The 113,176-nt window shown below is 40.2% G+C and carries 118 protein-coding genes and 3 tRNA genes (1 of these 121 cut by a window edge); 41 read left to right on the plus strand and 80 right to left on the minus strand.

Annotated elements, in window-relative coordinates:
- Positions 1 to 168: 168 nt before the first annotated feature.
- From ACFQZS_RS05525 to ACFQZS_RS05535, 3 genes are all read right to left on the minus strand, one after another.
- Positions 169 to 2,079: an AMP-dependent synthetase/ligase gene (locus tag ACFQZS_RS05525; protein ID WP_377098098.1), complete on the minus strand. Its 1,911-nt coding sequence runs from the start codon at positions 2,077 to 2,079 to the stop codon at positions 169 to 171.
- A 179-nt stretch (positions 2,080 to 2,258) separates the two neighbouring features.
- A complete protein-coding gene (locus ACFQZS_RS05530; protein ID WP_377098100.1) occupies positions 2,259 to 2,465 on the minus strand; it encodes a hypothetical protein in 207 nt (68 codons plus the stop codon).
- Positions 2,450 to 2,641: a hypothetical protein gene (locus ACFQZS_RS05535; protein ID WP_377098102.1), complete on the minus strand. Its 192-nt coding sequence runs from the start codon at positions 2,639 to 2,641 to the stop codon at positions 2,450 to 2,452. Before ACFQZS_RS05535 ends, ACFQZS_RS05530 begins: the two co-directional genes overlap by 16 nt.
- Positions 2,642 to 2,905: 264 nt before the next feature.
- Here ACFQZS_RS05535 and ACFQZS_RS05540 point away from each other — a divergent pair, with 264 nt between their 5' ends.
- On the plus strand, positions 2,906 to 3,526 hold the full coding sequence (locus tag ACFQZS_RS05540) for a nuclear transport factor 2 family protein (RefSeq protein WP_377098104.1): 621 nt from the start codon (positions 2,906 to 2,908) through the stop codon (positions 3,524 to 3,526).
- Positions 3,527 to 3,562: 36 nt separating this feature from the next.
- Here ACFQZS_RS05540 and ACFQZS_RS05545 read toward each other — a convergent pair whose 3' ends face one another.
- From ACFQZS_RS05545 to ACFQZS_RS05560, 4 genes are all read right to left on the minus strand, one after another.
- Positions 3,563 to 4,021, minus strand: coding sequence for a flavodoxin family protein (locus tag ACFQZS_RS05545; protein WP_377098106.1), 459 nt, complete (start codon positions 4,019 to 4,021; stop codon positions 3,563 to 3,565).
- 60 nt (positions 4,022 to 4,081) lie between these two features.
- Positions 4,082 to 4,408 (minus strand): HesB/IscA family protein, encoded by a 327-nt coding sequence (locus ACFQZS_RS05550; protein WP_377098108.1) that lies wholly within the window; start codon positions 4,406 to 4,408, stop codon positions 4,082 to 4,084.
- 93 nt (positions 4,409 to 4,501) lie between these two features.
- Positions 4,502 to 4,915, minus strand: a complete 414-nt coding sequence (gene iscU, locus ACFQZS_RS05555) for a Fe-S cluster assembly scaffold IscU (protein WP_377098110.1) — start codon at positions 4,913 to 4,915, stop codon at positions 4,502 to 4,504.
- Positions 4,916 to 5,021: 106 nt separating this feature from the next.
- Positions 5,022 to 6,233, minus strand: a complete 1,212-nt coding sequence (locus ACFQZS_RS05560) for an IscS subfamily cysteine desulfurase (protein ID WP_377098112.1) — start codon at positions 6,231 to 6,233, stop codon at positions 5,022 to 5,024.
- 92 nt (positions 6,234 to 6,325) lie between these two features.
- On the opposite strand from ACFQZS_RS05560, the gene mce reads away from it, so the two are divergent.
- The 10 genes from mce to ACFQZS_RS05610 all read left to right on the plus strand — a co-directional run bounded on the left by mce (position 6,326) and on the right by ACFQZS_RS05610 (position 14,435).
- Positions 6,326 to 6,727 (plus strand): methylmalonyl-CoA epimerase, encoded by a 402-nt coding sequence (gene mce, locus ACFQZS_RS05565; protein ID WP_377098114.1) that lies wholly within the window; start codon positions 6,326 to 6,328, stop codon positions 6,725 to 6,727.
- A 148-nt stretch (positions 6,728 to 6,875) separates the two neighbouring features.
- Positions 6,876 to 7,358 carry a hypothetical protein gene (locus ACFQZS_RS05570; protein ID WP_377098115.1) on the plus strand — a complete coding sequence of 161 codons (483 nt, stop codon included), beginning with the start codon at positions 6,876 to 6,878 and terminating at the stop codon, positions 7,356 to 7,358.
- A 241-nt stretch (positions 7,359 to 7,599) separates the two neighbouring features.
- Positions 7,600 to 8,649, plus strand: a complete 1,050-nt coding sequence (locus ACFQZS_RS05575) for a hypothetical protein (RefSeq protein ID WP_377098117.1) — start codon at positions 7,600 to 7,602, stop codon at positions 8,647 to 8,649.
- Positions 8,650 to 8,900: 251 nt separating this feature from the next.
- Positions 8,901 to 9,149, plus strand: coding sequence for a type B 50S ribosomal protein L31 (locus tag ACFQZS_RS05580; protein WP_377098119.1), 249 nt, complete (start codon positions 8,901 to 8,903; stop codon positions 9,147 to 9,149).
- Between the two features lie 63 nt (positions 9,150 to 9,212).
- Positions 9,213 to 10,400, plus strand: coding sequence for a GlmU family protein (locus ACFQZS_RS05585; RefSeq protein ID WP_377098121.1), 1,188 nt, complete (start codon positions 9,213 to 9,215; stop codon positions 10,398 to 10,400).
- Positions 10,401 to 10,492: 92 nt separating this feature from the next.
- Positions 10,493 to 11,257 carry a triose-phosphate isomerase gene (tpiA, locus tag ACFQZS_RS05590; RefSeq protein ID WP_377098124.1) on the plus strand — a complete coding sequence of 255 codons (765 nt, stop codon included), beginning with the start codon at positions 10,493 to 10,495 and terminating at the stop codon, positions 11,255 to 11,257.
- Between the two features lie 96 nt (positions 11,258 to 11,353).
- Positions 11,354 to 11,818 (plus strand): hypothetical protein, encoded by a 465-nt coding sequence (locus ACFQZS_RS05595; RefSeq protein WP_377098126.1) that lies wholly within the window; start codon positions 11,354 to 11,356, stop codon positions 11,816 to 11,818.
- Positions 11,815 to 12,657, plus strand: coding sequence for a 50S ribosomal protein L11 methyltransferase (gene prmA / locus ACFQZS_RS05600; RefSeq protein WP_377098128.1), 843 nt, complete (start codon positions 11,815 to 11,817; stop codon positions 12,655 to 12,657). Before ACFQZS_RS05595 ends, prmA begins: the two co-directional genes overlap by 4 nt.
- 10 nt (positions 12,658 to 12,667) lie before the next feature.
- On the plus strand, positions 12,668 to 14,020 hold the full coding sequence (locus ACFQZS_RS05605; protein WP_377098130.1) for a UDP-N-acetylmuramate--L-alanine ligase: 1,353 nt from the start codon (positions 12,668 to 12,670) through the stop codon (positions 14,018 to 14,020).
- 73 nt (positions 14,021 to 14,093) lie between these two features.
- A complete protein-coding gene (locus ACFQZS_RS05610; RefSeq protein ID WP_377098132.1) occupies positions 14,094 to 14,435 on the plus strand; it encodes a helix-turn-helix domain-containing protein in 342 nt (113 codons plus the stop codon).
- Between the two features lie 17 nt (positions 14,436 to 14,452).
- On the opposite strand, the gene ACFQZS_RS05615 is transcribed toward ACFQZS_RS05610, so the two are convergent.
- The 3 genes from ACFQZS_RS05615 to scpB form a co-directional block, all read right to left on the minus strand.
- Positions 14,453 to 15,571, minus strand: a complete 1,119-nt coding sequence (locus ACFQZS_RS05615) for a GNAT family N-acetyltransferase (RefSeq protein WP_377098134.1) — start codon at positions 15,569 to 15,571, stop codon at positions 14,453 to 14,455.
- Between the two features lie 88 nt (positions 15,572 to 15,659).
- On the minus strand, positions 15,660 to 15,845 hold the full coding sequence (locus ACFQZS_RS05620; RefSeq protein WP_377098136.1) for a hypothetical protein: 186 nt from the start codon (positions 15,843 to 15,845) through the stop codon (positions 15,660 to 15,662).
- 103 nt (positions 15,846 to 15,948) lie between these two features.
- Complete coding sequence (gene scpB / locus ACFQZS_RS05625) at positions 15,949 to 16,509, minus strand: SMC-Scp complex subunit ScpB (protein WP_377098137.1); 561 nt, start codon at positions 16,507 to 16,509, stop codon at positions 15,949 to 15,951.
- Between the two features lie 224 nt (positions 16,510 to 16,733).
- On the opposite strand from scpB, the gene ACFQZS_RS05630 reads away from it, so the two are divergent.
- Positions 16,734 to 17,432: a ferritin-like domain-containing protein gene (locus ACFQZS_RS05630; protein WP_377098139.1), complete on the plus strand. Its 699-nt coding sequence runs from the start codon at positions 16,734 to 16,736 to the stop codon at positions 17,430 to 17,432.
- Positions 17,433 to 17,443: 11 nt separating this feature from the next.
- Positions 17,444 to 18,289, plus strand: coding sequence for a ferritin-like domain-containing protein (locus tag ACFQZS_RS05635; protein WP_377098141.1), 846 nt, complete (start codon positions 17,444 to 17,446; stop codon positions 18,287 to 18,289).
- Between the two features lie 777 nt (positions 18,290 to 19,066).
- Here ACFQZS_RS05635 and mqnC read toward each other — a convergent pair.
- Positions 19,067 to 20,191 carry a cyclic dehypoxanthinyl futalosine synthase gene (gene mqnC / locus ACFQZS_RS05640; protein WP_377098142.1) on the minus strand — a complete coding sequence of 375 codons (1,125 nt, stop codon included), beginning with the start codon at positions 20,189 to 20,191 and terminating at the stop codon, positions 19,067 to 19,069.
- Between the two features lie 106 nt (positions 20,192 to 20,297).
- A complete protein-coding gene (locus ACFQZS_RS05645) occupies positions 20,298 to 21,008 on the minus strand; it encodes a hypothetical protein (protein ID WP_377098143.1) in 711 nt (236 codons plus the stop codon).
- Positions 21,009 to 21,484: 476 nt separating this feature from the next.
- On the opposite strand from ACFQZS_RS05645, the gene ACFQZS_RS05650 reads away from it, so the two are divergent.
- From ACFQZS_RS05650 to ACFQZS_RS05665, 4 genes are all read left to right on the plus strand, one after another.
- Positions 21,485 to 22,411 (plus strand): EamA family transporter, encoded by a 927-nt coding sequence (locus ACFQZS_RS05650; RefSeq protein ID WP_377098144.1) that lies wholly within the window; start codon positions 21,485 to 21,487, stop codon positions 22,409 to 22,411.
- Positions 22,412 to 22,492: 81 nt separating this feature from the next.
- Positions 22,493 to 22,984 (plus strand): cupin domain-containing protein, encoded by a 492-nt coding sequence (locus tag ACFQZS_RS05655; protein ID WP_377098146.1) that lies wholly within the window; start codon positions 22,493 to 22,495, stop codon positions 22,982 to 22,984.
- A gap of 102 nt (positions 22,985 to 23,086) precedes the next feature.
- Positions 23,087 to 24,196, plus strand: coding sequence for a hypothetical protein (locus tag ACFQZS_RS05660; protein WP_377098148.1), 1,110 nt, complete (start codon positions 23,087 to 23,089; stop codon positions 24,194 to 24,196).
- On the plus strand, positions 24,180 to 25,274 hold the full coding sequence (locus tag ACFQZS_RS05665) for a hypothetical protein (RefSeq protein WP_377098149.1): 1,095 nt from the start codon (positions 24,180 to 24,182) through the stop codon (positions 25,272 to 25,274). The genes ACFQZS_RS05660 and ACFQZS_RS05665 overlap by 17 nt, the downstream gene beginning before the upstream one ends.
- 41 nt (positions 25,275 to 25,315) lie before the next feature.
- On the opposite strand, the gene ACFQZS_RS05670 is transcribed toward ACFQZS_RS05665, so the two are convergent.
- A complete protein-coding gene (locus ACFQZS_RS05670) occupies positions 25,316 to 27,859 on the minus strand; it encodes a carboxypeptidase-like regulatory domain-containing protein (protein ID WP_377098151.1) in 2,544 nt (847 codons plus the stop codon).
- 82 nt (positions 27,860 to 27,941) lie between these two features.
- Here ACFQZS_RS05670 and ACFQZS_RS05675 point away from each other — a divergent pair, with 82 nt between their 5' ends.
- From ACFQZS_RS05675 to ACFQZS_RS05695, 5 genes are all read left to right on the plus strand, one after another.
- Positions 27,942 to 28,322, plus strand: coding sequence for a hypothetical protein (locus ACFQZS_RS05675; protein WP_377098153.1), 381 nt, complete (start codon positions 27,942 to 27,944; stop codon positions 28,320 to 28,322).
- A 66-nt stretch (positions 28,323 to 28,388) separates the two neighbouring features.
- The gene (locus tag ACFQZS_RS05680) at positions 28,389 to 29,237 is read left to right on the plus strand and encodes a fumarylacetoacetate hydrolase family protein (RefSeq protein WP_377098155.1); all 849 of its coding nucleotides are present in this window, start codon (positions 28,389 to 28,391) and stop codon (positions 29,235 to 29,237) included.
- A gap of 33 nt (positions 29,238 to 29,270) precedes the next feature.
- Entirely contained in the window at positions 29,271 to 30,098 is an 828-nt protein-coding gene (locus tag ACFQZS_RS05685) for an alpha/beta hydrolase (RefSeq protein ID WP_377098157.1), read from the plus strand.
- 26 nt (positions 30,099 to 30,124) lie between these two features.
- On the plus strand, positions 30,125 to 31,120 hold the full coding sequence (locus ACFQZS_RS05690; protein WP_377098159.1) for an aldo/keto reductase: 996 nt from the start codon (positions 30,125 to 30,127) through the stop codon (positions 31,118 to 31,120).
- A gap of 200 nt (positions 31,121 to 31,320) precedes the next feature.
- Positions 31,321 to 33,618, plus strand: a complete 2,298-nt coding sequence (locus tag ACFQZS_RS05695) for an ATP-binding protein (protein WP_377098161.1) — start codon at positions 31,321 to 31,323, stop codon at positions 33,616 to 33,618.
- A gap of 76 nt (positions 33,619 to 33,694) precedes the next feature.
- Here the strand turns inward: ACFQZS_RS05695 and ACFQZS_RS05700 are convergent, their stop codons facing one another.
- Positions 33,695 to 34,963: a nucleotide sugar dehydrogenase gene (locus tag ACFQZS_RS05700; protein WP_377098163.1), complete on the minus strand. Its 1,269-nt coding sequence runs from the start codon at positions 34,961 to 34,963 to the stop codon at positions 33,695 to 33,697.
- Positions 34,964 to 35,132: 169 nt separating this feature from the next.
- Here ACFQZS_RS05700 and galE point away from each other — a divergent pair, with 169 nt between their 5' ends.
- Positions 35,133 to 36,167 carry a UDP-glucose 4-epimerase GalE gene (gene galE / locus ACFQZS_RS05705; RefSeq protein ID WP_377098165.1) on the plus strand — a complete coding sequence of 345 codons (1,035 nt, stop codon included), beginning with the start codon at positions 35,133 to 35,135 and terminating at the stop codon, positions 36,165 to 36,167.
- On the opposite strand, the gene ACFQZS_RS05710 is transcribed toward galE, so the two are convergent.
- The 32 genes from ACFQZS_RS05710 to ACFQZS_RS05865 all read right to left on the minus strand — a co-directional run bounded on the left by ACFQZS_RS05710 (position 36,164) and on the right by ACFQZS_RS05865 (position 68,769).
- Entirely contained in the window at positions 36,164 to 37,063 is a 900-nt protein-coding gene (locus ACFQZS_RS05710; RefSeq protein WP_377098167.1) for an NAD-dependent epimerase/dehydratase family protein, read from the minus strand. The two genes, galE and ACFQZS_RS05710, sit on opposite strands and share 4 nt — an antisense overlap.
- 24 nt (positions 37,064 to 37,087) lie before the next feature.
- On the minus strand, positions 37,088 to 38,242 hold the full coding sequence (locus ACFQZS_RS05715; protein ID WP_377098169.1) for an acyltransferase family protein: 1,155 nt from the start codon (positions 38,240 to 38,242) through the stop codon (positions 37,088 to 37,090).
- 14 nt (positions 38,243 to 38,256) lie between these two features.
- The gene (locus ACFQZS_RS05720; protein WP_377098170.1) at positions 38,257 to 39,003 is read right to left on the minus strand and encodes a glycosyltransferase family 2 protein; all 747 of its coding nucleotides are present in this window, start codon (positions 39,001 to 39,003) and stop codon (positions 38,257 to 38,259) included.
- Positions 39,004 to 39,792, minus strand: a complete 789-nt coding sequence (locus ACFQZS_RS05725; protein WP_377098172.1) for a glycosyltransferase family 2 protein — start codon at positions 39,790 to 39,792, stop codon at positions 39,004 to 39,006.
- Positions 39,792 to 40,946 carry a hypothetical protein gene (locus tag ACFQZS_RS05730; RefSeq protein ID WP_377098174.1) on the minus strand — a complete coding sequence of 385 codons (1,155 nt, stop codon included), beginning with the start codon at positions 40,944 to 40,946 and terminating at the stop codon, positions 39,792 to 39,794. Before ACFQZS_RS05730 ends, ACFQZS_RS05725 begins: the two co-directional genes overlap by 1 nt.
- A gap of 1 nt (position 40,947) precedes the next feature.
- A complete protein-coding gene (locus tag ACFQZS_RS05735) occupies positions 40,948 to 41,835 on the minus strand; it encodes a glycosyltransferase family 2 protein (protein ID WP_377098175.1) in 888 nt (295 codons plus the stop codon).
- Positions 41,835 to 42,803, minus strand: coding sequence for a glycosyltransferase (locus ACFQZS_RS05740; protein WP_377098177.1), 969 nt, complete (start codon positions 42,801 to 42,803; stop codon positions 41,835 to 41,837). The genes ACFQZS_RS05735 and ACFQZS_RS05740 overlap by 1 nt, the downstream gene beginning before the upstream one ends.
- Positions 42,796 to 43,929 (minus strand): SDR family NAD(P)-dependent oxidoreductase, encoded by a 1,134-nt coding sequence (locus ACFQZS_RS05745; RefSeq protein ID WP_377098179.1) that lies wholly within the window; start codon positions 43,927 to 43,929, stop codon positions 42,796 to 42,798. Before ACFQZS_RS05745 ends, ACFQZS_RS05740 begins: the two co-directional genes overlap by 8 nt.
- 6 nt (positions 43,930 to 43,935) lie before the next feature.
- A complete protein-coding gene (locus ACFQZS_RS05750) occupies positions 43,936 to 44,403 on the minus strand; it encodes an acyltransferase (protein WP_377098181.1) in 468 nt (155 codons plus the stop codon).
- A 110-nt stretch (positions 44,404 to 44,513) separates the two neighbouring features.
- Complete coding sequence (locus tag ACFQZS_RS05755) at positions 44,514 to 45,182, minus strand: CatB-related O-acetyltransferase (protein ID WP_377098183.1); 669 nt, start codon at positions 45,180 to 45,182, stop codon at positions 44,514 to 44,516.
- 18 nt (positions 45,183 to 45,200) lie between these two features.
- Positions 45,201 to 46,736: a lipopolysaccharide biosynthesis protein gene (locus ACFQZS_RS05760; protein ID WP_377098185.1), complete on the minus strand. Its 1,536-nt coding sequence runs from the start codon at positions 46,734 to 46,736 to the stop codon at positions 45,201 to 45,203.
- Positions 46,737 to 46,738: 2 nt separating this feature from the next.
- On the minus strand, positions 46,739 to 48,559 hold the full coding sequence (locus ACFQZS_RS05765; protein WP_377098187.1) for a hypothetical protein: 1,821 nt from the start codon (positions 48,557 to 48,559) through the stop codon (positions 46,739 to 46,741).
- Between the two features lie 104 nt (positions 48,560 to 48,663).
- Positions 48,664 to 50,442 (minus strand): carbamoyltransferase C-terminal domain-containing protein, encoded by a 1,779-nt coding sequence (locus ACFQZS_RS05770; RefSeq protein ID WP_377098188.1) that lies wholly within the window; start codon positions 50,440 to 50,442, stop codon positions 48,664 to 48,666.
- A gap of 27 nt (positions 50,443 to 50,469) precedes the next feature.
- A complete protein-coding gene (locus tag ACFQZS_RS05775) occupies positions 50,470 to 51,666 on the minus strand; it encodes a hypothetical protein (protein ID WP_377098190.1) in 1,197 nt (398 codons plus the stop codon).
- A 2-nt stretch (positions 51,667 to 51,668) separates the two neighbouring features.
- Positions 51,669 to 53,222, minus strand: a complete 1,554-nt coding sequence (locus ACFQZS_RS05780) for an MBOAT family O-acyltransferase (protein WP_377098192.1) — start codon at positions 53,220 to 53,222, stop codon at positions 51,669 to 51,671.
- A 25-nt stretch (positions 53,223 to 53,247) separates the two neighbouring features.
- The gene (locus tag ACFQZS_RS05785; protein WP_377098194.1) at positions 53,248 to 53,490 is read right to left on the minus strand and encodes an acyl carrier protein; all 243 of its coding nucleotides are present in this window, start codon (positions 53,488 to 53,490) and stop codon (positions 53,248 to 53,250) included.
- Positions 53,490 to 55,202, minus strand: coding sequence for an AMP-binding protein (locus ACFQZS_RS05790; protein ID WP_377098196.1), 1,713 nt, complete (start codon positions 55,200 to 55,202; stop codon positions 53,490 to 53,492). The genes ACFQZS_RS05785 and ACFQZS_RS05790 overlap by 1 nt, the downstream gene beginning before the upstream one ends.
- Before the next feature lie 28 nt (positions 55,203 to 55,230).
- The gene (locus ACFQZS_RS05795; protein ID WP_377098197.1) at positions 55,231 to 55,950 is read right to left on the minus strand and encodes a HisA/HisF-related TIM barrel protein; all 720 of its coding nucleotides are present in this window, start codon (positions 55,948 to 55,950) and stop codon (positions 55,231 to 55,233) included.
- Positions 55,951 to 56,014: 64 nt separating this feature from the next.
- Complete coding sequence (gene hisH, locus ACFQZS_RS05800; protein WP_377098199.1) at positions 56,015 to 56,626, minus strand: imidazole glycerol phosphate synthase subunit HisH; 612 nt, start codon at positions 56,624 to 56,626, stop codon at positions 56,015 to 56,017.
- Positions 56,623 to 57,765 carry an N-acetyl sugar amidotransferase gene (locus ACFQZS_RS05805; RefSeq protein WP_377098201.1) on the minus strand — a complete coding sequence of 381 codons (1,143 nt, stop codon included), beginning with the start codon at positions 57,763 to 57,765 and terminating at the stop codon, positions 56,623 to 56,625. The genes hisH and ACFQZS_RS05805 overlap by 4 nt, the downstream gene beginning before the upstream one ends.
- Before the next feature lie 14 nt (positions 57,766 to 57,779).
- Positions 57,780 to 58,520, minus strand: coding sequence for an oxidoreductase (locus ACFQZS_RS05810; RefSeq protein WP_377098203.1), 741 nt, complete (start codon positions 58,518 to 58,520; stop codon positions 57,780 to 57,782).
- Entirely contained in the window at positions 58,513 to 59,430 is a 918-nt protein-coding gene (locus ACFQZS_RS05815) for a Gfo/Idh/MocA family protein (RefSeq protein WP_377098205.1), read from the minus strand. The genes ACFQZS_RS05810 and ACFQZS_RS05815 overlap by 8 nt, the downstream gene beginning before the upstream one ends.
- The gene (locus ACFQZS_RS05820) at positions 59,418 to 60,143 is read right to left on the minus strand and encodes an acylneuraminate cytidylyltransferase family protein (RefSeq protein WP_377098207.1); all 726 of its coding nucleotides are present in this window, start codon (positions 60,141 to 60,143) and stop codon (positions 59,418 to 59,420) included. Before ACFQZS_RS05820 ends, ACFQZS_RS05815 begins: the two co-directional genes overlap by 13 nt.
- A 5-nt stretch (positions 60,144 to 60,148) precedes the next feature.
- Positions 60,149 to 61,204: a nucleotidyltransferase family protein gene (locus ACFQZS_RS05825; protein ID WP_377098209.1), complete on the minus strand. Its 1,056-nt coding sequence runs from the start codon at positions 61,202 to 61,204 to the stop codon at positions 60,149 to 60,151.
- 2 nt (positions 61,205 to 61,206) lie between these two features.
- Positions 61,207 to 61,878, minus strand: a complete 672-nt coding sequence (locus tag ACFQZS_RS05830) for a PIG-L deacetylase family protein (RefSeq protein ID WP_377098211.1) — start codon at positions 61,876 to 61,878, stop codon at positions 61,207 to 61,209.
- Positions 61,875 to 62,759 (minus strand): formyltransferase family protein, encoded by an 885-nt coding sequence (locus tag ACFQZS_RS05835; protein ID WP_377098213.1) that lies wholly within the window; start codon positions 62,757 to 62,759, stop codon positions 61,875 to 61,877. Before ACFQZS_RS05835 ends, ACFQZS_RS05830 begins: the two co-directional genes overlap by 4 nt.
- Positions 62,756 to 63,922 (minus strand): UDP-N-acetylglucosamine 2-epimerase, encoded by a 1,167-nt coding sequence (gene neuC / locus ACFQZS_RS05840; protein WP_377098215.1) that lies wholly within the window; start codon positions 63,920 to 63,922, stop codon positions 62,756 to 62,758. Before neuC ends, ACFQZS_RS05835 begins: the two co-directional genes overlap by 4 nt.
- Positions 63,922 to 64,926 (minus strand): N-acetylneuraminate synthase, encoded by a 1,005-nt coding sequence (neuB, locus tag ACFQZS_RS05845; RefSeq protein WP_377098217.1) that lies wholly within the window; start codon positions 64,924 to 64,926, stop codon positions 63,922 to 63,924. The genes neuC and neuB overlap by 1 nt, the downstream gene beginning before the upstream one ends.
- The gene (locus tag ACFQZS_RS05850) at positions 64,927 to 65,547 is read right to left on the minus strand and encodes an acetyltransferase (protein WP_377098218.1); all 621 of its coding nucleotides are present in this window, start codon (positions 65,545 to 65,547) and stop codon (positions 64,927 to 64,929) included.
- Entirely contained in the window at positions 65,544 to 66,695 is a 1,152-nt protein-coding gene (locus ACFQZS_RS05855) for a LegC family aminotransferase (RefSeq protein WP_377098220.1), read from the minus strand. The genes ACFQZS_RS05850 and ACFQZS_RS05855 overlap by 4 nt, the downstream gene beginning before the upstream one ends.
- A gap of 2 nt (positions 66,696 to 66,697) precedes the next feature.
- Entirely contained in the window at positions 66,698 to 67,696 is a 999-nt protein-coding gene (locus ACFQZS_RS05860) for an NAD-dependent 4,6-dehydratase LegB (protein WP_377098222.1), read from the minus strand.
- A 2-nt stretch (positions 67,697 to 67,698) separates the two neighbouring features.
- Entirely contained in the window at positions 67,699 to 68,769 is a 1,071-nt protein-coding gene (locus ACFQZS_RS05865) for a lipopolysaccharide biosynthesis protein (RefSeq protein WP_377098224.1), read from the minus strand.
- 517 nt (positions 68,770 to 69,286) lie between these two features.
- Between ACFQZS_RS05865 and ACFQZS_RS05870 the strand changes: the two genes are divergently transcribed.
- Positions 69,287 to 69,847 carry a Crp/Fnr family transcriptional regulator gene (locus ACFQZS_RS05870; RefSeq protein ID WP_377098226.1) on the plus strand — a complete coding sequence of 187 codons (561 nt, stop codon included), beginning with the start codon at positions 69,287 to 69,289 and terminating at the stop codon, positions 69,845 to 69,847.
- Positions 69,848 to 69,912: 65 nt separating this feature from the next.
- Complete coding sequence (locus ACFQZS_RS05875; RefSeq protein ID WP_377098227.1) at positions 69,913 to 71,163, plus strand: glycosyltransferase; 1,251 nt, start codon at positions 69,913 to 69,915, stop codon at positions 71,161 to 71,163.
- Here the strand turns inward: ACFQZS_RS05875 and ACFQZS_RS05880 are convergent.
- The 5 genes from ACFQZS_RS05880 to ACFQZS_RS05900 all read right to left on the minus strand — a co-directional run bounded on the left by ACFQZS_RS05880 (position 71,154) and on the right by ACFQZS_RS05900 (position 75,061).
- On the minus strand, positions 71,154 to 71,474 hold the full coding sequence (locus ACFQZS_RS05880) for a 2Fe-2S iron-sulfur cluster-binding protein (protein WP_377098229.1): 321 nt from the start codon (positions 71,472 to 71,474) through the stop codon (positions 71,154 to 71,156). The genes ACFQZS_RS05875 and ACFQZS_RS05880 overlap by 10 nt on opposite strands.
- Positions 71,475 to 71,477: 3 nt before the next feature.
- Positions 71,478 to 72,491 (minus strand): NAD(P)/FAD-dependent oxidoreductase, encoded by a 1,014-nt coding sequence (locus ACFQZS_RS05885; RefSeq protein WP_377099613.1) that lies wholly within the window; start codon positions 72,489 to 72,491, stop codon positions 71,478 to 71,480.
- Between the two features lie 76 nt (positions 72,492 to 72,567).
- Complete coding sequence (locus tag ACFQZS_RS05890) at positions 72,568 to 73,464, minus strand: LysR substrate-binding domain-containing protein (RefSeq protein WP_377098231.1); 897 nt, start codon at positions 73,462 to 73,464, stop codon at positions 72,568 to 72,570.
- Positions 73,465 to 73,881: 417 nt separating this feature from the next.
- Positions 73,882 to 73,954 (minus strand) — tRNA-Lys (locus ACFQZS_RS05895).
- A 99-nt stretch (positions 73,955 to 74,053) separates the two neighbouring features.
- Positions 74,054 to 75,061, minus strand: coding sequence for a WD40/YVTN/BNR-like repeat-containing protein (locus ACFQZS_RS05900; protein ID WP_377098233.1), 1,008 nt, complete (start codon positions 75,059 to 75,061; stop codon positions 74,054 to 74,056).
- Between the two features lie 142 nt (positions 75,062 to 75,203).
- On the opposite strand from ACFQZS_RS05900, the gene ACFQZS_RS05905 reads away from it, so the two are divergent.
- Together ACFQZS_RS05905 and ACFQZS_RS05910 are read left to right on the plus strand one after the other, a co-directional pair.
- Positions 75,204 to 75,287: transfer RNA gene (locus ACFQZS_RS05905), tRNA-Leu, on the plus strand.
- A gap of 66 nt (positions 75,288 to 75,353) precedes the next feature.
- Positions 75,354 to 75,437 (plus strand) — tRNA-Leu (locus tag ACFQZS_RS05910).
- Positions 75,438 to 75,451: 14 nt separating this feature from the next.
- On the opposite strand, the gene ACFQZS_RS05915 is transcribed toward ACFQZS_RS05910, so the two are convergent.
- Positions 75,452 to 76,036 carry a hypothetical protein gene (locus tag ACFQZS_RS05915; RefSeq protein WP_377098234.1) on the minus strand — a complete coding sequence of 195 codons (585 nt, stop codon included), beginning with the start codon at positions 76,034 to 76,036 and terminating at the stop codon, positions 75,452 to 75,454.
- A 194-nt stretch (positions 76,037 to 76,230) separates the two neighbouring features.
- Positions 76,231 to 76,701, minus strand: coding sequence for a hypothetical protein (locus ACFQZS_RS05920; protein ID WP_377098236.1), 471 nt, complete (start codon positions 76,699 to 76,701; stop codon positions 76,231 to 76,233).
- Positions 76,702 to 76,863: 162 nt separating this feature from the next.
- On the opposite strand from ACFQZS_RS05920, the gene ACFQZS_RS05925 reads away from it, so the two are divergent.
- On the plus strand, positions 76,864 to 77,436 hold the full coding sequence (locus tag ACFQZS_RS05925) for a hypothetical protein (RefSeq protein ID WP_377098238.1): 573 nt from the start codon (positions 76,864 to 76,866) through the stop codon (positions 77,434 to 77,436).
- Between the two features lie 57 nt (positions 77,437 to 77,493).
- Here the strand turns inward: ACFQZS_RS05925 and ACFQZS_RS05930 are convergent, their stop codons facing one another.
- Positions 77,494 to 77,919, minus strand: coding sequence for a hypothetical protein (locus tag ACFQZS_RS05930; protein WP_377098240.1), 426 nt, complete (start codon positions 77,917 to 77,919; stop codon positions 77,494 to 77,496).
- A 48-nt stretch (positions 77,920 to 77,967) separates the two neighbouring features.
- A complete protein-coding gene (locus ACFQZS_RS05935; RefSeq protein WP_377098242.1) occupies positions 77,968 to 78,147 on the minus strand; it encodes a hypothetical protein in 180 nt (59 codons plus the stop codon).
- 196 nt (positions 78,148 to 78,343) lie between these two features.
- Between ACFQZS_RS05935 and ACFQZS_RS05940 the strand changes: the two genes are divergently transcribed.
- The 4 genes from ACFQZS_RS05940 (at position 78,344) to ACFQZS_RS05955 (ending at position 80,582) form a co-directional block, all read left to right on the plus strand.
- Complete coding sequence (locus ACFQZS_RS05940) at positions 78,344 to 79,036, plus strand: S24 family peptidase (protein WP_377098244.1); 693 nt, start codon at positions 78,344 to 78,346, stop codon at positions 79,034 to 79,036.
- Positions 79,037 to 79,204: 168 nt separating this feature from the next.
- Entirely contained in the window at positions 79,205 to 79,555 is a 351-nt protein-coding gene (locus tag ACFQZS_RS05945) for a hypothetical protein (protein ID WP_377098246.1), read from the plus strand.
- 69 nt (positions 79,556 to 79,624) lie between these two features.
- Positions 79,625 to 79,993, plus strand: a complete 369-nt coding sequence (locus ACFQZS_RS05950; protein WP_377098248.1) for a hypothetical protein — start codon at positions 79,625 to 79,627, stop codon at positions 79,991 to 79,993.
- Positions 79,994 to 80,084: 91 nt separating this feature from the next.
- On the plus strand, positions 80,085 to 80,582 hold the full coding sequence (locus ACFQZS_RS05955) for a DinB family protein (protein WP_377098250.1): 498 nt from the start codon (positions 80,085 to 80,087) through the stop codon (positions 80,580 to 80,582).
- 31 nt (positions 80,583 to 80,613) lie between these two features.
- Here ACFQZS_RS05955 and ACFQZS_RS05960 read toward each other — a convergent pair whose 3' ends face one another.
- From ACFQZS_RS05960 to ACFQZS_RS06000, 9 genes are all read right to left on the minus strand, one after another.
- Positions 80,614 to 80,802: a heavy metal-binding domain-containing protein gene (locus ACFQZS_RS05960; RefSeq protein WP_377098252.1), complete on the minus strand. Its 189-nt coding sequence runs from the start codon at positions 80,800 to 80,802 to the stop codon at positions 80,614 to 80,616.
- A gap of 2 nt (positions 80,803 to 80,804) precedes the next feature.
- Positions 80,805 to 82,283: a PepSY domain-containing protein gene (locus tag ACFQZS_RS05965; RefSeq protein ID WP_377098254.1), complete on the minus strand. Its 1,479-nt coding sequence runs from the start codon at positions 82,281 to 82,283 to the stop codon at positions 80,805 to 80,807.
- A gap of 2 nt (positions 82,284 to 82,285) precedes the next feature.
- Positions 82,286 to 84,613, minus strand: a complete 2,328-nt coding sequence (locus ACFQZS_RS05970) for a TonB-dependent receptor (protein WP_377098256.1) — start codon at positions 84,611 to 84,613, stop codon at positions 82,286 to 82,288.
- Positions 84,614 to 84,745: 132 nt separating this feature from the next.
- Positions 84,746 to 85,117 (minus strand): hypothetical protein, encoded by a 372-nt coding sequence (locus ACFQZS_RS05975; protein ID WP_377098258.1) that lies wholly within the window; start codon positions 85,115 to 85,117, stop codon positions 84,746 to 84,748.
- A gap of 83 nt (positions 85,118 to 85,200) precedes the next feature.
- Entirely contained in the window at positions 85,201 to 85,554 is a 354-nt protein-coding gene (locus tag ACFQZS_RS05980) for a hypothetical protein (RefSeq protein ID WP_377098260.1), read from the minus strand.
- A gap of 37 nt (positions 85,555 to 85,591) precedes the next feature.
- Positions 85,592 to 85,945 (minus strand): hypothetical protein, encoded by a 354-nt coding sequence (locus ACFQZS_RS05985; protein ID WP_377098262.1) that lies wholly within the window; start codon positions 85,943 to 85,945, stop codon positions 85,592 to 85,594.
- Positions 85,946 to 86,013: 68 nt separating this feature from the next.
- Complete coding sequence (locus ACFQZS_RS05990) at positions 86,014 to 86,367, minus strand: hypothetical protein (RefSeq protein ID WP_377098264.1); 354 nt, start codon at positions 86,365 to 86,367, stop codon at positions 86,014 to 86,016.
- Positions 86,368 to 86,419: 52 nt separating this feature from the next.
- Positions 86,420 to 87,322: a hypothetical protein gene (locus ACFQZS_RS05995; RefSeq protein WP_377098266.1), complete on the minus strand. Its 903-nt coding sequence runs from the start codon at positions 87,320 to 87,322 to the stop codon at positions 86,420 to 86,422.
- A 52-nt stretch (positions 87,323 to 87,374) separates the two neighbouring features.
- On the minus strand, positions 87,375 to 88,376 hold the full coding sequence (locus tag ACFQZS_RS06000; protein ID WP_377098268.1) for a fatty acid desaturase: 1,002 nt from the start codon (positions 88,374 to 88,376) through the stop codon (positions 87,375 to 87,377).
- Between the two features lie 161 nt (positions 88,377 to 88,537).
- On the opposite strand from ACFQZS_RS06000, the gene ACFQZS_RS06005 reads away from it, so the two are divergent.
- Together ACFQZS_RS06005 and ACFQZS_RS06010 are read left to right on the plus strand one after the other, a co-directional pair.
- The gene (locus ACFQZS_RS06005) at positions 88,538 to 88,951 is read left to right on the plus strand and encodes an EamA family transporter (RefSeq protein WP_377098270.1); all 414 of its coding nucleotides are present in this window, start codon (positions 88,538 to 88,540) and stop codon (positions 88,949 to 88,951) included.
- Positions 88,952 to 89,006: 55 nt separating this feature from the next.
- A complete protein-coding gene (locus ACFQZS_RS06010; RefSeq protein WP_377098272.1) occupies positions 89,007 to 90,167 on the plus strand; it encodes an MFS transporter in 1,161 nt (386 codons plus the stop codon).
- A 1-nt stretch (position 90,168) separates the two neighbouring features.
- Here the strand turns inward: ACFQZS_RS06010 and ACFQZS_RS06015 are convergent, their stop codons facing one another.
- Entirely contained in the window at positions 90,169 to 91,821 is a 1,653-nt protein-coding gene (locus tag ACFQZS_RS06015; protein WP_377098274.1) for an ArnT family glycosyltransferase, read from the minus strand.
- A 310-nt stretch (positions 91,822 to 92,131) separates the two neighbouring features.
- Between ACFQZS_RS06015 and ACFQZS_RS06020 the strand changes: the two genes are divergently transcribed.
- From ACFQZS_RS06020 to ACFQZS_RS06035, 4 genes are all read left to right on the plus strand, one after another.
- Positions 92,132 to 92,659 carry a DUF2911 domain-containing protein gene (locus tag ACFQZS_RS06020; protein WP_377098276.1) on the plus strand — a complete coding sequence of 176 codons (528 nt, stop codon included), beginning with the start codon at positions 92,132 to 92,134 and terminating at the stop codon, positions 92,657 to 92,659.
- Between the two features lie 87 nt (positions 92,660 to 92,746).
- The gene (locus ACFQZS_RS06025) at positions 92,747 to 93,835 is read left to right on the plus strand and encodes a DUF3810 domain-containing protein (RefSeq protein WP_377098278.1); all 1,089 of its coding nucleotides are present in this window, start codon (positions 92,747 to 92,749) and stop codon (positions 93,833 to 93,835) included.
- Between the two features lie 157 nt (positions 93,836 to 93,992).
- A complete protein-coding gene (locus tag ACFQZS_RS06030; protein WP_377098279.1) occupies positions 93,993 to 94,334 on the plus strand; it encodes a carboxypeptidase-like regulatory domain-containing protein in 342 nt (113 codons plus the stop codon).
- 292 nt (positions 94,335 to 94,626) lie between these two features.
- Positions 94,627 to 95,643, plus strand: a complete 1,017-nt coding sequence (locus tag ACFQZS_RS06035; RefSeq protein WP_377098281.1) for a carboxypeptidase-like regulatory domain-containing protein — start codon at positions 94,627 to 94,629, stop codon at positions 95,641 to 95,643.
- A gap of 354 nt (positions 95,644 to 95,997) precedes the next feature.
- Here ACFQZS_RS06035 and ACFQZS_RS06040 read toward each other — a convergent pair whose 3' ends face one another.
- The 4 genes from ACFQZS_RS06040 to rsmI form a co-directional block, all read right to left on the minus strand.
- Entirely contained in the window at positions 95,998 to 96,510 is a 513-nt protein-coding gene (locus ACFQZS_RS06040) for a hypothetical protein (protein WP_377098283.1), read from the minus strand.
- 396 nt (positions 96,511 to 96,906) lie between these two features.
- The gene (lnt, locus tag ACFQZS_RS06045) at positions 96,907 to 98,541 is read right to left on the minus strand and encodes an apolipoprotein N-acyltransferase (RefSeq protein ID WP_377098285.1); all 1,635 of its coding nucleotides are present in this window, start codon (positions 98,539 to 98,541) and stop codon (positions 96,907 to 96,909) included.
- Positions 98,538 to 99,074 carry a DUF1572 family protein gene (locus ACFQZS_RS06050; RefSeq protein WP_377098287.1) on the minus strand — a complete coding sequence of 179 codons (537 nt, stop codon included), beginning with the start codon at positions 99,072 to 99,074 and terminating at the stop codon, positions 98,538 to 98,540. The genes lnt and ACFQZS_RS06050 overlap by 4 nt, the downstream gene beginning before the upstream one ends.
- 5 nt (positions 99,075 to 99,079) lie before the next feature.
- Positions 99,080 to 99,781: a 16S rRNA (cytidine(1402)-2'-O)-methyltransferase gene (rsmI, locus tag ACFQZS_RS06055; protein WP_377098289.1), complete on the minus strand. Its 702-nt coding sequence runs from the start codon at positions 99,779 to 99,781 to the stop codon at positions 99,080 to 99,082.
- A 104-nt stretch (positions 99,782 to 99,885) separates the two neighbouring features.
- Between rsmI and serS the strand changes: the two genes are divergently transcribed.
- Positions 99,886 to 101,157, plus strand: coding sequence for a serine--tRNA ligase (gene serS / locus ACFQZS_RS06060; RefSeq protein WP_377098291.1), 1,272 nt, complete (start codon positions 99,886 to 99,888; stop codon positions 101,155 to 101,157).
- An 81-nt stretch (positions 101,158 to 101,238) separates the two neighbouring features.
- On the opposite strand, the gene ACFQZS_RS06065 is transcribed toward serS, so the two are convergent.
- The 5 genes from ACFQZS_RS06065 to ACFQZS_RS06085 form a co-directional block, all read right to left on the minus strand.
- Positions 101,239 to 101,892 (minus strand): DUF4919 domain-containing protein, encoded by a 654-nt coding sequence (locus ACFQZS_RS06065; RefSeq protein ID WP_377098293.1) that lies wholly within the window; start codon positions 101,890 to 101,892, stop codon positions 101,239 to 101,241.
- Positions 101,893 to 102,041: 149 nt separating this feature from the next.
- Positions 102,042 to 102,578, minus strand: a complete 537-nt coding sequence (locus ACFQZS_RS06070; protein ID WP_377098294.1) for an RNA polymerase sigma factor — start codon at positions 102,576 to 102,578, stop codon at positions 102,042 to 102,044.
- A gap of 238 nt (positions 102,579 to 102,816) precedes the next feature.
- A complete protein-coding gene (murB, locus tag ACFQZS_RS06075) occupies positions 102,817 to 103,836 on the minus strand; it encodes a UDP-N-acetylmuramate dehydrogenase (protein ID WP_377098296.1) in 1,020 nt (339 codons plus the stop codon).
- 123 nt (positions 103,837 to 103,959) lie between these two features.
- Positions 103,960 to 105,408, minus strand: coding sequence for a family 43 glycosylhydrolase (locus ACFQZS_RS06080; protein WP_377098298.1), 1,449 nt, complete (start codon positions 105,406 to 105,408; stop codon positions 103,960 to 103,962).
- A gap of 34 nt (positions 105,409 to 105,442) precedes the next feature.
- The gene (locus ACFQZS_RS06085; RefSeq protein ID WP_377098300.1) at positions 105,443 to 106,237 is read right to left on the minus strand and encodes a hypothetical protein; all 795 of its coding nucleotides are present in this window, start codon (positions 106,235 to 106,237) and stop codon (positions 105,443 to 105,445) included.
- A 245-nt stretch (positions 106,238 to 106,482) separates the two neighbouring features.
- On the opposite strand from ACFQZS_RS06085, the gene ACFQZS_RS06090 reads away from it, so the two are divergent.
- Entirely contained in the window at positions 106,483 to 108,351 is a 1,869-nt protein-coding gene (locus ACFQZS_RS06090) for an acyltransferase family protein (RefSeq protein ID WP_377098302.1), read from the plus strand.
- A gap of 73 nt (positions 108,352 to 108,424) precedes the next feature.
- Here the strand turns inward: ACFQZS_RS06090 and ACFQZS_RS06095 are convergent, their stop codons facing one another.
- Both ACFQZS_RS06095 and ACFQZS_RS06100 read right to left on the minus strand, forming a co-directional pair.
- Complete coding sequence (locus tag ACFQZS_RS06095) at positions 108,425 to 109,882, minus strand: family 43 glycosylhydrolase (protein ID WP_377098304.1); 1,458 nt, start codon at positions 109,880 to 109,882, stop codon at positions 108,425 to 108,427.
- A gap of 50 nt (positions 109,883 to 109,932) precedes the next feature.
- A complete protein-coding gene (locus tag ACFQZS_RS06100) occupies positions 109,933 to 110,793 on the minus strand; it encodes a hypothetical protein (RefSeq protein WP_377098306.1) in 861 nt (286 codons plus the stop codon).
- Between the two features lie 246 nt (positions 110,794 to 111,039).
- Here ACFQZS_RS06100 and ACFQZS_RS06105 point away from each other — a divergent pair, with 246 nt between their 5' ends.
- Entirely contained in the window at positions 111,040 to 111,612 is a 573-nt protein-coding gene (locus ACFQZS_RS06105) for a dihydrofolate reductase family protein (RefSeq protein ID WP_377098308.1), read from the plus strand.
- A gap of 89 nt (positions 111,613 to 111,701) precedes the next feature.
- Here ACFQZS_RS06105 and ACFQZS_RS06110 read toward each other — a convergent pair whose 3' ends face one another.
- The 4 genes from ACFQZS_RS06110 to ACFQZS_RS06125 all read right to left on the minus strand — a co-directional run.
- A complete protein-coding gene (locus ACFQZS_RS06110; RefSeq protein WP_377098310.1) occupies positions 111,702 to 112,205 on the minus strand; it encodes an SRPBCC family protein in 504 nt (167 codons plus the stop codon).
- A complete protein-coding gene (locus ACFQZS_RS06115) occupies positions 112,202 to 112,540 on the minus strand; it encodes an ArsR/SmtB family transcription factor (protein WP_377098312.1) in 339 nt (112 codons plus the stop codon). The genes ACFQZS_RS06110 and ACFQZS_RS06115 overlap by 4 nt, the downstream gene beginning before the upstream one ends.
- A 114-nt stretch (positions 112,541 to 112,654) precedes the next feature.
- A complete protein-coding gene (locus ACFQZS_RS06120) occupies positions 112,655 to 112,792 on the minus strand; it encodes a hypothetical protein (RefSeq protein ID WP_377098314.1) in 138 nt (45 codons plus the stop codon).
- 32 nt (positions 112,793 to 112,824) lie between these two features.
- Positions 112,825 to 113,176 carry the 3' portion of a dihydrofolate reductase family protein gene (locus ACFQZS_RS06125; protein ID WP_377098315.1) on the minus strand. The gene runs 29 nt beyond the window's last position, so the window shows 352 of its 381 coding nt (coding positions 30-381); its start codon lies beyond the right edge, outside the window — the gene reads right to left on this strand; its stop codon occupies positions 112,825 to 112,827.

Below are 113,176 nucleotides of genomic sequence, written 5' to 3' on the forward strand. Positions count from 1 at the left end.
ATGGTAAAAAACCTATCGATATGGTAACCCTAAACAACCAAAAATAAACCGCTATTCTGTCATCGAATTACTAAACCCTTACAATTGCGAGGTACGAAGCAATCGCGGACTTACATAGTTCGCATTTCTCCGTGCGATTGCTTCGTCCCTTGCAATGACAGGAGCGGCTTAATCCGCCTCTACCTCCTGCGAATACAGCTCTTCAATTGCCTCGGCATATTTCTTTTCAATCACCTTACGTTTGGCTTTCATGGTTGGGGTTATCTCGCCTTCTTCCATACTGAATGGCCTGCGTTTTACCTTGAAGTTTTTAATACGCTCAAACTTGGCCAGTTCGTTCGAGTAGATTTTGATGTCTTTCGCAATCCAGTCTTTTATCTCCTTATTCTCAATAAACTGCTCGGGTTGCTCAAAAAAGGCCTCGGTAAGATTAAAGGTTTCCTGCAGGGTTTCCTTTGCGGGGATAATGATGGCGGTAATATGCTCGCGTTTATCACCAATTAAAAATACGCCCTCAATTTTAGGGCTTTTTAAATAAGTATTCTCTACCGGGGTGGGGTAAATGTTTTTACCATAGGCATTCACCAGCATGTTTTTAAGGCGATCTGTTATTTGCAGGTTACCTTTAAAAAAGCGGCCGATATCGCCGGTATGCAGCCAGCCTTGCTCATCTATTGTACCGGCAGTTTCCTCGGGCTTATTCAAATAGCCCTTCATTACGCAATGCCCGCGTACAATTATTTCGCCCTCATCTGTTTGCAGATCCTCTTTAAAAGTATCGTGCGTCTGTATGGTGTAAATCTGCTTGGTATCTACATTCTGAATGCCCACCTCAATGCCCGGTATAATGCGCCCCACGGTGCCGTAAACCTGGCGGTGGTACTCTGTAACGGCCATAACCGGCGAGGTTTCTGTTAGGCCAAAACCTTCTAATATTTTAATGCCCAGATCGCCGAAAAACTCGCCGATGTTTTTAGGCAATGCACCACCACCGGAGATCATGAACTTTAAGCGGCCGCCGGTTTTTTCTTTTACTTTGCTGAAAACCAGTTTTTCTGCCAAGGCATATTCTGCATTTAATATAATGCCGGGCGATTTACCGGCCTCTTTAGCCAAACGGTACTGCCGGCCAATTTTAAGCGCCCATAAAAATATTTTGGCTTTTATGCCGCCGGCATCGGTGCCGCTTTTAATGGCTTTATCGTGTATGCGCTCCAGTAAACGCGGTACGCAGTTCATTATGGTAGGCTTAACTTCGCCCATGTTGCGCGCCAAAAGCTCCAGACTTTGGGCGAAGGCTATCTTACAGCCCGCGTATAAGCTTATATGGTAAGTGGCAGTACGCTCAAACACGTGCGATAAGGGTAGGAATGACAGGAACAGATCTGTCTTCTCTACCACCGGGATCTGTATCAAGCTGGTGCGGACATTCTCTACGAGGTTGTAATGCGTTAACATAACACCTTTTGGCGTGCCGGTTGTGCCCGAAGTATAAATAAGGCAGGAAAGGTCGGTTGGCAAAATGGCCTCACGTGCTGCATTTATGGCCTGGCTGTAATCGGGTAAGAGTTTACGCCCCTCTTCAATAATGTGGTTCAGGCCGGTTAGACCTGCTTTTAGTGTGGATTTTTCTTTATTTCTTTCGGCCCTGTCGCAGGCTATAATGCGGATCAGTTCGGGGCAGTTATCAGCTACCTTTATTACTTTCCTAAATAGGAAAGTGCTGCCCACTAAAATGGTTTTAGCACCTGAATCATTTAAAATATATTCCACCTCGGCTTCTGATAGCGTAGGATAGATAGAGGTATTTACACCGCCAATTTGCTGCAACGCCTGATCATAAAAAATATAATCCGGGCTGTTATCCATAATAATAGCCAAACGATCACCCTTTTTAATGCCAATGCTTAAAAACCAAGCAGATATGGCATCAATTTTCTCAATAGCTTCCGCATAGGTAATATCAACCCAGGTATCGCCAACCTTATGCGACAGGAAAGGCTGCGTTTCAGGATGGATATTTTTTACCAGGTAGCGGATTAAGCTAGGTATGGTTGGGCGTTCGTTAAGGGTACTCATTGCTCGGTTAAACGTGGTTTATACCAACAAATCTAAATAAAATAATAATTTGGTTAAGGCAGTTTGTGCCCTTAACCAAATTATTAGTAGCGCTGTTTTTTGGGATTTTGCCTGTTATCAATAAAGGCAATCAATTCAATAATATTAGCTTTTGGTTTGATGCGGTATATTAAAGAAACCTATTGAATAATAACACCGATGTGCGTGTGTTTTAATCTGGTTGATTTCCGAAACATTAACGGCTGCGTTTTAAGCGTAATTAAATACTCGTTAACCCTTTCGGTAAAGTTGAAAATTTCCTTTTCGGTCCAGTTTTCCTCTAAATAATTTATGCGCTGGCCAAAAGTATCAATAGCCTTTTTAGTCCAGATTACTTCAAACCCCATTTTCCAAAAAGCTTCACCGCTTCAGCATGAGTTACTGTTTCGCCGGCGTCTGCTTGTGCTAAGCCTTCCAATACATCATTTTGTTGCTCTGACGTTAATTCATCAAACCAGTCGGCTTTCCTGTTTCCTAAAAAGGCTTTTACATCCATAATCAGCCCTTCGTCGGTTGTGCTCATTATAGTCTGCAAAATATTTAATTTTTCTGCATGCAAATCCATAAGTAAATATACAAATTGTTAAACAACAGCTTTGTAAAATATTGTGTCTTTCTTGTCTATTACCTAACTTAGCTGCATAATTACCATCATCACATACTAAGCAGGGATCAGCACTAGATCCACCCTCTAACGCCAATTCCGATTTGGCAATGCATTTTATTGCCATTTAATTCAATATTTTTTTACTACGGCAGCTAAACATCTGCTATAACAATACATGTGATGGAACTATCACCCAATAAAGATATAATAGCCGGTTTTTACCGACAAGTAGTACGCGAACGCAAAAGCGAACTGATACCCAACTACGTTCACCAGGATTATATACAACATAGCGCCATGGGAAGAGATGGCCGCGAAGCACTGTTTGAGATGGTGGATTTTTTAAAAACCCTGCCGCCGCCAACCGACTCAGACAAGTCGCCGATAATGCACCTGATTGAAGAAGGCGATTTGGTTGTGGCCCACCTTGACCTGCATTTTATGGGCAAGTATATCAGGGTAATAGAGCTGTTCAGGGTGCGGGATGGCAAAGCTGCTGAGCATTGGGATGTAACTGAAGAACGGACCAGCGATACCGAGTCCTTTATAAAAGCGCAGCTGAATATTTCGATTGGCGACAAGCAAACTTTCCTGGCAACACTTTACAATGGTGTGGATATCGTTATTCATCGCATAATATCCGAAGGAAACTTTACTGCCATACATGCCGAGGCAAAAGAGGATAACCGGTCAATTGCCTTGTTTGATATTTTTCAATTTGAGGATAACAGGCTTATTGGCCACTGGGGTGCTAAACAGGCGGTGCCCGCTAAGATGATGCACGACAACGGTATGTTTTGATGTAATTGCAGTAGAGGCGCAAATTTTGCGCCTCTACTAATATTTCACATCAACATGATGATAGCTGCAACCGTTATACTGTATACCCAGGTAGGCAGCTGTATGTTTAAATGGTGTTTCAAACCCTTCGGGTATGGTTGGATCGGTGCCTACCGCAATCATGCCGGCAGATTTGCCTTTTAGCTGCTTACCCAAATCTTTTTTTATGGTGATGAGATCGGTAAGGCGGTCAAAAAATATCTTCATTTCGCCGCTCATGCTGTACCAGTAAACAGGGGTGGCAAAAATAAGATCAGGATAAGCCAGCGCTTTATTGATCAATTCATCAAACTGATCATCGGCAGGGTACCTGCCATCATAATTAAAGTGGGCTATTTTATAGTCGAGCAGGTCTATCAGATCATATTCTTTTCCCTGGAGCGACTGGCGGGTGATTTTTTCGGTGAGGCTGTTTTTACGGCTGCTGCCTAAAATTACCAGCGATTTGTTTTCCATAAAATGTAAAAAGGTTGACCATATAAATATAGCCAACCTTTTTTATATAAGTATAAAGTATTATACCGAAAAACTCTCGCCGCAGCCGCAGGTGCGGCTTGCGTTAGGGTTGTTAAAGGCAAAGCCTTTTCCGTTCAATCCATCGCTAAAATCAAGCTCTGTGCCGGCAAGGTAAAGGAACGATTTCATATCCAAAGCCATGCGGATACCGCGGTCTTCAAAAAACTGGTCGCCCTTTTTTTCTTCGTTATCAAAATCAAGGTTATATGATAACCCCGAACATCCTCCACCCTGAACAGATACCCGCAGAAAATACGAAGCATCAAGCTCCGAATCCCTCATCAGGTGGTCTATCTTTTCCTTTGCTTTATCAGTTATAGTTACCATTTTTTGGTCGTAAGTTGTAGGTTATAGGTTGTAAGTTGCAAGTTGTGTCATATCTTATACTTACAACTTATAACTTACAACATGCAACTTCAATTAGTGGTGTGATTTTTCAAGCTCTAAAGCTTCCATGCCATTTTTAACGCGGAAATCGTTAATAGCTGCTTTAATAGCATCCTCTGCCAAAACCGAGCAGTGAATTTTTACCGGTGGTAAAGCCAGTTCTTCAACAATATCCATGTTGTCAATCTTCATAGCATCGTCAATGGTTTTACCTTTTAACCACTCTGTAGCTAATGACGATGATGCGATAGCCGAACCACAGCCGAAAGTTTTAAACTTAGCGTCGGTTATTACGTTGTCTTCGCCAACCTCTATCTGCAGGCGCATTACGTCGCCGCACTCAGGGGCACCAACCAGGCCGGTACCTACTTTATGACTGCTTTTGTCTAAAGTACCAACGTTGCGTGGGTTAGTGTAATGATCAATTACTTTATCTGAATATGCCATTTTCTTTATTTTTAGCCCCCTAACCCCCTAAAGGGGGAATAAGAGTTTGTTTTTTTATGTATTTTACAATAGGTCCTTTAACTCCCCCTTTAGGGGGCTGGGGGGCTTAATGTTCCGCCCACTCAATTGAGTCAAGGTCTATGCCTTCTTTAAACATTTCCCACAGTGGCGACATGTTGCGCAGGTTGGTAACCGCTGTTTTGGTTACTTCAATAGCGTAATCAACTTCCTCTTCGGTAGTAAACCGGCCTAAGCCAAAACGGATAGAAGAGTGTGCCAGATCATCAGACAAGCCTAAGCTTTTTAATACGTATGATGGCTCCAACGAAGCTGATGTGCATGCAGAACCTGATGATACAGCCAGATCTTTCATGGCCATCATCAATCCTTCGCCCTCAACATATTTAAAGCTGATGTTAGCTACATGTGGTAAACGATGGTCAACGTTGCCGTTTACATAGCTTTCCTCTAATACAGTTAAACCCGCTTGTAATTTATCGCGTAAGCCTGATAAACGAGCCGCTTCGCTGTCCATTTCCTGTAAGCAAAGTTCGCAAGCTTTACCTAAGCCAACAATGCCCGGTACGTTAAGTGTGCCTGAACGCATGCCACGCTCATGGCCGCCACCGTCCATTTGGGCGGTAACTTTAACACGTGGTCCTTTACGGCGTACGTATAAAGCGCCTACGCCTTTAGGGCCGTAAAATTTATGTGCCGATAAAGCCAAAAGGTCAATACCGTCGCGGTTAACATCAACAGATATTTTACCAACAGCTTGTACAGCGTCTGTCATAAACAAAGCGCCATGTTTGTGGGCTATGTCTGAAATTTCTTTTACAGGTTGTATAACACCAATCTCGTTGTTACCATACATTACCGATACCAAAATAGTCTCAGGCGTAATAGCAGCCTCTAACTGGGCAAGGTCAACCAATCCGTCTTCTTTAACCGGTAGGTAAGTTACCTTACCGCCTAATTTTTCAACGTGTTTGCAGGCATCTAACACTGCTTTATGTTCGGTAACCGTTGTTATAATGTGGTTACCTTTTTCTTTATACATTTCAAAAACGCCCTTAATAGCCAGGTTGTCCGACTCGGTAGCGCCCGAAGTAAAAATGATCTCTTTCTCGCTTGCACCTATTAATTTTGCTACCTGCTCGCGGGCATAATCAACAGCCTCTTCGGCTACCCATCCAAAATGGTGGTTGCGGCTTGCTGCATTACCAAACTTATTGGTAAAATAAGGCAGCATAGCCTCAAGCACCCGTGGGTCCATGGGGGTAGTAGCATTGTTATCAAGGTATATTGGCAATTCCATAACTCTATCGTAATATTATATTACACAAAGATACGCAAACTTTTATTTATTGGTATTTAATATAGTCATGCTAAACTAATAATTTAGAGGCGATGAATAAGATAGAGCACATAGGTATTGCGGTTAACGACATGGCGGCATCGGTTGCTTTATACGAAAAACTGCTTAACACAGCCGTTTACAAAACTGAGACGGTTGAGAGCGAACAAGTGCAAACCGCCTTTTTGCAAAGTGGCCCTAATAAAATAGAGTTGCTGGAAGCTTTATCGCCCGACAGTGCCATTGCGAAATTTTTAGAGAAAAAGGGCGAGGGAATACACCACGTTGCTTTTGAGGTAGATGATATTATTGCCGAAATGGCCCGCCTTAAAAGCGAAGGTTTTATTTTGCTAAGCGATGAGCCAAAACCCGGTGCTGATAATAAGATGGTTTGTTTTGTGCATCCGAAGACTGCAGGTGGGGTGTTGGTGGAGTTGGTGCAGGGGAGGAGTTAGCAGTTGGCAGTTTGTAGTTGGCAGTTAGTTGAATTGGAATTCGTAAGATTAGATGGTTACAATTTGCAGTTTCAAAATCCTTTAATCCTACAAATCCTGGTTTAGGCAGTAAGCAACGAACATTACCTCGAGTGGATAATTTGTTTTTATGAAAATAACCTATCATTTAAAACCAAAGCTAATAACCGCAGCTTTTTTCGCTTTTTTATGTTTATCAAGTTGCCATCCTTTGTCTTGTATTTGGGATTTGGGTTTTGATAAAGTGAAAAACATTCAAAAAGACAGCTTAATCGGAAATTATGACCTTACCGATTATTCAAAAAAAATGATGAGGTATGAAGGGAATTATAAAGGAAATTTAAACAGCGAAATAATATTAAAAAGTAACAATACTTTCGAAATTGTAAATGCACCTGATTGGTTAATTAATGATTTTGGAGAAGCTCATGGTCAATATATCACTAAATCGGGAAAATGGAATTTATCCTGTGAAAATGGTACATGTATTATGGAGCTGGAGGGGGTGCAGGCTGGAGAAATAGTTTTTCAAAAATCAAATAAGTTATATATCCTTTTAAGCATCGGAGATACTGATGATTGTCAAGGATTAGCCTATATGAAAAATCAATAAATGAATTTCTATTGTATGATCTGATTGTGCGTTAGCGATAGTAGCGGATACCGGCCATGCGCCTAAAGCCCGCAGGCGTATGAGCGGATAGCGCGGGCCGCAGGCAACGCCCCAATTGTTTGAACTAGGATTTTTAAGATTTGAGGGTTATAAGATTCGCCTTTAATCCCAAAAACCTTAAATCAGTAAATCCAGGTTCGGGCATTACTTGAATTTTATATTTTTACAAAAAAACCTTGTCATGCCAATAAAGTCTAATTTTCTGCTTTCTACTTTACTTGTTCTTTTAACCACAACATTTAATAGCTACTGCCAGGGTACTACCGAATTTGAAATAAAATTACCTGAGCAACCTACAGCAGGCGCTAAATATGGCAAATTCCGATTTGTTGATCAAAGAAACGGACCTGGGCTACTGGGTTTTGTGCAAACCGGGGCACTTAACCGAAAATCAATGGTGTTTGATAAAATACCAATTGAGCAACAGCTAACAAAAGTTTTTGATGCTTTGGCCGACAAAACTAAAATAGGAGAGCTCCTGTTTCAACTTAGATACTGTGCTTTTTCAGAACAAACACTCTCTATGAACGAGCATGGTTTTTTTGTTATACGAGCCAATGTCTATGCTAAAAAAGGAGACTTGTACCAGTCCGTCTTCGGGATTGACACAATGATCAGGGTGTCGGCAGTGGACGTGACTAATAAGTTGTTAAGAACCGGAGGAGAAGCCTTCGTTAAATTGATTGATTCCGGTTTAAAAAGGGATCCAAGAGGAAAAATGTATAGTTTTAATGACGTTGTTAAAATAGATAGCATTGAAAAGAAAGGATTTGCTGCTTATGACGCCAAAGTACTAACCGACGGAATTTATAATAGTTCATTGTCATTTTTTTTACAACTACCCGACTCTAAAATAGACTCTGGTATAAACGAAATAGATAACATTACTTTTTATACCGTAAACGAAAAAGGGAAGCTAAGGAAGTTAAAAGCTACAAACTGTTATTCAGTAGTTTATAAGGGCGACGCGTACATTTCTTATGACGGATATTTTTATAAACTGGCCAGGCGAGATGACGAATATTTACTCTCTATTAACTTGCCGGTTGGAACCGACCCTTACACAGGTACCGATGTTATACCAACAAGCTATGGTATGGCCGGCGGTATCAACGGAGGTGCTATAGGAGGATTGATTGGTGTCACTTTTGATGTAGCAATGAAGCCCCGTAACAAAGAGATTTTTATCAAGTTGGATCATGTAACTGGCAAATTGATGATACAATATTGATATAAATGGCTTAAATGCGGTTTGTAACCGTTAATTTTTGCGAACTTTAAAGATCACGAGCCACAAAAGCAACTAAGCATGGCGTTTACCTGGCGTGTAGGGATTGCTTCGTACCTCGCAAAGACGGGACGGAAAAACCAATCTTTATCTTCAGCAACCAATCTTTCAACCCAATAAACTATTTTTAATATTTACTTTTTACTTTTGATTTAAAATGATACATTTGCACCTCTTTTATAAGAAGTAAAGCAATGAAGAAAGATCTGCATCCAAAAAATTATAGATTAGTTGTATTTAAAGATATGTCTAACGACTACTCTTTTATCACTAAATCATGCATCGATACCCGCGAAACTGTAAAGTGGGAAGACGGTAACGAATACCCATTAGTAAAACTCGAAATTTCGCATACTTCGCACCCGTTCTATACCGGTAAAATGAAACTGGTTGATACTGCTGGTCGTATTGATAAATTCCGTACCCGTTACGCTAAAAAATAATAGCGTTCATAAAATATTTACAAGTCCCGGCTATACAGTCGGGACTTTTTTTATTTTTGTTGCATGGCAATTATCCTGTTTGACGATAACTCGCATCAAACTTTACTACCTTTAACATATACCCGCCCTGTTGCCGACCTACGGATAGGCATACTTACTATTGCCGAAAAATGGGCCAGGTATTTTGATTTAGCCTATTCTTTTAATACGCTTAATTACCTGCAAACCAAGTTTCCGCTTCAAATAGAAGAGCGCAATCTGTTCATTAACGGTTCGGTTTGTCCTGATGAGGATTTACACCAGGCTATTCTGAAGCTGCACGGCTCGGAGGCATTGGTAAAGGATGGTCTGTTTATAGCCATAAAGCTAAACCAACAGGATGCTGAGCAATTTAACGCCGGCGACTTATCCAAATACAAGCCTGTAGATTACACAGGTGAGTTTGTAGCTGTTAAGCACCCCGAAGATATTTTTAAAAAGAATGACATTGAGCTGCGTAAAGACTTTAAACTGCTTACTGCAGGCCGCACCAGCGCAGCCATATCATCAACCAACGTAATTATTGGTAATGATTTTTTTGCCGAAGAGGGAGCTATTGCAGAATGCTCTACTTTTAATACCACTAACGGACCGATTTATCTGGGTAAGGATTCTGAAGTGTGGGAAGGTACCCATATACGCGGCAGCTTTGCATTATGCGAGCATTCGCAGGTAAAAATGGGCGCTAAAATTTACGGCGCTACAACCGTTGGCCCGTATAGCCGGGTAGGGGGCGAGATAAGCAATGCAGTTATCTGGGGCTATTCATCAAAAGGGCACGATGGCTTTTTAGGTAACTCTGTAATGGGCGAATGGTGCAACATTGGTGCCGATAGCAACAACTCTAATCTTAAAAACAATTACGCCGAAGTTAAGCTATGGGATTACCCAAGCAAACACTTCCGCAAAACAGGCTTGCAATTTTGTGGCCTTATAATGGGCGACCACGCTAAATGCGGCATCAACACCATGTTTAATACCGGTACGGTTGTGGGCGTTAGCGCCAATGTATTTGGCTCAACCATGCCGCTTAACTTTGTGCCAGACTTTGGTTGGGGTGGCGGCAGCGAGTTTGAAACATACTCATTAAAAAAGATGTTCGGCACAGCAGAATTGGTTTACCCACGCCGCGACCGTGTTTTTGATGAGGTAGAAAAACAAATACTGGAGCAGATTTTTGAACTGACGAAGGAGTATAGAGAAGTTTTTTAATCAGACCATAGACCATGGTCGATAGTCCATGGTTAATAAAACATAAACTACTATGGACCATAGACTATGGTCCATGGACTAACAAAACTAACATGAGAAAAAAAATTGTAGCCGGTAACTGGAAAATGAATATGGATTATAACGAGGGATTGTCCTTGTTTTCTGAAGTGATCAATATGGTTAAAGATGAAGCTACCGGCAGCCAACAGGTTGTAGTATGCAGTCCGTTTATTCATTTACACAGCCTGGCGCAGTTGGCTAAAGGTTACGCAAACGTAGCCGTAGGTGCGCAAAACACCCATCAGAATGAGTCGGGTGCGTTTACCGGCGAGACATCTGCAAAAATGATAAAATCAGTAGGTGCAGCTTATGTTATTTTGGGCCACTCAGAGCGCCGCCAATATTTTGGCGAAAACAACGAGTTGCTGGCCAAAAAAACTGATACCGCTTTAGCTAATGATCTGAAACCTATTTTCTGCATTGGCGAAACCTTGCAGGAGCGCGAAGCCAACGAGCATTTCGGTATTATAAAAAGCCAGTTGGTTGAAGGTATTTTCCATTTAGATGAAGCAGCTTTTAGCAAAATAGTTATTGCGTACGAGCCTGTTTGGGCAATTGGCACAGGTGTTACCGCCACATCTGCACAGGCGCAGGAGATCCACGCATTTATCCGTGCAGAAATTGCTGCTAAATACAACCAGGCTGTAGCCGATGCTACCACCATTTTATACGGTGGCAGCTGCAACCCTAAAAACGCTGCCGAGCTGTTTGCCCAGGCGGATATTGACGGCGGCCTGATAGGTGGCGCATCACTAAAATCACGCGATTTTACGGATATAGTTAAGGCTTTTAATTAGTTTTTTTGAAGATTAGATTTTGAAGATTAAAGATTGGTTGAACTCTGGAAAAACAAAAACCAATCTTTAATCTTTAATAACCAATCTTTTACGCTCATGAAAACCCTGCTAAAGCTGCTAATTCCTACACTTGTACCTTACTATATTTTTGCAAGGTATACTGCACTGGATGAAGCGCATAAGCACATCACAGAGCAGCTTACAGAGATATCGCTTAATAGCCTGATGTACTATTTCAGGTATGTGGGGCTGTATTTGTATGTTATTTTATTTTTAACGCAATACGTTATCATACTACCCATTTGGAACAGGCTAAATTCAAGGCTGTGGCGTGCAGCGTTTATTACGCTGCTTTGGGTTTTATCTGCCAGTTTGTTATTGTCTGCAGGTGTTAGCTACGCCATTTGGGACAGCGCTTTAGGTAACGACAGTTTGTACCGCTCAATAGGCGCGTTGTTTGGTGTGCAGGGGATGTACTGGCTTATTAACGTAGCCCTTTTATTTATTATCGACCTTATTATCCAAAGGAAAGCAAGAAAGGACGAAAAACAAGAAGCATGAATTACTACGAAATATCTTTTACTGTTGAAGACGATGAAGGCTACCGCCGCGACTTGCTGATAAACGGCTTGGGCGAGATTGGCTTTGATACTTTTGAAGAAACAGAAACGGGCTTTAACGCCTACATACCTGCCGATACTTTTAAAGAGGACTTATTTACAGCCACGCTCAATCCTTTTTTTGAATTGTTCCCGTTTAGCCATGAAAGTAATTTTATTGAGCAAAAAAACTGGAACGAGGTATGGGAAAGCAATTTTGAGCCATTGGTTATTGGCGATAAGATCTATGTGCGAGCCACTTTCCACCAGCCGAGACCGGATGTGCGGTACGAGATTGTGATTGATCCTAAAATGGCTTTCGGTACAGGCCATCATCAAACCACATCGATGATATTGCAACTGATGCTTGATGAGGATTTTACCGGTAAAAAGGTACTGGACATGGGCTGCGGCACAGGCATTTTAGCTATTATGGCCGCTAAACTAAACGCCGGTAATATTACGGCTATTGATTACGATCCGGTTTGTTATGAAAGCACTATTGAGAATGCCCAGCTAAACGGGATAACAAGTATCAAGGCTTTATGCGGATCAAAAGAAGCTATCCCTGCTGAGCAATTTGATATTATATTGGCCAATATCAACCGCAATATCCTGCTGGATCAAATGGATAGTTATGCCGCGGTATTAAAACCCGCCGGCACTATATTTTTCAGCGGATTTTATGAAACACCTGATCTGGAAATTATTACGCAGGCAGCTAACCAGGTTGGGCTAACCTATATATCGCACAAAAAAGATAAAGACTGGGTGGCGGCCAAATTTGTGAAACACAGCTAAATAATATACCATGAGGATACATTTTATAGCTATTGGCGGCGCGGCCATGCATAACCTGGCCATAGCGCTGCATAAAAAGGGATTTGAAGTAAGCGGATCAGACGACGTATTATTTGAGCCTTCGGTTTCGCGCCTTAGAAAGCATGGTATATTACCTGCCGAAAATGGCTGGTATCCTGAGAAAATTACAAGTGATCTGGATGCTGTTATATTGGGCATGCACGCCCGCATTGACAACCCTGAACTGCTTAAAGCGCAGGAATTAGGATTGAAATTATACTCTTATCCGGAGTATGTTTATGAGCAATCAAAAGATAAACAGCGTATTGTAATAGGCGGCAGCCATGGCAAAACCACTATTACCTCAATGATACTGCATGCCTTGCAGGCGGCGGGTAAAGATTTTGATTACCTGGTGGGCGCGCAACTGGAAGGTTTTGATACCATGGTAAAGTTAACGGCCGAGGCGCCGGTTATGGTTATTGAAGGCGATGAATACCTGGCCTCGCCAATTGACAGGCGGCCCAAATTCCACTTATACAAAGCCAACGTGGGCATTATAAGCGGTATAGCCTGGGACCATATTAACGTTTTCCCAACCTTTCAGAGTTATATTGATCAGTTTAAAATATTTATAGATACCATAGAGCCCGGCGGCAGACTTATTTACAGCGCGGACGACGAGGTTTTAAATCAGGTTGTGGCAGAAAGCGCGGCTAGTGTTGATAAGCTGCCATATACCTTACCTGAGTATGTGATAGAAGATGGCGTTACCACCATCATATCCGAAGGAAAAAAATATCCTTTACAGGTTTTTGGTGAGCATAACCTGTTAAACATGCAGGCGGCGCGTTTAGCCTGCGAAAGTCAGGGTATTTCTACGGCTGATTTTTATAGTTACATAACCACATTTAAAGGCGCTGCACGCAGGTTGGAGTTAGTCGGCAAAAACGATACTGCCAGCTTGTTTAAAGATTTTGCACATTCGCCGTCAAAGCTGTCTGCCACTATACATGCGGTTAAAACACAGTTTCCGCAGCGTAAATTGATAGCTTGTATTGAGCTGCACACTTTTAGTAGCCTTAACAAAGAGTTTTTAGCAGAATATGCAGGTACAATGGACGAAGCCGACGAGGCAATTGTTTTTATAGATAATAAAACTTTCGAGCAGAAGAAAATGGAACCCTATCCGGCGAAAGTTGTAGAGGATGCATTTGCACGCGCTATTACGTTTTTTAACCAGCCGGCGGCGTTGAAGACTTACCTGGAAAGTGCTGAATTGCTGAATGCCAATTTGTTAATGATGAGTTCAGGAAATTTCGGTGGGATAGATTTAATTGAACTAAAAAATAAAATATTGTAATTATCGTTTTTTTTTGAAAAAAAGCTGTAACTTTATTAACTATTGAGAAACCCTTACCACTATTTGAAGTAAAATGAAATCATTAGGAAAAAAAATCAGGTTATTGCGCCATCAAAAAGGATGGAGCCAGGAAGATGTTGCCAAACGTCTTGATATATCTATCCCCGCTTTTTCCAAGATCGAAACCGGAATAACTGATATTAACCTATCGCGTTTAGAGCAGATCTCTACGCTGTTTGATATGTCGGTAGTTCAGTTACTTACGTTTAACGACCTTGAACAGGAACAAAAGTTTGTTAATGAATTAGAGGTAGTTAACAAAAAATTGACCGACCGGGAGATTGAGATAATTGACCTGCAAAAAAAGGTTATTGAACTTTTTGAGGAACTGCGTCACAACAAGGCAACGGCTTAATTGCCAGCCTTTTCCGTTTAAAAGATACAACGCATTGTAAGGTGCTTGTTAGCAAATGTTGCACCCATTGAGTAATGGAGGGCCAGCATTTTTTCGTTAAAATCTCCAACCCACGATAGTTCAAGCGTGTCATACTGATCCAGCGGTAAAACGTAGTCGCCTAAAGTGATAAACAGCGCCGACTCAAGGCCGTGATTTTGGAATTTTTTCTTTGTACCCATTACAATAGCCCGCATGCGGTTAACACCTTTCCATCTGCGGTAAGCAAATATTAATTTCCCTATCAGGTTAAGCTTGCCTTTAAGCGGCTTTATCATTTGGTTAGCATCAGGCAATACAATGTTAAATGCGGCTGGTTCGCCGTTTACATAGGCAAACCATATCAGCTTTTCATCTAAAATGGGTTTCATTTTATTAAAGCTCTCCAATAACGTGTCATGATTTATCGGAACAAAGTTTTCAAAATCGGCCCAGGCATCGTTGTAGATCTCTACAAAATCAGCAGCAAATTTTCCAATCTCTTTAACGCGCAGATGCTTAAACTCATAGCCGGGTTTTTGTCTCACCCATCTGGCAATTTTTTCAAACCGCGCCGGGAAAGGTACCCGCGGCGATAACTGGTTGGTTATTTGCTCGTAAAGTGTTGTAAAGCCGTAAGTTTCAAACAGGTTACGGTAGTAGGGCAGGTGGTAGTTCATTCCGTATGACGGTGGCGCGAAACCCTCAACCAATAAACCCCAAAAGGTATCATTTTCGCCAAAGTTAATAGGGCCGTCCATGGCTTGCATGCCATTTTGCTGAAGCCAGCTTTTAGCAGTATCAAATAACAAATTGGCAGCTGCCTGGTTGTTTATACATTCAAAAAAGCCAATGCCACCGGTAGGCTGTTCATAATTATACGCTTTTTTGCTGTTTACAAAAGCGGCAATTCTACCTATCAGTTCACCCTTGTCATTCTTCAATATCCAGCGTATGCACTTGCCAAATTGGTGGAAGTTGTTTTTTTGCGGGTCGAATACCGCTTCAACATCAATATCAAGCGGGCAAACCCAGTTTTCGTCATCTTTATAAATAGCGCGTGCTACATCTAAAAAGGCCTTTTTGGTTTTGTTATCTGTTACCTCTAAAATTGTCATTCAATAATTAAAATGGCTTGAATATAAAAAAGCATCCGGAGGCATTAAACCCGCGAATGCTTTTAACTATTTTTTTTTGATCTGTTACTTAGTAATCGTCGTCATCCTCGTCGCCAAAATCTTCAAAGGCAAGGTCGTCTAGCGGACCATCAAAGTCATCTTCATCTTCTATTACTTTTCCTTTAGTGCCGGTCTCTAACGAATCATCGTCATCATCATCTTCCTCTGTGCTCTTAGGAATGTTCTTGTTGGCATTTTTTCTTGGCGCTCCCATGTGCGGTGAATTAGTTTTGTATAGTTTAGTATTTAGTAATAACGCAATGTTATTTATTAGTAAAAATAATTAAAAATCATTTTTAAAGAAAATCAAATAAAAATTATTCTACCTGTTCACCAATGCTGGATGAATTATCTGCAAGTTCCTTTAAATGAGGTAATTCATCAATGTTGTTCATGCCAAAGTAGTCCATAAACTGCCCACTGGTGCTGTAAAGGAGCGGTTTACCCACTGCATCTGATTTGCCCGAAATGCTTATCAGTTCTTTTTCCAACAGCTTTTGTATAGAGTAATCGCAATTAACGCCCCGTATCTGTTCAATCTCTGTTTTGGTTACCGGCTGCTTGTAAGCAACTACGGCCAGGGTCTCTAAGGCGGCCTGGCTCAATTTCTTTTTAGCCCGTTGCAGCTGCAGCAAATTTACTATTGGGTGAAACTGCTTTTTTGTGAGAAACTGGTATCCGTTATTAATATTCACCAGTTCTATAGACAAATTATCCTGGCTGTATTTATGCTGAATATTATCAATATATCCTTTTACCTCTTCGGCAGGGTAGTCGCGCTCAAATACGGTTTGCAGGCAGTACATTATCTCTTCAATACGTATGCTTTGTTCTGATGCGAAGATCAAGGCTTCAATGTAAAGTTCCGGCTGCTTCATTGTCCTAAATTACAAATCTTTTGACCTACTTCAAACATTATAAAAAGGACAGTTTTTTCATATAATGAAAATTATTTTACTTCAATTTAGAGTAAGTTATACTTGAAATAAAATTATTACTCCATAATGAAGTGATAAATTTTCCCTCGCAGAAAACCGCAGTATGATAATTGCGTAGTTACCACAAACTAACCTACAATAATTAATAATTTATTAACATCACTATGAAAACAGAAACACTATTTGAAAAGGATGGCGCCAATCTTGGGAGGCGGTCATTTTTGCGTTACGCAGGCGTAGGCCTGGCGGGCGTTGGTATTTTGGCCGCGGGAGCTTGTAAAAAAGACGAGGGGGGAGTTATAGGTAAGGGTGGAGGAATTGATCTTGGCGCATCAGGCGATTTTGCTATACTAAACTATGCTTACGCTTTAGAACAATTAGAAGCGGCTTTTTACACCCAGGTTACCGCCAGCATGTATAGCGGCGCAACCGCAGACGAGATTGCATTATTTACAGACATTCGCGACCACGAACTTGCTCACCGCGAGTTTTTTAAAGCAGCATTGGGTAGTAACGCCATACAGGCGCTTACGCCGGATTTTAGCGCTGTTAACTTTGGCACTAAGGCAAGTGTATTGGCTACCGCTCAGGCATTTGAAGATCTGGGTGTTTCTGCCTACAATGGCGCAGGTTTTATGATAAAAGATGCCAATTATTTAACCATAGCAGGCAAAATTGTTTCTGTTGAAGCAAGGCACGCCGCTTATATACGCAATTTGGTAAACCCGGGCAGCTTTGCAGACAGTACCATTCTTGATGGTTTTGGTATGGACAAGCCTAAAACAATCCCTATGGTTTTAGCAACTGCCAACACCTTTTTGAAAACTAAGGTTAACGCTTACTCTTATGGTTACACCGCTTAGATCTTAAAATCATGAATTTACTAAACATAATAGAAGAAATAGAAAAGGTTGATCCCGAGTTTCAGGACAGGATAAGCCCACGCCGCGCGGCCATCAGAAATATTACAAGCTTTGGCTCAAAAGTAGCTATTGCTGCTATGCCGTTTGCATTTACAACCTTGTTTAAAAAAGCTTACGGACAGTCGGCAACTCCATCGGTAACCGATGTACTTAACTACGCTTTAAAACTGGAGTACCTTGAAGCAGCATTTTATAACCAGGGTGCCACATCAGGTTTAGGCTTTTCTGCCAGCGAAAAATCTTATGTAGAAACTATTCGCGGTCATGAGAATGCACACGTTACTTTTTTAAAGAATGTGTTGGGTTCGGCGGCGGTAGCACAATCTACCCAAGGCACAGCCGGTGTGTATGATTTTACTGCAGGCGGTACATTCCCCACAGTATTTACCAGTGTTGATACCTTTTTAGCAGTTGCGCAGGCATTAGAAGATACCGGCGTTAGAGCTTATAAAGGCCAGGCACCTAACTTGCAAAAAGATGGAGTAGCACTTTCTGCAGCATTAAATATCCACTCTGTTGAAGCGCGCCATGCTGCTGCAGTACGTCAGCTACGCAGAAGTAGGGGTGGTGCAGGTGCAGCTACCAAACCATGGATAGTAGGAGCTAATGACACAGGTATATCTGCTGTTAACGCCAACTACGCGGGCGAGGATAATGTTACTCAGGGCCCGGTTACTATAACAAGTTTAACTGGTGTTGGCGGTAATATATCTGTTAATGCTGCAACCGGCAGCTTTGACGAGCCGCTTACCATGGCACAAGTACTGCCATTGGTTACCCCTTTTGGGGTTAAATAATTACAGTACTATATAGTTAATTAAAAGCCCGGTGACATCACCGGGCTTTGCTGTTTTATAACTTTCCTGCAGCACCAGTTGTCATTTAGATGGAGCAGAGGGAAGGAAAAGTGCTAAAGCGCGACGGAGAAATCTTTTCGAAGCGACCATCCAATAGGTATGGTCCGAAAGGATTTCTCCGTCGCGCCAATGCTCAGGCCACCCACTGCTCCGTCGAAATGACAACGGGTTTATTTTGCGTGTCATCTCGACCCAAGGAGAGATCTATACACACGCTAAGCACTGTGAAATTATATATGTATGGATTTCTCCGTCGCGCCAATGCTAAGGCCGCTCGCTGCTCCGTCGAAATGACAACGGGTTTATTTTGCGTGTCATCTCGACCCAAGGAGAGATCTATACACACGCTAAGCACTGTGGATTATATATGTATGGATTTCTCGGTCGCGCCATGCTCAACCTCCCGCTGCTCCGTCGAAATGACAGGGTGTTCAAATATCTTTTGTCATCTCGAACGTAGTGAGAGATCTATACAGGAGGCAGTCTTGTGGCTCAGCAACGTATGGATTTCTCCGTCTCGCCAATGCTCAGGCCGCCCGCTGCTCCGTCGAAATGACAACGGGTTTATTTTGCGTGTCATCTCGACCCAAGGAGAGATCTATACACACGCTAAGCACTGTGGATTATATATGTATGGATTTCTCGGTCGCGCCATGCTCAACCTCCCGCTGCTCCCTCGAAATGACAACGCTGTATTTGTGCGGTGGTACTTTTTTTTTAATAGTTGATAACCTGCTCTTCTAACTCCGCAGGCGTTTCGCGCCATTCGTATCGCTGATTACGCAGCTGCGGTTCAAAGCCAGCTTCGGCAATAGAGTTTTGAATGCCCTTCGCTGTGAAGCGATGCGGCGCGCCTGCTGCGGATACCACGTTCTCTTCTATCATAATAGAGCCAAAATCGTTAGCGCCGGCATGTAGACACAATTGCGCCACCTGCTTGCCCACGGTTAACCACGATGCCTGGATATTTTTAACATTGGGCAGCATAATACGGCTCAGCGCTATCATCCGGATATATTCATCGCCCGATACATTGTTGGTTATGCCGCGTACCTTACGCAGCAACGTCCCATCATCCTGAAAGGGCCATGGAATAAATGCGGTAAAGCCATAATGCCCGTAGGGTTTCTCAGATTGCACCTGGCGTATCCAAACCAAATGCTCAAAACGCTCTTCAATGGTTTCCACATGCCCAAACATCATGGTGGCCGATGATGGCAGGTTAAGTTTGTGAGCTGCCCGCATAACATCCAGCCATTCCTGCCCGCCGCATTTGCCCTTTGATATCAGGCGGCGTACACGGTCGTTCAATATTTCGGCACCCGCGCCCGGTAATGAATCTAAGCCTGCTGCTTTCATTGCGCTAAGCACATCGTAATGACTCATATTCTCCAGCTTGGCAACATGCGCAATTTCCGGCGGACCTAATGAATGGAGTTTAAGCGTTGGGTAAAGTTCTTTTAACTGCTTAAACAGGTCAGTATAAAACTGAAGTCCCAGATCAGGATGGTGCCCACCCTGCAGTAAAAGCTGGTCGCCGCCATAACGGAACGTTTCTTCAATTTTTTGTTTATACGTTTCAATATCGGTTATATAACTATCCTCGTGCCCCGGCCTCCGAAAGAAGTTGCAGAACTTGCAGTTGGCTATACAAACGTTGGTGGTGTTAACATTACGGTCTATCTGCCAGGTTACCTTGCCATGCGGCACCTGCTTTTTACGCAGCCCGTTGGCTACATAAGCCAGATCAGCAGTAGGGGCGTTGTGGTAAAGGTATACGCCTTCTTCAATACTCAAAAAATCAAATTGCGAAGCGCGTAATAACAGATCGGCTGTATTCATACTACAAATATACGATTGTTAGAGGTGAAAGGTAAAAGGCGAAAGGTAAAAGGTGTTGGTGGGATGACAATAGGGTTGGAAGGTGAGGGCATTATTTTGTGGGTAGTTAAGCGAAAGAATTATCAACGTACCTGCGTTGATATTTTCCATCTTTAATAACCCATATTACGGTATAACCGCCTGCGCCATCACTGTTGTTCATTTGTATATAAAGCTTATTATCGATGCCGAAATAAACCGTGAGCGTATTAAAATTTGGTTCAAATAAATTGCTTAACGCCGCTTTTGGTATGTATAACGAAGAGCCGTTGATAATTACGGATAAAACACTGATAGTTTTTTTAGGTAATCCACCATCAACTCCCCATATTTTCTTACCATCAATCTTTTCGTAATAGGGAGACTTATGGTATAAAGTAAGCTTGTGATTTTTCGCGATAAATCCAGCTGAGGTTACCTTAATAGTTATACTATCGTTTTGGATAACTGCTGAATTATTACCCTGTATTTTTGCGGCTATATGCTTTAAGGAAGATAATGGTAAAATTCTGTTTTTGTGGATGTAACCGTTTATAGAGCCACCTTTCTCGCTCATTTGGTAAATTTCAACCCATTCCGGTTTTTTTGCGCCGGCAAGTTGTTCATAGTCAAAAGAAAAAATGGCATCGTTGGATATTTTTCCGATAATATCAGATTTTGTATTGCCGCCTTTCCTGACGTTTGTATAGCCGTCGCCGTCTTTAATTATGGCATAAGTTTGAGCATTTACACTAATGCTAATGCATAATATTGCGGTTAGTATAATTGAGATTTTCATGTTGAACAGGGTCCGGCGAATAAATTGATCGTATGATCAAAAATACAAAATGAAAACACGTATTCAAGTAAGGTAAAATTTAACTTAAGCTGGGACAAAAAAGTGCTGTTTTTCAATTGTTTGAAAATGAATTATTTAACAGAATTTTACAGTTAGTTTCCCTGACGAATAAGTTGTCTCATTTTGTTCCGCTAAAAGCTGCAAACTGCTCACTGACAACTGTTTACTAAAATTGCTGCTCCGCTCTGCTCCGCTTGTTCCGGCGCAGATGCTGAATAAAAATAATGTGTTGGAGTTGTATTACCGATAGGGGGGCTCACAGGGGCTCACGGGGGCTCACAGAGGCTCACAGGGGTTCACGTAACGCTGAGCCCCCCTTCCAGATATGCAAATGTTAACCGTTTACCCTTAGATGATGAATGCTGTTCGGTATTCACAAAGAATATTCACATCTTGCAGTTTAAGCATCTCACGGCATGGCAACCTCAACCAAACCTGCGTCAACCCTTTGGGTCATCATCGCCTTCGCGCTGGTGTATGTGGTCTGGGGTTCCACCTACTTTTTTATACAGATGGCCATTCACGGTTTCCCGCCGTTTTTAATGGGTGCCACACGTTTTATGGGCGCAGGGGCATTAATGCTGGCCTGGTGCGCCATAAAAGGCGATAAGCTTTGGGTTAAAAAAGATGTGGCAACCGCCGCCATAAGCGGCTGCCTTATGCTGGTTGGCGGCATGGGAATAGTAATTTGGGCCGAGCGCACCATACCAAGCGCTATGGTGGCTATAATTATCTCTATCGGGCCATTGTGGTTTGTTGTATTAGATAAGCCAAACCGTAGCAAAAATCTGCGCAGTGTAAGTATAGTTGGAGGCTTAATAGTTGGTTTTGCCGGCGTCTGCCTGTTGTTCGGCGAGGCCATTCTGCAATCCATGCACGGCGACTTTACCCGCGAGCAACTGATCAGTTTAGGCTTGTTGATATTTGGTCCGGGTATATGGGCATTAGGGGGCTTGTACTCAAAAAAACGGCCAGGTAGCAGCCCCGCGCGTTTAACTACCGCCTGGCAAATGCTGGTGGCAGGTATAGTTTATTTGCCCATAAGCGCCCTGCATAATGAATTTGATGGGTTTAATGCTGCTACCGTGCCCTTGCAAGCCTGGCTGGCTATAGCTTTCCTGATTGTTTTCGGTTCCATTGTTGCATTTACGGCATACGTGTGGTTGCTATCGGTAAGGCCGGCCACGCAGGTGAGTACCCATGCCTACGTTAACCCCATAATAGCCGTTTTGCTGGGCGTTTGGGCAGGTAACGAAGAAATTTCTATGTGGCAAATAGCGGGGTTGGGTATTATTCTTTTAAGTGTGCTGCTTATCAATTATAAGCAATACACCAAAAAGTAGTGATATTTTTCCACCTACCAGTAGTGCTTTATATCATGTTTTGCTAATAATGCGTACATTAGTTACCCCAATTAACTGATTATGACAATAGAAGACGCAAACTATTGGGTGAAGCATTTACAGCTGCACCCACATCCCGAAGGTGGCTTTTATAAAGAGGCTTACCGGTCGGCAAAACAGGTGCTTCGTAATCCACCAAGTGGCTTAAAAGCGGCTTGTACTTCCATTTATTACTTATTAAGCGGCGAGGATTTTTCAGGCTTTCATCGCATAGAGTCTGATGAGATTTGGTATCTACATAAAGGTGGTCCGCTTCATATTCACATTATTGATGTTAACGGTGTATTGACCACCCATGAACTGTCTGATAGTGCTACAGGAAATTTGCAGGTTGTAGTTGAGGCCGGCCAATGGTTTGCTGCCCAGTTGCCAGGTGCAGGTAGCTACGTGCTGGCAAGCTGCGCCGTAGCCCCCGGCTTTGATTTTACCGAGTTTAAAATGGCAAAAAAAGCAGATATGCTGCAACAATATCCCCAACACGAGGCTTTAATAAACAGGCTTTGCCGTTTGTAATATTCTTGTTATCAGTATCTTATTTAAGCAAATGCGCATAGGGTTATATTATATTTGTTATAACCACCCGAATCTGAAATAAAACCTATAAACAGTCATTCAATGAAAAAGATCTATTTAATGAGTACTGCTGCCATAGTTGGCGTATTGCTTTTTGCAGGTATTAACCACAAACCGGCGCTACCTTATGGTTTTACAAACGGCACACCCGAGGTAAAATCAATTACATCTTTAACTTTTGGCCCTGAGGGGATATTATTCATCGGCGATTCGCAAAACGCGAGTGTAGTTGCTTTTGATACTAAAGACGCTAAAAAGGCATCAGCAGTTAAAGCATTTGATATGCCTAAAATAGATGAGAAGATTGCTGCCGCTTTGGGTACAACCAAAGAGAATATATCTATAACAGATATGGCGGTTAACCCTGTTTCAAAAAACCTTTATATAGCTGTTAAAAGTGCTGGCGGTACTCCGGTACTATTGTCTATGAGCGCTGATAACCAGATAAAGGCTGTTTCACTAAAGGATGTTAACTTTTCAACCGTAGCGCTTAATGATGTGGCAGGACCAGAGGAGAAAGACGGCCGCGGAAATTTAAAACGCCTTACATCTATATCTGATATGGGCTTTGCAGATGGTAAATTAATGGTAAGTGGCTTAAGTAACAAAGAGTTCAGTTCAACATTTCGCACCATCAATTTTCCCTTCACAGCAAACAAACAGGATGAGGCAAGTTTAGAGATGTACCATACTTCGCATGGCCGTTATGAGACTACTTCGCCAATACGAACTTTTAGCACCACTACCATTGATGGTAAAAACTATATGGTGGCAAGTTATACCTGCACCCCATTGGTGCTTTTCGCTATGGATGAGTTGAAAGCAGGCGCTCATGTTAAAGGCCGCACCATTGCCGAAATGGGTAACCAAAACACCCCGTCAGATATGGTCTGGTTAAAAGGTGCAGATCAGAATTACCTAGTTATGGCCAATACCAACCGTCCTGCTGCTAAAGTGGGTTACAATGATATCAAACAATTTAAAGAGTCATTAACTGCTCCAATTCCGGGCTCAGGTGGCACGGCGTTTACTAAATTACCGTACGAAAAAGTGCTGCAATTAGATAAACTGGATGATGGTCGCGCGGTAGTAATTCAGAAAAAAGCCAATGGCGATGTTGACCTTTGGACTTCAGATGGTAAATCTATATAGTTTAAGTTTTATAAAGGGCACCAGGTTATTCAATTATAGCCTGGTGTTTTTTTTGTGCGTTATTGTGGCGTGCAAATCCAATAGGCCTGACAAAATAACGCTGGTGCGGATGGATGGCCTGGTTAAAGGCATATTGATTCCTGAGCGTTTAATTCAGGATGTTGATCAATATCCGCTTACCGTGTCGCTAAACGGGAGCGACCGCAATGTGCTTGGCAACTTCAATAAAACCGATACAGGTATGTTGTTTGAACCGGTCATTCCTTTATCAACCGGGATGGAGTACGGCATTTTACAAGCCAACCGGGTAGTGGGTAAAATAACGGTGCCGGCTGCGACAGGCAAACCGCCTGTTGTAACTGCCATTTATCCGCAGGCGGATACAGTTCCCGAGAATCTGCTAAAATTTTACATTGAGTTTTCTGAACCAATGCAAACAGGCAACGCGCTTGATTATATTTTTTTACTGGATAAGAACCGCGATACCCTGCAACGGATATTTTTGGATCTTAAGCCTGAACTATGGGACCCAACAGAAAAAGTTCTGACGGTATGGATAGACCCCGGGCGGATAAAGCGCGAACTGGTATTGAACAAAGAGTTGGGCAACCCACTGCATAGCCGCCATGCTTATCAGCTGGTTATCTCGGGCAAATGGAGGGATGGCAGGGGCTTAAATATGGGCAAAGACATCAGCAAAAAGTTTGTTGTGAATCAGCGTGTTGATGAGCAGCTTAGTATTGATAAATGGCGGGTTGCAGCACCTAAGGCGGGCAGCAAGCAACCGGTTATTGTATATTCAGATCATCCGCTTGACCATTATCTTTTAAAAGAGTCTGTAACTGTTTTAGGCAAAGATGGTAAACCCATTGAAGGTGAGATAACGCTTGCTGACAGGGATAAGACATGGATGTTTACTCCCGGCACGCAATGGCTATTGGGTACTTATAAGCTGCGCGTTGCCGCACGGCTGGAAGACCTTGCCGGAAATAACCTGAACAAAGTGTTTGACCGCGATATCTACAAGCAAAAGAAGAATGATAATTCTTATTACGAGCGGGCGTTCGAAGTAAGATAGTTGTCACTACGCCTGGTATTAAAAATAAAGCAATGATCTTATTATTTCGTGGAATAATTAATCACTTTGCGGCCCAATTGCCCGTTTATGCCAACTCCTTCTAAAATAATTCTGTAATTGGTGGCGGCATCACCTGCTACAAATTCAATGGTGGCGCGGCCATCTTTATCAGTTGCAACGTTGGGTTTCCAGTAAACGGTTGAGCGTGCAATAATAGCCTTGTTTTGTTTTGCTTCATACAGTGGAGCGTAAAACTCTCTGCGTGGTGCCAATGTTAAATTATTAATGGCTGCTTTTGGCTGCTTTTTAGGCTTGTTACTTACTACGCCATAACGTTCCATTTCGTAGGCATTGTAGTCAATATCTCCTGTTTTGGTAGTTATCAATATTAAGCCGCTAAAGCCGGTACTTCCGTATACAGAAGTTAGTCCTGTTGAGTTTAATATCTCTACAGCTGATATATCACTTATTGCTCCATCATAGTTTACACCAACGTAGTTACCATCAACGTAAATCCCCATGGGTTCCCGCCGTCCCCTGGAGTATAGTAACCCACTATTAAGAGTAATGCTCGCAAACTTTCCCATATTTACCAAACAGCCCGCTAAATCTGAAGCTCCGTTACAGCGTACCAGATCTAAAAAAGTAATTAAATAATCGGCATTGCCGGGTCCATGTAAGTTTTTTGAATGCTTAACGGCTGCACTGTTTACTGTAGGCTTTTTAATTTCTTTAATAGTAACTTCTTTTAATAATTTTCCGCCATTAAGCAATCCGCTGTTTACTAGGCTGTTATACTCCTGTTTAGCTTCTGTTATATATTCGTTAAAACCTGGATAAGGCCGGGTCTGCCTGTAAATGGCATTCGGGGCCGGTATCTCTATCGGCTTGTCAAGTTCTACTAAATAGTTTTTTGTGCTATTTCTCTCGCTTGCGGTTAATGCGTATTTTTCATCTTTATCAGCCAATACGCCGTTAAAAACAAACTTACCATCTGCGCCTGATAAAGTATTGAAAAGAGCAAGTTCCCCTGTTTTAAAAAGTAAAGATACGCGTGCCCCGGCTACCGGCCTTTTTTTTGTGTCTAATACCACCCCGCTTATATTGCCATGTTCCGGCGCGAACAGGGCAGTTTTCAACTTGCCCGCTAAAACATCCGGCCAGGTAAATCTGCGCCAGCCCTGGGTTAACATCAGATTATCTAAGTGCTTTTGCTTCATGGCAAGGGTATCAGCAAAATAATAATTAGGCTGCTCTATATAGCCTTTCAGGTCAGATGTGAGCAACATATCAGATAATATTGTTACTTCGTCATCCTCGCTATACGGAACCTTGCCCGCATTAGTAACAGCTATTGAAAATGCGCCAGTAATGGGTTGTCCGGCATCGTCTGTAGCGGTAATAGCCATACGCAATTTGTCACTTATGTTAGCGTTGCTCACGTTTATATTAAGTTGTTGTTTAGCATTTCTGATAAATACCAGGCGTTCTGCCAGCGGCGTAAAGTTTTTACTAAAAACGGTGATCTGAACTATACCCTCAGGAAAACGAGTTTTCGGTAAGGCTCCTAAAAATCTGCGCCCTCTAACGGCGGCCTGCCCCGTGTAATAAACCTTATTATCGGCCTGGGCAACAATATTCAGCGTGTCATCAGGTAAATTTGCCGATGAAATTAATCTTAAAATGATATTATTATTGTCCTGGGTTGCAGATAAAGAATAACCCTTATCCTGTATAACAGGCATTGCAATCCGCTTATCTGCACCGTTTATTTTAAATAGAGCGCTGTAATGGTTAGCGGCATCAGGCGTCATCCTAAAAGTACCCATTCCCGCATGCTCCGAGCTGAAGCTTACTATTTGATTGTTATTTTGATCAACAACATAGCCGTTCACTTCTCTGCTAAGTCCATCCGCACCAATAGCTTTAAATGCTACCGTTGTGGGTAAACCACTTATCAGGTTACCGCCTTCGGGGAAAAAAGATAAGTTTATATCATCAGGCACTTTTGTTGTTGATTGCGATACCTGTAAATTAATTCCTGTTGTATCGGTTTTGCTTGCACTACGCAAACTTGACGGTAAAGCATTACCGATTGTTAAAGCACGGTAATAAAAATAATCCTCATTAAAATTGCGCATTACATTTGTATACGCTTGCAGGTTGTAATTACCGGCAGAAAATATTGAATCTGCCAATACCACCGTCCCCCATCCCTCGCCGTTGGTTAAAGGCAGTGCAAAGCTGGTTTTTGCAAAACCTTTATCGTTTATAAGGTCCAAATGTACCATGCTGCTTAAGTCGGAAAGCTTATTGTACTGGCCTGTTACGTAAGCCTTTATCCAGATCGTATCGCCTAATGAATAAAATGGCTTATCCAAATGTAAATGGACCTTCTCTATCGGGAGTGTTTTATTCAGGCTATCTAAAGTGGTAACTATGCTGCCGAAACGGTCGTTTGTGTTTTGGGCATTTACGGTTAAACTACTGAAAAATAGAAAAATAAGTATAAATTTTTTACCTATCAGATTAAAAAGGTGATTGTAGCAAGGCATACCTAAAGTTAAAGAGAAGTATTTGAACAAACAACGCTACTTTACCTTATTAATTATAGTTTAAAGCAAAACAAGATGGGTATTACAATTGTGTTTAAGCAAACACAACAATATGCCTGCTTTATTAACCCAGGTTGCCTGGCTTTTTTTATTGGCCATACCCACCGCCTGCATAGCCTGGACGGTTACGCACGAAGAAGTATTTAGGGAACCGCGCGAATATTGCGTTAAGCAAAGCACAATCCGTAAAACTATATTGGGCCGTAAGTTTTTCTACCTCTTCACCTGCGAATACTGCTTTAGCCATTACGTAACACTTTTTATGCTGATACTTACAGGTTTTAAGTTTTTATTGCCCGATTGGAGGGGTTATCTGCTCGCCGGTTTTTCATTGGTTTGGATAGCTAACATGTATATGAGCATTTATGCTTTGATCAAGATCGACATAAAAAAGGAACGTGCCGAAATAGAAAAGCAGGATAAAACCAATTAAGGCTTTAATAATTTTAAATTTTATAATAGCTTTATCGGCATACTTACATCCAATTAAATACCACAAATGAAACTGATAAGATGGGGAAGCGCCGGTAAAGAAAAAACGGGCGTTATTATTAACGATAAGCGTTATGATACTTCGGCTTTTGGCGAAGATTATAATGAAATATTCTTTGAATCAGACGGGTTAAGCCGCCTTGAAAAATTTGTAGCTGATAATGAAGGCAAACTATCGCCGGTTGCAGAGGGTGAGCGTTGGGGCAGCCCGATAGGCCGTCCGTCAAAACTTATTTGTATCGGCCTTAATTATGCGGACCACGCAAAAGAAACCGGTGCAACACCGCCTGCGGAACCTGTTATTTTTATGAAAGCAACCAGCGCCATTATTGGGCCGTTTGATGATGTTGTTATACCCAAAGGTGCGCAAAAGGTTGATTGGGAAGTTGAGCTGGCTGTGGTTATTGGTAAAAAAGCAAGTTATGTTGAAGAAGCTGATGCATTGAATTACGTTGCCGGATATACACTGCACAACGATGTTTCTGAACGCGAATTTCAATTAGAACGCGGCGGTACATGGGACAAAGGCAAGGGTTGTGATACATTTGCCCCGATTGGGCCGTTTATGGCTACTGCCGAGGAAATTGCCGATTCGGGCAACCTGAAGTTATGGCTCTCTGTTAACGGCAAAATGATGCAAAATGGCAGTACATCTAACTTTATTTTCGATGTGCCTTTTGTGATTGCTTATGTAAGCCAATTTATGACTTTGTTACCCGGTGATGTAATTACAACAGGAACACCTGCCGGTGTAGCCATGGGTTTTAAACCGCCAATTTACTTACAACCCGGCGATGTTATGGAGTTAGGAATTGATGGATTAGGGACCTCAAAGCAAACTGTAAAGGCTTATTAAAAAGTTTAAACCGATTTTATCAAACCTAATATCATGAAAAAAAATCTGCTACTGCTGCTGTGTTTAACCGCGTTGGTTATTAACGTAAAGGCAGCTAAAGTTGACACCGTTGAAACCTACAGCGATGCCATGAAGAAGAAAATTAAGGCAGTAGTTGTTACCCCAAACAAATATGCAGCCGGTACACAATATCCCGTAGTTTATTTATTACATGGGGCAAGCGGCAATTATTCTGATTGGGTTAAAAAGGGTGGTAAAGGAGTAGCAGAGAACGCTGATCTGTATAACGTGATTTTGGTTTGCCCCGATGGCGGTAACACCAGCTGGTACTGGGACAGCCCGGTTGACCCTACTTACAAGTATGAAACTTATATAATAAATGAACTGATACCCTACATAGACAAAAGTTATAAAACCATAAAAAGCCGTACCGGGCGGGCTATTACCGGCCTTAGCATGGGCGGCCACGGTGGCTTGTATTTGAGTATAAGGCATCAGGACTTGTTTGGCGCTGCCGGTAGCATGAGTGGCGGGGTTGATATACGCCCGTTCCCGAAAAATTGGGATATGGCTAAGCGTTTGGGCGATCCGACTACCAACGCTGACAATTGGGAAAAATATACCGTTACCAATATGCTGGATCTGCTTAAGCCAAATGCCTTGGCTATAATTTTTGATTGCGGAACAGACGACTTTTTCTTTAAAGTAAATACCGAATTACATGATAAGTTGTTGGAACGGAAAATACCGCACGATTTTATCATTCGCCCGGGCGCGCACAATTGGCCATATTGGTCAAATGCTGTTAACTACGAGCTTTTATACTTTAGCACTTTCTTCAAAAAGAACAATCCGCAGTAAAATAAGCATATAGTAAACCTTCAGTTATGTCTTACAACCCATCAACGGGCCGCTACCAACAAATGGAGTACAAGCGCTGCGGAGCGAGCGGCTTAAAACTGCCCAGAGTATCTTTGGGCCTGTGGCAAAACTTTGGCGACTATGATACGCCGCAAAATTGCAGCGACATTTTACGAACTGCTTTTGATAACGGCATAACACATTTTGACCTGGCGAATAACTACGGGCCGCCGCCCGGCTCGGCCGAGGAGAATTTTGGAAGAATATTACATGCTGATTTTCGGGACCATCGCGATGAATTGATCATTTCTACCAAAGCAGGCTACACCATGTGGGACGGGCCATACGGTGACTGGGGCTCTAAGAAATACCTTGTTTCCAGCCTTGATCAAAGCTTGAAGCGTATGAAGCTGGATTATGTTGATATTTTTTATCATCACCGGCCCGACCCTGACACACCACTGGAAGAAACCATGGCGGCTCTTAACCTGATAGTTCAACAGGGCAAAGCGCTATATATTGGTATATCTAACTATAAAGCGCCCGAAGCCAGGAAAGCGTTCGCGTTGCTTAAGGAGATGGGTACACCGGCAATTATTCATCAGCCTAAATACTCTATGTTTGAAAGATGGGTAGAAGGTGGCCTGTTAGATTTATTGGAGCAGGAAGGAGTGGGTTGCATACCTTTTTCTCCGCTGGCACAGGGCTTGTTAACGGATAGGTATTTGCAAGGTATTCCGGCCGATTCACGGGCGTTAAAGGTTGGCGATTTTTTGACTGTAGACAGCATAAAGCCTGAAGTTATTGAAAAGGTAAAAAGACTGAATGAGATAGCGCAGCAACGCGGACAGAAACTGGCGCAAATGGCGCTTTCGTGGATACTTAAAGATAGCCGCATTACATCGGTTTTAATAGGAGCCAGTAAACCATGGCAGGTAGTTGATGCCATACAAAGTGTTACTAAAACTAATTTTGACAAAGAGGAACTGGTTTTGATTGATGAGATTTTGGCGGCAAGCTAAGCCGGTTAACTTCAGGGTTTTGCAGGCCTGTACCACTTTTAGCTATTAATATCTTATCTTTGGGAAGCATAACACTATTGCTTCCACTCCGTTATTCTTTCATGTTATTAATCAAATTTTACGGTAAACAATTTCGGTACTTGAGTAAGCTGCTGAGATATACTATCGTTTTATTTGCCCTATGCCAAAGTGCCTTCGCCATGACCATACCCGTTCACCCGGTGGCAAAAAATGGCATACTTGATCTGCGCTCGGCTCCTTTTACCAACAAGATAGAACTTAATGGCGAGTGGCTTTTTTATTGGCGCCAATTACTGGCACCGGGAGATAAGCCAGCAGCTAACCCGAAGCTGGTCAATTTTCCATCCCTGTGGAACAAATGGGATAAATTAAACGGTGAAGAATTACCCGCGTACGGTTATGCAACTTATAAATTAACCATACTATTGCCAAAAAGCCACGGCGAACTGCGTTTATCCGTTCCGGATGTTTACTCGGCTTATTTGTTATATGTAAACAATGAGCCTGCTGCAAAAAACGGTAAGGTGAGTACAACAGCAGAGAACTTTGCGGCCCATTGGCAGTATAAAACATTTGATATAGCAAAAACTACTGATACCCTAAGGCTGGTGCTTCAAATAGCCAACTTTGTGCATAGCAAAGGTGGAATAACAAAGCCGCTATACATAGGCGATAAGGAAGTTGTAAGGCTTGACAGGCAGCGCGACGAAGCAATTGATCTGTTGCTTACCGGTTGTCTGATTATGGGCGGTCTGTTTTTCTTTGGCCTTTATTTGTTTGGCAACCGCGATAAAGCTATTTTACTTTTTTCGATATATGTAATTGTTTACAGCTACCGCATTATAGGTATTGACAATTACGTGCTGCATACCATTCTGCCCGATCTGGATTGGCGTATAACTGTGCGGTTGGAGTATATTACTTTATTTGCCGGAATAGGCTTATTTGGTTTATATAGCCGCTATTTATATCCGGTAGACGTACATAAGATTGTAGTTAATGCAATTAGCGGAATATGTTTTCTGTTTGCAGGTGCCGTTTTAATATTTCCGCCCTATTATTTTACGCAGCTTATCAATCCTTTTTTAGTGTTGATGATATTTTGCCTTGTATACATACCTTATGTATACCTGTTGGCCTATAGAAGGGGGCGGCCGGGTTCAATATATTCGCTATCAAGTTCTATTTCTCTAATGATTGTATTTGCCATATCGCTATTTCACTATTGGGGTTTTATTCCGCAACTACAGGTGGTTAGCTTTTTGGGTTATGTTAGCTTTTTCTTTCTTCAATCGCTGGTTCTTTCGCACAGGGTATCATTTGCTTTAAAGAGCGCTCAAAATCAGGCAGAGCAAGGCCTTAAAGTTAAAACAGAGTTTTTAAGTACAATGAGTCATGAGATCAGAACACCGCTAAACTCGGTAGTTGGAATGAGCCATTTATTGCTAAAAAACAATCCCCGCCATGACCAGCGTGAACAATTGGATGTAATTATATTTTCTGCCAATAATTTGTTGGCTATTGTAAACGATATTCTTGATTATAACAAAATTGAGGCAGGAAAAATATCCTTTGAGCACATTGAAATGGATGTTGTTGCAATTGCCCGTAACGTGGTAAATAGTTTGCAAGTATCCGCAGAAGATAAAGGTATAACGCTGAAATTGGTAACAGATGAAAAGGTAAAAAGTAAAGTGCTGAGCGATCCCATCCGCATGTCGCAGGTTATTACCAATCTGGTGCATAACGCAATAAAATTTACTCCGTCGGGTTTTGTAGAGGTAAGCATAGATGTTTTAGAACAAAGCGACTCAACTATTAAACTGAAAGTAGCTGTTAAGGATACCGGCATAGGCATATCAAAAGATAAGCAGGCCCTGATATTTGAACGTTTTACCCAGGCCGATTCATCAACATCCAGAGGCTTTGGCGGAACGGGCTTAGGGCTTGCAATAAGCAAACGCATCCTCGAACTTCAAAACTCAACGCTACAAGTGATAAGTGAAGAAGGCAAGGGATCAGTATTTTATTTCATCCAAACTTTTGACAAGGCAGGCGAGTCGCTACCCGAAAAGGAGTTTAAAAATCAACTTCCAAAACAGGGAAAACCTTTTGCGGGAATAGATATATTACTGGTAGAGGATAACCCGTTGAATGTAATAGTTGCTCAAACTTTCCTTAAACGCTGGGGCGCGGCAATTGATGTAGCTGTAAACGGCCAGGAAGCGCTTGCCCGGTTAGATCTAAGCAAACATAAACTCATTTTAATGGATTTACACATGCCGGTGATGGATGGCTACCAGGCGGCCCGTATTATGCGTGAAAAAGGAATCGCTATTCCGATAATTGCGTTGACGGCGAACCTGCCAGACGAAGTGCGGCAAGATATAGCGGCTGCAGGCATAGATGACATTGTGGTAAAACCCTTTTTACCGGATGAGTTATATAGTAAGGTTTGGCACCATATATTTAAATAGATTGGTGTCACGTCACAGAGATCTTGTAATCTATAGTATCGTCAGTATTTAACCGGGTGTTATGTAACAGGCAGTTCTAAAGTCGTCCATTAACAATTGCACGGTCCAGGCATGATTTGGTGTCGAAAATAATAGAACTTGTATTTTTTTTAAGCGTGCTGTAGTTTAAATCTTTAAAACTATCATGACACACAGTAAGTACAATAGCATCATATTGTTTATCAATATGATCCATTAATTCCAGTTCATATTCTTTCTTTACTTCTTTTTTATCAGCATAAGGGTCAAAAACGTCTACCGTTAGCCCGAATTGAGACAATTCATTATAAATATCTATCACCTTAGAGTTTCTGATATCCGGACAGTTCTCTTTAAATGTAACCCCCAAAATAAGCGCGTTTGCGCCTTTTACTAAACCGCCGTTACTAATTATCAGCTTTACAACTTTGTTGGCCACAAAAATGCCCATATTGTCATTAACACGCCGTCCTGACAGGATAACCTGGGGTTGGTATCCTAAAGCTTGCGCCTTGTGCGCCAAATAATAAGGATCTACGCCTATGCAATGCCCGCCCACAAGGCCGGGGGTATATTTCAGGAAATTCCACTTTGTGCTTGCTGCCTCTATTACGTCAGTAGTGTCAATACCCATTTTGTCAAAAATCAGGGCAAGCTCGTTCATAAAGGAAATGTTTATATCGCGTTGCGCGTTTTCTATTGCTTTTGAGGCTTCGGCAACCTTAATGTTAGGTGCTTTGTGCGTACCTGCTGTTATAATACTTGAATAAAGCGCATCAATCTCATCTGCAATTTGAGCGGTAGAGCCTGATGTAACCTTTTTGATCTTTGTAAGTGTATTTATTTTATCGCCGGGATTGACCCGCTCCGGAGAATAGCCACAAAAAAAGTCGATATTAAATCGTAAGCCGGAGCTTTTTTCTAATACCGGAACACAATCCTCCTCGGTGCAGCCGGGATATACGGTGGATTCATAAATAACTATATCTCCTTTTTTTAATACGCTGCCAATCATTTTTGATGCGTTGAGCAATGGGCCCAGATCGGGAGCTTTAAACCTATTAATTGGGGTAGGTACAGTTACTATAAATATATTGCATTCGGCTATGGAACTTAGCTGGCTGGATAATGTTAACCCGTTTTCGGTAGCAGACAAACGCTGCTTTAATTGTTGATCGTCTACTTGCGAAGTAAGGTCTAAGCCCGATAGCAGGCTTTTAACCCTTGTTGGGTTAATATCAAAGCCCACTACCTTATATTTCTTTGCAAATTCAACCGCCAGAGGCAATCCAACGTAACCTAAACCAATTATTGCAATTTTTTTCATTTCAAAGGCGTTTAAATTTCTATATCCTTGCCCAAACACAAACATAAGCTTTAAAGAAATGTGTGCAACAACCTGGCGTATTTTGTAAGAACTTTTAATGAGCGATATTAATATTTTAGACTCTTAGAGTAGTTAGCTTTTACTTTTGTAAATTATATATTTGCGTACCATGAAAAAAGCAAAGGTATTGGTAACGGGTGGGCTGGGTTATATAGGCTCGCATACGGTAGTAGAATTGTTAAAGGCCAATTACCAGCCAATAATAGTAGACAATTTAAGTAATTCTAAACTTGGAATGCTTAAACAGATAGAAGCGATAACCGGCGTTAAACCAGATTTTTATAATTTTGATTTATGTGATGAGAAGCTGGTTGCCGAGTTCGTTGCCGGCGAGAAAGATCTGGATAGCGTTATACACTTTGCCGCTTATAAAGCCGTAGGGGAGTCTGTAGCTGAACCATTAAAGTATTATCGCAATAATTTTAATTCTTTATTGAGTGTACTGAAAGCGTTAGAGGAAAGACAACTTAAATTGGTTTTTTCATCATCATGTACAGTGTATGGCCAGCCGGATAGCTTACCGGTAAATGAGTTCGAAGCTGTTAAGCAGGCGGAGTCGCCATATGGTAACACAAAGCAAGTTGCAGAAGAGATATTGCAAGACATAGCCCGTGCTGATAAAAGTAAGAAGGTTATATCCTTAAGATATTTTAACCCGGTAGGCGCGCACGAATCGGCGCTTATTGGCGAGTTGCCTTTAGGCATACCCCAAAATCTTGTTCCGTTTGTAACGCAAAGCGCAATTGGCATACGCGGACCAATAACAGTTTTTGGCGATGATTATAATACGCGCGATGGTAGCTGTATAAGAGATTATATTCATGTGGTTGATCTTGCCATGGCGCATGTTGCTGCCTTGAAATTTGAAGGGAAAGACGGGGCCAACCAAAACTTTAACACCTTTAATGTAGGTACGGGTAAAGGCTATACGGTGCTTGAACTGATAAAAGCTTTTGAAAAGACTACAGGAGTTAATCTAAACTATAAGATTGGCGCACGCCGCGCCGGCGACATAGAACAAATTTGGGGAGATGTTACCAAAGCTCAAAAAGAATTAAACTGGGAAGCACAATTGGGTATAGATGAAATGATGAAGTCTGCATGGGCGTGGGAGCAATATTTGCAAAACCATCAAATTGATTAAGCTATTTTAAATCCTTTTAATACAGGAGTAGGGTTCCATCCAAAAGCTTTGACGGCGCTACTATCATCAAACGTTAAATCGGAGAGAATTTTATTCAGACTTTTTGAATTGATAGGAAACTTGTTTCCAATTAAATCACCGGTCCCTGCCATCAGTTTTGCAATAAATAGAGGCATACTCAAGGGTTTTGATTTATTAAGCTGTTTTGCAATACATTCAGACAGCTCTTTAAAACTGGGATGATAACGATCTGTTAGATTATATGTACCGCCTATCTTTGCAGCAGTAAGCACAGTTTTGGCTATGTCTTCAGCCAACACTATGCTTTTTTTAGCGCTCCCACCAGAAATGTTAAAGTAATAACCTTTTTTTATTCCTTTTATCATGGCACCTAAATTACCCGGAGGGTTAGTACCGGCTAATAAGGGTAAGCGGAGTACTGTACAAACTACATTGCGTTGGGCACACCATTCGTAGATGAGCTGTTCGGCCCGAATCTTGCTTTCGCCATATGGATCTTTTGCCTGTAATGGCGCATTTTCAGCTATTAAATTTCCGGTTTCCGCTCCGTAAACAGATACAGAGCTTATAAAAACAAAATATTTAGGCAGGTGGGGGGCATTGTCTAAGGCGTTAAGCAAATTTTGGGTGCCTGTTAGGTTTACATCAAAAAAATCTTGTTTTTCTGCATCTGTTTTTGGTACGGAATGGGCCTTGCCTGCAGCATGGATGATATAAGTATAACTCTCTGTTAAATGCGGTTGATCTTTGGCGAGGTCAACCACTATATCAGCTTTTTTACGACCGATCGTATCTACAATAAAATCTGTCGATAAATGAGTTGCTATGCTTTTACCTAAAAAACCATTGGCGCCTGTTAGCAGAATTCTAGACATTATAATTAGTGTAATACCGGCAAATTATTTATTAAATATTCTATTCATCCGATTGTAGAGTTTGGATGGCCAATTTTTATCCATGCAAGGTCGTTCGCAATACAGGTAGAAAATAAACGAGCAACAAAGCACTACAACGATTGATAAAACCATATGAAAGGCCCATTCAAAGTAAAAAGATTTAAATACCAGGTGACTGGTAACCTTCATTAAAACAAAAACAACTGCGTAATGAAGCAGGTATATTGAGTAACACATACCCCCTATAAGCGAAATTAATGAATTACTAAAAAAACGGTTTGTTATTACGCCTTTAAAGCAAGTAATCATTATTAAAAGCATAGAGAAATCAAATAAGATATAGCTGTGCGTTTTTGGAGGGTAGAAAAAGTATAAACCTAATACGCCTACCAAAAAACCAATGTCGAATAAATACGATTTTTGTACACGCTGCCAAACGTTACTGCCATAAATTGAAGCCATTAGTATACCAACATAAAAATGGCTTTGATACACAACTATACATTTCTCCAAATGTTTATTTGTGTAAAAAATGCTGCCAGGACTTAAAAAAATGAGTGGTGTAACGATAATTAAAACGGCAAGAATTATGTTTCGGTAGCTGTCTTTAAATTTTGAAAATAAGAACCAACCCACAAAAGGGGCTATCAAATAAAATTGTACCTCAACTTCTAATGACCATGTTACCGGGTTAATAACAGACCATTTTCCGAACCAAAAATAATGTGTGTACGTTAACGTAGCTATTAGATTGGGTATTAAGCCAACCAGATCTTTCACTACAAACAAACCCACCACAAAAAACAGAACTAAGGTTGATATTAAAAATGGCGGCTCAAGCCTTGTTAGCCTGCGATAATAATAGGATTTGAAATTAAAGGCCCAGAGGTTCTTGTTCTTTTTGTAAAACGATGAAAATGTGTTGGCTAAAACAAAGCCACTGATGGCAAAGAAAAATCGTACCCCCAGCTCACCGTAGTGTATTATTGCATTCAGATCAGAATCAACAAATGACTTAGGTGCTTCAAAAGAGCGAAGAAAGTTGGTATTAATGTGCATTAATACAACAGGCAATATTGCAATAAAACGAAGACCGTCTATCTCGGGTACAAATTTCCCGGTACTGGTAATACGACGATATGATTGTAACATGCTCATAACAGGATTTAAATCTACTTTTTAAGATACTTATATAACGATTTAACCACGTATATAGAAAATAAATAGGAGGCTCTTATTAACGGAATTCTTTCTTCCATCCTTAAAATGTGCCATGTATAGCCTGCAGCAATTAATTTATTAGAAGAAACCGTATTAGCATGCACTCTGTAAGATGCTAACACTTCGTCTAACCCGAAACTGGCGTGTCCGGTTTTTAAAATTTGTAACCACGCAGCAAAATCTTCGTGCCCAATTTTTGGAAAATAGAACTTACCCAATTTAGTAACATCATACATAGCTGTAAGGCATCCTATCTCGTTATGTTGTAATAGTTTATTGTAATCAACCTTGTTGGAAACGCCTATTTTTTTAACCAAAGTATTGCCTTCAGAATCTATTTGGCGATAACTTGTGTGGGTAAAAGTATAATCGTTTTTAACCATGAACTGCACCTGTTTTGCCAGTTTATTTTCATCCCACAGGTCATCGCTGTCCAGAAATGCTATAAATTTTCCTTGCGCACTTTTTACTCCTTCATTACGTGCGTTGGCAACGCCCCCGTTTTTATCTAATAAAACCAATTTAACCCTGGGGTCTGATCCGGCTGTTTGCTTAACAATATTCACAGAGCCGTCGCTTGAGCCATCGTCTACAATTATATGCTCCCATTCAGTATATGTTTGTCTTAATACAGAACCCATTGTTTCCGAAATATATTTGGAGCAATTAAAGCAAGGGGTAATAATTGAAACTAGCATCTAATTTTTAAAGTAAATGGCTTCATTAATCATTCTTAAAAGGTCAGCCATTATATTTTGCGAATATTCTCTTTTTTTATAGGCGTAAAAAACGCTCATCATTAGGGCAAGGGGTCTGTTATATAACTTGCTGAATAATGCGCCCTTTCCTTTAAATATATATTCCTTATTACTCCACTCGGGCTTTTGATGATATACAATTGGTTTTGGGAAATATAATATCTTAACGCCGGCTTTTATAGCGTCAAATAAAAATATATTTTCCTCGCCCGAAGGGAATGCGGTACCCAAACCAAACCGTTCATCAAAGCATATTCCTGAATCGATTACTGTTTTAGGTACAAAAATCTCGATAGAGGATATCTTTAAAGACTGACGTAAACTTACCTGCTCAAGCTTATTTGGCTGATATTCTTTGTATGGCTCGTTTTTTAAAGGATCAAAAATTTGATAACAAATACTTGTGTTGTATTGCTGATAATCTGCCAGTACAGTTGCAACCGTGTCTAGAGGATACCAGCAATCATCATCAGAAAAAGTAACTAAAGTAGCGGCATTACTAATTAACCCAAGGCTTTGGTTACGGGCATATGATAATCCTTTTTTGTATAGGTTACATATTTTTATAGGGAATTGATAGGCTAAAGTAAGTTGCTCAATTTGAGCATGATTGTCTTGTATAGCCAAAATTGCCTCAAATTCCTGGCATGTCTGTTGTGCCAGGCTATCAAATAACCGGGTTAATTCAGGAATTTTTTTACCTATTGTTGGTATAATAATAGACAGCATTAAATAGCAATATTGGTTTGATTCTGTGTTTCTAACTCTGACTCTGACTCATAGTCAGTAGTTAATATCAGTACTAAAACTATCTGCCCCGCTAAGGTGAACATTCCGCCATAATGGAAAGCGCCAAGCAGTAGCAAAAGCAGTGGAAAAACAGTGTACTTGTTTACTTTATTGATAAAAAACATAATAAAAAGTGTAATGCCACCCAAGCCTAAACATATAAACATATCATTCCAGGCAAAATCACTTTGTAAGGTAATATCTGCCTTTGATTCAAACGCTTTTCCTATAAACATTGAATTCCCAGGCTCATGTAACTCTGCAATAACATCCTCAACCTGCTGAGTTTTATAGTCTGACAAGAATTGGATATAACCTGCGGAAACCTTTTGAAATATACTATCCGGCGCAATATATTCAGAAACGAGCGGGTAATACAAAAACAAAAGAATTAGGATGGAAAATAAAATCAAAGATCTTTTAACAGTTAGAATATTAAATTTAAATAAAATGTAGAAAAAGTACAGGATAAGCCCGACACCAGACGCCATCATTAAAACAGTTATCAGCCCTAATAACTCAATTTTACGATCAGCAATAATTAACCCTTTTTTAACTAAAACATCTCTATAAATCATTGCTGCACACAAAACTGTAGAGGATGCGCTTGAATTCATACCTACGCTGTAAGGCCTTTGATAAAAGCCCATAAATTTGGTATAGTGGCTTGTTAGATTATTCTCGTATACAGAAATAGGGTAATTTGGCAAGTAACGAAAGGGGTCAAAAAAAATGTTAATTACTACGGCCTCAATAATAACGCAAACACAAAATGCAAAAATTAGCGTTTGAATATCCATTTTGATATCATATACTTTAACGAAGTGATATAGTATAACTGCCCCTAAGTAATATCTAAAAATAGCTTCTCCGGTACCGAAACCAACTTGTGAAAATTTTATTAATAAGAACAGTAATAAGACAACAATGTAAATAAAATCGTACATCGTAATTTTAAAACTCTTATCCACACGTAGTATGGTCAGGAAAATTATTATTGCATAAGCAGGTGATATAAGCCCTATGTAAGGAATAAAGAAAGAGGCAAACAAAAGCTTTCCACCTACGTCGGATGCTTTTAAATTTAAATCCATTTTAACCACCTTTAAATAAAAAGCTAAGGTAGGATTGTGTAAAGAAAATAGTAGCCTTAAGTTTCATTTTAAAAGATCTGCTTAAAAATGCATTTTTTAAACAACTAACAGACTCAGCATACATACCTAAAACCGAATAGTAACGCCCAATTTTATAATCTAAAATCCTTTTTGCTTCTTTTTGATCGTCATCATTTAGTAGCAGGATATGTTTGTTAAAAATAATCTGTTCCTTTCGTATTCTTTCTAAAGATATATGCGAAATATTTGATCCGTCGCCCCAGTTATAGGCTCCTAATGATTGCTCTATAAATTTAAATTGTTTAGTGATAGACGCAACTCTTATCCACAGATCATAATCTTCCATAGCTATCAAATCTTTATCTTCTGATAACTGCCCCACGGCATCCAGTATACTTTTTTTTACACACACGCTTGAGTTGGCTAATCTATTACCATTAACAAGCAAATCTGTCAAAACATTTTCTTGTAACGGCTCGCTTACCTTTTTGCCGGTGTTTTTTGTTGAAATTATATCAAGCTGATGATAAATCAAATCGTAAGAATCAACGTATTTTGAAACCTGCTCTAACTTTTCGGGGTACCACCAGTCATCCGAATCTAAAAAACAGATCCATTTGCCGGTACAACGTTTTATGCCCTCGTTTCTGGGTCTGGCGGGACCGCCCCAGTTTTCAAACCACAGATAGTTGATGTCTAAGCTTTCTTTATAACTATCAACAATATTTTTAGTATCGTCTTCCGAGCCATCATCGCAAACCCAAACCTCAAAATTTTTAAAAGTTTGGTTAGCCAAATGATCTAAATTATTTCTGATCTGCTCGGCCCGGTTGTAGGTAGGAATAATTACAGAGAATAATTTAGACATTACTTTGTATTGCTTAAATTTTCAATAATAAAACCTGTTTTTTTGAAAGCTCCTTTCATTAAATAATAAAGCAAATGTTTGTGCTCTACTGAAGCTTTTTTATAAAAATCAATGATAGACGCTTTAGCGTTACGCGGGTCTTCTAAAAAATAATTGAACCAGATGCTTCCAAACCCTACCATCATGGCATTTTGTTGGGTTTTGTTTAATCTAAACTTTAAGCTATGTTCTGTAAATACATTTAAAATTTCAGATAATTGCTTATCCAGTTTAGTTTTACTGCGTATTGTTGCTGCGTGCTGTCTGAAATTATTTAACACTTCAGATACATAAAAAAAGTCTGTCAATTCTGATAGCGCCAACCAAAGTGCCCAATCTGCCGCCATGGAAAATTTTTCAGGCAAGCCCCCGGATTTAAAGTATAGATCTCTATTAATTAAAGCGGCACTTAAGTTAGGAATTACGCATGCATACGATAAAAACGAGCGCATTTCTTGCCCTTGCAACAGGGTATCACTTTTACACCTTTTCTTAAACGACATATTACGTATTTGGTAATCGTCGCCCAGATTTTTTCCATCCTGGTCAATCAGTCTGCTTTTTGAAAATATAACGCCGGCAGAAGGAAACTGTAAGGCCTTTTCAGCCAGCACAGCCAATTGTTCGCTTTCAGAAAAATCGTCGCACTGCGCAAATAAGATATACTTGCCTGTAGCCTTTAACGCCCCTAAATGACTTGATTTTACATAACTTCCTGTATTCTTTTCAAGCAGATTTAACTTTACGTTAGGATGTTGAGCGTAGCTCTGTAAAATAGTCCTACTATTATCAGTGGAGCAATCATCTATTATAATCAATTCAAAATCTTTAAACGTTTGGCCTATCAGGCTATCTACGGCTTGCTTTAGGTATCGTTCGTGATTATAGCTTGTAAAAACTACACTTATCAGTGGGGCCACATTAGCCATTAAGTAATCCTCTCTCTTCTAACTCTGCTAATGACTTTTCGTAATCTTTCGTGTCCTCTGGCAGCTTTTGTTGCTTTACCCAATTTAAATACGCGTGCAATCCATCAATAAATTTCCATTCAGGAACAAATTGCATTACCTGGCTAATTTTTTTCAGGTCAGAAAAGTTATGTCTGATATCTCCTTCTCTAAAAGCTCCGGATACTTTAAGTTTAGAACTGCTTGCAAAAAAACTTACAATTTCTGTAGCCACTTCCATTACCGAAACAGGTAATCCGGTACCCACGTTTAATATATGTTGCCCTTTAATATCATCCCTTAAACAGCTTACAGTTGCATTTACTACGTCATTAATAAATACAAAATCCCGGCTTTCGTTGCCGTCTTCAAATATGTTAATGTCTTCGTTTCCGATGGCCAGTCTTGAAAAAATGGATAAAATACCGGTGTAGGGGTTATTTAGTGATTGCCCGGGGCCGTAAACATTCTGGTATCTAAGCGCAAACCCATTTATGGCTTTCATTTTTGCAGCCAAAATAACCATTTGCTCCTGCACCTGTTTTGTTATTCCGTAGTACGAAGATGGATGTATTTTTGAATCTTCATCAGTAGCTCTTACATTTAAAGTGCTGCTTTTACATTTAGGGCATGTTACTTCGAAGTTTTCCTGTAGCGTTGCAAAGGTGCGTCCCGCAGGATAAACATCGCCACAAACATCACAATGATACTTACCTTCTCCGTAAATAGATCTGGAAGAAGCAACAATAACTGTTTTAATTTCGTTGCTTTCGTTAATTATATAATCGCATAAAATAGCAGTTGCCTGGATATTTACTAATGTGTAGCGCGAAACATCATACATAGACTGACCTGTGCCGGTTTCTGCAGCCAAATGTATTACAGCATGCTTGTTTTTTAAGGCCGCGTAAAAAGCTTCCTTATCAGTTACATCTCCAACAATTAATTCTACATGTTGCATTATGTCTGCCGGGAGCGAACGGACGTCGCCATGTATCTGTGGGCTAAAATTATCGAACACTGTTACATTAAATCCCTGCTTTATTAATTGGCGCGAAACGTTTGTGCCTATAAACCCGGCTCCGCCGGTTATTAGAATATTTTTCATGTTTTTTTAACTTACTGATTGCCACATATTAGTTGTGAAATCAAACTTCTTAATAATACGGGCAGGACTTCCCACAGCTACACAATAGTCCGGAATATCCTTTGTTACGACTGAGTTTGCGCCTACTATTGAGTTTTTACCAACGCTTGCGCCCATAATGCAAACATTTTCACCTATCCAGGCGCCGGTACTTATTACCACCTCTTTAGCATATTGTATAGGCTGGTCAAGTACAGGTAAGTTTACATCAGTAAACTGGTGCGTATTATCGGCTATATAAACTTTATTGGCTATTAAAACCTTGTCTTGTATTATAACCTTTCTAACTGCTGCAATATGGCAGAAGTCGCCAATTGCGCATCTGCTACCTATAGTTAATTCAGGGTCATGATCATCTATTTTTAAAGCAAGCAGCCAACCATGTCTTTGCACCACCGTACGATCAGAAACGCTGATATATTTTTTTCCTTGCACCCTCACGCTATAGAATACCCGAGCTTTAAAATGCAGTTTTTTATAACTTATCGCATTTAAGCAAAAGTATATAAGCATTGATATTCTAATAAGTATATAATTTGCCATAGTTAATCCAGATCTGTAATTGAAAAAAACTTAGGTGCCTGCTTTTCAATCTCCTGTTCAGACCAATTCCACCACTCTAATTTAAGCAGCTTTTCAATTAACTCAGAAGAAAATCTATATTTTATAACTTTAGCCGGTACTCCTGCCACAACAGCATATGGCGGCACATTTTTAGTTACAACTGCCCCTGCCGCCACAATTGCCCCATTTCCAATTGTCAATCCATCTATTATAATTGCGCGTTCACCTATCCAAACATCATTTTCAATGGTAACGGCTTTATAAGGATTAAAAAGGTCCTGGTTAGTATAAGTTTTAGTTAAGGGCGTATTTTTTAAGTAAAAAGCCGGATGCGTGCTTAATCCATCTGTTTTATGTACACCCGGGCCAATAGAAACATTTGAAGCAATAGAACAATATCTGCCTATTTGTGCATTTACAATAGTGCTGCGTCGCTGTACATAAGAATGGCGGCCCAATGCTGAATTTATAAGATCCACCTCGTCAAATAGAACGTTATAGCCTTCAAGAGTAGAATTGATCAAAACCACTTTATTATGAAACTTGCAATCAGGATATTTAATTAAGTACGATGCACTTACTTTAACGCGTAGTAAACTTCTGCGAATATCTAATATTAGTAATTTAAGATATATAAGACAGTTTTTCATAATAGCGGTGTTTGGTGCCTAAGAAACCTGAACCTTTTTCTTAAAAGCGTTAATTAATATTTTATCAACAAACGTTTTAAAAGTTATCGACGTAAAGTAATAACATAAAATGCCAGCGCCGATAAAGCAAGCAACATAACCAAAATAATAAGCTAAGAAAACCTTACCGGTTTGTAACGGTTGAAAATCTCTTGATAAAAAAAACAAAAGCAATATTACAACTAAAGGTAACAGAGCTGGTTTTATAATAGCCGTTAAAAATTTAAAAATACTAATATTTAAAAAACGGCACACAATTACTGTGTAAACAACGGTTTCTAAAAAAAATGCTAATAGTTTAAAATAGGCAAAAGACATTAACCCAAGCGTAGGGTAAGTTATAATAACGCCTACCCAAAATATTATTGGCTGCAACGAACTTGTAAAATACAGTGCTCTTACACTTTCATTAGCCATAATTAGTATCCCTGAAGGATAAGTAATGAAACTAAACAGATAACAAGCAACCAAAATTTGAACTATTGCAATTGAAGGAACATAAGCAACGCCTACCCATGTCAGGATAAAACTTTTAACAGTTAGCAATACTATAAGAACCGGGAAAACCGTGACCGGAAAAAATAAAGTTGTTACTTTGAGAAAAAATGCCCGCAGCCCATCTTTATCATTTAAACCAATAAAATGGTTAAACCTGGCAATAAACGGGGTAAACAAAATCCCAAAAAGAGACCTGAAATATGATATTACGGTAAGCCCGATTGCATAAATTGCCACCTGTGTTGTGCCCAATAGTTTTCCGATAGCAAACGGATCAAGCTCATAATATAATATCCAACTTATGGTTAGGAATATGCTGGTAAATGCAAGTTTTTTGGTTTTATTATAAATTCTACGGGAGAAACGCAGCGAACGTAATAAAAGTTGTACGTTATAATTGAGAGAAAATTTAAGCATAACACCTCCCACAATTACAGATACCAGTAAGCAAATTTGCGAAAACAGGAAGTATTCAACAATCATATATTTGCCATTGGAAAAGAAAATAACTGTTGAACAAATTTTAATGATATTAGAGATAATTAAAACGCGCTGAAATTTGTAATCTAACAAACGGATGCCATAAATAATTTGAATTATTCGCTGAAAAACTAATATGGGGCATGAAAAAGCGAGTATAATAAACATGTTTCTGGCAGTAACCAGTTCAGACTGATCAGAAAGGTTTTTTATCAAAAAAGAGGGATTGTAGGCCAATACTAATATCAGGAGCGCATATAAGCTCACAAACGTTAAAAAAACAGCGCCCGAAAAGCCAATAACTTTTACTTCTTCTTCCTCATCTTTTTGAGCATAATGTTCAGCAGCATATTTCATTCCTGCGCTAAGGAAGCCGAAGTCGGCATATGATATGAAAAGATAAGCAGAAACTACAATAGTATAAATGCCGTAAAATGCTTTGTTTGATGAAATAAACGGCGTTACAATAAATACCGAACCGAAATTCAACAATATTGACACTAGCTGCCAGATGTATATTTTAATGTATTTACCCAAAGCTATGCCTTGTTAATATTCTGGTTAATCAAATTATGAACAAAATCTATATTGCGTTTCAAGTTGTTGCCATCTAACGGTCCAATATATTCTTCCATAATCTCTTTTTTAAGAAAATTGGAGTACATGGCATCGTTGTTATAAAATCCAAGTATTTTCTCCTGTAATTCTGCTACGTTATTTGCTGTTACTAATTGGCTCTTGTTGTTAAACGGTTTGTGAATATATTGCGTATCTTTTTTATAGTATATTGCCGGAATACCTAAACACGATGCCTCAAAAATGGTTTGTGAAAAAATACTGATGTATAGATCTGCGTTTGTAATTACGTCGAAAAAACTTTTGTCCTGAATAATTTCAACCGGTAGATGGTCAAAATATTCGTTCACAAACTTTTTATAAACGTCAGTATAACCATTTGCTCTTACTTTAAGCACAATTTTAAAATTTAAGCCTTGGGTTTTTATAAGGTTCAGGGTTACTAATATATCGTATAAAAAATCAAACTCGTACGCTAAATAAGAATTTAGATCAATAGAATCATACCCTGCGGTACCAATCACAATCAACGGAATATTTCTGTCAATACGCTTATGCTCTAATACAGTGTATTTGTCCATTCTGGGGTCTCCCAGAGCGAAAACATTAGCGCGATTATTAAAGTATTCTTCTTTTATTGATACGCTATAGGAATTAACATAGTCGCTATCTTTCGCATCGTGCATGTAGGATATGTTAAGCAGCCCATTAATTATCATGTATATTGGTACAGAGTTATTGCGGCAATAATTCATTAATAAGCGGTTTTGTACCCAATAGTTTGTAACCGGGACCATCACCTGCAGTTTGTATTTTTTGAAATAGGTTTCTATATCGTCAGCGGCACTAATAGCTTCCTTTAGCTTATCATAAACAGTTTTGTCAATCCTCTCATAAATATAACTGTCTATAGGATAGCCCATAAACGTCCATTTTTGCTTTTTACTGTTTTGATACTTATTAAATAAGTCGCTAAACACCCGGTTATTTTTCTCATTATATGAGAAATGCACCCGGCGTTCTTTTAATATATGCGAAATGCCCGTATAATTTTGTGTAACGATTTGTACGTCGCTATTCTGTTTAAGCGTATTAATAAGTTGTTGCGTGCAGTGATACTGCTGTATATATATTCGCTTTTTATTTTTGTTAAACGTGCGATCTAACCCATCGAAAACCAGATCGAACGCATTTGCGATGATATTTTTTAACTTAAATTTTAGGGAAATAGAATTTTCGGTTTTCTCCTTTACCCATTTTGTTATTGGAAACAGGTAAACCGGTTTTTCAGGTAGGGGGATAGCTATTTTTATTGTATCGTAATTTATTTCTGCCTTATCAAGGCATTCAATAATTATAGGCTCGGTAGCGGCAACAATTATACGCTCGTAACTAATAGACTTTAACCCAATGATGTTAAAGAAAAAGTGGCAAAAAAAAGTAACGTCGTTAATTAGGTATAATAATAACGAGTCTCCTAGGCTATAGTTCTTATATAAAAGCAAGTCTTGCCCATTCTCATCCTTAAACCAATTATTCAAAAAGTCGTGCATTGTAAAGTTAAGTTGCTCCAAAAAGGATTCTTGAACAAGATGGTCCAAAAACTCAACTTCATAACCTTTTAGTAACAACTCTTGCTTCAGGGCAAAATCAACGCAAAGCACCAGGTCTGCGGCTTTGTCACATTGAGCTTCGCATAAATCCCATAAATTTCGATTTTCTACTATAAATAAGTTACGATATTTAGGTTTTACGCGTATGGGAACAGTGGAAATCCACGACATTGATATTAGCTATTAAATAGATAGGTCTACTAAGCAGACCTATCTATTATAAAATTAGAAAAAAATTTATCTGGTATTTATATTACCGTCTTTTATTATTGTAACTACTTCTTACTGATTAAAAAAGCGTCGTTAATATAAAGGTAATTTAAGCCCGAATTTTTAAAAGTGTATTCCACTTCTGACAGACCCGAACAGATTGGGTCGCCATGCAAATTTAAGCTCGTGTTTAATACGCCAGGTGTGCCTGTTAATTTATAAAACTCGTTAATCAGGTCGTAGTATTCCGGATTGGCTTCCTTACGTAAAATTTGAGGACGGCAAGTTCTATCATATGGATGCGTGCCTGCTTTAATCCTTTCATAGTTCTCAGCACGTGTTTCAAAGCCGATGGTCATATAAGGTGAATCTAAGCCTTTATCGTTTTCAAGGAAGCTATCTACATGGTCGGCCATTATTGATAGGGCAAAAGGCATCCAGAAATCTCTGTTTTTAATGGCCTCGTTAATGGTTTTTACCACTTCGTGATTATTAGGGCTTGCAATAATACTTCTGTTGCCTAAGGCCCTGGCACCAAATTCTTCACGTCCGCGCGCAACAGCTACCACATTGCCTTCTGCTAAAATCTGAGCTACAGTAGCATGATTTACATTGAACTGAACATTGTAGTCTTGTTGATTAAACATCTTCTTGATGTTTTCTTCATTTACATCGTCGTTTAAATTATACCCCAGGTAGGTATTATCCAACGGTTTAGAATTTTCATTTTCGTAAAAATAGCAAGCTCCCATACACAATGACTCATCAGATCCGGAAGCCGGGACATACAATCCCTCAACAAAATCAAGCTGAGAAAGGATCATATTCATCTTTATATTCATTGACACACCTCCGCTTATACAAAAGTGTGTTGCACCGGTAATTTCATGTACCTGGGTAAATAATTTTATAGCTATCTCCTCAACTAATTTTTGTGCCGCACCCGCAATATTATCAAATCTGTAAGGGCGCAGTTTTTCAAGCAGATAAGAATACATGTCGGCAGGTCTGTTGTTATGTAGCACACGGCCGTCTTCAACTTTAAGCAAAGGCTCAAACACATCTTTATACACTACGTCTACATAGTCTGATTTGGCATAAGGTGCTAAACCCATTACTTTATATTCGTGCTCATCGGGCTTCATAGCTAATACTAACGTGGTTATCTTGTAGATCCGCGCTAAATCGCATTGATTTGATTGCCTGATTTTTTTATTGTCGCCGTTGTTAAATGTCCAAACAGTTTGGTTCATTCCATCACCATCGCTATCCAAAGTAATTACCGCGCAATTGTTGCTTTTACGTTTACTCGCATAATATCCGTAATGGGCGTGGCAAGAGTGGTGATCTATAAATTCAACTTGCTCAGGCGCTACATTACATTGTTTAGCGGCGTACTCGCGTTGAATTTTTCTAAATTTCTCAACGTCATTTACTACTTCGTCAATGGTCGCAAATTCTTCGTATGGTAAATATCTTGGCGCTTTATTTTTTGAACTCTCATTAATAAGGTGCTGATAATAATCATCCACATTTTCATTCAGCAGCTTTTTACCGTAAAATGCTTCACCGTAAAAAAGTTGATAGTCTTTCATTTTAAAAAAATGCTGAAGGGGATAGGCAAACCAAAAGGCAACGTTATTTACTGTCGAAAAAAGTACTTTATCAACAGTTAAATTATTGGTTTTAAGATAATCCAGGCAATAATCTATTGATTGTTTGGGGTAGCCAACGTAGTTTTTAAGTTTTGTAAAACGTTCTTCCTGAGCAGCAATTACAATTTTGCCGTCAATCATTAAACAAGCACTTGCATTATGGCTTACATTTATCCCTATAATATTCATGTTTTTATATTTTTATCAAAGTATTTATTAAAAAAAGATATTTTCTGTTTCGCTTTTCGGAATAGGTTTATGATCTTGAATAAGTTTATAAAGATCGTTTAACCATTTAACATCTTCTTTGTTTTTTTGAAGATATACAATTCTATCTTTACGTATTTGTTCAAGGTGTTCCTCAACGTTTGAATCTGATAATAATGTGCCAAAATAAAGCGGATCTTTTTTTTGCGGATCAAGCATTTGGCTTATCATTAAATTTCCTATGGGTTCTTTAAAATGTGATGAATCCCAATAATGCTTCATTGGGGTTGCTAATTTTTCGGTAGTTACGTAATTATACCCCGAAAAATCCCACAAACTGGTGTTGTACAACGTTGCTATGTGAGTTATACGGCGCTTAAAATCTTCCATATTTCCCCATAAACCAGTTAAATGCAGGCCTTCTCCATCCAATAGCGCATGTGCCGGGGTAATAAAGAGGATACATTCTATTTTATTTTTCCTACAGATATCCAAATATTCCTCAAAACATTTAAAAGTTTGTTCATCAACTTTGTAACGACCGTAGTAGGGGGTACTGCTGGTATTGGATAAAAAGGTTCGGTTAGTATAATAGTGTAGCTTCTTATAATCTTTAAGATGATAAAAAACAGCATTGCCCGGCCGGTAACCGTTATTACGAAACTCAAACCTGTCAGGCTGAGTATAGCTGATCTTAACTGTATTTATTATATCTGTTATAACGTATTTTGAAGGAAGGGATGGCCTTATAATATCCATGTAATTTATTTGCCTGCCAACCAGCGTACTGTCAAACGCAGGGTTATATTTCTCCAGCGCGTTGAACATGAAAAAGTCTAACCCGAAAATTACCCTCTTCACCTTGGTGTTAGCTATTGCATGCAATAAATATTTTTTTGCTTCATTAATTCGCAGCATATCTATGCCGTAATTATATACCGGCGTATACTGTTGTAAAACGGGCATTGCCGGATTAATGCCATCATGTACACGCGATGAACCTACCAGGATAGTTTGAGGTTTCCTCAAAGAAATTTCTATAGCTTTTACGTAGCGTATTACAGATCTAACTCCTTCCTTTTGCTGGTTAAATTTCTTTATACTCAAGATATTGTAAAAGCCGTACGGATCAATCAATACACAGCAAAGTATTAACAAACAGAAATTTATAATTAGCCCGATAAGGAAGGTTTTGTATTTTAACATTGCTAAAAATTAAAGTATAAAAATTTAGCAAGTTTATCCCATGTAACCAATGATATAGTCATAAAAGACATAATAATAAGCCACACATAGCTTGGGCGCCATCCATCGCCAATTCTGAGCACATTAACCAATAAGTTTAATATCCTACTTTTAGGTGCTTTATATTGATTGCACATAATTTCGCGGGAGTTAGGTAACCCCATGGCGATAAATAGCAGCAAGGCTAGTGTTATACAAACAGTTAAAATAGGACCAAGCACGTCATGATTTACCGTTGTTAAATTTATGAAATTTTGTAACGAGGATAAATGTAGTTTGGAGACAATAGCAGCCGGAACGTAAAAACCATTTAATCCCGTCATACCCCGCCACATTGTTAAGGACGAACTTATATCAACAGAACGAAACAATACCCAGCCGAAGGATACACTTACAAATGTTATTAATCGGTTTAACCAGTTAAGTTCCATTGTAAATGGTTTTGACCAGTTTTCTGGTAAACCCTTTTTAAAAATCCCCCAAAAACGATTTATAAATATCAATGCGGTGTGGAACAACCCCCATAATATAAAGTTGACGGTAGCACCATGCCAGAGTCCACAAATAAACATGGTAACAAATGTGCCTACTAAATAGCCGTATAACCCAACGTTTTTGCTTAAGAACTTGTAAGATCTTGCCTTTTTGTTAAATCCGTAATTTATAGGTTCAAAAACGTAATTATTTAGCCAATTTGAAAGTGATATATGCCATCTGCGCCAAAAATCAACAATACTTGTTGCTTTATACGGCGAATCAAAATTCCAGGTAATATTTATTCCGAGTATCCATCCCAATCCAATAGCTATGTCTGAGTAGCCCGAAAAATCAAAATATAGTTGCAACGAGTATGCCGTGGCGCCTACCCACGCCTCGTAAAAATTAATAGCCACGTGTTGATGGGCTGCAGAAAAAACCACATCGGCAATTTCTGCAGCCGTATCGGCAAATATAACCTTCTTGGTTAACCCAATTAAAATGAGGCAAATACCACGCGTTGTGCGCTCAATATTAAGTTTATCTATTGTTAGTTTTTGTAATTGTTTGCCTTCGTGATCATATTGCATTATGGGACCCGACGTAACCGTGGGGAAAAAACCGGCAAACAAGGCATAGGTGCCTAATTTTTCCTCAGGTTTAGAGCCCTCATAGATATCAAAAAGATATCCCATTTGAGCAAACGAATAGAAAGAAATTCCCAAAGGCAAAGAAAAGCCTAAATTGCCCTGATGCAAAGCCAGGCCAATTAACTTAATAACATCAGTATACTTAAATATTGCTATTAATGCTATATTAAAGGTAATACCTATTATCAGCCAGCTTTTATTTTTTATTTTTTCGCCACCTATTTTTTTACCTATAAAAAAATTAAGTACAATAGATATAAATAATATACTAACAAAAACCAGATTAGTAAATGAGTAAAAAATGACGGATGCCAGTAGCAGAACCGGTATTAAACTCTTATTTAATTTGAACCTGGTAATTAAAAATAATACCAGGCCCAGTAGGGGCATAAAGTAAAATAAAAAAGTTAATGAGTTAAATATCATTCTCTTTTAGCTTTTCATCAACTAAGTCCTGCAATTCTCCAATACATGCCAGTTTTCTAACCTCTCTGCCTGGTAATCTTATATCATACGCTTCTTCTATTGCAAGAATGATGTTAATGTGAGTAAGCGAATCCCAGCCCGGTACCTCGTCTGCGCGTGTTTCATAATTGATTGTATAGTCTGACAATTCAAGCACAGCCAGAATCGTTTCTTTTAATTTTGCGGAAATCATTATGTGTTTTGTTGTAAGGTTCTGATTTTATTTTCTGACCGGCTTAATTTTCCGGATGAGCTTTTTACTAACCATCTGGAAGGTTTGATAACAACTTTGTGTATAAAAAAGCTCTCTCCGGCAGCTTTTTTAATTATTGTTTTAGATAATTCGGCATGTTCATTTTCAGGCAAATGGCTTTCTACAATAACATGTATTTGCTCTGTTCCAATTTTGTCTTCAAAATTTCCGAAAGCCATTACCCTACCCGGTATTACGCCTTCTATTTTTCCAACAATAATTTCAATGTCTTCCGGATAGATGTTTTTTCCAGCTACAATAATAATATCTTTTTTTCTTCCTATTACAAAAAGTTCATTTTGATAAAAGAAACCAAAATCGCCTGTTTTGAACCAATTATCATTTAATACTTTTGATGTTTGCTCCGGATTGTTCTTATAGCCATTAAATAATGAAACAGATGATACCATAATATCTCCTACTTTACAATCAGGCAGCTCTTCATTCGCTTCTGTTACAATTTTTACCTGGCATCCCTTTATCACCATACCCGACGATACGCAAACACGTCCCTTTGCCTCAGGCGTACGATGCAATATTTCAACTTCGCCTTTTGCAAGCTTTTCCTGGTCAGTTAAAATTTCCATTGCCTGCTCACCCGGTTTTGTTTGTGTTATGGCGTAAGTAGTTTCGGCCATAGCATAGCAGGCTGTTAAACATTCTCTACGTAAACCAACGTCTTTATATTTTTGATAAATTTTTTCGTGTGCTTCGTGGGTAACCGGCTCACTGCAATTAATCAGCATGCGCAGCGATGACAGGTTGAGATCTTTAACATCGTCACGGTGTACTTTATCTGCCAAAACATAATAGGAAAAATTAGGAAGCCATGCCAAAGTCGCGTTAAATTGACTGATGGTTTGCATTAGCATCACTGGTTCTGTAACCCAATCAAAAGGGTCTATTTGTATAGTGGTTACTCCCTTTATCAGAGGTATCGTAAATGCGGCTATCAAACCCATGTCATGATAAAGCGGGAGCCAGCTTACAATTTTATCATCACCTAATAAAATTGCTTCTGAGTAATTTTCTGCATGTTGTAAAATAGCCTTATGTGATAGTGAGACACCTTTTTGCAGGCCTGTGGTGCCTGATGAGTGTTGAAGCAAAAAAATATCATCAGCTTGTACATTAAGCCAAAGGTTTTGTAACCCTTCTAACTCCTTATCAATGTTGATTTTTTTATCGTCAAATTCTTCTGTGAAATTTAGCGGGAAAATCAATCCCTTAATTGTACTTCCGTTTAAACCTACTGCCGGCATTAACATCTCGCTAAGCTCCTGCTCTGTTAATACCCAATCCAAGCCAGATCTTTTGGCAATGCCTTCTAACCCCGCTCTAAATTTATCGGGATGTAATCTGGAGTTTTTATAGGCTAAGACAGTTGTTACAGCACCAAGCATAGAGGCGCCAAGGTATAACGGATAAAAATATATATTATGTTGAAAAACTAATCCACAAACATCTCCCTGTTTTACACCTTTGTTTTTAAGCAAAGTCATAAAATGCAATGCTGACATGATCAGACTGCGATAAGTCCAGATGTAGGGCTCTTCATCAAAGGTTATGTGGATAATAGCCTCATCATCCGGCTTATTATAAAAATGATCAAGCCACTTGTTCCAGATTAAGTCTTTTTGATTTTTAGTCATAAGTTTAGATTCAAATTAAGCCGAAGCGTTAATTCCACTGTGCAATATTTTCACCTTCATCCAAAATTTTCTGCCGCGCATTTGGAAGCCCATTTCCCATAAAGTTAAATAAATTGGCTGTAGCTACGGCACTTACCCCTGGCAACTCAAGTCCGGTTTTAAGATGTGCTTCATTCCCCGCGCCCCCCGCAATGATCAAAGGAACGCTTATTTCTTTTGAGGCATTTTCTATAACTTCCATATCATATCCAAACCCGGTTCCGTCCTGATCAATAGAGTTCAAATAGATCTCACCTATATTAAGTTGATGCAAATAACGCAAATACGATGAAAGATCGTAGTCTAGCTGTGTTTGCCCATCATTAATAAACACAGCGGGGGTGCCGCTGATAATTTTATAATCTATTGATGCTACAATGCTTTGTGCACCGTATATCTTCACAAGGTTATGCACCAGAGGCGAGTTTTCATGTAGAACGCTATTCAAAACAATTTTGTCAGCGCCACTTTTAAAAAGCAACTCAGCATCTTCTAAACTTCTAATTCCACCCCCTGCAGCAATGGGTATAAATACATCGTTTACAAGTTCGCTTACGGTTTCGGCAAATTTTTCGATGCATTTATTCTCTTTAGTCGCGTCTAAAACAACTAACTCATCTAATGAAAATGCAATCTTTTGAAACTTATAGTTACGCTCCAGCCATTTAATATCTCCAACTTTTTGCAACCTGAAATTTCTGCTTTGCATAAAGAAACCATTGCTGTAAATCAGAGTAAAAATTATGCGCTTTCTTAACATACCTGCCAGCCGATCAAAATTTCTCCAGAAAATTCTTTAACAGGTGCAGCCCATTTTTCTGACTCAGCTCCGGATGAAACTGCACACCCGCAATATTTTTATACTCAAAAGCGGCAACAAAACGCTCGCCGTATTCGCAAGCAGACACGTTTATATTAGATTGAGTAAGCATTTTATAACTGTGCGTAAAATAAAAATCGGGATTTGCGGCCATGCCATCAAACAACCTACTATTTTGAGATATCGCTATCTGATTAAATCCTACGTGGGGCACTTTAATATTTGGAGCGCTAAGGCGTGTTACTTCGGCATCTACTAAACCTAGCCCTTCATTGTACCCATCCTCAGTGCTGGAGTTACCTACGAGCTGCATACCAAGACACACGCCCAACATAGGTTTGCCGCTATTAACAACCAAGTCTTTTAAATAGACATCTATTTTTCGCTCCCTGATTTGCTGCATTGCTTTGCCGAAAGAACCTACCCCAGGAAGAATAATTTTATCCGCTGATTTTAATATTTCATAGTTATTTGATAGAATTACGTCACTTACGCCCAAATATGTTAAGGTTGTGGTTAAAGAACGGATGTTACCCATGCCGTAATCTACAATTGCTACTTTCATATATAAAAGTCTTCGCCGGGCACAAACTTAGGTTGCCATACACCGTCAACTTTTTCAAAAAGATCTTTATTTGCGTATTTATCCAATATCCCATCAAATTCTCCTCTGGACATTTGATAATAATCGAGGTAAGTATCAATCAGGTCATAAGGGTATGAGTTATCATACATTTTAACAAGGTTTAACGCTTGATCGCGGGTCATAGAGCCTCTTCGTATTTCTATTCCTGCATCTTGAGTAGCTCTGCCAAAACCAAATTTTAAATACATCAGGTAGGCATGCAGTGCATATAATGCCTGGTCATTTTGTGAAAAGTTTGTGAACGTGTCTGTATTGCCTTCGTCTTTTTCTGTTAAACCACAATGCTCTTTGGCTACAACGTAGTTTCTGTAAGAATCCCAAGGCTCAAAGTATGACCAGTGCGCAAACGACATGCCTTTTTCCGAAATCTCGCTTTCATCCGGAAATTTAAAGAATGATAAATCAGCCTCTGTTATATCATCATCCTCTTTTATCCTGTCAAATACCTTTTCATAGCCGCCTTCAAAATAAACCCGTTTCATGTAACTGATATCATACAGGGCTTTATTTTTGCTTTCCGTTGAACCTCCATATTCAATTTCGCCGTCTTCTCCATAAAACAATAACGGAATCTTAAAATTGGCCGCTGTTCTGATCACCGCCGACATGATTGCTATTAACCAACCATAGTAAGGAAATCCCTTTTCAATAAAGCCATACTTGTTAAGCCTGTCTAAAATTTTTGGATTAGCACTGATATGGATGTGATTAAAGCCGGAGTTAATAAAGTTGATCAGATTGCGATCACCTATTTCTAATGATAGGGCCGGGCGTACAGTGATAGCCAGGGGATTCATGCCGTATTTATGCTTTAACGTATAGGCAACATAAGAACCATCTTTACCTCCGCTTACCGGAACTATGCAATCAAAACTTCCGTCCTTTGACCGATTTTTCTCTAATAAATCTTGTAATTCCTGCTGGCGCGGATTCCAATCCATTACCTTTTTTTCTTCCATCCACTGGCATGCATTACACCACCCTCGCGTATCGAAAGAAATACGCGGCCTTGTTGACATATTAAGGCAATTCTGACACCAAAAAATCTTTTTGCTCATTTATTTATTTAAACTTATATACTAGTCCAACCACCATCCACAACAAGATTGTGCCCGGTGATATATTTGGCATCATCTGATAAAAGAAAGGCAACAGCCGGCGAAATATCAGCGGGTAAGCCCATTCTTTTTAGTGGCACCTTATTGTTGTAATTTTCTACGAAAGTACGATTTTGATTATCAAATATTCCTCCGGGTGAAACACAATTTACCCTGATATTGTTTGCGCCTAAATAAGATGCTAAATATTTTGTAAAGTTGATTAAACCGCCTTTTATGGCAGAGTAGGCAGCTGGCATAGTCATACTTGTGCCGTTATATACTGAGAAATCCGGGCCCACCACTCCATATATAGAAGCCATGTTTACTATGGAACCTTTTTTGGCTACAGACATGTGTTTTGATATAGCCTGAGTAAAGTAAAAATAACTATTTAGCTGCCAGTCTACATTTGTCTTCCACGATTCGTAATTGATATCTTCAAACTTATTTCCCCAGTCTTTAGTTCTGGGATATGCATTATTAACCAAGCCGTCTATACGCCCATGCTTGGTTATAACCGCATCTATACATTGCTGTATTGATACCACGTCTGTTACGTCGCAATTTATTCTTGTCAGATCATCAGATGTTGAATGATTAATGTCAGCATTAATACAAATGGCTCCTTCCTCTGTAACCCTGGCTATTATTTCTGAGCCCAGTAAGCCGCTTCCCCCGGTTACAATTATAACTTTGCCCTTTAATCTATCCATTAACGCTAATCTTTAATGTCTGTATTGAATCTTCAAAAGTATTCATTGACTCTCCATTAGGTAATACGTTTTGAAAAAAATATTCCATCTGTTCTTTATAAGTATCTAAAATATTGTATGTGGAGTGTTCAAAAATCAAACCATGGGTATCAGATTTTATTGTCGCCCGTAACAAGTCTACTTCCCAGGTCTGATCCTGAAACAAAATTTCAATGGTTCGTTTTGCAGTTACGCGATAGTAGTTTAGAACTATAAATATATTGAAGTTTTTGTATTCAAAAATATAATTAGCGCAATCTATAGCGCTTATATTTAATGTGGATTTATTACTGGTATAACCCCTGTGCTTTTCTGGTGGTCCAAAAAGCCATATTGCATAATCCAGTTCGTGAAATAGGTCCAAGTGCACGCCTCCGCCCATTTCTTTATGAGCGCTGTATACATCTTTGTAGTTCTTTGTTGGACGCCAGCCTGGTAAATAAGATCCGCAATAAACATTCACCTCGTTAACCAAAGCCTCATTATTCTCAAAATATGATTTTAAAAATTTTATGCAGGGATGAAACCGTAAATTGCATGCCACATACGTTGGAATTTGGCTTTGGTTTAATCTGGCAATAAGCGCTTCACTTGCTGAAAGCTCATGCAACGGAGGCTTTTCTATAAACAACGGAACCCCAAGATGCATTACAGACAAAATTGCATCATAATGCAAATTGGTTGGATTAGATATAATTACAAAGTCTGGGGTGGTATTTAATGCTGCTAAATTGTAAATATTTGTTACTCCTTCTACCGTTTCATTGCCTGCATTGCGTAATGCATAAAGCGTTATGTCACTTGTAATTGATTTCAGTGCTAAAATATGCTTGTAAGCAATTGACCCTAAACCAATAATTAATACTTCCATATTGCAAATTCAAGTTTGTTATTAGTTAGCAGGAAGTCTAAAAATTCAAAATCTATAGGGTGATCAAGATCAAAGCAAAGATGCGGCATTAAGTAGATGAGCGAGCGTTGGCTAAAAACCGTTTTATTATTTTGCTCAAAGAATGCTCTTTTGTAAAAATAGAACGACGCGTTTAAATCAAAAACCTGAGGTGCAGTTTGTCTTGATAATATCGCCCCTTCTCTTTTAACAAGATCATAAAATCCTGTTTCCTTTTTTTCAACCATATTAAAATATGGATTTCTTGCTGCAGGGTTAACAGAGAAAAGATTGAGCGCCTCACTATTTTCCTCAATTATTTTAAACGCGGCATTTAAATCTGCTATTGTGCGCAAAGGCGAAGTAACGTCTAAATCTAAAATATAATCGTATTTTTTGCCCTGATTATTTTCCTCATACACTAAAAGATCAAAAATAGTATCAATTTTACCGGCGGTATCTGTAGCAAATAAAGCTGGCCGGGTATAAGTGGTATGTAAACCAAATTCCAGAGCGGCTTGCTTTATATCTTCATCATCTGTAGAAATAGCTATATCTGCATTGTGTTGTTTTGCAAACTGTTGTGCAATCCAAATAGTATAAGCTATAAGGGGTATACCGTTTAACAATTTTATGTTTTTACCTGGTATGCCCTTAGACCCACCTCTTGCGCAAATAGTGATCAACGTGGTCATGTGCATTATATATTAAGGTACTTGATATCCTCCTGCGCCTTTACATAGTCGTGATGCTTGCCTATATCAAGCCAATAGCAAAGCAATGGATAATGAACCAATCTGTATCCTTCACTTTCAATCACAAAATCCATAAGATCTGTAGCATTGAAAAATGAATTGTAATTCAAAATGTTTTTCAGCGCGAATTTCATAATGTATATCCCGCCGTTAGAGTAATATGTATAGGTAGGCTTTTCTGTAAAGGAAACCACAGAATGTTGATCGGTTTCTAATACCGCATATGGTACATTTACTACATACGGAATACTGGCTACAACCATATCCGCATTGTTTTTTTGATAGAACTCAAAAAAATCTTCAAAATCAACATTTGTTAGCACATCAGAATTCATCACTATCAAATGATCGTAATTTGCTTTTTCAATCAGTGACAATGCTCCTATGGTACCCAAAGGCTCCTCTTCAATTATATATTTTATATTAACACCTTTACCAGACCCATCTCCGAAATAATCCATTATTTGTTCCTGAAGATATTTAACACTGATATATATATCTGAAACACCAAATTGTATTAAACGGTCTATGTTATGCTCAATTATGGGTTTATTGCCCACAAGAAGCATAGGTTTTGGTGTTTTATCGGTAAATGGTTTCAGCCTTTCTCCGCGACCACCAGCCATTATTAAGGCAGCTGCCGGCAATAGCGTTCTCATTTGAGTTAAATCTATAATATCAACTATCACTCCATCAATGCCCAAAACGGGTACAAGTTGTATTTTCGCTGCTCTGAGTGCTTTTAACAAACTTACATTCTCATCATTTTTATGGATGTACTTAAAATCCTTGTTCATGAATTCAGAAATAGGATGAGAAATTTCTAAACCATTTAACAACCCTCTCCGTATATCACCATCGGTTAAGGAACCTACCATACGGTTGTTGTCATCAACAATAAAAAGAGTTTTGCTTGCGTTTTCTAAAAGTGAGTCTATAGTTTTTAAAGCCAGCCTTGCGGGCTCTGTAAGGTTAAGAATATATTGATTTAGATTTTTCATTCTTATTTATCAATATATTTTATCAGCTGAAACGCCTCTGCGTAACCTACTCCTACCGATGCTCCTCTAAAATGCGCTAAAGCTTTAATGTTGTCCAAACTTCTGGGGAAAGGATGTTCTCCTATTTCAGATTCATAAACTTTCATAATTTCGAGCTTTTTCTCCAGATAGGGGGTGATGTCAACAAAAAAATTGGGAATGAAAGCCTTCTCTGGTAAAGCAGGTGCAAATTCCGTTTCAGATATGCACTCATACATCAGTACTTGCTTCACGTACGGATATCTGAATGATTTGGTACAAGACATTACTGCATCAAAAATAATTCGATGGTCAGAATGTGCGTCTGATCTGTTAAGGCAGTATACTATTTCAGGCTTAATTTCTTTAAAAACATCAGAGATATCAGGAACTAATTTTAAAAGTGAGCTACTAGATAAGGTCATGGTGGGATAATCTAGCTTTATAGCTTTTTTTACACCCAATTTTGACACTACCTCTTTAATTTCAATTTGTCGGCTGGCTACTCTCTCCAAAGAAAATCCCTGTTCTGTAGATATATTAGTAACAAATAATATAAAAACATTATCGCCATTTTCAACGTGCTTTAATATTGTACCGGCAACTCCCAGTACTTCGTCGTCCGGATGAGCGGATATTACTATAACATTTTTCATAAATATGTACCTACTGAGGGTATTTGTGTAAATTCATGTTCGGTAAGTATTACGGCCCCATCAGCCGTTTTTACTTTTATATGGTTATCACTAACGTTTAGGATTTTGCCGGGTTCGATATTTTCGTTTGGATGATCATCTATAATTATAGCCCAAACCTTTACATCCTCGCCATTAGCTAACTCTATATGGGCACCAACGTAGGGGAGGGTTAGCGCCCTTACAAGATTAAATATAGTTCGACTGTTCATTCTAAAGTCAATTCGACCGTCGCTTTTATTTCTTTTTCTCCAGCTGTTACCTTCAGCTATTCGCTGTTGTACTTTAGTTATACTTCCCGTTTGCAACGCAAGCGTAAACTCCTTAATTTGAACCAGCGCGGTAGATACAATTCTATCATACAGCAACTGCGAAGTGTCTTCATCAAATATCGGAACTTCTTGCTGAGAAATGATGTCGCCTGTATCTGCCTGGCTATCCATAAAAAAAAAGGTGGAAGCGGTTTTATTCAAGCCTAAAGCAAGGGCCCAAACAATGGGATGCCTGCCTCTATTATAAGGCAGCGCGGCAGGATGAAATCCTACCACACCTAACGGTGGTATTGATAAAATTTCGGCTTTTATTAGGTTAGACCATCCAAAACAGTAAATTACGGTTGGGTTCAGTTGTCTAATGAACGCTTCATTGTTAGGATGATTAATATCATTTACATATTTATACGGCAAGTTATGTTCCAAACATAAAGGTGTCAGGTCTGCATAATCGGCATTAAAAACCGAGGTTTGCCTAGTAATCACACCTACAACATTAGCTGAATCAGCAATTATTTGCTCTAGCGCCTTGTAGGAGAATATTACCGTACCTATAAAAACAATCCTCATTGGTCAATATTGTAAAATTTTTTCTTCAAAAGCGACTCTAGATCTGCACTTTTCAAAATTGGCAGAATTACTTCTGATGCATTTTTTTGCCCATACTCGTTGACGCTATTTTCTAAACTTCTAACAAAATTTGTATCAAACGCGTTTTCAATAGCACTTTTGATGGCTGAATAATTTGGTTCACAGTCAATAACGCTTACACCTTTTATACGCCCTGATTGTCGGTCGCCTATATTAACGGTTGGCTTTTTAAAAGACGGGGCTTCAATTAATCCGCTGGAGGAATTTCCTACTACAATATCTACATGTCGTAATGCTGATAAGTATCTTAATTGTCCCAGCGATGTAAAAGCCACAGCTTTATCCGGATGATTTGCTGCGTATTTGTCAATCATCACGTTTATTATCCGGCCATCGGTATCAGCATTTGCTCTTGTAAAAATGGTTGTACAATCTTGCAATTCACTTATTGCATCAAGTAGTGCCTTAAACTGTACTTCGGCGGTTGAAAACTCTAAAGTAACCGGATGAAATGTTACAAGGATACTCCGCTTATTAAGTTTGAAAGCAATGCTGTCCTCAAATTGCTCTCGATCAAGAAGCTCCATTTTGTTGATGTTTTCAATGCCGAGTGCCCCTGTATTGTATACGTGTTGGGGCTGTTCTCCCATTTGAATAATTCTGTTACGATACTGTTCTGTAGACGTAAAGTGTAAATGAGACATTTTAGTTATCGAATGTCGTATAGCTTCGTCTATTAAGCCTTGTGTAGCTTCGCCACCATGGCAATGTGCAACAGGAATCCTTGCAACCATAGCGCTGGAAACGGCTGCAAATATTTCGAATCTATCTCCTAAAACAAGTAAAATGTCTGGTTGTAACTCCTGGTATGCATCAGAAAACCCTATCATACCTAACCCCATACTTTTACCAATACCTACAGGGGTATCTGATGACAGTAACGTTTCTACTTTCTTGTCAATCACGAAGCCGTCGGCCTCAATTTGCTTATAGGTAAGACCAAACTCTGGTGATAAATGCATGCCTGTAGCTATTATCTGCAGCTCAACATCTTTATCATTTTTTAAGCTTTTCATCACCCAATACAATAAGCCGTACTCCGCCCGGGTGCCTGTAATTACACATACTTTCCTTTTATGCATCAGATAAAAATTACTTCGTCCGGTAAAAAATCTTTCACAGCTTTTCTACCAATTATCTCGTCCCATTTCATAGGGGATATTCCAATGCCAGCTCTCTTAACTGTTAGGTTATCCTCAGAAAAAATTTCGTCTTTAGCAATGGGTTTTAATGCTACTATGCATTTTCTAACAATTGAAATATTTTTACTTTCAGATTCTGACGGAACTTTTATCGAGGTGCCTAACGCTTTTTCAATATTCCTGATTGCCTTAACCATAGCTGTCAACTCTTTGGGCTCCAAAGATGCGGCGTGGTCCGGGCCAGGCATAGTTCTGTCTAAAGTAAAGTGTTTTTCTATTACTGTTGCACCTAACGCAACAGCGGCAATAGGTACTTCAATTCCTAACGTATGATCAGAATAACCAACTTCAACTCCAATCGAATCCTTAATTGCATTCATTGCCAATAAATTTACATCACCAAAAGGGGTGGGGTATTCAGTATTGCAATGAAGCACAGTTATTTTGGTATCACTATTTTTTCTAAGTACCGCTACAGCTTGTTCAATCTCATCAATTGTGCTCATACCGGTTGAGAGGATAATTTCATCAGCAATTTGAGAAATTTTGCGTAAATAGGGCAAGTTGGTTATCTCTCCGGAAGGAATTTTAAAAAGGGTTAAACCCAGCTTTTTAAGTAAATCCAAACTATCAAGGTCAAATGCGGTTGAAAAAAAGCGTATGTTTTTTTCCTGGCAGTAGCTGATCAGCGTATAGTGATCTGCTTCTGACAGCTGCAATTTTTGAAGCATCTCAAGCTGGCTTTCTTCAGCCTTTCCGATATGGTTTTGTATCTGATATTCGGCCTTACGGGCCACTTTACTGACAAGATTAGTGGCCTTAAATGTCTGAAATTTAACATAATCAACACCTGCTTCAGCAGCAGCGTCAATTAGTTTTTTGGCAATTTCTATATCGCCATTATGGTTAACACCCGCTTCTGCAATAATTAATGTCTTTCTCATTTATTTTATTCTCCCCGGGTTTCCATAAACAATCGTATCGTCGGCAATATCATTTAAAATTACCGATCCGGCGCCTATAATAACACGCTCGCCAATTTTAACTCCCTGCTTAATTACTGAGTTTGCACCTATAAAAGACTCTTTTCCAACGGTAACGTTCCCTGCCAAAATTGCACCGGGAGCTATATGAACAAAATCATTGATTATACACTCGTGCTCTATAACGGCGGCCGAATTACAGATAACAGCATTGCCTATTTTAGCGCACGCATTTATAATAACGCCTGGCATAACTATAGTTCCCTGCATAATTTCTGCCGAAGCAGACACGCTGCAATTGGGGTGTAAAACAGACGGACAGGAAATTTGTTTAGATAAAAGCTTTTCAAATAGTTTTTTCCTTATTTCATTTGCCCCAATAGAAATAAAAACGTCGTGCTGAAGCAAAATATTAAGGTTGTCAGGATGATTTTCAGAACCCAAATATGATAGTTTATACGGGTTTTTTTGATTTTCTGTTAGATCACAATAACCTTTTATTTCGTAATTATTACTTAATAGTATATCCAGAACCACATATGAGTGGCCCGAATAACCTACTATTATGGCTTTACGGCTCATTTACGTACGCTGCTAGGTATATTAACAAGCCTGTCGGCAATCCATTCGGCGTTAACTTGTTCGTCGCGTTGGGCATGCATAAACATAGGTAATTTATGCATTAGTTCCCACACCGGTCTTGACATCACGCCATGGCTATTCATATACTCCAAAAAAGCCTCCCTGGTGTTTCTGTCTTTAAGTAATATTGCGTTTAACCAATAGTTAGATTTGGCGCCATCAATTTCCCTGCAATATTGAATCCCTAATTTTTCAAATTCATTTTGATAAAGCGCCGAGAGTTCGCGTTTGTTTTCGATGAAACCGTCCAATTGCTCCAACTGCGCGCATGCCAGAGCTGCATTAAGATTAGGCATACGATAGTTGTATCCAACTTCGTCATGAACAAAGGCCCACGGATGTGGAACTTTAGCCTGTGTGCTTAAGTACTTCGCCCGCCTGGCTAAAGCCTCGTTATTAGTTACAATAGCACCGCCACCCCCACTTGTAATGGTTTTATTTCCATTAAAGCTAAAGGTGCCTATTTCGCCGTATAAACCTGTATGTATGCCTTTGTAGTAACTTCCAAGAGACTCAGCAGCATCTTCTACAAGCGTTATATTCCACTTATTACAGATCTCTCTTATCTCGTCAATGCGGCATGGTAACCCAAAAGTGTGCATTGGAACACATGCTGCAATTCTGCGTCCGGTAACCTTATTATAACAATATTTATCCGCCCGCTGATCTGCATTTTTAAGCAAAAAAAGCTCAAGAGCTTCAGGCGATAAACCCAGCGTGTCTCTATCTATATCAATAAAAACGGGTTGGGCCCCAATATAACTTAAGGCGTTATATGTAGCTATAAAGGTTAAACTTTGCCCTAAAACCTCATCTTGAGCATTAACACCCGCCAATATCAATGCTAAATGCAGGGCATTGGTTCCATTTACTATAGCCACTGCGTACTTAGCACCAGTTATGTGGCACATCATCTCCTCAAATTTGTCTACATATGCTCCAACCGACGATACAAATGTTGATTCGATCGTGTCCAGTACATATTTTCGTTCGTTGCCATTAAAAACCGGAGCGTGCAGGGGAATAAATTCTTTACCCGGATACAGCCCTTTTATAAACGAGGCAACTCGGTCAAACGGAAACTCCATTATTAAATATTGTAGATATCAGATTTGTATTTTGATAAATTAGCAGGATTTTTAAACCACGCAATAGTTTCTCTCAGGCCTTCTTGTAAGGTGTATGATGTTTGCCAATCAGTATATTCTTTAATTTTACTGTTAGAACCAAATAACCGAAATACTTCGGATTTTCCGGGTCGCAGTCTGATGTCATCTTTCACCAATTTAGCATCAGGATTAATTTGATTGATGATTTCTTGCGCCAAATCTCCTACCGAAATTTCTGACTGTGTTGCAATATTGCAGTCGGCGCCAATTAGTTGTTCTGATTTTGCTATAGCTATGAAGCCCTTTGCTGTATCTTTAACAAAAACTAAATCGCGTGTAGGTGTTGTATCACCAAGCTTAATTTCTGTTTCTCCGTTTAACAACTGAGTAATAATGGTTGGAATTACAGCGCGTGCCGACTGCCTTGGGCCGTATGTATTAAACGGCCTCACAACGGTTAACGGCAAATCAAAGCTCCGATAGAATGACTCTGCAATGCAATCGGCACCAATTTTAGAGGCCGAATACGGAGATTGAGGCTGACGGGGGTGGTTCTCATCAATAGGAACATATTGAGCAGTTCCGTACACCTCGGATGTTGATGTGATAAGTACACGTTCAGTTTTTAAATCTTTAGCCGCTTGTACAATATTTAAAGTGCCTTTAACATTGGTGTCTATGTACGAATCGGGAGAGTGATAACTAAATGGAATAGCAATCAAAGCCGCTAAATGAAATACAACGTCAATGCCTTGCATTGCCAATCGAACGCCATTTGGATCTCTTATGTCCCCAGAAAATATTTCTATTTTTTCCAGCTTGCTTTTGGGTAATGTATCAAGCCATCCCCAACTGTTAAAAGAATTGTAGTATACGAATGCCCTAACCAAACACCCTTCATCAATCAAACTTTCAACTAAGTGGCTTCCGATAAAGCCATCGGCACCTGTAACTAGTACTTTTTTATTTTGTAATTGCATTATTAACTCATTATATTTTTTGCAACGCGTACAAGCGTCAAATACATGATGCAGAGAAAAGCTCCTGCAAAACCTCCTATTATGAGTCCCTTAAACTTGCCAAGCCCTTTCTTTTGTAATGGATAAGTAGGATTGTCAATAATCTGAATCAATGGAGTTTCCCGGCGCAATGATATTTTAGCTAATTCCAGATTCTGAACTATTTGACTTAGAATTGCTTTATTTGCTTCTGCACTAAATTGTGATCTTTGAGCCCTTGTGCGCAATATTTGTCGGTTCGGATTTAAATTTGGTGTAGCGTCTGATACTTCAGCAGTTGTTGAAATGGCATTATTTAAAACGGATTTTACAGAGTCTGCTGTGTGCTGTAAAATGGTTAAGTTTTGTAATGCCTTTTTTGTCTTGGTTTGAACGTAAAAGTCATTTACTGTTTTAACAATCTCATCATTGAATACTTTGGAAAAGTGCTCGTCATTTGATGTTACTTCAACTTTTATTATACTCAATTTTTTATCCGGCCTATTAACAGCCAGGTAGTTTTGTCTGATATCGTCAACAACATTTTGTAATACGCTGTCTTGCTCTCGACCGAAAGACTCTTGAACGCTAAAATCCAATTTTGCAATTTTAGGGTTTTTGTCTAGCTCATTAATTTTAAAGTAGGAATTTAACAACGAATTTGATCCATTTTCCCCTTTAACATTACTCAGCAATGCCTTTTGTATCATCTGCCGGGATTTGTACAGTTCTAATATGTTATCTCCATGAAAAAGACCGTTTGCTCCCCCAACATCAATTCCAACCATAGATGCCAAGCCAGAATATTGGCCCAATACTCCGCCAGTGTTTTCACCCTCTTCTAAAACAAAGGTACTATCAGCAATATATTTAATTTTTGAAAAAAATGCTAAGCAAACACCTATAGAGGCGCACAAGAAACTAACCAGTACAATAATGCGCCATTTTGAAAAAAGATAAGATGTAATTTTCGAAATTTTTAGAATTAACTCTTTAAGAGAAAGTTCTTCCTTTTTTCTCAATGCATTACTTTCTAAAGCATTTTCTGAAACCATATTTTCTATTAACAATACTAATTGGGTACAGCCATTTAAAAGTTAGACCAATAAAAGATCTTAAAACGTGATAAATAGTTGCAGTTAAAATCAGTGTTATAAAACCTTATTTATCGTAATTGTTTTAACAACTTCATCAAATAGTTTTCCAATTATTTATTAGCGATGAATATTTAAAACACATGCGAAACTAGTAAAAATTCGCAATCATTTTAAAATTACCTTATTTGTTCTGAAAATGCAGGATGCATGTTTTTTAGTATGATGTAAGTCAATAAAGTGCGCGTAAATATTTTAGTTAAGGGTAATCTATTACTGAGTTTAATGAAGATGCCTCTTGTGCAGAGGTAGTGTTTTTAAGCTGACAATAAGCAAAAAAAGTTCTTTTTCAAGAGGTTTTTACTTTAGAACGTTCGGAATATACCATTTTTCAGTACTTTGAAATAATATAGAATACAATACTTATAGTTGTAAAGCATACATTTAATTTTAATTGATTACAGCAAGCATTAATGAAATGACGGAATTTTTTAATAATCTTAATTTAATAAACTCACTTTCAGAAAACGCACAATCAGACCTTATTACAAAACTAAAAAGGGCTGAATATCAAAAAGGTGAGATTCTGATTAAAGAATTATCAAAATGTGATCATTTATTTTTTATTGAAAAAGGGCTTGCCCGGGCTCGTTATTTTAAAGACGGAAGGGATATTACCGATTGGTTTGCAGGAGAAGGGAGCGTAATAGGTCCAATCATCCGCCATCTTCCTATTAAAATCGGTACTCATGACGTTGAATTGCTTGAGGACACATCTGTCATTACTATCCATTTTCAAGATTTGCAGGAACTTTATGATAAACATCATGAGATTGAACGCCTGGGGCGAATAATTGCAATACAGGCTGTGTTTTTATTACAGCAAAAAATTGATTCAATTCAGTTTTTTACAGCCAAGCAACGCTACAATGAATTTGTAAAGGCTAATCCAACGCTATTGCAACGCGTTTCCTTGGGGCATATAGCTTCCTATCTGGGTATGAATCAGGTTACGCTAAGCAGGATCAGGAAAAAATAATTTTTTAGCAATTGTTAAATATTCGGTATGTGCAAACTATTTTCTTTGCGAATAAAATATCACAATTGAATATAGGAATCTTCACTTACGGAACAAGGGGCGACGTTCAACCCTACATCGCTTTGGCATTAGGTCTTATTAAAAATGGCCACAAGGTAATCATTGCAGCACCTGAAAACTTTAAGGAATTAGTAGAGGGGTTTGAGATAGCTTTTCATCCGTTACCCGGAAATGTAGAGGAAATGATGAATGGGCCCGAAGGTCAATACTTGTTAAAGTCAGAGAACACCATCAAATTGGTTAAGCATTTTTATAAGCTACTTAGCCAGGCCAAGGTACCTTTACGCAAAAGTTACATCGAAGCTTTTAACAAAGTAGATTTTATTATAGCAAATGCGGCTACAATACCAATAACAGCTGCAATTGCCGAAAAGCAAAATAAGAAGTTAGCCATTACTTACTTTATGCCACCGGTGGTGCCAACCACGGAATTTCCTTTGGCTGACTTTGATTTCCTGAATTTTCCGTTATATAATAAGTTGACCTATAAATTAGTACATTTCCTTTTTTGGAAATTTTTAAAGAGCGAAGTCAATGAGTTCAGGCAAGAATTAGGTCTGCCCGTTTTAAAAGAAAATCTTTTAGCATACATTGATAGACAAAAGCCACTCGATTTATACTGTTTAAGTTCCAGCCTTATTGCTCAACCTAAAGATTGGGATGATAACCACAAAATAACAGGCTTTTTAACCGTCTCCCAAAGGGAAACGCCAGGGGATTACAATGACGAATTAAACAACTGGCTGGAGCAAGGAAGCAAACCCCTGTATATGGGTTTTGGCAGCAATGGCGTTGGTAATACCGATAAGTTTATAAATGCTATTAGTGAGGTTTTGAATAAAACCAACGAGCGCATTTTGTTTTGTACCGGATGGGCAAAATTTGACAACCTGCCTGTACACGACAATCTGTTTGTAACCAAGTATGTGAACCACACAGCTATTTTACCTAAATGCAAGGCAGGTATTTTTCACGGCGGCGCAGGAACACTGGCAGCTATGTTAAGGAATGATCTGCCTGTAATTATCATTTCGTTTTACACTGACCAGCCCACGTGGGGCAAAATTGTTGAGAGAATGCAATTAGGTGTCCATATTCCTGTAAAAAAATTCACTGCAGCAAAGCTTATATCGGCCATTGCCAATGTTCAAAAAAACCAGGTGAAACATCGTGTAGCAGCTATTGGGCAACAGATAAGGAACGAGGCGGGCCTTGAAACAGCAATAAGAGAAATAGAAATTTTTTTTCAAAAATGATCCTTGCCGGAAAGGTGCAAAAAAACGCCGTTTAAGTGTTCTCCGGGTTTAATTTGGCATGCTAACCTGCTGTTAAATGCGGCATCGGGTATTTCATCCAAAGTTTCCAATTCCTGTTCTGTTATTTGGTTGAGTTGGTCGTAGCCGTTCAATATTTTGCAATGGCAATCTGCGCAAAGGCCCATGCCACCGCATGTTGCCCGCATCTTATAACCAAAGGTTTTAAGTATTTCCATGACGTTATATTCCGCATTGGCAGGAACATCTAAAACCCGAACTTCATCATTTCTGTTTTTTACAGTCAATTCCATATTTTAAAACTCGTTCACTCCATAAACAGTAGTGTATTTAAACGTTAACTTTTTATCCGGATAAACATGATGATAAGCTGTTTGTGCCATCAAAGCGGCCTCATGAAACCCACATAAAATCAGTTTTAGTTTACCTGGATAAGTATTGATATCGCCAATTGCGTAAATTCCGGGAATGTTAGTAGAATAATCATGGGTGTCTACTTCTATTGCTCCGTTGCTTAAGTTTAAACCCCATTCTGCAATCGGTCCGAGTTTCGGTGTCAGCCCAAATAATGGTATGAAAAAGTCTGCTTCAACATTGGTTTTAGATAGATCCTTGCTCAGCACCTCAACGTGTTGCAAATGTCCGTTCCCAGATAATGTAGCCACGTTGGATTGGAGCAATAAGTCTATTTTACCCGCTTTAGCAAGGGTTACCACTTTATCAACAGAGTCAGGCGCGCCCCTAAATGATTCATTGCGGTGTACAAGAGTAATTTTTCTTGCAACCTCACTTAAAAATATCGTCCAATCCAACGCAGAGTCTCCGCCACCTGCAATCACAACATTTTTCCCTCTATAAAGCTCAGGATTTTTTACAAAATAGTTAACTCCGTTTCCTTCGTACATAATAAGGTTTTCAATACTGGGCTTCCTCGGCTCGAAGCATCCCAATCCACCGGCTATAACAATTACTTTTGCCTCAACAACAGTGGCCTCATTGGTTTTTATGAAGAACCTGCCCGGCTCAGGCGCTGATATCTCATCTACGCGTTGCCCGAGTGTGAATGTTGGTTTAAAAGGCGCTATTTGCTCCATCAGGTTTTCTACTAAGTTTTGAGCATTTATTACTGGAAAACCAGGAATATCATAAATGGGCTTCTGCGGATAAATTTCGGACAACTGCCCGCCTACTTGAGGTAGTACATCTATAATATGACAGCGCATTTTAAGCAATCCCGCCTCAAATACTGCAAATAAGCCGACTGGGCCGGCCCCTATAATACATAAATCTGTTATGATTGGTTTTTCCATTTGGTTGTTTTCTTTGTACAAAAGTGAACAACCAGAGCAGCGGATTCAAATGATTAAAAGTGATATGCCATCACTTTTAGTTATGATGGCTTAAGCAGAAGCGTTTGAAAAAGCTTATTAATTTGGAGTTGTTTCCATGTAGTTGGATAAACTGAAAATCCCGAAGAATTTGCAAGTCTTCAATGTCCACAATGGACAACTGCTGATACTTTAATTCGTTGATTATCGACTGAACTGAAAGGAATGAGGCTGCCTCAGAATACAGTAAATACTCCTTTATTGCGATGATGCTTTCAAGTTCAATGTCTATATTAAGTTTTGATAGCGTAAGTCCTGCTGTCTGTAACGCTTGCTGGATAACCTCGAGCGTTCCGGCACCTGCTTCGCGCATTACAAGCGGCAACTCATACAATTCTTCTACATTAATTTCGCCCTTTTTCGCAAGTTTAGTTTTAGAGCCCGTCACCAAAACTAGTTCATCTTTTAAAAACGGTGAATAATTGATAAGCGGATTGTGTTTTGATCCCTCAACTATAGCAATATCTATTGCTTCGTTAATTACCTGTTGCGTAATAAAGTCAGTGTTTCCCTGTACAAATGTGAAGGAAATTTTAGGATGATTTTTTTTTAATAACGCCAATAATTTGGGAAGCACAGTCTGCGCTACGGTAGTACTTCCTCCGATATGAATTACACCGCCTGATATATCTGCAAGTTGCGACAACTCTGATTCGAGATTATTGTAGGCGGTAAGAATTTTGGAGGCATACACAAGAACTAATTCGCCTGCTTCTGTTATTTTTATATTATTTCCGTTACGGTTAAACAACCGAACGTTTAATTGCTGCTCCATCTCTTGAATATGCTTACTCACAGCAGGCTGTGTTATACTTAATTTTTCAGCAGCTTTCGTAAAACTTAAACGTTTTGAAACCTCGTAGAAAACCCTTAACCTAAAATCAAAATTCAGCATAACATTTTTAGAAGAAAAATTATGAATATATGGTTTACTAAAATAAATAAATTGATTCTGTTTTTTAATTACAAAGACCCTACATTCTTAGAAAAGTGTTAGAAAATAAAAGTTCATTTCCTATTTAGCCTCTTTTTAAAAACACCTGCCTCATAGTTTATAGTCAGCAACCAATTGTGGCGGTTACAGATTTTTTATCCCAATATTCAGGATGGATTTTTCGCGCGGGGAAAACTCCGTACGGCCACCTTTTACAATTACTTGAACATAAGTTGGCGCTAAATCTTCTTTGGTGGCTTTCTGACGAGATTTTATGAAAAACGCGGAATTTGTTTCATAAGAAGTTGGTTTAAACAAAAAAAGCCTCTTTTTCAAGAGGCCTTACTTCAAAACGTTCGACCTGTTGGGTGGTCTTTGTGATCCCGCTGGGACTCGAACCCAGGACCCCAACATTAAAAGTGTTATGCTCTACCGGCTGAGCTACGGAATCATTTAAACGATTTGTTTAAAGTGGTGCAAATATAGGGTTTATAGAAATACGCTGCAAGGTATTTTTTAATATAATTTTAAGCGCTTCATTCACAGTAATCTATAGTGTCAAAATGCCTATTTTACCTTTATCTCCGGCTAATAATACCAACTTTCCGCGCTTTGCTTTGCGACAAACGTTAAAGCTGTTGGTGTCAATTTGATGCCAAGTATGACCGTTATCTTTCGTTAAGTTACTGCCTGAAGTACCTGTAGAAAAATATGTCTCCGGGCCAATATTTTCAACACAAGACTGATAGCCGGAAGGAATGCTACTTTGTTTATATGCTATGCCACTGGTGGTATCATAATAAGCAGCTGTTCCCTCAGACTTTTTATTACTTACATAATCTCCACCGACAAACAAAGACACGGTTCGATCTAAAGAAAAAGCGCCTTGGCTGTCTTTACCTTGGCTAACCGGAAGAGAAGTATACACCCAGTTACTATTTTTAGGCCCAGTTGTTATGAGTCTTGATATTTTTCCTCCCGTTACAAAACCCACTGCCTCTTTATCACCTATCCTCAAACATGTTCCGCTGGCTGCAAAAGCAGCTTCCCCCTCCTCAGCATCAGGCTGATTAGCAAATTTGTGCCAACTGTCACCGCTATCATTCGTTTCAAGTAACAGAAATTTTTTATCAATTGGGTCACCTAAAATTAAGCCGTGCTTTTTGTTAGAAAAATCCATTGCGTCTAAAAAATACGCTTTATCATCATTGCGATATTTCAGTTGCCAATTGGCGCCTCCGTCAGTAGTTTTTAATATCAATGCCGGTGTACCCGAACTCATAATTATAGCTTCCTTATCAGAGAAAGCCTCGATATCCCTGAAATCTGACTTTTCAAAACCTTTAACCTGCTGCCAGTTCCATGTAAGGCCGCCATCAAGGGTAATTGCCGTATAACCGCGACTACTACTTAACCAAGCCACTTTGTTATTCACCACAGATAAGCCTCGGATGCTTACCGATTTATTTGTTTCAATTACCCAGATGTTTTGTGCATTTAACAGGGTAGCTGTTGCTAATAAAACCAGCACAGACGAAAGCAGATATAAAAGTTTCATAATAAGCGGCGTTTTACCTAAATTAAGGTATTTGCTCTAACGAAAATTTGCGTTAGTATATTTTATTTATTTAAACGGCAAATTAACCTAAACCGTTATATTTGCATCCCCGAATAAGCGCGGGTGTTCTATTCGCTTATATGCCCGGATGGCGAAATTGGTAAACGTTGCGGTCTCAGAAGCCGTTGAGAATTGTCTCTTGAGAGTTCGAGTCTCTCTTCGGGCACATCCAAAAAAAAGTCCGGATGCATAAATCTAAGTTTGATTTAGCATCCGGACTGAATAATTAAAGGCCCGGGTGGCGAAATTGGTAGACGCACCATCTTGAGGGGGTGGCATTCGTAAGGATGTACGAGTTCGAATCTCGTTTCGGGCACTTCTCTATTATATTTATCCGAATAATCTTCCTAAGAAACCGATTTTTCGGACAAGGAGAATCAAACCAACTACTAATAATACCACCATAAATAAGTTAAAGCCGATTGAAGAATTTCCTTTTGTTTCCTTTTCAATATGTTGGGTTGAAAAACTGGTTTTACCTTTTTCAAGCTTGCTACCTTCGATCTTAGTGTTTTCTGTTTTGGTTATATCATTGTACACGGCAATGCGTTCAAAAGCATTTGCTTTTATAGTTTTTCTTCTGGGAATTGCTGTGGCCGTTGCGTTGCCCACTCTATCAATTTGAAGAATTAGCTCAAGGTCATCATTTTCAAAATGCGCGCTCGTGTCTTTATTTAACCATTTGGATGGGATTAAATATCCGCTAAGCGATTGTCCGGTAAAGACTATGTTAGTATCAATAGATCTGTTAATGAAGGTGATGGTTTTGTCCGTTGTTGAAGTTGTTTTTTGTATAGAAGTATCGGTACTGGTTTTAATTTGATGCGAAAATGTATTACTGTCAATTAGTAATGTTTTTTTAGCGCATGCCGAAAGTAAAACACAGAATGATAATAAAAGATGCTTGTGTTTCATTTTATAAATCGGGTTACGGCATAGATCTGCCTGGTTAATCTAATTTTTCTATAAACCCCATCACCTTCTCGGCTGCCTGCTTCATTGGTATTTCCTTCAACCGTATTTACAGTTTTGTTGGTCCAGTCGTCAATAAAGCCAACACTTCTGCTGAGTTCTTCATAGGTAAAACAATGTTTTTAGTTTAAGGGAAGCTAATCCAGTATTACATCCCGCTCGTTTGATACAGGTGTTTGGCCGGTTTCCACAAGTTTTATGGTAAGTGATGTTGCAATGTTCGGAGTTGTTTTTTCCGCATCTGCCTTTTCACTCCACCCCATATTTTTTAAGGCAAACATAGCACCGCTGGGCGAGGGCTGCAGTAGCCTTTTTTCGTATGCCGCTTCAACCCGCAGCCGGGCCCGTTTTAGTATAGCAGCGTATAGCCCTTTTTTTTCCATTGCGTCAAACTCTTCGCGGCTGTTGAAGCCCAAATGAAATACCAGCGAGGCAATTGTAGCCGGTTCAGCTTCTCGAATAGTAATTTTCTGCGTTGTTGGCTGTTCGCCGTCCTTTTTTGCCGGCTTGTTTTCTATGCGGTATTCTCCTTCAATATACTTAAAGTATCCGTCTACCAGCACGCATAACTCTGCCCGGTTTTTAAATGATCTTTTAAAACTTTTCATTATGATTTGTGTGCCGTTTGGCATAGAAGTGATACAAATATAACTAAAATATTTAGCATTTTAAAGTGATTTTGAAATTATTTTTCTTTACAGTGTTAAATTGTGTTAAACCTACACCTGCATACAACAATTATATTATATTTGTTATCTGTGGCTTTGCCTATGAAAGTTTTTAAAAACATAGTTTTTCTCTTTCTTCTTTTGGCCGCGTTCTCGGCTTGCCAAAAAGAGGATGAGGTGCCTGTTGGCTTAAAGGCCGGTGCTAAAAACGATTCGCTCAATACGGCTATAAATTTAAATGCTCCCGGCACCTTTCTCGCCCTTAAAGGCCTTTTAAAAGTAGATATGGGAGATTCAACTTATGTTTTTGATGCAGCTACAGATTCCATCGCCTTTGTAAGTGTTGATCTGGATAGCAACAAATATTTCGGTATTACTGCTATAAACAAGGCACATACCGTTAGTTTTGGTATTAGCTCGGCGGGTGTGGCCAGGGCTGACACTAACACAACTATAGCGGGAAGCCAACTGCTGTTTAGTAAAGACGATAGTCCTGCAGTGCAATACACCCTATCAAAATATATAAGTGTGCGCGATATGGGTAAAATTAACCTGACCAAGTTTCAACAGGACAGTACCCTTACCAAAGGAACTTTTTATACGATACTTTCCAGGCAAGGAAAAGCCTCATCGTTTTATAAAACAACCGGAACTTTTGATCTCCGTTTAAAATAAACTTTACTTTCTTGATCCAGGTGGATACAAATATACGAAAAAATTATGATTAATATGCTAAACAGCATATTTAATTGCGGTATCAGCCACTTCGTTTTCTACAAGTTGGGTTAGCAGCGTTTTTACAACCGCCTCCCTGGCCCATTGTTGTTCGGTTAATGATGCATCTTCTTTATACCAGCGTACAGGTTCGTTTACTTCTATGCGGGTTTTATAAATAAACCCTTTGCGCGGATGCATTTTTGTTCCCTCGTAGCTATTCATGCCTTCGGCCCTTATTACTTTAGCCAGCTCTTTTAACGGAAGGGCCAGTTCCAGGCACTCTTCTAACGTATTTTTAAAGTCGTGTTTATCCTCCAGCCAAAGCGTTAACACATCGTCACTAATTTCATGGTCAGCTATGCTTATGCGGCTGTAATCGTAATCTACTGATATGATCATCCACCATATCGCGTCTTTTGTTTTTTGCGAGATCTTTATCATTTTTTTAATTTATGTGCCCCGGGCGGGGCGGTTATTGGTTTTGTTTATTCACCTGTCAAAGCGGGGCTTCCAATTAGGGAAGTACTTTTGTATGGCGGCAATTTCATGCCGGTATTTTTCGCACACGGCTTTATAAGCGTTATAACGCAAGTGCTTTTCGTTTGGGGTGGTTTGCTCTTCGGTATCAGGTGTTACCGGGTGCTGTAATGCAGAATAGATAAGGTACATACTATTGTATTATAAGTTTTTACTGGTAGTTTACTGGCAGGCTGGAGATGTTTATGGTGGTAAATTCATTTTTATCTTTATTTTCTTTATTTTATTTGGATAAATTGATTATATACCTTAATATTGCTGTGTTGAGCACAAATATATAAAGAATAATCTTTAATTTAAAGAAAATTTTAAATAAATTATTAACATTATGGAAGCCACAGAAAAGCCAAACAAAATAAAAACCGTAAGGCCCGAGACATTGGAATTTATCATTCTTTATAACCAGCTCAAGGGTAGGGCTTTTACCGGAAACGCCCAGTTGGCGGAGATACTTGGTTTTAATTCCGCAAGTTCTATTACAGAGATAATTAAGAGCCGACAGAATATTGATCCCGAAAAATTCAGAATATTTAAAGAATATTTTAAAGATGTGCTGGAGCAAGGCAAGCCTGCCGAAATTGCTATGGCGCAACCAATGGGGCAGGGTATACCTATGTTTGAAGTTATCGCCACGGCATCGGGCGTTGAAGTGTATAATGATATAAACGATAAGCAAGCCGTTGGCCGGATGAACTTTCCCGGAATTGAAGATTGCGACTTTGCTTTACCCGTTTGGGGGCATTCCATGTATCCTTATCTGGAGAATGGGTGCTGGGTTGCGTTAAAGATAATTCACGATAAAAAGATCCTTCCCGGCGAAGTATATTATATAGAATGGGGAGACTATCGCATGTATAAAAGGCTTTTAGCCGGCAACACCCCCGATGAGGTAATTGCCCACTCAGATAACGTTACAGAAATGGTTGGTAACAGGCTTAAATACGCGCCATTTGTTATTAAGATTGACGACATAAAGAAACTTTGTCTGGTTAAGGATATCCATAAAAAACACAACCATTAATTAAAATAAGCGTACCTGCTTTATAGCTTTTTGGGTTAAAGTATTTGTAAAAAATATCTTTAGCCCCTTTTTTTGTAATTAATATTTTAATAATATTAACACACCAATTGTTACCTTTTATTTAACAAGCTTTTAAGCATAAAGCAAACCATTAACATTAAATTCATTATGGATTACCTACCTTATTTTATCGGATCAGGATTTCTGATTGTTATAATAATTGTTTTTAACAGCAGAAAGCAAAAAAGCAGGCTAAAGGAATTTTCGATAGAACCAGAAGAGGCACCATCACTATTAATGGTGCAGTCGGTTGAGCGTAAGCTAAAGGCAATTTATGGTAAGTTATTTGAGAATGGCGTTAAATCCGGCGATAACAACGGCCCTGCCGCATCACCCCGCAAGCAACAGCTGATAAAGGAACTGGAGCAGTTGGAAGCTGCCTATGCAGATAAGAAAATATCGCTAAAAGACTATAGTGAGAAGCTGCAGAACCTGCAAATGAAGGTAATTGACCTTTAAACAATTTGCGCTGCTTTATATACTGATGTATTTCTGTTTTGCATATACATTGTTTATAATTGCAGCCATATGTTGTCTGACGAGGGTATAGTAAAACGCATTAAAATAATAGTAAAGGAGCATGGCGGCCAACTGGCACTTGCCGGTGTTATTGGTGTCGATCAGGGTTTTATAAGCAAGGTAATTAACAAAAAACAGGAGGTTAGCTATTACCTCATCCGCAAACTTTGCCTGCAGTTAAAATATTCGCCCGAGTGGCTGATTTTAGGTACCGGGGAGAAAAATATCGGCAAGCCCGAATCAGCCAAATTAATTACCGAAATACAAATGATGCGTACCGAACTTGAAATTCTGCATGCCCGTATGCGCGCCTTTGAAATGGAGATAAAAGAGCTGAAAGGCGATCAGGATAAAGGCGAACGTAAAGCAGCGGGATAAAAAAATCAAAAAACTTTCATTACCCAAAAACCTGCTGACATAGGGCTGTCACTGGCGTGTGGTTTCTTTGTATCAACAAAAACAACAAGCCATGACAATTATCGAAATCCTATTAAAAGAAATTGAGCAGGAAGCTCAAACTACCCGTAAATTCCTTAAACTGGTTCCTGAAGACAAGTTTGACTGGAGGCCGCATCCTAAAAGCATGAACCTTCAGCAATTAACCACTCACATTGCCGAACTGCCTGCATGGGTAACTATGGCTATCACTACTGATGGTTTAGATTTTGCAGCTGTACCCTACGAGCCAAGTACAATAGATAATACGGCTGATCTGCTCGAATTCTTTGAACAATCATACGCCGATGGCCGCGCGCATTTGCAAGCTTTTAACGAAGCAGACCTTGAAAAACCCTGGGTATTGCGTAACGGCGATCAGGTATTGGCTGATATGAATAAATATGAAACCATCAGAATATCAATCAGTCAGACTATTCATCATAGGGCACAGCTGGGTGTGTTTTTACGCCTGCTGGATATACCCCTCCCGGGCAGCTACGGTCCAAGCGCGGATGAGTTAGGTAAATAATAATGAATGCCCCCGATACAGGGGGCATTCATTATTTAGTAGTATCTCGTTCTACCAGGTCCATGCCGCACTTTGAGCAAACACCGGGCTTATCAGCTCCAATTTCGGGATGCATAGTGCAAACGTATTTATATTTCTTCTCCACTTTCGTCGATTCAGAACCGCTGCAAGCCACCAAACTCAGCAATACAAATGCAAATCCGCCAATAATTGATTTCATAACTATTTATTTTTTATAAAGGCTGTAAGGCCCAATAAAGATACTATCAAAATGCCAAGCGCGGCAAGCATGCTTACTATATCGCGTATGTCTTTGCCTGCCCAGGTCATCCAGAAAAACTTGTGCAAAAATATAAAAGTTAGTCCCTCTGCGCGGTCTATCCCCGTCACTTTAGTAGCCAATTTTGCCGATGTGGTTTCAATATACCAATCGTCGCCGCTATCATAGCTAACCTGCTCAACCGGCAGGCGCTTGTTAATAAAGCCATAATCATTGGTGAACTGCTTTACAGGTGTAACGGTTACCGCGTTGGATAACTGGCCGCTTTCTGTATTTCCGCCGTGCCTGAAATTGCGGTAATAAGCTGCCAGGTAACGGGCATAAACGGCATCACCGTCTTGCAACTCCTCGTTATTGGTTGCATCAATATAGCGTACTTGCTTTTTGTTGGTTAATACCTGGTAATAGGTTTTGTCATTAAATTTAGCCAGGCCCACCCGCAGAATGCTGCTATCTGCAATTGGCAGATCAAGATTAGAAACTTTTAAGTCCTGCACATTGATCAATTGCTGATAATTGTTGCTTTTTTCGCTGTAATTGTGCAATGTAATATATAAGTGAAACCCGCCGCTTACAGTAAAGGTTAACATCAATGCCGACATGATGAGCCCTAATTGCCGGTGATAGCGGTGAATGATACGCTTATCATCCCTACTGTTATTTTTCTTCTTCTGTGTTACCTCTTTAAATTTCTTCCAAAATAATCCGTAAACAATTAAGCCGCTCAGCATAGCGAGGAATATCGAACTTACGGCGACCATCAACACAATTATCCTTAGCTGCTCACCGCCAATGTCAGCCAAAAAATTCCAGGTGTGCATTTGTTCAAATAGCACCAGAAAAAATTTGCGGGTATTATTATTAAAAGTACCCATGCGGCTTTGCGCGGTTTCCACGTACACGTCCATTCCATCCGGTCGGTCAAAAGTTACTTTCCAAACGGGTAACAACCGGTTTATGGGTTGATAATGGCTATCAAACGTATTTTGAAAAGTCATTTGTTTTATTGCCGATATGCTATCCTGGGTAAAATAACGGGCCAGATACTCGGCATAGGCTTTATCGCCGTGGGGCAGAAAACTACCATCGGCAACGGAATAGTAGTTAGATACGCTGTCTTTGTCCAGTATTTGATAATACGCGCCTTTGTTAAACTTTATTAAGCTGAAGTTTCTAACCTGTTGAATGTTATGCATAGCCAACACCTGCTGCAGCGTAACCGCCGGAGCAATTTTATCTTGTGTTGCCGGGGCAAAAACTTCTTTGGGTATTGCCGGTCGCAGCCAGTTTGACATTAGTGGATGTGAAAGGCCGCTTATTGTCCAGCCTATTATAGGAGTAAGTGCTGTTAACCCTATTATTCTGTGCCATTTATAAAAACGCCTTTTTGCTGCCTGATTGTTGGCTGTGCTTTTTTTCATCATCAGTTTTTTGAGAAGGAATAACTTAGACCCAATGTGTAGGTGCGCGGTGGTGCTGCGGTATAGGTATCGCCATACTGGTTGCTGGTAACGTTGGTGGCATACAACTTGTTGGTTAAATTTAATACATTAAACCATATGCCAAAGCCCTTTAGCGCGTTTTGCTTGGCCTCATAGCCTAAACGCAGGTTATAAATATCATAGCCGCTATAGCTTTTTGTATTGGCAGGGTTGGTAAAAAATTTCGCAATATGCTGCCATTCGCCGGCTATTCTGAAGCCCGGAATGAATCCTGGCTTGTATGTAAGCTCGCTATTGGCAATCCAGGCCGGTGCATTATTCATTCGGTTACCGTTGTAAACTGTCACTGTACTGGTATTTGTAGCGAAGTTAGTGCTTACCTCGCTATAGTCTAAGTACGAATGTTTGGCGTTGGTACCGCTAAACCTGAAACTTAATTGCTGCGATGGCGCGTAAGTAACGGCATATTCAATGCCACGGTGACGTGTAGCGCCCGCGTTTTTATTTTGCGTGGTGTTATCGGGCAGTAATTGATTAATGATCTCGTTGCGTCCTTCCAGATCGTACAAACTCACTTCAACATATATTTTTTTGTTAAGTGCAGAGAACCATCCGCCAACTTCGTAATTATTAAAAGTGGCCTGCTTAAGCGGGGTTAACTGCCTTGCGCTGTAAAGATCGCCCGTCTCGGGTGGTTGAAAGCCGACGCTGTAATTGGCGTACAAACCTGTATTACTGCCAAAATTGTAGGTAAGCCCAAGCTTTGGCGCCACAATATTAAAGTCGTTAACCTCGTGTTGTTTGTATTTGGTACCTGCTGTAAGGTTGTTGTTAAAATTGTAATGCACATGGTCATAACGTAATCCCAAAACTATCCGTAATGGTTCAACCGGGTTCAACTCATATTGAGCATAGGCCGCGGTATTAAATAGCTTTATGTTATAATCATCTAAGTATGTTCCGGTATTAGTAAAACCTGTATAATAGTTTTTGGCCACATCCTTCTGAATATCTAAAAACTGCGAATAAAAAGAACTGGGACTGTTATCCAGATATCCCCCAATAATTAATCGCGATTTAAGAAAATCCATATTTATACGGTGCTGGGCCAACAGGCCATAGCTTTGCAGGCGCTGATCATTAACCTGCCCGTTAGAGCTTAAGTACGCACCCGTATTACTGCGCACATCTGATATAAAATAACTTGGCAATTGCGCGGTAGAATTAGCGCGCGTAAAGGCTGTGATAAACGTGCTGCTCTTTTCGCTCCAGCTATGTTCCAGTTTAACCGATGCCCTGAAAGCTTTTACCCGGCGATAGGTAAAACGCTGGTTGCTGCCATAACTGCGGCTGTAAAACCTGGTTGCGTCCAAGCTCCCCGGAGTTTGTGTATTCAGGTAATTATAGGCCGATGCAAAGGTCAGTTTGGTACGATCTGTAGCAGCATAGGTCATTTTTAGGTTGATGGAGTTTTTATCAAAATCTGAATAGTCCTGCCAGCCATTTCTTTGCCTTACCGCATAGCCACCTACAAACAAACCAAACTTGCCTTTTGTGAATCCGGCATCTGCATCCACGCGCCGATAATTGTAATTATCACCTTGTATAGCTACGTTACCCGCATAACCGGCAGGCGGGCTTTGTGTAATAAAGTTGATGGCTCCACCAATGGCATTACTGCCATATAATGAGGATGCAGGCCCCTTTATCACCTCTATATCTTTTACGCCCGACATGTTGATCTCATACAGTGAGTTGTGGTTAAATATACCCGTTGGTCGTATAGGCAGGCCATCTTCCATATAAAGGTATAATGCATTATAAGTAATAGGTTGCCGTATAGACATGGTGTGCTGCTCGTTACCCAGATTTACCATATAAACCCCGGGAGTTTTGTTTATCAGCTGATACAAAGCCGTTGCCTTAGTATCTTTTATTAAAGTGGAGTTGATCTTGCTGATGGCGATAGGAGCATCGCGGCGGGCCTGGCCCTCGCGGTTAGCAGATACAATTACGGTTTGCAGATCAGTTGTTGAGGGTTCCATTTCAACAGTAACAGAAGCGCCATTAACAGCAATAATGGTACGTGGGGTGTAACCCACCATGCTTACTTTTAAGGTTGTTAACGATTGTTGCGAAAGGCTAAATTCTCCGCGCGTGTTTGTTTGCGCAAGGCTGTTGGTGCCGTCGCTTATAACCGCGCCGGCCAGGGCCTCGTGTGTTACGGCATCTGTAACGGTGCCTTTTATTTGACTGAACGCTGCAATTGTAAGCAGGTTCAGTAAAATGAATAAGTAGTACTTTTTCACCAAAATATTATTAGGGGAGATTTTCTCCCCGGGATTAGCATAAAAGAGTTGATTACTTAGGGTATATTATAGATCAAACGACAAACGGAGCAAGCCGTAGATGCGAAAAATACACTAAGAGAAGAGAGAATATTATGCTAATTGCGGAGGCTGAAATACAACGCCCGGAAAAGGTGTTGCGCCGGGCATTTTATAAGGGGTAGCTATAATACTTACCACCTTTGAAAAGAATTTTACAGAATTGGACGATTTTACAAACACCTCCTGAAAAAGGTTTTTTTGCGTTTCGCGCTCATTGCTTTTTTCTTTTTCCTGTGCCTGCTTAATTTTTTTCATAAAGTAACAATGCCCGTTGCAATGCAGCAGGGGTTTGTCTTTATTCTCGCAAAGCTGGGTGGCAATGTATTCTTTGTTAAGTTCAAAACCGGCATATACAAACAAACGCGAAAAGTTGGCCGATAGCAGCGCAACAAGTAAAACGATGGAGGTAACGCGGTTTAACATGCGTTGCAAAAGTAGCGCAACAAAGGGGTAAAAACAAAAAAGGCCGCAAAAACATTTGCGGCCTTTTCTTTCATTGCATACGGTTATTGAGCACGTAGCAATTTAACGTGGGTTTTCTGGCCCTGGAACTCTGAAGTTATAACAGTTGAGTCGCCATAAAATTTACCGGTTTGCGGCATTTGTTGGCCTTGAATATCTAAAGCAAAAGTAAAATCACTTCCTTTGATCTTGCCATTTAAAATAGGCAGGTCGCCCTGCTCTGTAGAGCAAGCGCCAGTTACAGTTTCGCCGTCAACTTTAAATGTATAGGTTAGCGGCAGTTCAAAATCGCCAAATTTTAATGTGCCTTTCCATTTTCCGTTCAGGTCGGCAAATGCTGCAAATGCAACAGCGAAGCTGCAAACAAGCAGCGCGATAATTGACAGTCTTTTTTTCATAATAATAATTGGGTTTTCGGTTTATTTAATTTAATGCTTATGGTATACGTGTAAGTTTAATTTTAGACTTATTACCATTAAAATCTTGCGTTATAATGGTTGAATCACCATAATACTTACCCACATTCGGTATTTTATTGCCGTTAAAATCAAGCGAGAATGTAAAATCGTTACCTTTTATTTTTCCTTCAGTAATTGGAAACTCACCTTGCCCGGTACCAATGGAGCCGGTAAGATTTTCGCCATCAACTTTAAAGGTGTAGTTTAATTCAATTTCATTGTCGCCAAATTTTAGGGTGCCTTTCCATTTTCCGGTTAGGTCGGCAAATGCTGCAAACGCAACAGTAACGCAGCAAACAAGTAGCGCTGCAACAAAGATTTTTCTTTTCATAATGATTTTCGGTTTATTATCTTTTTATCCAGCCGGTTTTAACCGGCTGGACTACTCTTTATAAGCTGTTATTGGGCGCGGGTAAGTTTAACGCGATTTTTCTGGCCCTGAAATTCGGAAAAGACAATAGTAGAATCGCCATAGTATTTACCTGTATGAGGTATTTTTTCTCCGTTAAAATCCAGTGTAAATGAAAAATCGGCGCCCTTTATTTTACCCTCAGAAATCGGGTTTTCGCCTTGGTCAGACCCAATTGAGCCGGTTAGTTTTTCGCCGTCAACTTTAAATGTATAGGTTAGCGGCAGTTCAAAATCGTCAAATTTTAATGTGCCCTTCCATTTTCCGGTAAGGTCAGCAAATGCCGCAAATGCAGCAACAACACAGCAAACAAGCAGCGCTGCCATGGTAAATTTTTTCTTCATACTGTTTTATTTTTTCGGTTTTCTAAATATAGATGTTTTTTTAACAAAAATGTTACGGCGTTTTATAATAAAATATCGGGGCAAACACACCCTCGCTTGTGGTGTAAAAGCCCTTACCATCAGCGCTGAACGCTATAGATTCGCCTAATCTTTCCTCTTCGTAATTCGGGTTAACCGGCTTTCTTTGCATAGCCTGCCAAATGCTTTCATTTGGTTTGCGTTCCCAGTAGTAGATCTCCTGGTAGCTTTTCAGTAAAATATGCCTGCCATCTTTTGAAATATCGCCGGCGGTTATCCATTTTAACGGTTTTATACCGCTAAATGATAGAGTGGACCGTTTGGTTAAGGTAACAGTGTCGCCTGCGTTTGAATTTAATGGAGTTGTATAAACGCCAACAGCATCACCTCGCTTGGTTACAATATAAAGTAGCTTTTCAAGCGGGTCTATCATCAACGTTTCAGCGTCCTTTGGCTTGTCCGGATATCGTAAATATATAGGGCTGGCTTTCGCCGTTTTACTTGCCCCGTTTAGCAAACTCTTTTTTTCTTCTATCCGGTAAACAATAATAATGGGTCTGTTAGCACCATTGTCACCAATGTCGCCAATATAAATATAGCTTTTGCCGGCTTCCGGCCCCGGCCCTACAGCAATATCTTCGCAATCATCAACACCTTTTGTAAGCTTATCATCGCCATTATAATAAACCGTATTAAAAGGTTTTCCTTCGGCATCTATAACAAAAAAGCGGCTTGTATCGCCGCTGTCGTTTTGAACATAAAATAAGCTATCGCTAATACCTGAAGCCGCCATGCCCGATGTTTCGCTCATGGCTCTGTCCTTAAGCAACCCTGTTATGGTAATTTTACTACGTAAATAACGGTGGCGACCATAAGCCCCAATAAACAATAGTATTACTACGATAGCAATGTATCTGCGCTTTTTGCTCTTGCTCATCCGGGGGAATAACATACCGCAAAAATAGCGTAATAATTAAGATGGTCTTAATTTAGTTGATCTGCATTTCAACATCAGGTTTTGACACGTCTGTTAAAGCAACTTTACCTCGCTCTTTGCGTAATATGCGGTTAAACAACGATATCTCTTTATCAAAAAGAAAGCGGAAGAACAGCATGGTCCATGATTTATGATAGAACAAAGTATCATAATACGCCGGTGCTGTTTTCTTTATCTCTGGCAGCTTATTCCAGGGGATAGAAGGAAAATCATGGTGCTCATTGTGAAAACCCACGTTAAATGCTACGGTGTTAAGGCCGCCATAATAGCTGTAAGTTTCCTGCTCAACACTATGGGTTAAGTAATGCTCCTGTATCCAGCGTGCACCCAACGGATGTAAACCTACCGAGAAGGAAAAGCTTAAAAGCAGGAATGCCAATGAATGCCAACCCATAAAGTAATATATGGCAGCAGTAAAGGCTACCTGTACCAACAAGTTAGTTACTATCCATATATCAAAAGTTTGTATTTCGCGTAAGCGCGAAAGGCGGAATACCTGAAATAACGGGTAAAAAAGCAACCAAAGCGCTTTGCCTAAAAACGAGTTGTTTATTAGTTTAGCCTCCCATTTGTTGGGTAGATCAGCATCCAGCTCATGCACGCCTTGAAAAGAGTGATGTTTTATATGATAACGCTCAAATGATATGGAACTTGGGAAAATTTGCGGCGTATTAGCCAAAATACCGGCCCAGCGATTGGCCGATTTATTTTTAAATATCAACTGATGGGCACATTCATGTATCATTACAAACAAAGCATGATCAGCAAAGGCACCTAAAAAATAAGCTGCCCCAAACACCAACCACCACGACTGGTCACGAAGAAACCATGCTAAAACTACCTGGAAAGAAACTAAGCCAATTATAGCCCAGATTGTATTGGGGTTTTTGCCTATCAGGTTTCTTAAGCCAGGAAATTCCTTTAAAATTTGTTTGGTGCGTTTACGGTGCGGTTCAGAAACTTCTGAGTAAATAAAATCAGTTTTTTTAGCCATTATATCAGTAGAATAGTCAATCAGTAAAGTTTGCCAATGATTATACAAACTCAATTTCTCAAAAATAATTATAAAATTTTACATAAAAGTTATAAAAATTTAATTTGTGATAAGTGAAGTATTTTAATCTATCTTGCTTATAAATAGTTGTTATATAACTTATGTGGTGGATATATGCCTTACTATCGGCGCTTTTTGCGGCCCTGACCGCGCTGTTCGCGAAGGTCGGAATCAAGGGAATAGACTCAGATCTGGCTACGGCTATTCGTACCGTAGTTATTGTAGTTTTGGCTTGGGTTGTAGTTGCCTTTAAAGGAACAGGCGATACAATTGCTACGCTAAGTCGCCAAAATTGGATATTTCTTATTCTGTCCGGCATTACAACAGGATTATCGTGGTTATGCTATTTTAAAGCCCTGCAATTAGGAAAGGTTTCTCAGGTGGCTCCGGTTGATAAATTGAGCGTTGCCCTGGCTATTGTATTATCTGCATTGTTTTTAGGCGAACCTATTACTTTAAAAACGGGCATTGCCACAGCGCTTATTGTTAGCGGTACATTAGTTCTGATATTTTAGTTTTTGGAGCGTTTAAAAAATAATTTCAGCTTATTCCAATAACTTTGCAGCAATTGTGCTAAAAAGATCAACCGAACACCGAACCCCGCAGCAATTACGCCGGGCAAATGCAGTTTTCTTTTTCCTGTCGGGAATTGGGTATGCCACCTGGGCATCGCGCATCCCTTATATTCAGAAGCAACTCAACTTAAACGAAGCTGAATTGGGCGGCATTTTATTTGCCATGCCCATTGGCCTGATGGTAACTGTACCCATAACCGGCCACTTGCTAAGCAAATACAGCAGCCGCGCAGTTATGTTGATTGGTGGAGTTCTGTTTGCTGTGGATCTGGGCTTGCTTGGGTTTTGCACTACGGTATGGCAATTGGTGCCCGTGTTGTTCCTTTTGGGCGCGTCGCGTAATTTATTTAATATTTCCACCAACGCGCAGGCGGTAGCGGTACAGTCGTTATATGACCGTTCTATAATGGCTAACTTTCATGGTATATGGAGCCTGGCCGGTTTTGCGGGAGCGGCCCTGGGCTATTTTGCAGTACACTATGGCCTAAGCACATCATACCATTTGCTGGCGGTAAGTATTTTACTTATTGCGTGTTCGTTCTGGTTTATCTCCGGTACCATTTACCAGCCACCCATACCTCAGCCCAAACGGAAACTGTTTACACTACCCGAAAAATCGTTGATCACATTTGCCCTTATTTGTTTTTGCTGCATGGCCTGCGAAAACGCCATGTACGATTGGAGCGGTGTATATTTTGAGAAGGTTATTCATGTATCAAAAGGCAACGCTACCGAGGGCTTTGTTGTTTATATGATTGCTATGGCCGTGGGCCGCTTTATTGGCGACGCGATAGTTAACCGCTTTGGCATTAAAAATATGCTTCGCGGCAGTGGCTTGTTTGTGTTTGTTGGTTTAATGTTGTCTGTTTTATTCCCTAACCAGTTAACTGCAGCGTTGGGTTTTGTTATGGTAGGGTTTGGCGTATCGTGCATAGTACCTATGATATTTCAATTGGCCGGGCGTTCAAAAACTATGAGCAGCGGTACTGCGCTGGCATCTATATCGTCAGTTGGTTATCTGGGTTTTTTGTTGGTTCCGCCATTTGTAGGTTTTGTAGCGGAAGCCATAAATCTGCGCGTCTCGTTTGGTTTGATCTCTTTGCTGGGTTTAATGATAGTGTTACTGGTTTACCGTATTGATGAGGAACACCAATAAGCTATTTGCTGATCAGGTAAACCTTATCCAACACCGTATTCCGTTTTGCCTTACTGATAAAGCCTGGCAATATACGCTCCTGCGGATAATTGGTAAATGATGCAAGTATGGTAAACGGAACGCTTTGCTGCTGCAGATAGTCAACGGATTGCTGGTTGGCATAGCAGATAATATTTGGAGATACCCGCCCCTTTAATTTATCTAATGGAAGGTAGCCTACCGGCTTGTCGCACTCAAATTGAAAAACATTGTTTTGCTGTTTCAATGAGTAAACGCTGTAGTTATTAAACTTTGGTTGTTGTATAAATTTTGCCGCTGCTATTTGTCCATTATACGCAGTTAATAGCGGATATAGGTTAGTTACCATATAAAAGTTGGCAAACAATGCCGCCGCTACAGCAATAAAGAAAACCTTTTTTACGCCTTCTGTTTTTACCCTGTTGTTGATGAACGATATCAACCCGAAATAAGCAACGCAGGCTATGGCAAAGAACAGGTAGTTATCAGGCTGTAAAAAGTAATTGATAAAAAACACGCCCAGCGTAAACAGCGCTATATACAGCCACCATGATACTACCCTGATGCGGCTTCCCCAGGTATTTAACCTATCAAAACAGTAAGGCGCGGTAATTAAGGCAAATAGCGGGAACATAATGTTGGTATAAAAAGGCAATTGAAATCGCGATAGCGAAAAGAGTATCAATAAAAGCACGCCGCCGCTCAAGGTATAATATTCCACTTGTTTTTCACCTTTCACTATCCCGCGTACGCGTTGGTACAGGGCATAGTAAAACATGAGGCACCAAGGCGCAAATGCCCAAAGCAGGGTATGGATGTAGAAAAACACATCCCCAGATTTTTGCTGACTGATGGGCCCGCTATTAACAAAGCGGCCAAACTGGCTATCCCACAAAAACCATTTGATGCCCGATACACCCTGCCTGCCAAAAACTAACTTTTCCGGATGCAGATCAAACTGGACATATAAGGCATATATTTCAGGCACGGTAAACAAAACGGTAAGCAAAAACAAGCCTATCCATTTTAAAGAAAATATACTGAAAAACTTTTTTTGAAACAGGAGTTGCCCCAGCAAACTGCCGTAAATAACCACCAGCACAAATACGCCTTTGGTCATTACCGCGCAAGCGGTTAGCAAAGCGGCAAGCACTAGGTCTTTGTAATTAAATCTATCGTTAATGCAGGTTATATGGTAGATCGCGCCGGTTATCAGGCCCATTAAGTAGGGTTCGGCACGCACATCGGTATTGCTCATTATAACATACTGCGATGTAAGCACTATCAGTACAGCAATAAAGGCGATCTCCTCGGTATAGAATTTTTTGCCCAGTAAATATGTATACCAAAGGCTCATTGAAAAAAACAGCAGCCCCGGCAGGCGATAGGCCCAGGCGCTTATACCAAACAGCTTAAAGCTTACGGCGGCCATCCAAAAGGGAAAATGTGGTTTATCCAGCCAATCCTGTCCATAACTGTATAACGATAACCAATCATGCTTGTAAAGCATGTTTTTGGCAATGGAGGCGTACAGGCCAGGGTCGTCAGTAAAAAAAGCATGATTAATGCCGCTAAGGTTAACGGCAAGGGCAAGCAGTATAAACAGCAGGTAAAACAGCTTTTCCTGTTTTTTCATGCTTCAAATTAAGGTATAATAATGGTTTGTTGCTACGGGCAGGTTAAAATAAAGCAGAAACAAAAAACCCCTGCCTCACGGCAAGGGCCAACTCACAACAATTGTTTAACCTTAGGGTATGGTTAACCTTACGGTCAATTCCTAACTGCAATGCAAGTCACATATATAAACACAGCACCTTAATATTTAGTTTTTAAAAATTAACATATTTTTTAAAAAATGGCGTTTACTAACTAATCAGTTATATTAGCGCCAACAATTAATAATTTTATATTTGTTTACAATCAATTTTAAGCTTAAAAAACCAACCATGAAAAAAGTATTACAGTTAGTTGCAACTACATGTTTTGCAGTTGCAATATTGCTAACAACATCAACAGCGTTTGCACAGCAACGCACAAGCCCGCGCGACAGCGTAAGCGCGAAAATCGGCGGCGCAAACATCAAGATCAATTATGGCAGCCCTGCTGTAGATAACAGAACTGTATGGGGCGGATTAGTGCCTTACGATAAAATGTGGAGAGCAGGTGCAAACCAGGCCACTACATTTACTACCGATAAAGAAGTTACTATTGAAGGCAAAAAATTACCTGCGGGTAAATACACCCTTTTTGCTACACCTACAGCTAATGAATGGAAAATAACTTTCAACTCTGAGGTTGGCCAATGGGGTATTAAAAGAGACGGTACCGCTAACGAAGATCCTGCAAAGGATGTGTTAGTTGTTTCGGTTAAACCAAAGGCTGCGCCAATGACAGAACGTCTTAAATACGTTACATCAGCAAGCGGTTTCTCACTAGTATGGGAAAAAGTTGAAGTACCGGTATCAGTAAAATAATTGCAACTAATTTGCTTCTAAAAGCGTCCCGATCAATCGGGACGCTTTTTTTGTGCTCAATGCCTGCACAAACCTATATTTGTTGCAATGCGCAAAATCAGCCCACATATTAAACGGTGGATAGCTATAGCGGCCCTTGCTTTAGTTATCTGGCTGCTCAATGTATTTACCAATTACCCCGCTGCGGTTGAGCGCTATTACTCGCAGGGCTTTTATGTGGCGGTTTGTTATGTGCTGCATCCTATATTGAACTTATTCCCGTTTAGTGTGGGCGATGTGCTTTACATAGTCGTTATCATTTACCTCATCTATTTTATTGGCCGCCTTATCTATTTACTGTTTAAAGGCAGGTTTAAGGTTGTTGGCAAAGCGCTGCTCGGTTTGATAATAGGCATACAGGCCGCGTATATTGTGTTCTACTTATTTTGGGGGATGAACTACTACCGCCCCTCTGCTGCAGAGCGGCTTAACCTGCGCGATACATCCTACACTACCGCTCAGTTAGAAACTGTTACCCGTGCAATTATTGACAGCGCTAACGCCACCCGCACTCTTATTAATCACCAGGACACGCTGCAAACAAACACCCAAATTTACAACACCGCCTTATTGGCCATAAAAAAACTATCTGCCGATTCGGCCAACTTTCGCACGTATTATCCGGGGATAAAATCGTCTATGTTAACGCCGTTGGTTAACTACCTGGCTACCTCAGGTTATTACAATCCATTTACGGGCGAAGCACAGATGAATTACCAGATGCCGCTTTATGCCCGCCCCGCAGTGGCTTGCCATGAACTATCCCACCAAACAGGTTTTGGAGCCGAAGACGAAGCCAGCTTTGCCGGCTTTTTAGCGGGTGTAAACTCGCGCGACAGACTGCTGCGCTATTCTGTATACCAAATGGCATTAGGCGAATGTATGTGGGCCATGCGCCATCGCGATACGCTGATCAGTAACGAGCTAAGGTTGCGCATTTCGCCAATTGTGCGCAACGATTTTATAACCGAACGCAAGTACTGGCTGTCTTTCCGCGGTAAAGCGGGTGCGCTTAGCGGCATGTTTTACAACGACTTTTTAAAGGCCAACAATCAGCCCATGGGTATGGATACTTACAACCAGATGGTGCTGTTGCTGGTTAACTGGTATATGATTAAGGATACTCCTCGCAACTAAATGCTTCTGCTATAGATCTTTTTTCGCCAATGTCGCAGCCATAAGCCGGTTAGTCGCGGTTATATACGGCCTGGTATACTTTAATTTTATCATCACCCAAAGCAAGCTATCTTGTAGTGATTAAAAATTGCTACCAATAAACCTAAGCATTAAAACCATGAAAAAAGTACTTACAGTAGCCATTTTGCTCTTGCTGCCCGCCATTTTGTTTGCGCAAGCCGTTAAGGGCCGTGTTACTGATGCCGCAACAGGTAAACCGCTTGAAAACGTGAATGTTTATTTAGAGGGTACTTACCAGGTAACTATAACTAACAGTGAAGGTAACTTTACGCTCAACCCGGGCAAAGACACCAACTCCGCCCTTACGATAAGTTATGTAGGCTATCAATCGCAAAAAATTACTGATTACGCGGGTAAAACTTTAAGTATTGCTTTAAAGCGTAAAGTTATAATGCTAAACGAAGTAACCGTTGTTGATCGGCCAGATGAGGAAGATTAAAGCGACGCGGACTGGCGGCAGTCGATTTTTCTGACGCGCGCAACGTGGGTATGTGGATGGCGCTTTTTTTGGCGGGGATTTGCGCGCTAAACACATGGGCAAGACAAATCAATAATCGCAAGTGTTGGTCTGCAGGTGCAAGTCCGGTGTACAATTAAGGGCTTAACAATCCCACTTAGTTGGGTAGTATTGTTACAATTTTAAAAGTAGAATATTTATTATTATTGTATTACAGCCATTTATCACCTTGAGATCATTTTGCAAAATCCTGTCAGCAACAATACTTCTCTTTTTGCCCGCCCTTTTGTGCGCCCAGCAAATAAGGGGTAGGGTAACTGATGCCGGAACGGGCAAGGCCATTGAGAACGTAAGCGTTTATTTGGATGGCACATCGCAGGGCACTATAACCGACAGTGAAGGCAACTTTGTGTTAAGCAATAATCTGCAAACCAAAGCACTGCTTGTTTTGAGCTATTTAGGTTACCAAACCCTGATGCTTAAGGAATATGCAGGCGACAATTTAAACCTGGCGCTAAAGCCAAAAGCAATTGCATTAGCCGAAGTAACCGTTAGATATGATAAGATAAGCAGGGGCAGGGCAATGCGGATATTTATGAATGAGTTTATTGGCGTTAACGACAATGACTGTGTAATTGCAAATCCGCAGGATATAAATTTCAGGTATGATAAACAGCAGGACCTGCTTACCGCCGATGCTGATAAGCCGTTATTGATAACTAACAAACTGCTGGGGTATAAGATCACCTTCTTTTTGGCAGGCTTTAGTCGCACTCCCTTAAAAACACAATACAAGGGGAACTATTTTTTTACTGAAGATACAGCGGGCCTTAAACCGGCAAAGAAACAAGCCATAATTAAGGCCAGGGATGATGCTTATTTTGGTTCGCGAATGCATTTTATACGTGCGCTGTGGGCCAACCAACTGGACCAAAACTATTTTGCCATGTATAAAACCCCTAAAGACAATATTTATTACGATGTAGAGTACAGGTTGGATGAGATAAGCAGAATTAAGTACAACCACATAGTAAAAACCGAGGATGGGCAAAAATTTATTATGCTGGGGAAAGATGCTAACCCTAATGAAAAAAAGTATTCTGACAGTGAGGTTTATATCACCTACCGCCGGGCAAACCCAGCCTTTATGCTACAGGATAACGCCAATGCAGGCGTTATTATAGACAAAAACGGGTTTTACGACACCGGGCTTGAATGGAAGAAAAATTTAGGAGCCTACCGCGTAAATAAATTGCTGCCATTTGAATTTGTACCGTCATATAGCTATTGATTACCATTTGAACAGAAAACCCATCACGTCCTTGCGAGCGGGAGCGAAGCAATCTCTATGCGATAGGAGGATTATTACGGAAGCACAATTTTTCCGGAACGTTCATATGTCTTTTATCCAAGTAAAAAATATATTTAGATAGCTGAAGCTCACGCCATCTCATACCGGGCAACATACAGGCGGTATTCCATTTGCACGCCGAGCCAGTAGTGGCACTTACGTTTAAAAGGTTTTCCAGCTTTAAAGCAACTTTTGGCAGAAACTTAAATGATTCGTTAAAATTTCTAATGCCTTAGCAGCCTATCTCTTCAATCACTCCCACAAAAATGTGCCGTGTTGAAAACGTGTATTTGTTTAGTCACCATAAGTATTTATGGAAGTGTCAAATCTAAATGCTAGATAATTCTTTTTTTCAATATCAACATAGTGATCTAATGAGTATTCCACGCCATTCTTATCTTTTAAATCATAGACTGTGGAAGGGCCGGACTCATCCGTCCATTTTTTAACGACAGATAAATCTTTCAGTATTTTGTCATTGATATCACAAATCAAAATTCGCGAATCAGAAATTTTAATTTTATACTTTTCCTCTTTTTCAAGAATTGAGTTTTTATCTAAATCAAACTGAGTTTTCTTTCTGTTTTTAAATGAGAATTTTTGATAGGCATTGCCAGTAGTAAGTGTTTTAGTATTAATAACAACATATCCTGAATCCGACACGACAGAAGCTTTATATTCTGACTTAGCCACTACAGGAGTTTTAGCATCAGAATCAGTCAATTGGTTGGTTTTTTCAGACGGATTTTGGCAGCCAAATAGCAAAATGCAAATTATTGCCAGAAAGTTAAAATAGTTATATCTCATTGTGATAAAATTTTGATCACACAAGATATCATTTTTTTAAATTTAATCAATGTGATTTTTACTGCAGAAAATTACACGTCTTACCATTATGAAGTTGAAGATATTTGGAAATATTAGGAACTCCGCTGTACGAAGTTTTTAACTTCGGACGCCTATGCCGGTAGTCTGCGACTACCGAACCTTAGTGTTCTCAAAATTATCCCATTTGGTGGCCCAAACGGGACAAAAACGAGCAGATTTTCAATTCGTTTAAAATCAATTGATTGCTAAAATTTTACAGCCAAACTTACGGACTTAAAAGTTGTCCCAAATCCGAAAGTTCAATTTATAAGTTGTTGATAATCAGAAATAGGGTGTCCCGATAATTTATTGATTTGCATATTTATTTGGAACAGCTTAGTGTACTGCAACAGTCTTTTCCTTTCGCCTAAGCCTCATCTTGATCCCTATAAATATTATCCCCAACACCGCTAAAAAGCTACCTATTTTGGGCAGGTAATCGCCGTGTTTAACATAGAAGGTAAGGTCGCTGTTCAGGTTAATGTCTTGCTTAAGCGCCGCCCTTACCCACCATTTGCTTTGCTGCACGATATCGCCACGCTGGTTAATAAAAGCAGAAATGCCCGTGTTGGCCGAGCGGGCAACCCACCGACGTGTCTCGATAGCGCGCAGTTTGGCATAATCCAGGTGTTGGTCCTTACCCGAAGTGTTTTCCCACCAGCCGTCGTTGGTAATAATGGCAATGAACTGTGCGCCATCGCGCACCGCGCCGGCCACCCATTCGCCCCATATAGATTCGTAACAAATAACCGGAGCCGCGCCAATGCCGCTTTGCGCGTACAATACACCGGCATTCTCCTGCCCAACATAACTACCCACCGCCCCACCAATGTGCTCAAAAACGGGCTTTAAAAATGATAAGGCATTACCAAACGGTAAAGACTCTACGCCCGGTACCAGCTTTGATTTATGATAGAACTGCACCTGCGCCGAGTTTTCGATATTTACAGCGGTATTGTAGTTCTCTATTCTATCACCTGCGCCGGGTTCGGCAATGTCATCGTCGGTACCTCTGAAATACTTTCTTGTTTCGGCACCGGTAATAACGTTACCATTGCGGTATTTGCTTAAAAACTGCAGTACCTGCCGGTAATCAGGATGGGTGCGGATCTGATCTTCATCAATTCCAGGGCTGTCCGGAATAGCGGTTTCCGGCCATATAAAGTACTCGGTGTTTACCTGTCCTACAGAATCAGATAAATGCGTCAGGATTTGGATCTGCTGAGAGGTGTTTATATAGCCATTTTTATAGTAGGGGTCTATATTGGGCTGTACCACAACTATGTTAGATGGATCAGCTTGTTCCTTGTAGTTATTGTATTTGTACAACGAAAAAATAAGCGGCAGTGTCAAAAAAGCTAATAAAAAAGCTGATAGCTTTAATCGCGTTTGTTTTAGCTGTGCCTCAGTAAACCCTATATAAATAAGGAAGATCAGAATATTTATCACCCAGATCCATATTGTACCGCCATATACGCCGGTATATTCATACCACTGCACCCATTGATGCGTTGCAGCAAAGCCATTGCCCAACGTCATCCACGGGAAGGCAAGGTCCCAGCTTTGGTGCAGGTATTCATAGGCAATCCAAAAGCAAACTAAAGCTATGAGGCCCTTACTGCGGTTAGTAGCCAACCTAAAGCGGTAATACAGCCAAAACGCCGAAGCCATTAGCAGGGGCCCAAGCGAGTACGGTATTAATGAGATGGGAACGGCAACCAACTCTCCAACAAACTTTATAGAGTTATATACCCAGTAAATACTGAACGTGTTCCAAACAAAAAAACCCAGGAAGGTCAATTCAAATATCTTGGTCCCTTTTTTTGTTGAGGTTGATTTGATAATGTTCTCCACCGCAATCAACATAGGCACCATCCCGAAGAACAAAAAGAAAGTGGTGTAATGCATGGGCGGCCAGGCCAGCCAAAGCAGTAAACCCGAGAATACGGATAACAGGATGTTTTTCTTCATTTGGTAAATTGATCAGTCGGGTTTTTAAACATCTGCGCATTAAAAGCCTGCGATTGTCCTTTAGGTATAGTTAAAGCTTTCCAGTTGTCAGCACGCATTTTACCAATAAGTACTATCTGGCCAATATGGTAAGGCACATGCGCCAGTTGCCGGTTTATGGCATCAACAACGCTATGCGCTTCGTTGCGGATGTAAATTGTTTTACCCCAGTCGTCATCGGTTAGCGCTTTCAGGGTTGTTAGCATGCATTCCCATCCCTCATTCCATTTCTGCATCAATTCATCACGGGTATTAATAATTTCTTCAAACTCTGCATCGCGGTTGCGCCAGGGTTTTTCGCCATCGCTGGTTAAAAAATCCGTCCACCGCGAAAGCATGTTGCCATGCAGGTGCTGTACAATAATGGCTATGCTGGTGCATTCGTTATTGGCCTGCCAAAACAGGTCGGCATCCTTAAGTTGGCTCATGGTTTTTTCGCCGACACCTTTATAATACTCAAACTGTTTTATGGCACTTTTTAAATAGATCTCCATGGGTATTAATTTTTACCGGCAACACATATAACAAACTCGCCTTTTACAGGGTGTGTTTCATAATACGTTTTAATTTCGGCCACAGTGCCTCTAACGGTCTCTTCAAACATCTTGGTTAGCTCGCGCGATACGGATATTTGTCTGTCGGCACCAAAATAAGTAGCCATTTCATCCAGCGTTTTTAACAAACGGTGCGGCGACTCATAAAGTATTATGGTGCGTTCTTCGTCGGCTAAAAACTTATAGCGGGTTTGTCGACCTTTTTTAAGCGGTAAAAAGCCTTCAAAACAAAATTTATCGGTAGGGAAGCCGGAGTTAACCAATGCGGGTACAAATGCCGTTGCACCGGGTAAGCATTCTACGGCTATGTTAAACTTCAAAGCCTCGCGCACCAGGAAAAAACCCGGATCGGATATAGCAGGTGTACCGGCATCTGATATGAGCGCGATGTTTTGCCCCATCAACAAAAATTTAATGATCTCGTTACTGGATTGATGCTCATTATGCTGATGATGCGCGAAAACTTTCTTCTGGATATCAAAATGCTTTAACAGCGGTGCCGATGTGCGGGTATCCTCAGCCAATATCAGGTCAACTTCTTTTAAAACGCGTATAGCCCTGAAGGTTATATCCTCCAGATTACCTATCGGTGTGGGGACTAAGTAGAGTTTACCGGTTTGGTTCATGGTTTTAAGTCGATAGTCCATGGACGATAGACCATAGTATAGCATGTCTCGAACAACAAGAAAAACTATGGACCATGGACTATCGGCTATCGACTAATTTATATCTTTGCGTAAAAATTATAATAATGCTGCAAGTTAGTTATATCCGCGATAACCGCGAACTGGTTTTAGAACGTTTGGCTGTAAAAAATTTTAAACAGCCCGAACTGGTTGATGAAATTATTCAACTGGACGATACACGCCGCTCAACTCAAACTAAACTTGACAACACTTCGGCCGAGGCCAATGCTGCTGCCAAACAAATTGGCGAATTGATGCGCACAGGCAAAAAGGACGAAGCGGAAAGCATTAAAGCTAAAACCGGCACGTGGAAAGAAGACATAAAACAGTATAACGAGCAGCTTACCGGCGTTGAAGCGGCGCTTTATGAGAAGCTGGTGTTGCTGCCCAACCTGCCACATTCATCTGTGCCAAAGGGTTTAACGCCGGAAGACAATGAAGTGGTTTTAGAGAAAGGCGATAAACCAGCCTTGCCAGACGGCGCTTTGCCGCATTGGGAACTGGCTGCAAAATATAAATTGATAGACTTTGAATTAGGCGTTAAGGTAACGGGCGCGGGTTTCCCGGTTTATACGGGCAAAGGCGCTAAATTGCAACGCGCCCTGATCAATTTTTTTATTGACGAGGCCGAAAAAGCAGGCTACAGCGAAGTTGGCGTGCCTTTAATGGTGAACGAAGCATCAGGCTTTGGTACCAGCCAACTGCCGGATAAGGAAGGGCAGATGTATTTTGTTAATGAGGATAATTTTTACCTTATTCCTACTGCCGAAGTGCCTATTACCAACCTTTACCGAGATGTGATTTTAAAAGGCGAGGATCTGCCGATTAAAAACTGCGGGCATACACCTTGTTTCCGCCGCGAAGCGGGCTCATATGGCGCCCATGTGCGCGGTTTGAACCGTTTGCATCAGTTTGATAAAGTAGAGATCGTACAAGTAGCGCATCCGGATAGTTCATACGAGATTTTGGAGCAAATGAGCGCGCACGTACAGGGTTTATTGCAAAAATTAGGATTGCCTTACCGTGTGCTGCGCCTTTGCGGCGGCGATATGGGCTTTGGCTCTGCCTTAACTTATGATATGGAAACCTGGAGCGCGGCCCAGCAACGCTGGCTGGAAGTATCATCAGTATCTAACTTTGAAACATTCCAAAGCAACCGTTTAAAGCTGCGTTTCCGTAATGCAGAGGGTAAAACACAGTTGGCGCATACGCTTAATGGCAGCGCGTTGGCCTTACCGCGTATAGTGGCTACTTTGTTAGAGAATAATCAAACAGAAAAGGGTATTAAAGTACCCGAGGCTTTGGTGCCGTATACTAAGTTTGGGTGGATAGATTAATAGGCTATAAAAACATCATCGGTCAACCTAAATGCAAATATCAAACGAGCTTAAATGAAATGAAATCCATTTAATCTTGTATTATCTATACTTATAGTTCCAGCAATCTTCAAAATAAATTTTCTTGTCGCCATTGGTCCAAACACTGTATGTTCTGCCGCCGGTGCTTTCTAAAGTTTCTTTACCTCCTTTGAAGCCTAAAATGCCTTTTAAAACCAAATCGTCTTCAATATTGGCTATTTTGATAGCGGTTTCTCTTGTTTTTCCGTCACCTGTTTCTAAAATTACTTCCATTACCATTTTTGTTCGTAACACTAAAAACAAACTGTCCGGCTCATCATTTTTCTCCCGGCAACTGTTTACCGGAAATAATGTTGTTAACTCAACAGGGTTTTTATGCAAAACAAAATATCCAAGCTTTAATACTTTATCGCACTTATTTTTTGACACCGCTTTTCTGAACTCGTTTCCTTCCGGATCATCTAAAAAACCAAGTCCCGTACCCTTTTTATAGATCTGACCATAATATAAATACTTAATTTCTTCACGGGTAATTTTATCCGGCTCCTTATTGATCTTGTTTATCAGATTGGCATAATAGAAAGCGGAGGATGTATTTTCAATTTCTTTACGTACCCCGTCTTCAAATGCAAATGAGTTTTTACCGTCTTGCCCAAAGCAATAGTTAAAAAGCAGTAAGAGTATAGTGGTGAAAGTTGCGTACCTGGTTTTCATTTTGTAAATAATAGGCCACCCGCTGATAAAGGCTGAGATCAAATATAGGCAATTTAGCGTTTTTGACACTCAAAAGCTTAAACCAATAAAAAGCCCCGCTAACTTTATGGGTAGCGGGGCTTTTTTATATATGTTGAGTTTAATATAGCTTACATTTCTGCGTATACAGGTTTTTTAACACCGTTATCATACGCTTTCAGGTTTTTCTTTAATAGCTTACGTGCTACGTGTATGCGGGTTTTAACAGTACCTATAGGTATAGCTAAATGATCGGCAATCTCGTGATACTTGTGGCCTTCAAAATACATAGTGAAGGGAACATAGTAATCAGCAGGTAGCCTGTCTAAAGCTTTTTTAATATCATCCATTACAAATTTGGCTTCACCCTGATTTTTAGTTGAACTGAATACCAGGTTAGGCGATGAAATTTCGTCAGACTTGGTTACAAAAGTGCTCATTTTAACAAAACGGCGATAGTTGTTAATGAAAGTGTTTTTCATGATTGTATACAACCAGCCTTTTAAATTAGTGCCTTCTTTAAACTTATTATAATAAGTAATGGCTTTTAATATAGTGTCTTGCACTAAATCGTTCGCGTCGTCTGCGTCGTGTGTAAAGTGTAAGGCATATGACCTTAATGAACTTGCTTGACGTAATACCAGGGTGTTAAACTCAATTTTTGTCATTTTGCTATGGTTTTGTATAGCTTTTAAGACAAAGTTGATACCACAATGACAATTTGAGTGCTTTTAATAAGGGACGGCTCCGTTTAGCCAACACTGCTTAAGTGATAGTGTATTTTAAACACAATATTGGATATTATACATCTGTAAATCAGATATATAATATACAATATTGTTGAACAAAAAAGCCCTTTTAGGGGCTTGGTCCGTGTAACTATTAATAATAAAAAAAGTTTTTATCTTATTTAATAATATTCACTTCGCGTTGTAGGTTAACGCCAAATTTAGTGTACACACTGTCTATGATTTGCGACGAAAAATTGTACACCTCCTGTCCGGTAGCGCCGCCGTGGTTAACCAACACAAGCGCCTGGTTCTTCCATGTACCGGTATTTCCAACCACTTTTCCTTTCCAACCGCATTGCTCAATCAGCCAGCCTGCAGCCAGTTTAATTAGGTTATCGCCGGCGGGGTAGTGCACTACGTCGGGATGATTTAATAAGATAGGGGCAAACTCAGCAGCGGTAATAACCGGGTTTTTAAAGAAGCTACCCGCATTACCAATGGTAGACGGATCCGGCAGTTTACTTAACCGGATATGCGATACTACCTGTGATACATCCTTTATTGTAGGGTTAATTATACCACGATGCGCCAGCTCCTGCTCAATTGCTCCATATTTTAAATTTAGATTGGGGATAAGCGATACATGGAACTTTACTGACGTGATAATAAATTGCTCTTTCAGCTCATCCTTAAATACGCTTTCGCGATAATCGAATTTGCAGTCGGCTTTACTAAAGGTTTTAAATTTGCCGGAGGCTATTTCAAAGGCTTTGCAACTTTCAAAAACATCCTTCAGTTCTACGCCATAGGCACCAATGTTTTGTATGGGCGATGCACCTACCGAGCCAGGTATTAAGCTTAGGTTCTCCATCCCCGCAAACTCATGCTTTACGCAATAATTTACCAGGTCGTTCCATACTTCGCCGGCCCCTGCTTCAACAAAAACCTCGTTATGGTTAATGCGATGCTCTATACCGCGAATATTAAGTCGGATAACTAATCCGCCAAAATCATTTATCAGCAACATATTGCTGCCGCCGCCCATTACCAGCCGCTCGGTGTGCTGCCATTGCGGGTCCATAAATAACTCAACCAGGTCGTTTTCGTGGTTAATTTCCACAAAAAAGCGGGCGTTAACATCAACGCCAAAGGTGTTAAAGTTTTTAAGGGATACGTTTTCTTGTATTTGCAGCATGTGGGCTAATTTCGGAAATATATTTGGAGAAGGCGAAAGTTGACAAAAAAGAGGCTGTCCTTTTGAGACAGCCTCTTTTAGATATCAGAGAAATCACCAAAAAATCAGTAAAATCAAAACAACTTACTGCGCCTTAAAATTCCATTTAGAATTGTCACTGGTAGGATCAAACTTGCCCAGTGCAGGCGTACCATCGCCGAATGATACGAGCGACATTTTTTCTTTTGAGTTGGGCACCTGTTTAGGCATTATACGATAGGTACCGTCCGTTAACTGATCCAGCATCCATAATTGTTCTGCCGAGCCGGTATATTTTGGTACGGTTATCACTTTTCCGTCTGCTGTTGCTGCCAGTGCCCTATCTGTACCTGCTATAACTATTTTATAGTAGGGGGCACCCAAATACCCACTTGAATCGGGCGCCGGGGAAATGCTCCATTTTTGATGCGGACGAGACATGTATTCAATTAAGCGTGTGGTAATGTCGCCTGTTGGCCATGTGCTTATAACATCGCTTACCTGCAAAAACGGAACGGGTTTTATTGGCGCGTTAGCATTGCCACCACCGCCAAATCCGCCGCCGCCACCTTGCATACTCGGCATATCAACAGCCAGGCCCAATGCATAGCCTCTGCGCTCTGATTGAATTTCGTAAGTTCCGGCTTTCACATTTTGTCCGGCAATAGGCCATCCGTTTTTCCATACTATCGGCAGTATACCTAAAGTGCTTCTACCGCCCATATTCAGGTCTGCTTCCCAGTGGAAAGACATTTTTTCAACTCCTTTTTCAATTATCATGCTTCCAAAGTGGCCCGGACCGATTAAAGCGCCATCGGTTGTGGCAACCATCCGGCCGCCGCCTTGCAACATAGGTCTGCCTACGTTATCTATGTACGGACCAGTTACCGTTTTTGAACGGCCAACTAAAATGTTGTAGGTAGAGTTAGGCCCGGCGCAGCAAGTGGCATGCGTACCCAACAGGTAATACCAGCCATCGCGATACATCAGCGCCGAAGCTTCGCAGGTAATTGCAACGTTAACAGGTTTGTTGCCTGCCACGCGTTTTCCTGTTTTAGGGTCAAGTTCTACCATGCGGATATAACCAAAATAGGTGCCGTAAGTAAGCCAAAGTTTACCCGTTGTAGGGTCAAGCATCATGCCGGGGTCAATGGCATCGTTATCTTCATAACCATCGGATGTAGCTACTATTTGCGGTTCGGTATACTTAAAATCAGGCGATTTAGGATCAAGTGTTTTGTTCCACATGGTGTAAATAATGCCTTTGTAATCGCGGCCACCCCCGGTTGCGCCATAGGCTATCAGGTAGCGGTCGCCAATTTTAAGGGCGTCGGGCGCAGCCCCGCCGCCGGGACGCACAGCGCCGCTGGTCCACTTCCAGCCGTCATCAGACATTATACCGCCTCCTCCTGTGCCAAATGAGTAATATTTGCCGTTATCTTCAACAACCGTTGATGGGTCGTGTATAAATGGTCGTCCTATTTGCGCTTTTATAGTTTGTGTTATCGATGCTAGCATAAAGGCAGTCAAACCGATCAATTTTATTCTTTTCATTATAAATCTATGATGGTATTTAAATGGATTAAGACTATTCGTAGCTGGTGGTGAAGTTTTTTACCGGTGATCCGTTTTCATTTAGAAAGCGAAGGCAGAAATTAGCCATGCCTTGCCCGTTCATAATAGCCACACGAACAACATTCTTGCCCTTTTTAAGCGTTAATGGCGAAGAGGTAGCCAGATCTGCTATCACATCCTTATCTCCCGGTACAATTAGTACTTCATTTCCATTCACCCAAAACATACCCGCCGAATTTGGCCCGGCAGATAAGCGTACGTTTTTAATGTCTTCGTTGCAATTGATAACCGTAACCAACCAGTACAGTACGCCGTTGCGCGTAGTATTGGTTGCATAGCTTAAATGGAATAAATTGAAGTTAAAATCCCTGCTGTCTAAAGCGCGCCATTTCAGGTCCTGGCCGGCAAGCCGTATGGTTTCGCCGTTTGTAGGAATGCTGTTATAATCTGCAGAAAAGTTATTAGCGGCAAGCGTTGTTTTTAAATAGCTTTCTGTCATCAGGCTATTACCCTTATCGTTTTTCTTAACAGGTTCAAGCACCAGCCAGCGTTGAATAAATCCACCGGCGTCTGGAGCCTTTTTTATTGGGGTGGATGGGGTGAAAAACCGGGTTATGGAGTGGGAGGTATCGCCGGCCAGCGGTATGGGTGGCAAGCTTGGTCCGCGTCTGGCGCCAGCTGCGCTGGGACCAGCAGGGCCGCCCGGGCCGCCCGGGCCGGGCCCTTGTGCAAAAGCGTTAATGGCAATTGTTTGCAATCCTAGTAAAACTGCAAACGCCACGGCAGGCAAAAGTAATTTTTTGTTCATGTAAATATGGTTTATAATAATTGTTAATGATTTACGAAATCGATAAAGTAAACTTACAAAAATGGTGTTTAAATAAGTGCAGAGCCATTCACTTATTTGTATATCAGATGGATGTAACGGATTTGTTAAAGACCATTAAGCGTAATTTTATATCCATTAGGTGAGATGCAAAAAATAACCTGCTAAGTGTTAATTTTGCCCGTGCTAAAAGCGATTGTACCTTCCACCATCCGCATTAAATATTAATGAGCCACACCAAGCAACTAAATTTTAGGTATGATATAAATGCCTTAAGAGCAATAGCTGTTATAGGTGTGCTGCTGTTTCATTACAAAGTGCCTTATTTGGATGGTGGTTTTGCCGGGGTCGACGTTTTCTTTGTTATATCCGGCTACCTGATGAGTAAAATAATTATCAACGGCCTGCACCGCGATAATTTTTCCATCTTAGAATTTTACGGCAGGCGATTTAAAAGAATTGTACCCGCACTATTGGGTTTGGTGCTCGGGCTTACAATTGTTGGCTTCTTTATTTATTTCCCGGTTAATTACCAGGTGAATGAGCAGAATGCAGCCGCCAGTATTTTGTTTATCTCCAACCTGGTTTACTGGAAAAGTGCGGGTTATTTTGCAGATGCGTCTGACACCAATATACTTCTCCACACCTGGTCCTTATCTGTAGAGTGGCAGTTTTATATTATTTATCCCATCATTTTACTGCTGGTAAACCAATTTATTAAAAGCAAAGCGCAATACATCTACGCTTTTATAGCGGTTACACTGGCAGGCTACGCGGTAGCAATATGGTATACCACAGTTGATAAAGACGGATCGTTTTTTTTACTACATAGCCGTGCCTGGGAAATGATGTTAGGCGGACTGGCTTTTTTGTGCGAGGACATGGCGCAAAAAATCAAATTACTTATACGGCAGATAATAGCCATTGCAGGTTATCTGGCCATATTTTTGTGTTTCTACTTGTTAAAAAGCAGCATGGATTGGCCGGGCGGCTACACCATTATCCCGGTATTCGCGGCGTTTTTGATTATTGCGGCGAATTGCGGTTTTAAGGCGCTGCGGTTTGGCGTTGTGCAGTTTACCGGTAAAATATCTTATTCCTTGTATTTATGGCATTGGCCGGTATATGTTATTGCACAGTATCTGGGCTTTTCGCTAAACCCAACAACAGTTATTTCGTTAACGGCAATCTCTTTTGTTCTGGGTTATTTATCATTCAAATACATCGAATCATTTAACTATAGCGGTAACAGGCCTATCCTGGTTGGAGCGCTGGTGCTGCTAATAGTTACCGGGTCATTCTCTTATTTCGAGGTAAATAAAATAGCGTTTAAGCACGATGCGCTTATGGTTGCCGGTTATATTAAACGGCACCCGTACGATACAAGAATCGATAGCAGGGGATGCTTTTTAACAACCAAGCATAAAGTTATAGGCGAGTTTAACGAAGCCGCTTGCCTGAGTATAAGCCCGGCAGGTAAGAATTTTTTGTTGATAGGCGATAGTCATTCGGCAGATCTGTCTGAGGCTTTCAGGGCGCGTTTTAAAGATCAGAACATTAATATAATGGTTGCTACGGCAAGCGGATGTTCGCCTTTTATAGATCAGAAAAAAGGAAAGAGACTTTGCAGGGAACTGATGAATTATACCTTTAAAGTATTTGTAGCAAAAAATGCGGATAAAATTGATGGCGTGATCATTAGTGCTAATTGGGTTAACAGGGGTAAGCGCAGTGTGTTGCAAAAAGACCTGGATTCTACGTTAGCTTACCTTAAAACATTCAATATAAACACCATTTTAATAGGCCAAAACGAAATTTACAGTGTTACCTATCCGGTATTAAAGGCCAAGGAACTGCAGTTTAATAAAAAGCTAACCGACGTTTATGTTAACAAAGACTGTTATAATGTAAACAATTTTATGAAGCAAAAATTTAAGCCATATTATATAGAGATCATTAACAAAACTACCTTGCCGGCACTGGGCACTGATTATGGCCCTTACATGTTTGACAAGGATCATTTTACGCCCTACGGAGCAGGTCTGGCTATCACTAAGATATTGGCCAACCCCATAGCTAAACGATTTTTTAATTAACTAAAAAGGCTTCCCGAAAACCGGAAAGCCTTTTCTTAATCAGTGAAATCACCCAAAAACCGGTGAAATCACATTATTGCTGCAGCTTAAAATTCCATTTAGAATTATCGCTATTCATATCAAATTTGTACAATGCCGGTGTGCCGTCGCCTACTGATACCAGCGCAAATTTCTCTGTAGAGTTTGGAATTGCCTTAGGCATTATGCGGTAGGTTCCGTCAGTTAACTGGTCTATGCGCCATAATTGCTCAGGCGCGCCGGTAAACTTAGGTACGCTTATTACGTTCATGTCGGCAGTTGCTGCCAGTGCCCTGTCTGAGCCGGCTACAACTATTTTATAGTACGGACCGCCAAGGTAACCGCTTGAATCAGGTGCAGGACTAATGTTCCATTTTTGGTGCGGACGACCTACATAATCGCTAATTCTAATAGCGATGTCGCCGGTTGGCCAATTTTTGTTGGCGTCAGCTAACTGCTGTACCGCAACAGGTTTTACCGGGCCTGCGGCACCACGGCCACCTCCGCCAAATCCACCGCCACCGCGTGCCATATCTACCGGATCAACTGCCAATTCCAGGCTATAACCTCTCCGTTCTGATTGGATCATGTAATTGCCGGGTTTTATATTTTCGCCTGCCACGGGCCAGCCGTTTTTCCAAACTATGGGTAAAATGCCTAACACACTGGCTCCGCCCTGGTTAAGGTCCGCTTCCCAGTGAAACGACATTTTTTCAACACCTTTCTCTAACACCACGCGCCCAAAGTGACCGGGAGCGATCAGTGTTTCGCTTGTGGTAGCCGCTACTACTTTACCACCACCTTCTAACATGCTGCGGCCTACGTTGTCCATAAACGGACCTGATACGCTTTTTGAGCGGCCCACTACAATGTTATAAGTTGAGTTAGCACCGGCGCAGCAAGTGCCATGGGTACCCAATAGATAGTACCAGCCGTCCTGATAGATCATATCCGCGGCTTCGCAAACTATGGCTACGTTAATAGGTTTATTGCCTGCTACACGTTTTCCTGTTTTAGGGTCAAGCTCTACCTGGCGTATGTAGCCAAAATAAGTACCATAAACCAGGTATAACCTGCCTGTAGTGGGGTCAAGCATCATGCCGGGGTCAATGGCGTCATTTTCTTCATAACCGTCAGATGTGGCAACAATAACCGGCTCGGAATACTTAAAATCCGGCGATTTCGGATCCAGCGTTTTGTTCCACATGGTGTAAATGATGCCTTTGTGGTCGCCGCCGCCTCCGGTTGCGCCATAAGCTATCAGGTAGCGGTCGCCAATTTTAATGGCATCGGGTGCAGCACCACCACCGGGACGAACACCGCCGCCGTACCATTTCCATCCATCGTCTGATATTATGCCACCACCGCCGGTGCCAAAAGTGTAAAATTTGCCTTTGTCTTCAACTATGGTTGATGGGTCGTGAATGCCGGGTCTTCCTACTTGTGCAGTTATTGTTTGCGTTATCGATGCTACTAATAAGAGCGTTAGACCGATGAGTTTATTTTTTTTCATTATAAATTCTGTTTCAGAATGAGTTTTTACCTTAAATGGACTAACAATCTTTATTCGTAGCTAAGGGTGTAATTTTTCACCGGCGCGCCTTTGTCGTCAATAAAACGAGCTACAAAGTTGCACAGACCCTGTCCGTTTATAATTGCCGCGCGAAGCACGTTTTTACCTTTTTTAAGCGTTATAAGCGGAGAAGCTACGTTATCCACAATAATATCCTTATCGCCCGGAATGGTAAGCACCTGGGTGCCATTTAACCAAAACGCGCCGCCGGAATTAACGCCTGCAGCCAATCTTACGTTTTTAATCTCTTCGGTACAGTTAATAACTGTTACCAGCCAAAAGAATACGCCGGCCCGCTGCTTATTTGTAGCGTAGCTAAAATGGTATAAATTAAAGTTAAACGATTTGCTGTCTAAAGCATGCCACGCCAACTCCTGGGTGCCAATTGTTACGGTTGAATTGTTTTTAGGGATCATGTTATAATCCTGCGAAAAATTCTCTGTAGCAAAGCTTGTCTTAAGGTAGGTTTCGGTAATGGCGCTGTTGCCGCGAAGATTTTTCTTGATAGGATCTAATACCAACCAACGCTGAATAAATCCTTTTGCATCAGGTGCCTTTTTAACAGGGGTAGATGGGGTAAAGTGTTTGGTTATACTGTGGGTGGTATCTTCTGCCAACGGAATAGGAGGAAGCCTGCTTCCCCGGCCGCCGAAACCGCCCGGGCCGCCCGGACCACCCGGACCTGCGGGATTGATAGGAACCTGACCACCGGGAGCACCCGCACCCGGACTGCCTGCACCCGGACCACCCTGGCCCGGACCTTGTGCCAAAGCGTTACCGGTGTTCAATTGTAGTGCTAATGCAACTACAAAAGCTATGGCCGGCAAAGAGAATTTGTTTGTTTTGTTCATGATTAATTTTAGTATTGGGTTGTTTTTTTAATTACGCAATCGATTTAGCAAACGTACAAAACCACGCCTAAAAAAAATATTGTGCTTCGGGTTTGTTACGGTGTAATACACTAAAGTAACAAATTTGTTATTTACTAGGGGGCTTAATATGGCGCAGGTAGCCTTTTATTTTGTCGCGTTAGCCCGCTTTAAAAAAGATGCAATGCTTTACTTTTGAAGAATATCAACCAATATAAAAACTAACTAATGAGAAACCTGATTTTCTTTATGCATACCTCGCTTGATGGCTTTGTAGGCGGGCCTAACGGCGAAATGAATTGGATAACTATAAACGACGAGATATTTGATTTAGTTGATACGATGACGCCAAATGCCGACACTGCACTTTACGGCCGGGTGACGTACGAGATGATGCAGGCTTACTGGCCCACTGCCGCCGACAACCCAAATGCTTCCAGGCATACCATAGCGCATGCAGCTTGGTATAGCCAGGTTAATAAAGTTGTTTTGTCAACAACGTTGAGCCAGGAGGGATTGGTTAACACCACAGTTATTGGCGACCATCTTGCTGATAACATTAACGATTTGAAAAACCGTGACGGTAAGGATATTTTGATCTTCGGCAGTCCGCGGGCTTCTCATTCCTTACTCAAAGAGGGATTGGTTGATGAGTTTTGGTTATTTGTAAACCCGGTTTTATTAGGACAGGGAATTCCGCTGTTTAAGGATGTACCCGCAATAACCAAACTCAATTTAATAGAAACTAAAACATTTGCTTGCGGGGTAGTTGCCATGCATTATCAAAAGCAGATTGGCTAATATATTTTGATCTCAGTGTCTGCCTTGCTGACTCTGCGGTAAAATTAACCACTGAGTTCGCAAAGCAGACGCAGAGACGCTGAGAATTTTTAGTTATTAAGTGAATCCAGATATTGGTCTAACTTGTCAAACGTACCGCTAAAGCCTTGCTGCATATTGTCTTTAATAGATGCGTAGGTTTGCTCCTGTGCGGCTGTTGCATTAACCGGATGGCCCTGCAATGTTAGTGTTGTTCTACCGTCAGCCTCGGTTAAAGTTATTATATTAAGAATCTCCAACGGAAAATCCATAGGGAAGGGAGAGGTGCATATATTACCCTGCTCGTCAGAAAATGAGCTGATAAACTCGATCATGTCTGGTCTGTTAATACTAACATATCTAAACAGACCCCACATAATTTGACCATTAGCTTCCAATTTATAATGAAATTTTCCGCCGGGGATAAATTCAAATTCGTTAACTAATATTGACATACCTGCCGGCCCCCACCATGCGCCCATTGCATCGGCGTTGGCAAAAGCCTCAAATACTACATCTTGCGGTGCATTAAAATGCCGGACTATTTTTAGCCCTTGTGTTGGTTGATCTATCATTTTTTGTGATTTTTATTTTGTACGTTTTTTATGTATTGGTCCAAAGAATCTAACCGCTCCATCCAGAATTGGCGATATTGATCTATCCATGTTGACACTTCGCCCAAACCGTCAAGCTTTGCTTCGCAATAGCGCTCCCTGCCCCGCTGCTTAATAACCACCATGCCGCATTCTGTTAAAATTTTTATGTGGTTGGATATAGCCGGTCTGCTGATGTCAAAATTTTCAGCAATGGTATTTAAGCTCTTTGGCTCAAATGCTATTAATCCTAATATCTCGCGCCTGGTTGGATCAGATATTGCCTGAAAAACGTCACGTCTTGCTTCTGCTGCCATAAATGTGTAATCATTTGATTACGCAAATTTATATGTAAGTAAATGGTTACGCAAATTTATTTGAAAAAATATTTCTGTCACTTATGTGATGAAACGAGATGCTGTAGTAAGCGCTTAAAGTTTTGAATATTGGAGTGCCATACATCCTGAGGGAAGGTGTTTCCACTCTACCAGTTTCAGGTTAAACTGATCAGCAAAATTAGTATTAATCAATAATCGTCTGCCTTCTCCGGCCAATACAGGGTGAATCACAAAGTAAAATTCATCTACCAGGCCAAGAGCAATTAATTGCGATGGGAGGTCGACTCCACCAATAGAAATATTTTTGCCGGTTGGTTTTTAAGTTTTACAATCTCATCAGCCAGATTACCACGAATTATAGTAGTATCTGCCGGAGCATTTAGCAATGTGCGCGAAAAAACTATTTTTGGTATAGCGTTAAATGTTTGTGCAAACTCAATATTTGTTTTTGAGCCTGATTGGTTCATGGCCGCATCGGGCCAGTAAGGCACCATTAGCTCGTATGTAATTCGGCCATATACTATCAGGTCTACATCTTTCAAAAGGTTGGTAAAATATTCGTGAATATCTTCTCCGGCTATACCCTTGGTGTGGTCGCAGCAGCCGTCGGCCGTT

Origin of the sequence: Mucilaginibacter calamicampi (genome assembly GCF_042676765.1) — a bacterium.
Taxonomy (GTDB): domain Bacteria; phylum Bacteroidota; class Bacteroidia; order Sphingobacteriales; family Sphingobacteriaceae; genus Mucilaginibacter; species Mucilaginibacter calamicampi.

What these genes read in the sequence shown, in the direction of transcription:
- ACFQZS_RS05525 (WP_377098098.1), bottom strand. Translation starts at nt 2,079, where the DNA reads ATGAGTACCCTTAACGAACGCCCAACCATACCTAGCTTAATCCGCTAC.
- ACFQZS_RS05530 (WP_377098100.1), bottom strand. Translation starts at nt 2,465, where the DNA reads ATGGGGTTTGAAGTAATCTGGACTAAAAAGGCTATTGATACTTTTGGC.
- ACFQZS_RS05535 (WP_377098102.1), bottom strand. Translation starts at nt 2,641, where the DNA reads ATGAGCACAACCGACGAAGGGCTGATTATGGATGTAAAAGCCTTTTTA.
- ACFQZS_RS05540 (WP_377098104.1), top strand. Translation starts at nt 2,906, where the DNA reads ATGGAACTATCACCCAATAAAGATATAATAGCCGGTTTTTACCGACAA.
- ACFQZS_RS05545 (WP_377098106.1), bottom strand. Translation starts at nt 4,021, where the DNA reads ATGGAAAACAAATCGCTGGTAATTTTAGGCAGCAGCCGTAAAAACAGC.
- ACFQZS_RS05550 (WP_377098108.1), bottom strand. Translation starts at nt 4,408, where the DNA reads ATGGTAACTATAACTGATAAAGCAAAGGAAAAGATAGACCACCTGATG.
- iscU (WP_377098110.1), bottom strand. Translation starts at nt 4,915, where the DNA reads ATGGCATATTCAGATAAAGTAATTGATCATTACACTAACCCACGCAAC.
- ACFQZS_RS05560 (WP_377098112.1), bottom strand. Translation starts at nt 6,233, where the DNA reads ATGGAATTGCCAATATACCTTGATAACAATGCTACTACCCCCATGGAC.
- mce (WP_377098114.1), top strand. Translation starts at nt 6,326, where the DNA reads ATGAATAAGATAGAGCACATAGGTATTGCGGTTAACGACATGGCGGCA.
- ACFQZS_RS05570 (WP_377098115.1), top strand. Translation starts at nt 6,876, where the DNA reads ATGAAAATAACCTATCATTTAAAACCAAAGCTAATAACCGCAGCTTTT.
- ACFQZS_RS05575 (WP_377098117.1), top strand. Translation starts at nt 7,600, where the DNA reads ATGCCAATAAAGTCTAATTTTCTGCTTTCTACTTTACTTGTTCTTTTA.
- ACFQZS_RS05580 (WP_377098119.1), top strand. Translation starts at nt 8,901, where the DNA reads ATGAAGAAAGATCTGCATCCAAAAAATTATAGATTAGTTGTATTTAAA.
- ACFQZS_RS05585 (WP_377098121.1), top strand. Translation starts at nt 9,213, where the DNA reads ATGGCAATTATCCTGTTTGACGATAACTCGCATCAAACTTTACTACCT.
- tpiA (WP_377098124.1), top strand. Translation starts at nt 10,493, where the DNA reads ATGAGAAAAAAAATTGTAGCCGGTAACTGGAAAATGAATATGGATTAT.
- ACFQZS_RS05595 (WP_377098126.1), top strand. Translation starts at nt 11,354, where the DNA reads ATGAAAACCCTGCTAAAGCTGCTAATTCCTACACTTGTACCTTACTAT.
- prmA (WP_377098128.1), top strand. Translation starts at nt 11,815, where the DNA reads ATGAATTACTACGAAATATCTTTTACTGTTGAAGACGATGAAGGCTAC.
- ACFQZS_RS05605 (WP_377098130.1), top strand. Translation starts at nt 12,668, where the DNA reads ATGAGGATACATTTTATAGCTATTGGCGGCGCGGCCATGCATAACCTG.
- ACFQZS_RS05610 (WP_377098132.1), top strand. Translation starts at nt 14,094, where the DNA reads ATGAAATCATTAGGAAAAAAAATCAGGTTATTGCGCCATCAAAAAGGA.
- ACFQZS_RS05615 (WP_377098134.1), bottom strand. Translation starts at nt 15,571, where the DNA reads ATGACAATTTTAGAGGTAACAGATAACAAAACCAAAAAGGCCTTTTTA.
- ACFQZS_RS05620 (WP_377098136.1), bottom strand. Translation starts at nt 15,845, where the DNA reads ATGGGAGCGCCAAGAAAAAATGCCAACAAGAACATTCCTAAGAGCACA.
- scpB (WP_377098137.1), bottom strand. Translation starts at nt 16,509, where the DNA reads ATGAAGCAGCCGGAACTTTACATTGAAGCCTTGATCTTCGCATCAGAA.
- ACFQZS_RS05630 (WP_377098139.1), top strand. Translation starts at nt 16,734, where the DNA reads ATGAAAACAGAAACACTATTTGAAAAGGATGGCGCCAATCTTGGGAGG.
- ACFQZS_RS05635 (WP_377098141.1), top strand. Translation starts at nt 17,444, where the DNA reads ATGAATTTACTAAACATAATAGAAGAAATAGAAAAGGTTGATCCCGAG.
- mqnC (WP_377098142.1), bottom strand. Translation starts at nt 20,191, where the DNA reads ATGAATACAGCCGATCTGTTATTACGCGCTTCGCAATTTGATTTTTTG.
- ACFQZS_RS05645 (WP_377098143.1), bottom strand. Translation starts at nt 21,008, where the DNA reads ATGAAAATCTCAATTATACTAACCGCAATATTATGCATTAGCATTAGT.
- ACFQZS_RS05650 (WP_377098144.1), top strand. Translation starts at nt 21,485, where the DNA reads ATGGCAACCTCAACCAAACCTGCGTCAACCCTTTGGGTCATCATCGCC.
- ACFQZS_RS05655 (WP_377098146.1), top strand. Translation starts at nt 22,493, where the DNA reads ATGACAATAGAAGACGCAAACTATTGGGTGAAGCATTTACAGCTGCAC.
- ACFQZS_RS05660 (WP_377098148.1), top strand. Translation starts at nt 23,087, where the DNA reads ATGAAAAAGATCTATTTAATGAGTACTGCTGCCATAGTTGGCGTATTG.
- ACFQZS_RS05665 (WP_377098149.1), top strand. Translation starts at nt 24,180, where the DNA reads ATGGTAAATCTATATAGTTTAAGTTTTATAAAGGGCACCAGGTTATTC.
- ACFQZS_RS05675 (WP_377098153.1), top strand. Translation starts at nt 27,942, where the DNA reads ATGCCTGCTTTATTAACCCAGGTTGCCTGGCTTTTTTTATTGGCCATA.
- ACFQZS_RS05680 (WP_377098155.1), top strand. Translation starts at nt 28,389, where the DNA reads ATGAAACTGATAAGATGGGGAAGCGCCGGTAAAGAAAAAACGGGCGTT.
- ACFQZS_RS05685 (WP_377098157.1), top strand. Translation starts at nt 29,271, where the DNA reads ATGAAAAAAAATCTGCTACTGCTGCTGTGTTTAACCGCGTTGGTTATT.
- ACFQZS_RS05690 (WP_377098159.1), top strand. Translation starts at nt 30,125, where the DNA reads ATGTCTTACAACCCATCAACGGGCCGCTACCAACAAATGGAGTACAAG.
- ACFQZS_RS05695 (WP_377098161.1), top strand. Translation starts at nt 31,321, where the DNA reads ATGACCATACCCGTTCACCCGGTGGCAAAAAATGGCATACTTGATCTG.
- ACFQZS_RS05700 (WP_377098163.1), bottom strand. Translation starts at nt 34,963, where the DNA reads ATGAAAAAAATTGCAATAATTGGTTTAGGTTACGTTGGATTGCCTCTG.
- galE (WP_377098165.1), top strand. Translation starts at nt 35,133, where the DNA reads ATGAAAAAAGCAAAGGTATTGGTAACGGGTGGGCTGGGTTATATAGGC.
- ACFQZS_RS05710 (WP_377098167.1), bottom strand. Translation starts at nt 37,063, where the DNA reads ATGTCTAGAATTCTGCTAACAGGCGCCAATGGTTTTTTAGGTAAAAGC.
- ACFQZS_RS05715 (WP_377098169.1), bottom strand. Translation starts at nt 38,242, where the DNA reads ATGAGCATGTTACAATCATATCGTCGTATTACCAGTACCGGGAAATTT.
- ACFQZS_RS05720 (WP_377098170.1), bottom strand. Translation starts at nt 39,003, where the DNA reads ATGCTAGTTTCAATTATTACCCCTTGCTTTAATTGCTCCAAATATATT.
- ACFQZS_RS05725 (WP_377098172.1), bottom strand. Translation starts at nt 39,792, where the DNA reads ATGCTGTCTATTATTATACCAACAATAGGTAAAAAAATTCCTGAATTA.
- ACFQZS_RS05730 (WP_377098174.1), bottom strand. Translation starts at nt 40,946, where the DNA reads ATGGATTTAAATTTAAAAGCATCCGACGTAGGTGGAAAGCTTTTGTTT.
- ACFQZS_RS05735 (WP_377098175.1), bottom strand. Translation starts at nt 41,835, where the DNA reads ATGTCTAAATTATTCTCTGTAATTATTCCTACCTACAACCGGGCCGAG.
- ACFQZS_RS05740 (WP_377098177.1), bottom strand. Translation starts at nt 42,803, where the DNA reads ATGGCTAATGTGGCCCCACTGATAAGTGTAGTTTTTACAAGCTATAAT.
- ACFQZS_RS05745 (WP_377098179.1), bottom strand. Translation starts at nt 43,929, where the DNA reads ATGAAAAATATTCTAATAACCGGCGGAGCCGGGTTTATAGGCACAAAC.
- ACFQZS_RS05755 (WP_377098183.1), bottom strand. Translation starts at nt 45,182, where the DNA reads ATGAAAAACTGTCTTATATATCTTAAATTACTAATATTAGATATTCGC.
- ACFQZS_RS05765 (WP_377098187.1), bottom strand. Translation starts at nt 48,559, where the DNA reads ATGTCGTGGATTTCCACTGTTCCCATACGCGTAAAACCTAAATATCGT.
- ACFQZS_RS05770 (WP_377098188.1), bottom strand. Translation starts at nt 50,442, where the DNA reads ATGAATATTATAGGGATAAATGTAAGCCATAATGCAAGTGCTTGTTTA.
- ACFQZS_RS05775 (WP_377098190.1), bottom strand. Translation starts at nt 51,666, where the DNA reads ATGTTAAAATACAAAACCTTCCTTATCGGGCTAATTATAAATTTCTGT.
- ACFQZS_RS05780 (WP_377098192.1), bottom strand. Translation starts at nt 53,222, where the DNA reads ATGCCCCTACTGGGCCTGGTATTATTTTTAATTACCAGGTTCAAATTA.
- ACFQZS_RS05785 (WP_377098194.1), bottom strand. Translation starts at nt 53,490, where the DNA reads ATGATTTCCGCAAAATTAAAAGAAACGATTCTGGCTGTGCTTGAATTG.
- ACFQZS_RS05790 (WP_377098196.1), bottom strand. Translation starts at nt 55,202, where the DNA reads ATGACTAAAAATCAAAAAGACTTAATCTGGAACAAGTGGCTTGATCAT.
- ACFQZS_RS05795 (WP_377098197.1), bottom strand. Translation starts at nt 55,950, where the DNA reads ATGCAAAGCAGAAATTTCAGGTTGCAAAAAGTTGGAGATATTAAATGG.
- hisH (WP_377098199.1), bottom strand. Translation starts at nt 56,626, where the DNA reads ATGAAAGTAGCAATTGTAGATTACGGCATGGGTAACATCCGTTCTTTA.
- ACFQZS_RS05805 (WP_377098201.1), bottom strand. Translation starts at nt 57,765, where the DNA reads ATGAGCAAAAAGATTTTTTGGTGTCAGAATTGCCTTAATATGTCAACA.
- ACFQZS_RS05810 (WP_377098203.1), bottom strand. Translation starts at nt 58,520, where the DNA reads ATGGATAGATTAAAGGGCAAAGTTATAATTGTAACCGGGGGAAGCGGC.
- ACFQZS_RS05815 (WP_377098205.1), bottom strand. Translation starts at nt 59,430, where the DNA reads ATGGAAGTATTAATTATTGGTTTAGGGTCAATTGCTTACAAGCATATT.
- ACFQZS_RS05820 (WP_377098207.1), bottom strand. Translation starts at nt 60,143, where the DNA reads ATGACCACGTTGATCACTATTTGCGCAAGAGGTGGGTCTAAGGGCATA.
- ACFQZS_RS05825 (WP_377098209.1), bottom strand. Translation starts at nt 61,204, where the DNA reads ATGAAAAATCTAAATCAATATATTCTTAACCTTACAGAGCCCGCAAGG.
- ACFQZS_RS05830 (WP_377098211.1), bottom strand. Translation starts at nt 61,878, where the DNA reads ATGAAAAATGTTATAGTAATATCCGCTCATCCGGACGACGAAGTACTG.
- ACFQZS_RS05835 (WP_377098213.1), bottom strand. Translation starts at nt 62,759, where the DNA reads ATGAGGATTGTTTTTATAGGTACGGTAATATTCTCCTACAAGGCGCTA.
- neuC (WP_377098215.1), bottom strand. Translation starts at nt 63,922, where the DNA reads ATGCATAAAAGGAAAGTATGTGTAATTACAGGCACCCGGGCGGAGTAC.
- neuB (WP_377098217.1), bottom strand. Translation starts at nt 64,926, where the DNA reads ATGAGAAAGACATTAATTATTGCAGAAGCGGGTGTTAACCATAATGGC.
- ACFQZS_RS05850 (WP_377098218.1), bottom strand. Translation starts at nt 65,547, where the DNA reads ATGAGCCGTAAAGCCATAATAGTAGGTTATTCGGGCCACTCATATGTG.
- ACFQZS_RS05855 (WP_377098220.1), bottom strand. Translation starts at nt 66,695, where the DNA reads ATGGAGTTTCCGTTTGACCGAGTTGCCTCGTTTATAAAAGGGCTGTAT.
- ACFQZS_RS05860 (WP_377098222.1), bottom strand. Translation starts at nt 67,696, where the DNA reads ATGCAATTACAAAATAAAAAAGTACTAGTTACAGGTGCCGATGGCTTT.
- ACFQZS_RS05865 (WP_377098224.1), bottom strand. Translation starts at nt 68,769, where the DNA reads ATGGTTTCAGAAAATGCTTTAGAAAGTAATGCATTGAGAAAAAAGGAA.
- ACFQZS_RS05870 (WP_377098226.1), top strand. Translation starts at nt 69,287, where the DNA reads ATGACGGAATTTTTTAATAATCTTAATTTAATAAACTCACTTTCAGAA.
- ACFQZS_RS05880 (WP_377098229.1), bottom strand. Translation starts at nt 71,474, where the DNA reads ATGGAATTGACTGTAAAAAACAGAAATGATGAAGTTCGGGTTTTAGAT.
- ACFQZS_RS05885 (WP_377099613.1), bottom strand. Translation starts at nt 72,491, where the DNA reads ATGGAAAAACCAATCATAACAGATTTATGTATTATAGGGGCCGGCCCA.
- ACFQZS_RS05890 (WP_377098231.1), bottom strand. Translation starts at nt 73,464, where the DNA reads ATGCTGAATTTTGATTTTAGGTTAAGGGTTTTCTACGAGGTTTCAAAA.
- ACFQZS_RS05900 (WP_377098233.1), bottom strand. Translation starts at nt 75,061, where the DNA reads ATGAAACTTTTATATCTGCTTTCGTCTGTGCTGGTTTTATTAGCAACA.
- ACFQZS_RS05915 (WP_377098234.1), bottom strand. Translation starts at nt 76,036, where the DNA reads ATGAAACACAAGCATCTTTTATTATCATTCTGTGTTTTACTTTCGGCA.
- ACFQZS_RS05920 (WP_377098236.1), bottom strand. Translation starts at nt 76,701, where the DNA reads ATGAAAAGTTTTAAAAGATCATTTAAAAACCGGGCAGAGTTATGCGTG.
- ACFQZS_RS05925 (WP_377098238.1), top strand. Translation starts at nt 76,864, where the DNA reads ATGAAAGTTTTTAAAAACATAGTTTTTCTCTTTCTTCTTTTGGCCGCG.
- ACFQZS_RS05930 (WP_377098240.1), bottom strand. Translation starts at nt 77,919, where the DNA reads ATGATAAAGATCTCGCAAAAAACAAAAGACGCGATATGGTGGATGATC.
- ACFQZS_RS05935 (WP_377098242.1), bottom strand. Translation starts at nt 78,147, where the DNA reads ATGTACCTTATCTATTCTGCATTACAGCACCCGGTAACACCTGATACC.
- ACFQZS_RS05940 (WP_377098244.1), top strand. Translation starts at nt 78,344, where the DNA reads ATGGAAGCCACAGAAAAGCCAAACAAAATAAAAACCGTAAGGCCCGAG.
- ACFQZS_RS05945 (WP_377098246.1), top strand. Translation starts at nt 79,205, where the DNA reads ATGGATTACCTACCTTATTTTATCGGATCAGGATTTCTGATTGTTATA.
- ACFQZS_RS05950 (WP_377098248.1), top strand. Translation starts at nt 79,625, where the DNA reads ATGTTGTCTGACGAGGGTATAGTAAAACGCATTAAAATAATAGTAAAG.
- ACFQZS_RS05955 (WP_377098250.1), top strand. Translation starts at nt 80,085, where the DNA reads ATGACAATTATCGAAATCCTATTAAAAGAAATTGAGCAGGAAGCTCAA.
- ACFQZS_RS05960 (WP_377098252.1), bottom strand. Translation starts at nt 80,802, where the DNA reads ATGAAATCAATTATTGGCGGATTTGCATTTGTATTGCTGAGTTTGGTG.
- ACFQZS_RS05965 (WP_377098254.1), bottom strand. Translation starts at nt 82,283, where the DNA reads ATGAAAAAAAGCACAGCCAACAATCAGGCAGCAAAAAGGCGTTTTTAT.
- ACFQZS_RS05975 (WP_377098258.1), bottom strand. Translation starts at nt 85,117, where the DNA reads ATGTTAAACCGCGTTACCTCCATCGTTTTACTTGTTGCGCTGCTATCG.
- ACFQZS_RS05980 (WP_377098260.1), bottom strand. Translation starts at nt 85,554, where the DNA reads ATGAAAAAAAGACTGTCAATTATCGCGCTGCTTGTTTGCAGCTTCGCT.
- ACFQZS_RS05985 (WP_377098262.1), bottom strand. Translation starts at nt 85,945, where the DNA reads ATGAAAAGAAAAATCTTTGTTGCAGCGCTACTTGTTTGCTGCGTTACT.
- ACFQZS_RS05990 (WP_377098264.1), bottom strand. Translation starts at nt 86,367, where the DNA reads ATGAAGAAAAAATTTACCATGGCAGCGCTGCTTGTTTGCTGTGTTGTT.
- ACFQZS_RS05995 (WP_377098266.1), bottom strand. Translation starts at nt 87,322, where the DNA reads ATGAGCAAGAGCAAAAAGCGCAGATACATTGCTATCGTAGTAATACTA.
- ACFQZS_RS06000 (WP_377098268.1), bottom strand. Translation starts at nt 88,376, where the DNA reads ATGGCTAAAAAAACTGATTTTATTTACTCAGAAGTTTCTGAACCGCAC.
- ACFQZS_RS06005 (WP_377098270.1), top strand. Translation starts at nt 88,538, where the DNA reads ATGTGGTGGATATATGCCTTACTATCGGCGCTTTTTGCGGCCCTGACC.
- ACFQZS_RS06015 (WP_377098274.1), bottom strand. Translation starts at nt 91,821, where the DNA reads ATGAAAAAACAGGAAAAGCTGTTTTACCTGCTGTTTATACTGCTTGCC.
- ACFQZS_RS06020 (WP_377098276.1), top strand. Translation starts at nt 92,132, where the DNA reads ATGAAAAAAGTATTACAGTTAGTTGCAACTACATGTTTTGCAGTTGCA.
- ACFQZS_RS06025 (WP_377098278.1), top strand. Translation starts at nt 92,747, where the DNA reads ATGCGCAAAATCAGCCCACATATTAAACGGTGGATAGCTATAGCGGCC.
- ACFQZS_RS06030 (WP_377098279.1), top strand. Translation starts at nt 93,993, where the DNA reads ATGAAAAAAGTACTTACAGTAGCCATTTTGCTCTTGCTGCCCGCCATT.
- ACFQZS_RS06040 (WP_377098283.1), bottom strand. Translation starts at nt 96,510, where the DNA reads ATGAGATATAACTATTTTAACTTTCTGGCAATAATTTGCATTTTGCTA.
- lnt (WP_377098285.1), bottom strand. Translation starts at nt 98,541, where the DNA reads ATGAAGAAAAACATCCTGTTATCCGTATTCTCGGGTTTACTGCTTTGG.
- ACFQZS_RS06050 (WP_377098287.1), bottom strand. Translation starts at nt 99,074, where the DNA reads ATGGAGATCTATTTAAAAAGTGCCATAAAACAGTTTGAGTATTATAAA.
- rsmI (WP_377098289.1), bottom strand. Translation starts at nt 99,781, where the DNA reads ATGGACTATCGACTTAAAACCATGAACCAAACCGGTAAACTCTACTTA.
- serS (WP_377098291.1), top strand. Translation starts at nt 99,886, where the DNA reads ATGCTGCAAGTTAGTTATATCCGCGATAACCGCGAACTGGTTTTAGAA.
- ACFQZS_RS06065 (WP_377098293.1), bottom strand. Translation starts at nt 101,892, where the DNA reads ATGAAAACCAGGTACGCAACTTTCACCACTATACTCTTACTGCTTTTT.
- ACFQZS_RS06070 (WP_377098294.1), bottom strand. Translation starts at nt 102,578, where the DNA reads ATGACAAAAATTGAGTTTAACACCCTGGTATTACGTCAAGCAAGTTCA.
- murB (WP_377098296.1), bottom strand. Translation starts at nt 103,836, where the DNA reads ATGCTGCAAATACAAGAAAACGTATCCCTTAAAAACTTTAACACCTTT.
- ACFQZS_RS06080 (WP_377098298.1), bottom strand. Translation starts at nt 105,408, where the DNA reads ATGAAAAGAATAAAATTGATCGGTTTGACTGCCTTTATGCTAGCATCG.
- ACFQZS_RS06085 (WP_377098300.1), bottom strand. Translation starts at nt 106,237, where the DNA reads ATGAACAAAAAATTACTTTTGCCTGCCGTGGCGTTTGCAGTTTTACTA.
- ACFQZS_RS06090 (WP_377098302.1), top strand. Translation starts at nt 106,483, where the DNA reads ATGAGCCACACCAAGCAACTAAATTTTAGGTATGATATAAATGCCTTA.
- ACFQZS_RS06095 (WP_377098304.1), bottom strand. Translation starts at nt 109,882, where the DNA reads ATGAAAAAAAATAAACTCATCGGTCTAACGCTCTTATTAGTAGCATCG.
- ACFQZS_RS06100 (WP_377098306.1), bottom strand. Translation starts at nt 110,793, where the DNA reads ATGAACAAAACAAACAAATTCTCTTTGCCGGCCATAGCTTTTGTAGTT.
- ACFQZS_RS06105 (WP_377098308.1), top strand. Translation starts at nt 111,040, where the DNA reads ATGAGAAACCTGATTTTCTTTATGCATACCTCGCTTGATGGCTTTGTA.
- ACFQZS_RS06110 (WP_377098310.1), bottom strand. Translation starts at nt 112,205, where the DNA reads ATGATAGATCAACCAACACAAGGGCTAAAAATAGTCCGGCATTTTAAT.
- ACFQZS_RS06115 (WP_377098312.1), bottom strand. Translation starts at nt 112,540, where the DNA reads ATGGCAGCAGAAGCAAGACGTGACGTTTTTCAGGCAATATCTGATCCA.